Source organism: Belnapia arida, assembly GCF_016773205.1.
GTDB lineage: Bacteria > Pseudomonadota > Alphaproteobacteria > Acetobacterales > Acetobacteraceae > Belnapia > Belnapia arida.
The window spans coordinates 55,589-164,832 of the sequence record NZ_JAETWB010000003.1 but is presented as its reverse complement, the minus strand read 5'-3'; the positions used below and the strand labels follow the sequence as shown (position 1 = coordinate 164,832).

At 70.7% G+C, this 109,244-nt stretch carries 113 protein-coding genes and 2 tRNA genes (2 of these 115 running past the window's edge); 65 read left to right on the top strand and 50 right to left on the bottom strand.

Annotated elements, in window-relative coordinates:
- Positions 1–627, bottom strand: partial view of an ethanolamine ammonia-lyase subunit EutB gene (locus JMJ56_RS10490; RefSeq protein WP_202831575.1) — the 5' end (the start) only. 738 nt of this gene lie to the left of the window's left edge; 627 of the gene's 1,365 nt are visible here — the first part of the coding sequence; it begins with the start codon at positions 625–627; its stop codon lies off the left edge, out of view.
- An 84-nt stretch (positions 628–711) separates the two neighbouring features.
- Here JMJ56_RS10490 and JMJ56_RS10485 point away from each other — a divergent pair, with 84 nt between their 5' ends.
- The 4 genes from JMJ56_RS10485 to JMJ56_RS10470 all read left to right on the top strand — a co-directional run bounded on the left by JMJ56_RS10485 (position 712) and on the right by JMJ56_RS10470 (position 4,238).
- The gene (locus JMJ56_RS10485; RefSeq protein ID WP_202831574.1) at positions 712–1,236 is read left to right on the top strand and encodes a phosphonopyruvate decarboxylase; all 525 of its coding nucleotides are present in this window, start codon (positions 712–714) and stop codon (positions 1,234–1,236) included.
- 5 nt (positions 1,237–1,241) lie between these two features.
- Complete coding sequence (locus tag JMJ56_RS10480; RefSeq protein WP_202831573.1) at positions 1,242–1,844, top strand: thiamine pyrophosphate-dependent enzyme; 603 nt, start codon at positions 1,242–1,244, stop codon at positions 1,842–1,844.
- Positions 1,845–1,913: 69 nt separating this feature from the next.
- Positions 1,914–2,888, top strand: a complete 975-nt coding sequence (locus tag JMJ56_RS10475; RefSeq protein WP_202831572.1) for a hydroxyacid dehydrogenase — start codon at positions 1,914–1,916, stop codon at positions 2,886–2,888.
- A gap of 9 nt (positions 2,889–2,897) precedes the next feature.
- Positions 2,898–4,238, top strand: a complete 1,341-nt coding sequence (locus JMJ56_RS10470) for an MmgE/PrpD family protein (RefSeq protein WP_202831571.1) — start codon at positions 2,898–2,900, stop codon at positions 4,236–4,238.
- Here JMJ56_RS10470 and JMJ56_RS10465 read toward each other — a convergent pair.
- The 4 genes from JMJ56_RS10465 to JMJ56_RS10450 form a co-directional block, all read right to left on the bottom strand.
- A complete protein-coding gene (locus JMJ56_RS10465) occupies positions 4,231–5,511 on the bottom strand; it encodes a TRAP transporter large permease (protein WP_202831570.1) in 1,281 nt (426 codons plus the stop codon). The genes JMJ56_RS10470 and JMJ56_RS10465 overlap by 8 nt on opposite strands.
- Positions 5,512–5,522: 11 nt before the next feature.
- Positions 5,523–6,053 (bottom strand): TRAP transporter small permease, encoded by a 531-nt coding sequence (locus tag JMJ56_RS10460; RefSeq protein WP_202831569.1) that lies wholly within the window; start codon positions 6,051–6,053, stop codon positions 5,523–5,525.
- Positions 6,054–6,057: 4 nt separating this feature from the next.
- A complete protein-coding gene (locus JMJ56_RS10455) occupies positions 6,058–7,044 on the bottom strand; it encodes a TRAP transporter substrate-binding protein (protein WP_202831568.1) in 987 nt (328 codons plus the stop codon).
- 85 nt (positions 7,045–7,129) lie between these two features.
- Positions 7,130–7,825, bottom strand: coding sequence for a GntR family transcriptional regulator (locus JMJ56_RS10450; protein WP_202831567.1), 696 nt, complete (start codon positions 7,823–7,825; stop codon positions 7,130–7,132).
- Between the two features lie 60 nt (positions 7,826–7,885).
- Here JMJ56_RS10450 and araD point away from each other — a divergent pair, with 60 nt between their 5' ends.
- From araD to JMJ56_RS10440, 3 genes are read left to right on the top strand one after another with little or no spacing between them, the layout of a single operon-like run.
- Positions 7,886–9,613, top strand: a complete 1,728-nt coding sequence (araD, locus tag JMJ56_RS10445) for an L-arabinonate dehydratase (protein WP_202831566.1) — start codon at positions 7,886–7,888, stop codon at positions 9,611–9,613.
- Between the two features lie 60 nt (positions 9,614–9,673).
- Positions 9,674–9,802: a hypothetical protein gene (locus JMJ56_RS34825; RefSeq protein ID WP_255359969.1), complete on the top strand. Its 129-nt coding sequence runs from the start codon at positions 9,674–9,676 to the stop codon at positions 9,800–9,802.
- A gap of 48 nt (positions 9,803–9,850) precedes the next feature.
- Positions 9,851–11,206: an amidase gene (locus tag JMJ56_RS10440; protein ID WP_202831565.1), complete on the top strand. Its 1,356-nt coding sequence runs from the start codon at positions 9,851–9,853 to the stop codon at positions 11,204–11,206.
- Here the strand turns inward: JMJ56_RS10440 and JMJ56_RS10435 are convergent.
- Positions 11,187–12,257: an LLM class flavin-dependent oxidoreductase gene (locus JMJ56_RS10435; RefSeq protein WP_202831564.1), complete on the bottom strand. Its 1,071-nt coding sequence runs from the start codon at positions 12,255–12,257 to the stop codon at positions 11,187–11,189. The genes JMJ56_RS10440 and JMJ56_RS10435 overlap by 20 nt on opposite strands.
- Before the next feature lie 92 nt (positions 12,258–12,349).
- On the opposite strand from JMJ56_RS10435, the gene JMJ56_RS10430 reads away from it, so the two are divergent.
- Entirely contained in the window at positions 12,350–13,282 is a 933-nt protein-coding gene (locus tag JMJ56_RS10430) for an AEC family transporter (protein WP_202831563.1), read from the top strand.
- On the opposite strand, the gene JMJ56_RS10425 is transcribed toward JMJ56_RS10430, so the two are convergent.
- The gene (locus JMJ56_RS10425) at positions 13,283–14,311 is read right to left on the bottom strand and encodes an amino acid ABC transporter substrate-binding protein (protein WP_202831562.1); all 1,029 of its coding nucleotides are present in this window, start codon (positions 14,309–14,311) and stop codon (positions 13,283–13,285) included.
- Between the two features lie 71 nt (positions 14,312–14,382).
- Between JMJ56_RS10425 and JMJ56_RS10420 the strand changes: the two genes are divergently transcribed.
- The 3 genes from JMJ56_RS10420 (at position 14,383) to JMJ56_RS10410 (ending at position 16,878) form a co-directional block, all read left to right on the top strand.
- Entirely contained in the window at positions 14,383–14,841 is a 459-nt protein-coding gene (locus tag JMJ56_RS10420; protein ID WP_202831561.1) for a hypothetical protein, read from the top strand.
- A 72-nt stretch (positions 14,842–14,913) separates the two neighbouring features.
- Complete coding sequence (locus JMJ56_RS10415; protein WP_202831560.1) at positions 14,914–16,131, top strand: ABC transporter substrate-binding protein; 1,218 nt, start codon at positions 14,914–14,916, stop codon at positions 16,129–16,131.
- A gap of 6 nt (positions 16,132–16,137) precedes the next feature.
- Positions 16,138–16,878 carry a VOC family protein gene (locus tag JMJ56_RS10410; RefSeq protein WP_202831559.1) on the top strand — a complete coding sequence of 247 codons (741 nt, stop codon included), beginning with the start codon at positions 16,138–16,140 and terminating at the stop codon, positions 16,876–16,878.
- An 8-nt stretch (positions 16,879–16,886) separates the two neighbouring features.
- Here the strand turns inward: JMJ56_RS10410 and pdxY are convergent, their stop codons facing one another.
- Positions 16,887–17,729, bottom strand: a complete 843-nt coding sequence (gene pdxY / locus JMJ56_RS10405) for a pyridoxal kinase PdxY (protein WP_202831558.1) — start codon at positions 17,727–17,729, stop codon at positions 16,887–16,889.
- A gap of 54 nt (positions 17,730–17,783) precedes the next feature.
- Here pdxY and JMJ56_RS10400 point away from each other — a divergent pair, with 54 nt between their 5' ends.
- The 9 genes from JMJ56_RS10400 (at position 17,784) to JMJ56_RS10360 (ending at position 25,382) form a co-directional block, all read left to right on the top strand.
- On the top strand, positions 17,784–19,358 hold the full coding sequence (locus JMJ56_RS10400; protein WP_202831557.1) for an ABC transporter substrate-binding protein: 1,575 nt from the start codon (positions 17,784–17,786) through the stop codon (positions 19,356–19,358).
- A gap of 85 nt (positions 19,359–19,443) precedes the next feature.
- Entirely contained in the window at positions 19,444–20,760 is a 1,317-nt protein-coding gene (locus tag JMJ56_RS10395) for an ABC transporter substrate-binding protein (protein WP_236037635.1), read from the top strand.
- Positions 20,760–21,695, top strand: coding sequence for a branched-chain amino acid ABC transporter permease (locus JMJ56_RS10390; RefSeq protein WP_202831556.1), 936 nt, complete (start codon positions 20,760–20,762; stop codon positions 21,693–21,695). The genes JMJ56_RS10395 and JMJ56_RS10390 overlap by 1 nt, the downstream gene beginning before the upstream one ends.
- Positions 21,692–22,615 carry a branched-chain amino acid ABC transporter permease gene (locus JMJ56_RS10385; protein ID WP_202831555.1) on the top strand — a complete coding sequence of 308 codons (924 nt, stop codon included), beginning with the start codon at positions 21,692–21,694 and terminating at the stop codon, positions 22,613–22,615. Before JMJ56_RS10390 ends, JMJ56_RS10385 begins: the two co-directional genes overlap by 4 nt.
- Positions 22,612–23,367 carry an ABC transporter ATP-binding protein gene (locus JMJ56_RS10380; protein WP_202831554.1) on the top strand — a complete coding sequence of 252 codons (756 nt, stop codon included), beginning with the start codon at positions 22,612–22,614 and terminating at the stop codon, positions 23,365–23,367. The genes JMJ56_RS10385 and JMJ56_RS10380 overlap by 4 nt, the downstream gene beginning before the upstream one ends.
- Positions 23,360–24,016, top strand: a complete 657-nt coding sequence (locus tag JMJ56_RS10375; RefSeq protein WP_202831553.1) for an ABC transporter ATP-binding protein — start codon at positions 23,360–23,362, stop codon at positions 24,014–24,016. The genes JMJ56_RS10380 and JMJ56_RS10375 overlap by 8 nt, the downstream gene beginning before the upstream one ends.
- Before the next feature lie 22 nt (positions 24,017–24,038).
- Positions 24,039–24,386: a hypothetical protein gene (locus JMJ56_RS10370; RefSeq protein ID WP_202831552.1), complete on the top strand. Its 348-nt coding sequence runs from the start codon at positions 24,039–24,041 to the stop codon at positions 24,384–24,386.
- Positions 24,387–24,471: 85 nt separating this feature from the next.
- The gene (gene rpmE, locus JMJ56_RS10365; protein WP_202831800.1) at positions 24,472–24,699 is read left to right on the top strand and encodes a 50S ribosomal protein L31; all 228 of its coding nucleotides are present in this window, start codon (positions 24,472–24,474) and stop codon (positions 24,697–24,699) included.
- Positions 24,700–24,902: 203 nt separating this feature from the next.
- Positions 24,903–25,382: an Hsp20 family protein gene (locus JMJ56_RS10360; protein WP_202831551.1), complete on the top strand. Its 480-nt coding sequence runs from the start codon at positions 24,903–24,905 to the stop codon at positions 25,380–25,382.
- 52 nt (positions 25,383–25,434) lie between these two features.
- Here JMJ56_RS10360 and JMJ56_RS10355 read toward each other — a convergent pair whose 3' ends face one another.
- Positions 25,435–25,629: a DUF1192 family protein gene (locus JMJ56_RS10355; RefSeq protein WP_202831550.1), complete on the bottom strand. Its 195-nt coding sequence runs from the start codon at positions 25,627–25,629 to the stop codon at positions 25,435–25,437.
- Between the two features lie 115 nt (positions 25,630–25,744).
- On the opposite strand from JMJ56_RS10355, the gene JMJ56_RS10350 reads away from it, so the two are divergent.
- A complete protein-coding gene (locus JMJ56_RS10350) occupies positions 25,745–26,317 on the top strand; it encodes a DUF1013 domain-containing protein (RefSeq protein ID WP_202831549.1) in 573 nt (190 codons plus the stop codon).
- Positions 26,318–26,371: 54 nt separating this feature from the next.
- Here JMJ56_RS10350 and JMJ56_RS10345 read toward each other — a convergent pair whose 3' ends face one another.
- Positions 26,372–26,542 (bottom strand): YdcH family protein, encoded by a 171-nt coding sequence (locus JMJ56_RS10345; protein ID WP_082012263.1) that lies wholly within the window; start codon positions 26,540–26,542, stop codon positions 26,372–26,374.
- Positions 26,543–26,689: 147 nt separating this feature from the next.
- On the opposite strand from JMJ56_RS10345, the gene JMJ56_RS10340 reads away from it, so the two are divergent.
- From JMJ56_RS10340 to JMJ56_RS10320, 5 genes are all read left to right on the top strand, one after another.
- A complete protein-coding gene (locus JMJ56_RS10340) occupies positions 26,690–26,890 on the top strand; it encodes a YdcH family protein (protein ID WP_043358557.1) in 201 nt (66 codons plus the stop codon).
- Positions 26,887–27,381 carry a 5-(carboxyamino)imidazole ribonucleotide mutase gene (gene purE, locus JMJ56_RS10335; protein WP_202831548.1) on the top strand — a complete coding sequence of 165 codons (495 nt, stop codon included), beginning with the start codon at positions 26,887–26,889 and terminating at the stop codon, positions 27,379–27,381. Before JMJ56_RS10340 ends, purE begins: the two co-directional genes overlap by 4 nt.
- Positions 27,378–28,493, top strand: coding sequence for a 5-(carboxyamino)imidazole ribonucleotide synthase (locus tag JMJ56_RS10330; protein ID WP_202831547.1), 1,116 nt, complete (start codon positions 27,378–27,380; stop codon positions 28,491–28,493). Before purE ends, JMJ56_RS10330 begins: the two co-directional genes overlap by 4 nt.
- Before the next feature lie 174 nt (positions 28,494–28,667).
- Entirely contained in the window at positions 28,668–29,720 is a 1,053-nt protein-coding gene (locus JMJ56_RS10325; RefSeq protein WP_202831546.1) for an OmpA family protein, read from the top strand.
- Positions 29,721–29,969: 249 nt separating this feature from the next.
- Positions 29,970–31,139, top strand: a complete 1,170-nt coding sequence (locus tag JMJ56_RS10320; protein ID WP_202831545.1) for an OmpA family protein — start codon at positions 29,970–29,972, stop codon at positions 31,137–31,139.
- A gap of 61 nt (positions 31,140–31,200) precedes the next feature.
- On the opposite strand, the gene JMJ56_RS10315 is transcribed toward JMJ56_RS10320, so the two are convergent.
- Together JMJ56_RS10315 and JMJ56_RS10310 are read right to left on the bottom strand one after the other, a co-directional pair.
- Positions 31,201–32,202 (bottom strand): bifunctional GNAT family N-acetyltransferase/(deoxy)nucleoside triphosphate pyrophosphohydrolase, encoded by a 1,002-nt coding sequence (locus JMJ56_RS10315; protein ID WP_202831544.1) that lies wholly within the window; start codon positions 32,200–32,202, stop codon positions 31,201–31,203.
- Positions 32,203–32,269: 67 nt separating this feature from the next.
- Positions 32,270–32,345: transfer RNA gene (locus JMJ56_RS10310), tRNA-Ala, on the bottom strand.
- Positions 32,346–32,489: 144 nt separating this feature from the next.
- Between JMJ56_RS10310 and JMJ56_RS10305 the strand changes: the two genes are divergently transcribed.
- The 7 genes from JMJ56_RS10305 (at position 32,490) to obgE (ending at position 36,682) form a co-directional block, all read left to right on the top strand.
- Positions 32,490–32,801 (top strand): YggT family protein, encoded by a 312-nt coding sequence (locus JMJ56_RS10305; protein WP_043358570.1) that lies wholly within the window; start codon positions 32,490–32,492, stop codon positions 32,799–32,801.
- Positions 32,798–33,106 (top strand): DUF167 domain-containing protein, encoded by a 309-nt coding sequence (locus JMJ56_RS10300; RefSeq protein WP_202831543.1) that lies wholly within the window; start codon positions 32,798–32,800, stop codon positions 33,104–33,106. The genes JMJ56_RS10305 and JMJ56_RS10300 overlap by 4 nt, the downstream gene beginning before the upstream one ends.
- Positions 33,103–33,957: a bifunctional methylenetetrahydrofolate dehydrogenase/methenyltetrahydrofolate cyclohydrolase FolD gene (gene folD, locus JMJ56_RS10295; protein ID WP_202831542.1), complete on the top strand. Its 855-nt coding sequence runs from the start codon at positions 33,103–33,105 to the stop codon at positions 33,955–33,957. The genes JMJ56_RS10300 and folD overlap by 4 nt, the downstream gene beginning before the upstream one ends.
- 5 nt (positions 33,958–33,962) lie before the next feature.
- Positions 33,963–34,820: a DMT family transporter gene (locus JMJ56_RS10290; RefSeq protein WP_202831541.1), complete on the top strand. Its 858-nt coding sequence runs from the start codon at positions 33,963–33,965 to the stop codon at positions 34,818–34,820.
- A gap of 165 nt (positions 34,821–34,985) precedes the next feature.
- Positions 34,986–35,303, top strand: a complete 318-nt coding sequence (gene rplU / locus JMJ56_RS10285; protein WP_202831540.1) for a 50S ribosomal protein L21 — start codon at positions 34,986–34,988, stop codon at positions 35,301–35,303.
- A 19-nt stretch (positions 35,304–35,322) separates the two neighbouring features.
- The gene (rpmA, locus tag JMJ56_RS10280) at positions 35,323–35,592 is read left to right on the top strand and encodes a 50S ribosomal protein L27 (protein WP_043358577.1); all 270 of its coding nucleotides are present in this window, start codon (positions 35,323–35,325) and stop codon (positions 35,590–35,592) included.
- A gap of 73 nt (positions 35,593–35,665) precedes the next feature.
- A complete protein-coding gene (gene obgE / locus JMJ56_RS10275; protein ID WP_202831539.1) occupies positions 35,666–36,682 on the top strand; it encodes a GTPase ObgE in 1,017 nt (338 codons plus the stop codon).
- Here obgE and JMJ56_RS10270 read toward each other — a convergent pair.
- Positions 36,679–37,890 (bottom strand): MFS transporter, encoded by a 1,212-nt coding sequence (locus JMJ56_RS10270; RefSeq protein WP_202831538.1) that lies wholly within the window; start codon positions 37,888–37,890, stop codon positions 36,679–36,681. The genes obgE and JMJ56_RS10270 overlap by 4 nt on opposite strands.
- Before the next feature lie 105 nt (positions 37,891–37,995).
- Here JMJ56_RS10270 and JMJ56_RS10265 point away from each other — a divergent pair, with 105 nt between their 5' ends.
- On the top strand, positions 37,996–38,148 hold the full coding sequence (locus JMJ56_RS10265) for a hypothetical protein (protein WP_202831537.1): 153 nt from the start codon (positions 37,996–37,998) through the stop codon (positions 38,146–38,148).
- On the opposite strand, the gene glpK is transcribed toward JMJ56_RS10265, so the two are convergent.
- The 13 genes from glpK to JMJ56_RS10200 all read right to left on the bottom strand — a co-directional run bounded on the left by glpK (position 38,145) and on the right by JMJ56_RS10200 (position 53,179).
- Complete coding sequence (gene glpK / locus JMJ56_RS10260; RefSeq protein WP_202831536.1) at positions 38,145–39,644, bottom strand: glycerol kinase GlpK; 1,500 nt, start codon at positions 39,642–39,644, stop codon at positions 38,145–38,147. The two genes, JMJ56_RS10265 and glpK, sit on opposite strands and share 4 nt — an antisense overlap.
- 53 nt (positions 39,645–39,697) lie before the next feature.
- A complete protein-coding gene (locus JMJ56_RS10255; protein WP_236037634.1) occupies positions 39,698–41,473 on the bottom strand; it encodes an ABC transporter substrate-binding protein in 1,776 nt (591 codons plus the stop codon).
- A 53-nt stretch (positions 41,474–41,526) separates the two neighbouring features.
- Entirely contained in the window at positions 41,527–41,808 is a 282-nt protein-coding gene (locus JMJ56_RS10250; protein ID WP_202831535.1) for a DUF2160 domain-containing protein, read from the bottom strand.
- 13 nt (positions 41,809–41,821) lie between these two features.
- On the bottom strand, positions 41,822–42,691 hold the full coding sequence (locus tag JMJ56_RS10245; RefSeq protein ID WP_456318784.1) for a carbohydrate ABC transporter permease: 870 nt from the start codon (positions 42,689–42,691) through the stop codon (positions 41,822–41,824).
- Positions 42,688–43,575 (bottom strand): carbohydrate ABC transporter permease, encoded by an 888-nt coding sequence (locus JMJ56_RS10240; RefSeq protein ID WP_202831534.1) that lies wholly within the window; start codon positions 43,573–43,575, stop codon positions 42,688–42,690. Before JMJ56_RS10240 ends, JMJ56_RS10245 begins: the two co-directional genes overlap by 4 nt.
- A gap of 3 nt (positions 43,576–43,578) precedes the next feature.
- Positions 43,579–44,637, bottom strand: coding sequence for an ABC transporter ATP-binding protein (locus JMJ56_RS10235; protein WP_202831533.1), 1,059 nt, complete (start codon positions 44,635–44,637; stop codon positions 43,579–43,581).
- Entirely contained in the window at positions 44,637–45,713 is a 1,077-nt protein-coding gene (locus tag JMJ56_RS10230) for an ABC transporter ATP-binding protein (RefSeq protein ID WP_202831532.1), read from the bottom strand. Before JMJ56_RS10230 ends, JMJ56_RS10235 begins: the two co-directional genes overlap by 1 nt.
- Entirely contained in the window at positions 45,710–47,236 is a 1,527-nt protein-coding gene (gene glpD / locus JMJ56_RS10225) for a glycerol-3-phosphate dehydrogenase (protein ID WP_202831794.1), read from the bottom strand. Before glpD ends, JMJ56_RS10230 begins: the two co-directional genes overlap by 4 nt.
- Before the next feature lie 90 nt (positions 47,237–47,326).
- Positions 47,327–48,121 (bottom strand): DeoR/GlpR family DNA-binding transcription regulator, encoded by a 795-nt coding sequence (locus JMJ56_RS10220; protein WP_202831531.1) that lies wholly within the window; start codon positions 48,119–48,121, stop codon positions 47,327–47,329.
- Between the two features lie 48 nt (positions 48,122–48,169).
- Complete coding sequence (locus JMJ56_RS10215) at positions 48,170–49,399, bottom strand: YeeE/YedE family protein (protein WP_202831530.1); 1,230 nt, start codon at positions 49,397–49,399, stop codon at positions 48,170–48,172.
- An 85-nt stretch (positions 49,400–49,484) separates the two neighbouring features.
- Positions 49,485–51,710 carry a xanthine dehydrogenase family protein molybdopterin-binding subunit gene (locus JMJ56_RS10210; RefSeq protein ID WP_202831529.1) on the bottom strand — a complete coding sequence of 742 codons (2,226 nt, stop codon included), beginning with the start codon at positions 51,708–51,710 and terminating at the stop codon, positions 49,485–49,487.
- A complete protein-coding gene (locus JMJ56_RS10205) occupies positions 51,707–52,693 on the bottom strand; it encodes an FAD binding domain-containing protein (RefSeq protein WP_202831528.1) in 987 nt (328 codons plus the stop codon). The genes JMJ56_RS10210 and JMJ56_RS10205 overlap by 4 nt, the downstream gene beginning before the upstream one ends.
- Before the next feature lie 3 nt (positions 52,694–52,696).
- Positions 52,697–53,179 (bottom strand): (2Fe-2S)-binding protein, encoded by a 483-nt coding sequence (locus JMJ56_RS10200; RefSeq protein ID WP_202831527.1) that lies wholly within the window; start codon positions 53,177–53,179, stop codon positions 52,697–52,699.
- 601 nt (positions 53,180–53,780) lie between these two features.
- Here JMJ56_RS10200 and JMJ56_RS34815 point away from each other — a divergent pair.
- Entirely contained in the window at positions 53,781–54,656 is an 876-nt protein-coding gene (locus JMJ56_RS34815; protein WP_202831526.1) for a family 16 glycosylhydrolase, read from the top strand.
- A gap of 67 nt (positions 54,657–54,723) precedes the next feature.
- Here the strand turns inward: JMJ56_RS34815 and JMJ56_RS10190 are convergent, their stop codons facing one another.
- A complete protein-coding gene (locus JMJ56_RS10190) occupies positions 54,724–55,032 on the bottom strand; it encodes a hypothetical protein (RefSeq protein ID WP_202831525.1) in 309 nt (102 codons plus the stop codon).
- Between the two features lie 122 nt (positions 55,033–55,154).
- A complete protein-coding gene (locus JMJ56_RS10185) occupies positions 55,155–55,442 on the bottom strand; it encodes a cation:dicarboxylate symporter family transporter (RefSeq protein WP_268884994.1) in 288 nt (95 codons plus the stop codon).
- Between the two features lie 14 nt (positions 55,443–55,456).
- Here JMJ56_RS10185 and JMJ56_RS10180 point away from each other — a divergent pair, with 14 nt between their 5' ends.
- The gene (locus JMJ56_RS10180; protein WP_202831523.1) at positions 55,457–55,816 is read left to right on the top strand and encodes a hypothetical protein; all 360 of its coding nucleotides are present in this window, start codon (positions 55,457–55,459) and stop codon (positions 55,814–55,816) included.
- Here JMJ56_RS10180 and JMJ56_RS10175 read toward each other — a convergent pair.
- From JMJ56_RS10175 to JMJ56_RS10165, 3 genes are read right to left on the bottom strand one after another with little or no spacing between them, the layout of a single operon-like run.
- Positions 55,813–56,640: an SDR family NAD(P)-dependent oxidoreductase gene (locus JMJ56_RS10175; RefSeq protein WP_202831522.1), complete on the bottom strand. Its 828-nt coding sequence runs from the start codon at positions 56,638–56,640 to the stop codon at positions 55,813–55,815. The two genes, JMJ56_RS10180 and JMJ56_RS10175, sit on opposite strands and share 4 nt — an antisense overlap.
- Positions 56,641–56,667: 27 nt before the next feature.
- The gene (locus tag JMJ56_RS10170) at positions 56,668–58,161 is read right to left on the bottom strand and encodes an acetyl-CoA acetyltransferase (protein WP_202831521.1); all 1,494 of its coding nucleotides are present in this window, start codon (positions 58,159–58,161) and stop codon (positions 56,668–56,670) included.
- 2 nt (positions 58,162–58,163) lie between these two features.
- Complete coding sequence (locus JMJ56_RS10165; RefSeq protein ID WP_202831520.1) at positions 58,164–60,260, bottom strand: acetate--CoA ligase family protein; 2,097 nt, start codon at positions 60,258–60,260, stop codon at positions 58,164–58,166.
- Positions 60,261–60,412: 152 nt separating this feature from the next.
- Here JMJ56_RS10165 and JMJ56_RS10160 point away from each other — a divergent pair, with 152 nt between their 5' ends.
- Complete coding sequence (locus JMJ56_RS10160; protein ID WP_202831519.1) at positions 60,413–61,477, top strand: ketopantoate reductase family protein; 1,065 nt, start codon at positions 60,413–60,415, stop codon at positions 61,475–61,477.
- 9 nt (positions 61,478–61,486) lie between these two features.
- Here JMJ56_RS10160 and JMJ56_RS10155 read toward each other — a convergent pair whose 3' ends face one another.
- Entirely contained in the window at positions 61,487–61,906 is a 420-nt protein-coding gene (locus JMJ56_RS10155) for a YciI family protein (protein WP_202831518.1), read from the bottom strand.
- A 199-nt stretch (positions 61,907–62,105) separates the two neighbouring features.
- Between JMJ56_RS10155 and JMJ56_RS10150 the strand changes: the two genes are divergently transcribed.
- The 9 genes from JMJ56_RS10150 to JMJ56_RS10110 all read left to right on the top strand — a co-directional run bounded on the left by JMJ56_RS10150 (position 62,106) and on the right by JMJ56_RS10110 (position 68,629).
- The gene (locus JMJ56_RS10150) at positions 62,106–63,050 is read left to right on the top strand and encodes a tripartite tricarboxylate transporter substrate-binding protein (RefSeq protein WP_202831792.1); all 945 of its coding nucleotides are present in this window, start codon (positions 62,106–62,108) and stop codon (positions 63,048–63,050) included.
- Positions 63,051–63,091: 41 nt separating this feature from the next.
- Entirely contained in the window at positions 63,092–63,928 is an 837-nt protein-coding gene (locus tag JMJ56_RS10145) for a HesA/MoeB/ThiF family protein (protein ID WP_202831517.1), read from the top strand.
- Positions 63,929–64,303 (top strand): DsrE family protein, encoded by a 375-nt coding sequence (locus JMJ56_RS10140; RefSeq protein ID WP_202831516.1) that lies wholly within the window; start codon positions 63,929–63,931, stop codon positions 64,301–64,303.
- A gap of 40 nt (positions 64,304–64,343) precedes the next feature.
- Complete coding sequence (locus JMJ56_RS10135; protein ID WP_202831515.1) at positions 64,344–65,276, top strand: SH3 domain-containing protein; 933 nt, start codon at positions 64,344–64,346, stop codon at positions 65,274–65,276.
- 138 nt (positions 65,277–65,414) lie between these two features.
- Entirely contained in the window at positions 65,415–65,705 is a 291-nt protein-coding gene (locus tag JMJ56_RS35260; RefSeq protein WP_202831514.1) for an SH3-like domain-containing protein, read from the top strand.
- Positions 65,702–66,010, top strand: a complete 309-nt coding sequence (locus tag JMJ56_RS35255) for an SH3-like domain-containing protein (RefSeq protein ID WP_202831513.1) — start codon at positions 65,702–65,704, stop codon at positions 66,008–66,010. Before JMJ56_RS35260 ends, JMJ56_RS35255 begins: the two co-directional genes overlap by 4 nt.
- On the top strand, positions 66,007–66,609 hold the full coding sequence (locus JMJ56_RS10120) for a nitrile hydratase subunit alpha (protein WP_202831512.1): 603 nt from the start codon (positions 66,007–66,009) through the stop codon (positions 66,607–66,609). Before JMJ56_RS35255 ends, JMJ56_RS10120 begins: the two co-directional genes overlap by 4 nt.
- Before the next feature lie 39 nt (positions 66,610–66,648).
- A complete protein-coding gene (locus JMJ56_RS10115; protein WP_202831511.1) occupies positions 66,649–67,980 on the top strand; it encodes an MFS transporter in 1,332 nt (443 codons plus the stop codon).
- Positions 67,981–68,059: 79 nt separating this feature from the next.
- Positions 68,060–68,629: a lipid-binding SYLF domain-containing protein gene (locus JMJ56_RS10110; RefSeq protein ID WP_202831510.1), complete on the top strand. Its 570-nt coding sequence runs from the start codon at positions 68,060–68,062 to the stop codon at positions 68,627–68,629.
- 116 nt (positions 68,630–68,745) lie between these two features.
- On the opposite strand, the gene JMJ56_RS10105 is transcribed toward JMJ56_RS10110, so the two are convergent.
- Genes JMJ56_RS10105 through JMJ56_RS10075 form a run of 7 tightly spaced genes read right to left on the bottom strand, consistent with a single transcriptional unit; the run spans position 68,746 to position 75,833 of the window.
- On the bottom strand, positions 68,746–69,951 hold the full coding sequence (locus tag JMJ56_RS10105) for an ABC transporter substrate-binding protein (protein ID WP_236037633.1): 1,206 nt from the start codon (positions 69,949–69,951) through the stop codon (positions 68,746–68,748).
- A 31-nt stretch (positions 69,952–69,982) separates the two neighbouring features.
- A complete protein-coding gene (locus tag JMJ56_RS10100) occupies positions 69,983–71,191 on the bottom strand; it encodes an ABC transporter substrate-binding protein (protein WP_202831508.1) in 1,209 nt (402 codons plus the stop codon).
- A gap of 25 nt (positions 71,192–71,216) precedes the next feature.
- The gene (locus JMJ56_RS10095) at positions 71,217–72,422 is read right to left on the bottom strand and encodes an ABC transporter substrate-binding protein (RefSeq protein WP_202831507.1); all 1,206 of its coding nucleotides are present in this window, start codon (positions 72,420–72,422) and stop codon (positions 71,217–71,219) included.
- 27 nt (positions 72,423–72,449) lie between these two features.
- Positions 72,450–73,475, bottom strand: a complete 1,026-nt coding sequence (locus JMJ56_RS10090) for a branched-chain amino acid ABC transporter permease (protein WP_202831506.1) — start codon at positions 73,473–73,475, stop codon at positions 72,450–72,452.
- A 7-nt stretch (positions 73,476–73,482) separates the two neighbouring features.
- Positions 73,483–74,355: a branched-chain amino acid ABC transporter permease gene (locus tag JMJ56_RS10085; protein WP_202831505.1), complete on the bottom strand. Its 873-nt coding sequence runs from the start codon at positions 74,353–74,355 to the stop codon at positions 73,483–73,485.
- A 4-nt stretch (positions 74,356–74,359) separates the two neighbouring features.
- The gene (locus JMJ56_RS10080) at positions 74,360–75,064 is read right to left on the bottom strand and encodes an ABC transporter ATP-binding protein (RefSeq protein WP_202831504.1); all 705 of its coding nucleotides are present in this window, start codon (positions 75,062–75,064) and stop codon (positions 74,360–74,362) included.
- Entirely contained in the window at positions 75,054–75,833 is a 780-nt protein-coding gene (locus JMJ56_RS10075; protein ID WP_202831503.1) for an ABC transporter ATP-binding protein, read from the bottom strand. The genes JMJ56_RS10080 and JMJ56_RS10075 overlap by 11 nt, the downstream gene beginning before the upstream one ends.
- Positions 75,834–76,077: 244 nt before the next feature.
- Here JMJ56_RS10075 and JMJ56_RS10070 point away from each other — a divergent pair, with 244 nt between their 5' ends.
- Positions 76,078–76,563 (top strand): MOSC domain-containing protein, encoded by a 486-nt coding sequence (locus tag JMJ56_RS10070; protein ID WP_202831502.1) that lies wholly within the window; start codon positions 76,078–76,080, stop codon positions 76,561–76,563.
- Entirely contained in the window at positions 76,560–77,480 is a 921-nt protein-coding gene (locus JMJ56_RS10065; RefSeq protein WP_202831501.1) for a PDR/VanB family oxidoreductase, read from the top strand. Before JMJ56_RS10070 ends, JMJ56_RS10065 begins: the two co-directional genes overlap by 4 nt.
- Positions 77,481–78,024: 544 nt before the next feature.
- Here the strand turns inward: JMJ56_RS10065 and JMJ56_RS10060 are convergent.
- From JMJ56_RS10060 to JMJ56_RS10050, 3 genes are all read right to left on the bottom strand, one after another.
- Positions 78,025–78,747, bottom strand: a complete 723-nt coding sequence (locus tag JMJ56_RS10060) for an SH3 domain-containing protein (RefSeq protein ID WP_202831500.1) — start codon at positions 78,745–78,747, stop codon at positions 78,025–78,027.
- Positions 78,748–78,830: 83 nt separating this feature from the next.
- Positions 78,831–79,391 carry a hypothetical protein gene (locus JMJ56_RS10055; protein ID WP_202831499.1) on the bottom strand — a complete coding sequence of 187 codons (561 nt, stop codon included), beginning with the start codon at positions 79,389–79,391 and terminating at the stop codon, positions 78,831–78,833.
- Positions 79,388–80,623 (bottom strand): CaiB/BaiF CoA transferase family protein, encoded by a 1,236-nt coding sequence (locus JMJ56_RS10050; RefSeq protein WP_202831498.1) that lies wholly within the window; start codon positions 80,621–80,623, stop codon positions 79,388–79,390. The genes JMJ56_RS10055 and JMJ56_RS10050 overlap by 4 nt, the downstream gene beginning before the upstream one ends.
- Positions 80,624–80,781: 158 nt before the next feature.
- On the opposite strand from JMJ56_RS10050, the gene JMJ56_RS10045 reads away from it, so the two are divergent.
- On the top strand, positions 80,782–81,363 hold the full coding sequence (locus tag JMJ56_RS10045) for a GNAT family N-acetyltransferase (RefSeq protein WP_236037632.1): 582 nt from the start codon (positions 80,782–80,784) through the stop codon (positions 81,361–81,363).
- A 6-nt stretch (positions 81,364–81,369) separates the two neighbouring features.
- On the opposite strand, the gene JMJ56_RS10040 is transcribed toward JMJ56_RS10045, so the two are convergent.
- The 7 genes from JMJ56_RS10040 to JMJ56_RS10010 form a co-directional block, all read right to left on the bottom strand.
- A tRNA-Arg gene (locus JMJ56_RS10040) sits at positions 81,370–81,446 on the bottom strand.
- A 69-nt stretch (positions 81,447–81,515) separates the two neighbouring features.
- Complete coding sequence (locus JMJ56_RS10035; protein WP_202831497.1) at positions 81,516–82,724, bottom strand: acyl-CoA dehydrogenase family protein; 1,209 nt, start codon at positions 82,722–82,724, stop codon at positions 81,516–81,518.
- Between the two features lie 82 nt (positions 82,725–82,806).
- Positions 82,807–84,471 carry a nickel ABC transporter ATP-binding protein NikE gene (gene nikE, locus JMJ56_RS35250; protein WP_202831496.1) on the bottom strand — a complete coding sequence of 555 codons (1,665 nt, stop codon included), beginning with the start codon at positions 84,469–84,471 and terminating at the stop codon, positions 82,807–82,809.
- Positions 84,468–85,313, bottom strand: coding sequence for an ABC transporter permease (locus tag JMJ56_RS10025; RefSeq protein WP_202831495.1), 846 nt, complete (start codon positions 85,311–85,313; stop codon positions 84,468–84,470). The genes nikE and JMJ56_RS10025 overlap by 4 nt, the downstream gene beginning before the upstream one ends.
- Entirely contained in the window at positions 85,310–86,332 is a 1,023-nt protein-coding gene (locus JMJ56_RS10020; protein WP_202831494.1) for an ABC transporter permease, read from the bottom strand. The genes JMJ56_RS10025 and JMJ56_RS10020 overlap by 4 nt, the downstream gene beginning before the upstream one ends.
- The gene (locus JMJ56_RS10015; protein WP_236037631.1) at positions 86,332–87,927 is read right to left on the bottom strand and encodes an ABC transporter substrate-binding protein; all 1,596 of its coding nucleotides are present in this window, start codon (positions 87,925–87,927) and stop codon (positions 86,332–86,334) included. The genes JMJ56_RS10020 and JMJ56_RS10015 overlap by 1 nt, the downstream gene beginning before the upstream one ends.
- A 53-nt stretch (positions 87,928–87,980) precedes the next feature.
- Positions 87,981–88,742, bottom strand: coding sequence for an SDR family oxidoreductase (locus JMJ56_RS10010; protein WP_202831492.1), 762 nt, complete (start codon positions 88,740–88,742; stop codon positions 87,981–87,983).
- Positions 88,743–88,836: 94 nt separating this feature from the next.
- On the opposite strand from JMJ56_RS10010, the gene JMJ56_RS10005 reads away from it, so the two are divergent.
- From JMJ56_RS10005 to JMJ56_RS09930, 16 genes are all read left to right on the top strand, one after another.
- Complete coding sequence (locus tag JMJ56_RS10005; protein WP_202831491.1) at positions 88,837–90,831, top strand: hydantoinase/oxoprolinase family protein; 1,995 nt, start codon at positions 88,837–88,839, stop codon at positions 90,829–90,831.
- Positions 90,828–92,411: a hydantoinase B/oxoprolinase family protein gene (locus JMJ56_RS10000; protein WP_202831490.1), complete on the top strand. Its 1,584-nt coding sequence runs from the start codon at positions 90,828–90,830 to the stop codon at positions 92,409–92,411. The genes JMJ56_RS10005 and JMJ56_RS10000 overlap by 4 nt, the downstream gene beginning before the upstream one ends.
- A gap of 24 nt (positions 92,412–92,435) precedes the next feature.
- The gene (locus JMJ56_RS09995) at positions 92,436–93,680 is read left to right on the top strand and encodes an alpha/beta fold hydrolase (protein WP_202831489.1); all 1,245 of its coding nucleotides are present in this window, start codon (positions 92,436–92,438) and stop codon (positions 93,678–93,680) included.
- A gap of 98 nt (positions 93,681–93,778) precedes the next feature.
- Positions 93,779–95,062 (top strand): MFS transporter, encoded by a 1,284-nt coding sequence (locus tag JMJ56_RS09990; RefSeq protein ID WP_202831488.1) that lies wholly within the window; start codon positions 93,779–93,781, stop codon positions 95,060–95,062.
- 177 nt (positions 95,063–95,239) lie between these two features.
- Entirely contained in the window at positions 95,240–96,379 is a 1,140-nt protein-coding gene (locus JMJ56_RS09985) for an inositol-3-phosphate synthase (protein ID WP_202831487.1), read from the top strand.
- Positions 96,376–97,296 carry a hypothetical protein gene (locus JMJ56_RS09980; protein WP_202831486.1) on the top strand — a complete coding sequence of 307 codons (921 nt, stop codon included), beginning with the start codon at positions 96,376–96,378 and terminating at the stop codon, positions 97,294–97,296. The genes JMJ56_RS09985 and JMJ56_RS09980 overlap by 4 nt, the downstream gene beginning before the upstream one ends.
- The gene (locus JMJ56_RS09975) at positions 97,293–98,399 is read left to right on the top strand and encodes a class I SAM-dependent methyltransferase (protein WP_202831485.1); all 1,107 of its coding nucleotides are present in this window, start codon (positions 97,293–97,295) and stop codon (positions 98,397–98,399) included. Before JMJ56_RS09980 ends, JMJ56_RS09975 begins: the two co-directional genes overlap by 4 nt.
- A gap of 2 nt (positions 98,400–98,401) precedes the next feature.
- The gene (locus JMJ56_RS09970) at positions 98,402–99,445 is read left to right on the top strand and encodes a Gfo/Idh/MocA family protein (protein WP_236037654.1); all 1,044 of its coding nucleotides are present in this window, start codon (positions 98,402–98,404) and stop codon (positions 99,443–99,445) included.
- Positions 99,436–100,281 (top strand): MBL fold metallo-hydrolase, encoded by an 846-nt coding sequence (locus tag JMJ56_RS09965; RefSeq protein WP_202831483.1) that lies wholly within the window; start codon positions 99,436–99,438, stop codon positions 100,279–100,281. Before JMJ56_RS09970 ends, JMJ56_RS09965 begins: the two co-directional genes overlap by 10 nt.
- Positions 100,278–101,756 carry a YcaO-like family protein gene (locus tag JMJ56_RS09960; RefSeq protein ID WP_202831482.1) on the top strand — a complete coding sequence of 493 codons (1,479 nt, stop codon included), beginning with the start codon at positions 100,278–100,280 and terminating at the stop codon, positions 101,754–101,756. Before JMJ56_RS09965 ends, JMJ56_RS09960 begins: the two co-directional genes overlap by 4 nt.
- 2 nt (positions 101,757–101,758) lie before the next feature.
- Complete coding sequence (locus tag JMJ56_RS09955) at positions 101,759–102,601, top strand: sugar phosphate isomerase/epimerase family protein (RefSeq protein ID WP_202831481.1); 843 nt, start codon at positions 101,759–101,761, stop codon at positions 102,599–102,601.
- Entirely contained in the window at positions 102,598–103,839 is a 1,242-nt protein-coding gene (locus tag JMJ56_RS09950; protein ID WP_202831480.1) for a glycosyltransferase family 4 protein, read from the top strand. Before JMJ56_RS09955 ends, JMJ56_RS09950 begins: the two co-directional genes overlap by 4 nt.
- Positions 103,839–104,579 (top strand): PIG-L deacetylase family protein, encoded by a 741-nt coding sequence (locus JMJ56_RS09945; protein ID WP_202831479.1) that lies wholly within the window; start codon positions 103,839–103,841, stop codon positions 104,577–104,579. Before JMJ56_RS09950 ends, JMJ56_RS09945 begins: the two co-directional genes overlap by 1 nt.
- Positions 104,576–105,589 (top strand): UDP-glucose 4-epimerase GalE, encoded by a 1,014-nt coding sequence (gene galE / locus JMJ56_RS09940; protein ID WP_202831478.1) that lies wholly within the window; start codon positions 104,576–104,578, stop codon positions 105,587–105,589. Before JMJ56_RS09945 ends, galE begins: the two co-directional genes overlap by 4 nt.
- Entirely contained in the window at positions 105,490–107,250 is a 1,761-nt protein-coding gene (mdoH, locus tag JMJ56_RS09935) for a glucans biosynthesis glucosyltransferase MdoH (RefSeq protein WP_268884992.1), read from the top strand. The genes galE and mdoH overlap by 100 nt, the downstream gene beginning before the upstream one ends.
- Before the next feature lie 21 nt (positions 107,251–107,271).
- The gene (locus JMJ56_RS09930) at positions 107,272–108,537 is read left to right on the top strand and encodes a hypothetical protein (RefSeq protein ID WP_202831476.1); all 1,266 of its coding nucleotides are present in this window, start codon (positions 107,272–107,274) and stop codon (positions 108,535–108,537) included.
- Between the two features lie 99 nt (positions 108,538–108,636).
- Here the strand turns inward: JMJ56_RS09930 and JMJ56_RS09925 are convergent, their stop codons facing one another.
- Positions 108,637–109,244: the 3' portion of a sugar phosphate isomerase/epimerase family protein gene (locus JMJ56_RS09925; protein WP_202831475.1), read on the bottom strand. 199 nt of this gene lie beyond the right edge of the window; only the last 608 of its 807 coding nucleotides appear in the window; its start codon lies off the right edge, out of view; the stop codon is at positions 108,637–108,639.

Here is a 109,244-nt window from a genome sequence, read left to right as displayed (position 1 = left end):
CGCGTCCAGCAGGTCGAGCAGGCGGATCGTGGTCTCGAGATTGTCGGTCGCAGGATTGACGCCGATCACCGCATCGCCGGCACCCAGCAGCAGTCCGTCGAGGATGGCGGCGGCGACGCCACGCGGGTCGTCTACCGGGTCGTTCGGCTGAAGGCGGAGGGAAAGCCGTCCCGGCAGGCCGAGCGTGTTGCGGAAGCGGCTGGTGACGCGGCACCGGGCCGCGACTGCCACCAAGTCCTGCAGCCGCATGATCTTGGAGACGCCGGCCGCCATCTCCGGCGTCAGGCCAGGGCGGAGGGCGGCCAGCGCCGCCGGCTCCGCGGCGAGCAGCCAGTCGCGGAAGCCGCCCACGGTGAGATGCGCGACGGGGGCGAAGGCCGCCGGCTCATGCCGGTCGAGGATCAGCCTCGTGACCTCGTCGGTCTCATAGGGAATCACCGCCTCGTCGAGGAAATGCCGCAGCGGCAGGTCGGCCAGTGCCCGCTGCGCCGCCACCCGCTCCTGCGCCGTCGCCGCCGCCACCCCGGCCAGCACGTCGCCCGAGCGCAGCGGCGTCGCCCGCGCCAGCAGGGTCCGGAGGTCCGGGAAGAGGTAGCGGGTGCCGCCTACGGCATGCGCAAAGCCCATGGCCGGTGTGTAGCAAGCCCCGGGCCGCTCTTGCCAGCGCGGCCGGGCGGCGGGAGGATGCCTCAAGACCTAAGGGGGAGACGCATGCCGGACGCCGCAGAGGACTGGCCCGACGAGATCTATGGCCTGCTGAAGGAGCACGATATCCGCCAGGTGGCGCTGGTGCCCGATGCCGGGCATTCGCGCCTCATCAAGCGCTGCCTCGCCGACAACGACATGCGGGTGGTGACGCTGACCACCGAGGAGGAGGGCATCGGCATGCTCTTCGGTGCCTGGCTCGGCGGCGAGAAGGGCGTGCTGCTGATGCAGAGTTCCGGCGTCGGCAACTGCATCAACATGCTCTCGGTGCCGATCGCCCACCGCACGCCGCTGCCGATGATCGTAACGATGCGGGGCGATTACGGCGAATTCAACCCCTTCCAGGTGCCGATGGGCAATGCCACCCAGCAGGTACTGGAGGCGATGGGCACGCTGGTGAAGCGCGCCGACGCGCCGGAGGATGTGGCGCCGACCGTCAACGCCACGCTGCGGATGGCCTTCAACACCTACCGCCCGACCGCGACCCTGATCGGCCAGCGGGTCATCGGCGCCAAGACCTTCGGGAAGTGACCGCCATGCGCACCGGACCTACGGGCAAGCTCCTCCGCCGCGACGTGGTCGCGGAACTGCTGCGGGACCGCGGCGGGCTGCTGGCGATCGGCGGCCTCGGCGCTCCGGCATGGGACATCACCGCCGCTGGCGACGTGCCGGAGAACCTGCCGCTCTGGGGCGGCATGGGCGCCGCCGCGATGATGGGCCTCGGCCTAGCGCTGGCACAGCCCTCGCGCCCAGTTGCCGTCATCACCGGCGATGGCGAGATGCTGATGGGTATCGGCAGCCTTGCCACCATCGCCGTGCAGCGGCCGCGCAACCTCGCCATCATCGTCCTCGACAACGAGCATTACGGCGAGACGGGCATGCAGGAGACGGCGACGCGCCATGGCGTGGACCTCGCCGCCATGGCGCGCGGCGCCGGCATCGGCGACTGCCGCCTGGTCCGGACCGCCGAGGAGGTGACGTTCCTGCGCGAGGCGATCCATGCCGGCACCGGCCCGATCTTCGCCCAGGTGAAGATCGACGAGGCGCCGGTGCCGCTGGTCCTGCCGCCGCGCGAGGCTTCGATTCTCCAAGCCCGCATGCGCGAGGCCGTGCTCGGCCCCGCCGCCCATCTGCAATGAGCATTTTCAAGTCCGGCGCGAGCGCCGGACGACTCGGAAAATGCGACCCAACATAGCAAGGCCGCCCTGATGCCGCATGTCGTCTGCCTGCGCCCCGTCCATCCTGAGGCCCTCGCCCTGCTCCGCGCCCGGGAGAGCGTGACGGTCGAGGTGCTCGACCCGGTGAACGAGGAAACCATCGCCGCCTCCATCCCGAAGGCGGAGGCGGTGATCGTCCGCGCCACGCCGATCAACCGCGCCTTCCTCGCCCATGCGAAGAACCTCCGCATCGTCGCCCGCCACGGCGTCGGCTACGACGCGGTGGACGTGCCGGCGCTGACCGAGCGCGGCATCCCGCTGACCGTGACGCCCGACGCCAATGCGGTCAGCGTCGCCGAGCATGCGATGATGTTGTTGCTCAACGTTGCGCGGCAGGCGCGCTTCTACGACACGGCGACGCGCGAGCTGCGCTGGAGCAATCCGCCGGTGCCGGCGACCTTCGACCTTGCCGGCCGCACCATCCTGGTGATGGGCTTCGGCCGCATCGGCGGGCGCGTGGCGCGGCTGGCCGCAGCCTTCGGGATGAACGTGCTCGTGCGGGACCCCTTCATCCCGCAGAACACCATCAAGGGCGCCGGCTTCCGCCCGGTGAAGGACCTGGCGGCCGGGCTGGCCGAGGCGGATGTCGTCACCATCCACCTCCCCAGCAACGAGAAGACGCGCGGCACCGTCAACGGCGAGTTCCTCGCCGGCATGAAGCGCGGTGCCGTGCTGGTGAACACCGCCCGCGGCACGCTGGTGGACGAGGCGGCGCTCGCCGGCGCGCTGACCAGCGGGCATCTCTCCGCCGCCGGCCTTGACGTCTTCTGGGAGGAGCCGGCGCAGGCCGACAACCCGCTGCTCAGGCTGCCGAACGTCATCGTCACCCCGCATACCGCTGCGGCGACGGAGCAAAGCCTGCGCCGAATGGCCTTGTCCTGCGCAGAGAGCATCCTGCAGGTCTTCGACGGCAAGCTCGACCCGGACGTGGTCATCAACCAGGAGGTGCTGCGCGGCAACGCGTAGCGGTAGGGCATGGAGAATCCGCTGCTGGTCCTTGCCGATCACGCCGTGTCCTGGCGTGACCGGCCGCTAGCGCCCGAGGTCGCGCACCATGCGCGGCGGGCGCTGATCGACTGGTTCGCGGCCCTCCTGCCCGGCTGCTCCCGCCCGCCCGCCACGCTGCTCGCCGCGGCGCTGGCAGCGGAGCGCGGCCCCGGCCGCTCCATCTGCTATGTCGACGGCAAGCCAGGGCCGCTGCGCCACGCCGCGCTGCTGAACGCGACGGCGAGCCACACGGTCGAGTTCGACGACATCTTTCGCGATGCCGGCTATCACCCTGCCTGCCCAACCATCCCCCCTGCCCTTGCCGCCATCCAGCAGCAGGGCGGCGGGATGGAGACGCTGCTGCGCGCCGTCGCCGCCGGATACGAGGTCTCCTGCCGCATCGGCATGGCGGTACAGCCGAGCCACTACAGGAACTGGCACACGACCGGCACCGTCGGCACCTTCGGCGCCGCGGCGGCAACCGCGCTGGTGCTCGGCTGCGACGCCCGGCAGATGGCCCATGCCATCGCCACGGCGGCCACCTTCGCCGGCGGGCTGCAACAAGCCTTCCTCTCCGACGGCATGTCGAAGCCGCTGCATCCCGGCCATGCTGCCGAGGCCGGGGCGCTGGCCGCCATCGGCGCCGCGGCGGGCGTGACCGGCGCGCTCGACGTGCTGCACGGGCCGAAGGGCTTCGCGGCGGCGACCAGCGAGGATACCGGCAAGTGGGAGGCGGCCTTCACCGATCTCGGCCGACGCATCTGCATCACCGAGATGACCTTCAAGAACCATGGCTGCTGTGGCCATATTTTTGCGAGTCTGGATGCGGTCGATGACCTGAGACGGGAGCATGGCTTCGGTCCCGATGACGTCGCCGCCATCCATGTCGGCGGCTATGGGCCGACCAAGACCGTCTGCGACCGGCCCGAGGCACGGACCGAGCAGGAATGCCGTTTCTCCACCCAGTACTGCATGGGCGCGCTGCTCGTGCTCGGCGGCGTCCGCCTTGCCGCCTTCGCGCCCGAGAACCTGGCGAACCCGGCCATCCGCGCCATCATGCCGCGGGTGACGGTGGAGCTGGACCCCGAACTGGCCGATGCTTATCCCTCGCGGCGCGCCGCGAGGGTACGGCTGACCCTGCGCGACGGGCGGGTGCTGGACCGCTTCCAGCCGACCCGGAAGGGCGACCCGGACGCCCCGCTCTCGGATGCCGATCTCTCGGCGAAATTCGAGGAGCTGGTGGCCCCCGTCCTCGGCGCCGGCCCGGCCTCCGCCCTGCTGGAGACGCTGTGGCACGGCGATGCCGTGCCCGGCGCGCTGCCTATCTGAACAGCGCCGGCAGCCAGAGGCTCAGCGCCGGCACATAGGTCACCAGCAGCAGCACCACGACCATCGCCGCATAGAAGGGGGCGGAGGTCCTCGTCGCATCCCACATCGAAACATTGCCGACCGCGCAGGCGACGAAGAGCACCGGTCCGACCGGCGGGGTGATGGTGCCGATGCCGAGATTGACGATCAGCACGATGCCGAACTGCACCGGATCCATGCCGATCGCCTTCACCACCGGCAGGAAGATCGGCGTACCGATCATGATGAGCGGCGCCATGTCCATGAAGGTGCCGAGCAGCAGCAGCACGATGTTGATGATGAGCAGCGTCATCAGCGGGTCGTCGGTGATGTCCTTCATCAGCGCCACCGTCTGCGCCGGCACCTGCAGCAGTGCCATCAGCCAGCCGAAGGCGGAGGCCGTGCCGATGATGAGCATCACCATGCCCGTCGTCCGCACCGCCCCGCCGACCGCATGGACGAAGCCCTGCCAGCTCAGGCTGCGATAGACCAGCAGCACCACCAGCAGCGCATAGATCACCGCCACGCAGGCGCTCTCGGTCGCGGTGAAGACGCCGCTGCGTACGCCGGCGAAGATGATCACGATGAGCATCAGCCCGGGGATGGCGTTGAAGACCAGCCGCGCCAGGATCGCCCAGCCCGGGAAAATCTCCCGCGGATAGCCGCGCTTTACCGCCACCAGCCAGGCAACGACCATCAGCGAGGCCATCATCACGATGCCGGGGACGATGCCGGCGGTGAAGAGGTCCGCCACGCTGATCGCCCCACCGGCCGCGATGACGTAGAGGATCATGTTGTGGCTGGGCGGAATCAGCAGGTCGATCAGCGCGGCATTCGCCGTGATGTTGACGGCGTAATCAGGCGCATAGCCGCGCGCCTTCATCTGCGGGATCATCACGCCGCCAACCGCGCTGGCATCCGCCACGGCCGAGCCGGAGACGCCGCCGAACAGCGTCGCCGCGACAATGTTCACCTGCCCGAGCCCACCGCGCAGATGCCCGACCATGGCGGCAGCCAGCGCCACCAGCCGGTCGGCGATCTGGCCCCGCATCATCAGGTCGCCGGCGAAGATGAAGAAGGGGATCGCCAGCATGGAGAAGACGTTCATGCCCGAGGAGAGCTGCTGGAACACCACGATCGGCGGCAGTTCCATGTAAAGCACGGTGGCGAAGGCCGCGGCGCCGAGGCAGAAGGCAACCGGTACGCCGATCAGCAGCAGCAGCGTGAAGCTGCCGAGCAGCAGGGTGAGTTCCACGGCGGTTGCCTTCAGCTATCGGTCAGGATGGTATCGGCCGGCAGGCCGACCGGCGCCCGGCCCGTTGCCAGCCGCGCCACCAGCCGCTCCAACCCGAACAGCGCCATCAGCGCGCCGCCGAGGGTGATCGGCAGGTATTCCACCGTACCCGGCAGGCCGAGCGTCGGCAGCGTCGCATTCCAGACGGTGAGCGCGAGATCGCTGCCGTACCAAGCCATGGCGGCGCCGAAGACGGTGATGGTCAGGTCCGAGACGATGTGGAAGGCCAGCGCGAGGCCCGGCGGCAGCGTGTCGCGCAGCGTCTCGAAGCCCATGTGGAAGCCCTCGCGCACGCCCGCCGCGGCGGCGCCGAGGATGACCCAGCCCATCAGCAGCAGCGCTGAGGCCTCCGCCCAGGCCGGCGTGTCATTCAGCACGAAGCGGCCGAAGACACCCCAGGCGACGACCGCGGTCATCGCCACCATGGCGATGCCGGCGATGAGGATCGCAGCCTGCGCCACGACCGCCAGCACCGAGGAAAGGCCTTGATGCAGTGCCTGCATGCGCTCAGGCCGAGCGGATTCGGTCGACGAGTGCCTTCAGCTTGGCGTCGCGCACGAACTGGTCGTAGACAGGCTGCACCAGCTTGGCAAAGGCCGGCTTGTCGGCCTGCACGACCTGCGCGCCGCCGGCCTCGACCTGCTTCCGCGCGTCCTCCTCCATCTTCACCCAGAGCGCGCGCATATGCGGCACGCTCTCCTTCGCTGCCTGACGCATGATCTCCTGGTCAGGCTTCGGAAGCCGGTCGAAGCTACGCTTGCTCATCGCCACGATCTCGGGCGTCAGGCTGTGCTCGGTCAGCGCATAGTGCTTCGCCACCTCGAAGTGGCGAGCGGTGAGGAAGGAGGGGAAGTTGTTCTCGGCGCCGTCGACGACGCCGGTCTGCAGCGCCGAGTAGACCTCGCCATAGGGCAGCGGCGTCGCATTGGCGCCGAAGGCCCGCATCATCGCCACCCACATGTCCGATTGCTGGACGCGGATCTTGAGGCCCTTCATCTCCTCCGGCGTCCGGGCCGGCCGGCCGCGGGTGTAGAAGCTGCGCGCGCCGGCATCGTAATAGGCCAGGGTGACAAGGCCATGCGGCAAGGTCGCCTTGCCGATATCCTCACCGATCGGCCCATCCATTACCTGCTGCATGTGGGCGGTGTCGCGGAACAGGAAAGGCAGGCCGGCGACCAGCGTCTCCGGCACCAGGTTGTTCAACGGCGCGGTGTTGACGCGAGTGATGTCGATGACGCCGAAGCGCGTCTGCTCCAGCGTGTCCTTCTCGTCGCCGAGCTGGCGGGAATGGAACATCTGGATCCGGATGCGCCCGCCGGTCCGCTCCTCGAGCAGCTTGCCCATGTATTTCACGCCCTCGATGGTCGGATAGCCATCGGGGTGTACGTCGGCAGCCCGGAGTGTGACGCCCTGGGCGCTGGCCCGTCCGCGGATCCAGGGGGCGGCGAGGACGGCGCCGAGCATCAGGCGGCGGCGGATGGTGACGCTCTCCATCGGATCATTCCTCCCTCAGGGCGATCTCCGCCGCCCGATCAACTGCAATAGCAGATAGCAGCTTGCGCCACGCCCGCTCAGGAAGTCAACGGCCCTGGCGCGGGGCGGCAAGGACGCCGTTGGTCGTGAGGGAGCGGAGGACATGATGCCGCATCCGTGCCTCGGCCAGTGCCGGGTCCCGCGTCTTGAGCGCGGCAAGGATCGAGGCGTGCTCGCGCAGCGCCTTCGGCATGTCCTTCGGCGTGCTGCCGAGCGCGCGCAGCCGGCCGAGATCGTCATAGGCCCGGAGCGCCTCAAGCGACTTCACCAGGAAGAGGTTGCCCGTCGCACCCTGGAGGATGGCATGGAAGCGCTCGTTCAGCTCGGCCAGCGCCTCGGCGTCGGCCGCAGCCGTCGCGCCGCGCATGCTGCGCACGATCGCAGCGAGTTCCGCAAGGTCCTCGCCCGACATGCGCTCGGCGGCCAGCGCGGCGGCCACGCCTTCCAGTGCGGCGCGGATCCGGCCGAGCTCGGCCAGGCGCTCCGGCCCGATCTCCGCCACCACCGTGCCGCGACGCGGCAGGGTGACGACCATGCCGTCATGCTCCAACCGCCGGAGCGCCTCCCGCACCGGCTGGGCGGAGATGCCGAGGGCCTGCGCCATGCTGCGCTCGGAGATGCGGCTGCCCGGCCGCAGCGTGCCCTGGACGATGCCGTCGCGCAGGCGCCGATAGGCCCGCTCCCCGAGCGAGAGCGTCTCCTCCTCGGCAAGCGGCTCGACCGGGATTGTGCCAGCGGACATGGACAACTGCTATAGCAGCTGGCAGTTTGGCCCGGAAGTCATTGCCGTTGAGGAAATGCCATGCCCCGCAAGAGGCCCGAGGAGTTGCGCAGCCACCGCTGGTTCGGGGTGGACGACCTCCGCGCCTTCGGCCACCGCTCCCGCCTGTTGCAGACCGGCCTTGCCGAGGCGGATTTCCGTGGCAAGCCGGTGATCGGCATCATCAACACCTGGTCCGACCTCAGCGTCTGCCACGCCCATTTCCGGACACGCGCGGAGGAGGTGAAGCGCGGCGTCTGGCAGGCAGGCGGCTTCCCGGTCGAGCTGCCGGCGCATCCGGTGACGGAGCAGTACCAGAAGCCGAGCAGCATGCTCTACCGCAACTTCCTGGCGATGGAGACGGAGGAGCTGGCACGCAGCCACCCCTGCGACGGGCTCGTGCTGATGGGTGGCTGCGACAAAACGCCGCCCGCCCTGGTCATGGGCGCGCTCTCGGCCAACCTGCCCTGCGTCTTCGTCCCCGCCGGGCCGATGCTCTCGGGCAATTGGCACGGCAAGAAGCTCGGCAGCGGCAGCGACGTGTGGAAGTACAATGCCGAGCTCCGCGCCGGGAACATCACCCAGGCGCAGTGGAAGGACATGGAGAGCGGCATCGCCCGCAGCTTCGGCACCTGCATGACGGCGGGCACCGCGGCGACGATGATGCTGGCGGTGGAGGCGATGGGCCTTGCCCTGCCCGGCGCCTCCTCCATCCCCGCGGCCGATGCGGCCCATCCCCGCATGGCGACGGCCGCCGGGCGCCGCATCGTCGAGATGGTCTGGGAGGATGCGACGCCGGCGAGCTTCCTCACCCAGGCCAGCATCGACAATGCGGTGACGGCGACAATGGGATTCGGCGGCTCGACCAACGCCATCCCGCATCTCATTGCCATGGCGCGGCGTGGCGGCTTTCAGCTCGACCTGGACCGGTTCGATGCCATCAGCCGGCGCACGCCGCTCATCGCCAACCTGCGCCCAAACGGCGACACCTGGCTTATGGAGGACTTCTACTACGCCGGCGGCGCGCGCGCCTTCCTCGCGCGCCTCGCCCCCTGGCTCGACCTCTCCGCCCGCACCGTCACCGGCGCGACGCTCGGCGAGAACCTCGAAGGCGCCGAGTGCTTCAACGAGGACATCATCCGCCCGCTCGACCGGCCGCTCCAGGCTGAGGGGGGCGTCGCCATCCTGCGAGGCTCGCTCGCCCCGCGCGGCGCCGTCATCAAGACCAGCGCGGCCGACCCGCTCCTGCTGAGCCATACGGGCCCGGCCGTGGTCTTCGAGGACTACAACGACATGAACGCCCGGCTCGATGACCCGGCGCTTGAGGTCACGCCCGACAGCGTGCTGGTGCTGCGCCAGGCTGGCCCCCAGGGCGGGCCCGGCATGCCGGAATGGGGCATGATGCCCATCCCGAAGAAGCTGCTCCAACAGGGGGTGCGGGACATGGTGCGGCTCTCCGACGCCCGGATGTCCGGCACCAGCTACGGCACCTGCATCCTGCATGTCGCTCCGGAGTCCCATATCGGCGGCCCGCTCGCCCTGGTCCGCACCGGCGACCTGATCCGGCTCGACGTGCCGAACCGCGGCCTCGACCTGCTGGTGGAGCCGGCGGAGCTGGAGCGGCGCCGCGCCGCCTGGACCCCACCGCCCCGCCGCTACACCCGCGGCTGGACCTCGCTCTACCTCGACCATGTCGGCCAGGCAGATGAGGGCTGCGATTTCGACTTCCTGGAACACGGAGCACCGACGCCGGAGCCGGAAATTCACTGAACCGTGTATCGATGTCTTAACGAGTGGTCGGTAGGTTACGGCGATCGAGAGGCAATACGCGTGACCGAAGATCAAACCGAGAACGACGGAGAATTTCACCTGCTGGAGGGCTGGATGCTCGGCGTTCTGCTCTTCCCGCTGGCGATGGAAGAGATCGAGCGGGTGCCGGCCGCCAACGACACGGAATAGCCGCCGGGCGGGCTTGCCGCGGCCGGAGATCCTGGCCAGCATCCGCCCATGCAGCACATCGCCGATGCCGCGGCCGCCCTGGCCAGCGGCCGCATCTCCGCCGAAGCCCTGGTCGATGCCACGCTTCAGCGCATCGCCGACCCGGCGGGCGAAGGCCGCCGCACCTTCACCGCCGTCCATGCCGAAGCCGCCCGCGCCGAAGCCCGTGCCCTAGACGCGCTTCGCCATGCCGGCCGCGCGCCAAGCCCCTGGGCCGGCATCCCCATCACGGTCAAGGACCTGTTCGACGAGCGCGGCCACCCGACGCCGGCGGGCTCCGTGGTGCTCAAGGATGCCCCCGCCGCGGCGCGGGACGCGCCAACGGTCGCCCGCCTGCGGCGGATGGGCTTCGTCGTCATCGGCCGCACCAACATGGTGGAGTTCGCCTTCTCCGGCCTCGGGGTGAATCCGCATCACGGCACGCCGCTCTCGCCCTGGGACCGGGCGACGGGACGGTTGCCAGGGGGCTCCTCCTCCGGGGTCGCGGTAGCGGCGGCTGATCATATGGGCTTCGGCGGGCTGGGAACGGATACCGGCGGCTCCTGCCGCGTCCCGGCCGCGCTTTGCGGCGTGGTCGGCTACAAGCCGACGGCGCGGCGGGTGCCCAACACCGGCGTGCTGCCCCTCGCCCCCTCGCTCGACTCGGTCGGGCCGCTGGCCCGGAGCGTCGCCTGCTGCCACCTGCTCGATGCCGTCATCAGCGGCGAGGAGACCCCGCCACCGCTGAAGGCGCGGCCGCTCGCCGGGCTTCGCCTGGGCCTTCCGCGGCGGACCTTCCTGACCGACGACATGGACACCACGGTCAGCAACGCCTTCCAGCGCGCCCTTTCCCGCCTCTCCGCCGCCGGCGCGCGGATCGAGCTCTTCGACATCCCGGAACTCGCCGAGTTGCCGGCGGTGAATGCGACGGGCGGCTTCGCCGCGAGCGAGGCCTGGGCTTGGCACCGGGCCCTCATCGCCGAGAAGGCCAGCCAGTACGATCCGCGCATCCTCGCCCGCATCCGCCGCGGCGAGCGGATGGGTGCGGCCGACTATATCGACCTGGTCGCCGCCCGCGCCCGGCTCTGCGAGGCCGTCGCCCACCGCAGCCAGGAGTTCGACGCAATGGTGACGCCGACCTGCCCCATCATTCCCCCGGCGCTGGCCGAGGTGGAGCCGGAGGCGGAGTACAACCGCATCAACCTGCTGCTGCTGCGGAACACAGCGGTCGGCAATTTCCTCGACCGGTGCAGCATCAGCCTGCCCATCCACCGGCCCGGCGAGGCGCCGGTCGGGCTGATGCTGACCGGCGAGACCATGGCGGATACGGCGCTCTTCCGCACCGCCGCGGCCGTGGAGGCCGCCCTTACCGAAACGCCCGCATGATCCGCGCCCAGTCCTCGATCGCCGCCTCCTGCCCGGGGACGATCTGGACGGTGAACTCGGTATAGCCGGCATCGCGGAGGTCGCCGACGCGGCGCCGCAGTTCCGCCTCGGTCGCGGTGAAGCTGCTGGTGCGGATCATCTCCGCGGTGACGAAGGGCCGCTCCTCGGGCTTCACGAACATCAGGTGGCCGCGATGGTTGTGCAGCCAGGGGGCATCCTTCGGCTCGAAGGTCCGGGCCAGCGCCACGTACCCTTCGACCGCCGCCCGGCAGCTCTCCGGTACCGGGGTGATGTTGGGCAGGCCGGAGAGCACCTCATCCGCCGCCCGGTGCAGCAGCACGGCGGCGCGCGGCCCGGCCTGGGCCACGGCACGGTCGCTGTCCGCCGGCTCGCCCTCCTCCAGCACGCAGCCAAGAACGAAGGCCGTCGCCTGTAGATCGCCCGCCGCTTGGCCAGCCGCCGCCCAGGATTGCTGCATCTCGCCCAGCATGGCGACGGCGGCCGGGACATCGGAGAAGAAATTGATCCACCCCGCCCCGAGCCGCGCCGTCAGCGCTCGGGCCCGCGGCCCGGCGGCGGCCAAATGCAGCCGCATGGGCGTGCGCGTGTCGATCAGGCCCAGACCGGGGTTCAGCAGCCGGATCTTCCGGCGTTGCCCCTCGATCTCGGTCTCCACCGTTTCCTCGGCGAGGAGGGCGAGCATCACCCGCACATACTCCTCGAAATCCTTCAGCCTCATGGCGCCGAGCCCCATGGCCCGCCGCCCCGTGAAGCCGGTGCCCAGCCCCATGTCGACCCGCCCCGGCGCCAGCTTGTTCAGCGAGGCGAAGGCATTGGCCGTGACCGCCGCGATCCGGTTGGAGGGGATCAGCACCCCGGTGCCGAGCCGGATGCGGCTGGTCTTCACCGCCGCCGCGCCCATGGCGACGAAGCAGTCCGCGCTCAGCATCTGGGTGTCGTAGAACCAGGCGGAGCGGAAGCCGAGTTCCTCCGCACGCTGCGCCAGCTGCCAGCTCTCGGCGTCCGTCGCCATGGCGATGCCGAATTCCATGGGCCTGCTTCCTCCACTGTTTCCGCCAGGGAAGCGCGGCCGGGCAGGCGCGGCAAGCTTCCCTGCCGCGCCGCTGCCGTTATGGTGGGGGCGTGATCTCCTTCCTCGCCCTCTGCCTGCCCATCTTCGCCGTCATCGGCGTCGGATGGGCCGCAGCGTGGCGCGGCGCGATCACCCCCGCCATGGTCGATGCCGTCGGCAGCTTCTCCTTCCTTTTCGCCCTGCCGGCGCTGCTGCTGCGGCTGATGGCGTCCCAGCCGCTCGGCCGCAGCTTCGACCCCGGCTTCTTCCTCGGCTATCTCGGCGCCTGCCTCGCCGTCTTCGCGCTGGTGATGGCGGCGGCCCTGCCCTTCCGCCGACGCGCCCCGGCGGCGGCGATCGGGGCTGCGGCGGCCATGGGCAATGTCGGCTATCTCGGCCCGCCCCTGCTGCTGCCGCTGCTCGGCGAGCGCGGGGCCGGGCCCATCGCCATGTCGATCATGTCCGAGGTGGCGGTGGTGCTGGCGCTCGGCTCGGTGCTGATGGCGCCGGGATCCGGGCTCCGCACCATGGGGCGGGTCGGCCGCATTCTCATCCGCAACCCGGTCCTGCTGTCGATCGGCGGCGGGGCGCTGCTCGGCGCGGCGGCGATTCCGCTGCCGGGGCCGGTCGAGCGCTTCCTCGGCTTCCTCGGCGGCGCGGCGGGGCCGACGGCGCTCTTCGCCCTCGGCGGCACCCTCGCCCGCCTTCGCATCGACCGGCGGCTGCTGGCCGTGGCGAGCGGGGCGGTCGCGGCGAAGCTGCTGCTCTATCCGTTGGTGGTCTGGCTGGTGCTTGGGCAGGCGCTCGGCCTTGCCCCGGTCTGGGTTCAGTCCGGCGTGCTGCTGGCGGCGATGCCGACCGCGACCAATGCCTTCGTCCTCGCCCAGCGCAATCAGGCGGCGACCGACGAGGTCTCCGCCGTGGTGCTGTTCTCGACGCTGATCGCCACCTTCGCCTTCCCGGTGACGGCCTGGCTGGTGGCGCCGCCGGTGGCGCTGCCCTGATTACCGGATGGGCGGTGCGTACATCAGCCCGCCCCGCGTCCACAGGTCGTTCAGCCCGCGCCGCAGCCCGACCGTGGTGGCCATGCCGAGGTTGCGCTCGAAGATCTCGCCGTAATTGCCCGCCGCCTTGATCGCCCAATAGGCCCAGCGCCGGTCGAGCCCCATCAACGGCCCATGGTCGCCGACGAGGCCGAGCAGCCGCCGCACCTCGGGATTCTGGCTGGTGAGGAAGCTGTCGACATTCGCCTGGGTGATGCCAAGCTCCTCGGCCGTCAGCAAGGCGAAGAAGCTCCAGCGGACGATGTCGAACCACTGGTCGTCGCCGTGGCGCACCACCGGCGAATGCGGTTCCTTGCTGATGATCTCGGGGAGGATCACATGCTCCTCCGGATGCGGGAAGGAGGCGCGGAGGCCGGCGAGCTGGCTCGCATCCGTGCTGTAGGCGTCGCAGCGCCCTGCCAGGTAGCTGCGCCGCGCCTCGTCATTCTGCTCGAAGACCACGGGGCGGTAGTCGATCTTGTTCGTGCGCGCCCAATCGGTCAGGTTCAGCTCGTTGGTGCTGCCGGCGACGACGCAGATCGAGGCGCCGACCAGCTCCAGCGCGGATTTGAGGCCGAGCGAGGTCCGCAGCAGGAAGCCCTGCCCGTCATAGAAGCTGACCCCGGTGAAGTTCAGCCCGTTCGCCGTGTCGCGCGACTGGGTCCAGGTGACGGTGCGGATCAGCACGTCGATCTGCCCGGATTGCAGCGCCGGCAGCCGCGCCGTGGTGGTCAGCGGCACCCAGCGGATCTTCGCCGCATCGCCGAGCACGGCGCCGGCCAGCGCCCGGCAGAGATCGTTGTCGAGGCCCCGGTACTCGCCGCGGCTGTCGGGCAGGGAGAAGCCGGCCGCACCCGTCGATGTGCCGCAGACCAGCAGGTCCCGCTGCCGCACCGCGGCCAGGGTCGGCCCGGCGCTCTGCGGCTGGGCTTCGGCGGCGAGCGGGGCAAGGCCGGCCGCGAGCGCCACGGCAAGCAGGAAGGCTTTCATCCATCATCTCCCGGTGATGTCGGGCATGATGGGCAACCCTTCGCGCCAAGGCTAGGCTCGGCCTGCAGACCATGAAGCGACGCCACCTCCTCTTCGCCGCCGCCCTGCCCTTCCAGGTGACGGAGGGCGAGCATCTCCGCCTCACCGGCCGCGTCCTTGGCTGGACCATCCTGCGCGACCGTGCGCCCAGCCGCGAGGCACCGGAGACGGGGATGGTGCTGATCCGCGTCCAACGCCCGGTGCCGCCGGCGAGCCGCCCGGGCCATCTGGCGGCGATGCTCCGCGCCTTCCGCCCCTTCCACTTCGCCGGCTTTCCGGCGGAGGAGAGTGTCGAACTCGCCAACCTCCCCGGCACCGCCATCGAGACCCGGGCCATGGGCATCGGCAGCCGGCAGGCGCTGACGGTCCGCGCCGTCTGCCTCTACGGGCGGGAGCGGAGCTACCTGCTGATCGCCTCGGCGCCCGAGGCGGACTGGGCCGTGCTCCGCCCGGATGTGCTGCGGGTGATGGAAGGCTTCCGCCCCCGCTGAGCGGCGCAGCCCATTGCGCCTTCGGGCCGAAGGCGCAAGGTTGTCGGCGAGGGATGGGAGGAAGACACGACAATGCTCAACACCCGGCGGGACATCCTGGCGGCCTGCGGCGCGCTGGCCGGGGCCGGCGCGGCCCGTGCCCAATCCACCCCGGCGCTGCGCCTCGGCATCCTCGGCGACCTGTCCGGCCCCTATCGTGACCTCTCCGGCCTCGGCACCATGGCCTGCGTGCGGCAGGCGATCGAGGATGCCGGCCTGCCGCTCCAGGTCGAGGTCGTCCATGCCGACCACCAGCACAAGCCGGATGTCGGCGCCGCCATCGCCCGGCAGTGGTACGACCGCGACGGGGTGGATGCGATCCTCGAGGTGAACAACTCCGCCATCGCCCTCGCCGTCGCCGACCTGGCGCGGGAGAAGGACAAGGTCTTCCTCGCCACCGGCCCGGCCACCGCCGATCTGCACGGCCCGCGCTGCAGCCCGAACCATGTGCATTGGACCTACGACACCTGGATGCTGGCGCATGGCGCCGGCACCGCGGCCGTCAGGGCGGGCGGCGACAGCTGGTTCTTCCTCACCGCCGACTATGCCTTCGGCCATGCTCTGCAACGCGATACGGCGCGCGCGGTGGAATCGGCCGGCGGCAAGGTGCTCGGCCAGTCGCGCTACCCCTTCCCGCAGACCACCGACTATTCCTCCTTCCTGCTGCAGGCCCAGGCCTCGCGCGCCAAGGTGCTTGGCCTCGCGAATGCCGGGACGGACACCGTCAACTGCGTGAAGCAGGCGCACGAGTTCGGCCTGACGCGGCGGATGAAGCTGGTCGGCCTGCTCTGCCTGCTCGGCGATGTCCGGGCGATGGGGGCCGAGGCGGCGCAGGGCCTGATGCTGACCGAGCCCTTCTACTGGGACCTCAACGACCGCACCCGCGCCTTCACGCGGCGGGCGCTGCCGAGGATGCCGCCCAACATCTACCCGAGCACCAACCATGCCGGCGCCTATTCGGCCGTGACCCACTACCTGAAGGCCGCCGCCGCCATGGGCCCGGCCGGGGCCAAGGCCTCCGGCCGCGCCACCATCGCGCGGATGAAGGCGCTGCCGACCGATGACGACTGCTTCGGTCCCGGCCGGGTGCGCGAGGACGGCCGCAAGATCCACCCCGTCTATCTCTTCGAAGTCAAGCCGCCCGCCGAGGTGCGGCGCGAGTGGGACCTCTACCGCCTCGCCGGCACCATCGAGGCCGAGGAGGCGATGCGGCCGCTCGCCGAGGGCGGCTGCCCGCTGGTCCGGGGCTGAGGTCGGATGGCACCGGGAGCCGCCGGCCCCATCCTCGGCCTCGACCACGTCATCCTCGCCGTACCGCGGCTCGATGCGGTCATTGCGGCCTATGAGCTGCTGTTCGAGCGCGCGCCTGCCGCGAGGAGCGAATCCCGGGCGCGCTTCGCCCTCGCCAATGTCGGCCTCGTCCTGGCCGAAGGCGAGGCGCCGACGGGCCTCGCCTTCGCCGTGACGGAGGCGGAGAGCGCGCTCCGCCTCCTGGAACGCCGTGGCCTGCCGGGCAGCCCGGCACAACCCTGGCAGGAGGCGCAGGCCTGGCCGCTGGACCCGGCCGCCGCCCGCGGTCTCCACTTCAGGCTGACCGCGGCAGGGCCGGTCGGGGACGCAGCCTCCGCCATCCGGCTCGACCATGCCGTCGTCCGCAGCACCGACCCGGAGCGGACGCTTGCCCTGCTGGGCGGCAGGCTGGGGCTGGAACTGCGGCTTGACCGCAGCAACCCGGATTGGGGCACGCGGCTGCTCTTCTTCCGCTGCGGCGATCTGGTGATCGAGGTGTCGCATGAGCTGAAGGGCGGGATCGGCGACGGCCCCGACAGCCTCTGGGGCCTCACCTGGCGCGTGCCCGATGTCGCCGCCAGCCATGCGCGGCTCGGGGCGGCGGGCCTGCCCGTCTCGCCGCTGCGGACGGGGCGGAAGCCGGGGACGCGCCTCTTCACCCTGCGTGGCGATGCGGCCGGGCTGCCGACTGCCTTCATCGGCGCCTGACCGGCGGGCTACACGCCCTCCGGCTCGAACCAGCGGGACGGGCGGACGAATTCCTCCTGCGCCGTGACGGTCAGCAACTCGCGCGAGCCGGCCTCCATCGTCCGCCGCAGCAGGCCATGGATGGAGGAGGCGGCCGCCGCCATCGCCCCCGCCGCCTCGCCGCGCAGCCGGTGGAAGAGGAACAGCGCCGCGATCGCATCCCCCGCGCCGTTGAAGGACTGCTCGAGCCGCGGCGTCCGCAGCCGCCAGAAGCGCCCGCCCTCGCCGACCAGCAGATCGACGCAATCCGCCGGCGTCTCCTCGGTGCGAAGGCTCGTCACCATCACGCAGCGCGGCCCACGCGCCTGCAAGGCGACGATGGCCGCCTTGGCCGCCGCCAGCGTGCCGACCGTGCCGCCAGTGAGCCATTCCAGCTCGAACTGGTTGGGCGTGGCGAGATCGGCGAGCGGCAGCGCATGGTCGCGCAGCAGCTCGGCGATGCCGGGCCGGACATAGACGCGGCCATCGTCGCCGATCACCGGGTCGCAGCAGTAGAGCGCGGCGGGGTTGGCGGATTTTACCCGGGCGACGGCATCGAGCACCGCCTCGCCCGTCTCCGCATCGCCGATATAGCCGGAGAGCACAGCATCGCAGGCCGGCAGCACGCCGCGCTCCTCGATGCCCTGCACGCAGTCGCGGATCAGGCTTGCCGGGAAGACCGTGCCGCGGAAGGCGCCATGCCCCGGATGATTGGAGAACTGCACGGTGTTGACCGCCCAGACCTCGGCCCCGAGCCGCTGCAGGGGAAAGGCCGCGCTGGCGTTGCCGACATGGCCATAGGCCACCCAGGACTGGATCGAGAGGATGTTCACGCCGGCAAGGCTAGGGCATCCTGGCCGCAACGAAAACCTGGGAGGAGACGGCCGATGCGCCACATCATCGCCTTGCTGGCGGCGGCCCTGCTGCTGCCGGCGCTGGAGGCCGCCGCGCAGGGACGGGGCGACCCAAACGCGCTGCGCGTCAAGCTGTTCGGCGACCTGCGCTCCATCGACCCCTTCATCAGCCCCGAATACATGGCGCGCAACCATGGCTACATGGTCTACGACACGCTCTTCGCCCTCGATTCCAAGCTGCGGCCGCAGCCGCAGATGGTGGCGCTCTGGACCACCTCCGCCGACGGGCTGAGCTGGGACTTCACCTTGCGCGAGCGGCTGCGCTTCCATGACGGCGCGCCGGTCACCGCCGAGGACGTGGTCGCCAGCCTGCGCCGCTGGGCGGTGCGCGACGGGCTCGGCCAGCAGCTCATGGGCTTGGCGACGGCGATCGAGCCGACCGCGCCGGATGCCTTTCGCATCACGCTGAAATCGCCCTTCGGCCTGATGCTGGAGGCGCTTGCCAAGCCTTCCGGCCAGCCTGCCTTCATCATGCCGGCGCGGGTCGCCGCCACGCCCGCCGCGACGCCGATCACCGACCCGACCGGCTCCGGCCCCTTCACTCTCAGGCGCGAGGACTGGCGCGCCGGCGACCGCGTCACTTATCGCCGCAACCCCGGCTACGTGCCGCGCGCCGAGCCGCCGGACGGGCTGGCCGGCGGCAAGCGGGCCGGCGTGGAGCGCGTGGAGTGGGTCTACCTGCCGGATGCGCAGACGGCGCTCAATGCGCTCGTCTCCGGCGAGATCGACATCTTCGAGGAACTGCCGCCCGACCTCTTCCCCGTCGTGCGGCGCAACCGCAGCCTGCGGCTTGGGCCGCAGGACACTGTCGGCGTGCAGCCGATCTTCCGCATGAACCAGGCCGTGCCGCCCTTCGACAACCCGCGCCTGCGGCAGGCCATGCTGCATCTGGTCGACCCGGCCAAGGTGCTGCCGGCCTATCTGGGCGACCCGTCGCTCTGGCGCGACTGCCGCTCCTTCTATGTCTGCGGCAGCCCCTACCACACCGAGGCGGGCTGGGTGACGCCCGACCTCGCCGAGGCGCGGCGGCTCGTCGCCGCCAGCGGCTATGACGGCACGCCGGTGGTGGTGCTCGACGCGCAGGACAGCACCATCAGCCACACCCTCGCCCTCGTCTCGGCCGACCTGCTGAAGCAAGCGGGCCTCACCGTCGACGTGCAGGCGATGGACTGGGCGACGCTGGTGCAGCGGCGCCTGTCGCGCAATCCCGGGCCGCAGGGCTGGAACCTCTTCGTCTCGGCGCCCTCCGGCCTCGATGCGATGAACCCGGCCGGGCACAATGCCATGCGCTCCGCCTGCGAGCGTACGGATCTGCCCGGCTGGCCCTGCGACGCGCAGATGGAGCGGCTGCGCGATGCCTTCCTTGCCGCGCCGGATGCCGATTCGCGCCGGGCCGCGGCGGCCGCCTACCATGCGGGCGCGTTGGAGAGTGTACCCTATGTGCCGCTCGGGCAGTTCAGCCTGGTGCGGGGTTATTCGGCGCGCCTCGCCGGCATCCTCGACGCGCCGGTGCCGGTCTACTGGAACATTTCGAAGGCCAATGAGTGAGGAGGGCCCTTCCCTCCTTCCGCATCGCCCGGCAGGATGCGCGGAAGCCCGGGCAAGGCGGGCGCCCCAGGGAGGACCAGTTGCCATGACCGAAGCCGTCACCCGTCGCGCCGCCATGCTCGGCGCCGGTGCCACCGCCGGAAGCCTGCTCTTCGCCGGCAGCGGCGCGAAGGCGCAGGGCAAGCCGAGCGAGCTGCGGGTCGGCATCACCACCTTCCTCTCCGGCTCGGCCAGCGTCTTCGGCGTACCGGCGAAGCAGGCGGCGGAGCTGCTCTTCGAGGAGGTGAACAAGGCGGGCGGCATCGGCGGCGTGCCGCTGCGGCCGATCTTCGTCGACGAGGCGCCGGGCACCGACCATCTCGTCGGCGAGTTCCGTCGCCTCGTGCAGAACGAGGGCGTGCAGCTCATCTTCGCCTCCATCTCCTCCGGCTCCTGCCTCGCCTGCACGCCGCTCTCGGACGAGATGAAGAAGACGACGGTCCTCTGGGATTGCGGCACGCAGCGCATCTTCGAAGAGGGTCAGCACCCCTATGCCTTCCGCACCCAGGGCTACGGCACGCCGGAGGTGCTGGCGCCGCTGCTCTATTTGCTGAAGCACAAGCCGGACTTCCGGACGCTTGCCGTCATCAACCAGGACTACGCCTGGGGCCGCGACAGCTGGGAGCTGTGGAAGTCGGCGATGGACGTCCTCAAGCCCGGCGTCCGCGTGGTGGCGGAGATGTTCCCCCGCTTCGGCGCCACCGACTACAGCACGGAGGTGACGCGGCTGCTGGCGGCGCGGCCGGACGTGATCCTCTCCACCAGCTGGGGCGGCGACCTCGTCACCCTGCTCCGGCAATCCGCCGAGCGGCGGCTCTTCGACCGCTCGACCTTCGTCCTGCCGGTCTGCGAGCCCTCGCTTCCGATCCTCGGCCGCACCATGGCGGCCGGGCACATCATCGGCACCCGCGGCGACCACTGGAACAACCACCCCTCGCCGAAGGACCCGGCGCGGCTGAAGCGCTTCGTCGATGCCTATCGGGCGAAGTACAACGAATACCCGATCTATCCCTGCCACCACATGGCGCAGGCCATCTCGGCGACGCAGGCGGCCTATGCCAAGGCCATCGCGGCCAAGGGCGGCGGCTGGCCGAATGATGCCGAGCTGGCAGCCGCCTTCCGCGGCCTTACCTTTGACACCCCCACCTCCAGCATCACCCTCCGCGAGGACGGCCAGGGGCTTGAGGACCAGATCGTCGGGATCAGCAGCTTCAACACGCAGTACCCCTTCGCCGTGCCGAAGGACATGATCCTCTTCCCCGCCGCCATGGTCTCGACCCCGGTCGGGCGGAAGAGCGTCGACTGGCTGAAATCGCTGACGCCCGACTTCCTCAGCCAGATCCCGGCGCCGATCGCCGGCTGATGGGAACCTGGTTCGCCGAGAACAGCCTGCTCCTCGGCCTCGCGCTGCTGGATGGCCTTGCCAATGCGGCGCTGGTTTTCATGGTGGCGGTTGGGCTGAATCTCGTCTTCGGCGTGCTGCGCATCGTCAACGTGGCGCATGGCAGCCTCTTCGCCATCGGCGCCTATACGGCGGCGTCCATCGGCCTCTTCTTCGCCGCGCGCGGCCTGCCACCCTGGATGGGCTATGTCGCGCTGGTGCTGGCGGCCGTCGCCATCGGCGCCGTGCTCGGCCCGCTGATCGAGCGGCTGCTGCTGCGCCGCATCTATGGCCATGAGGACGTGCTGCAGCTCCTCGTCACCTTCGCCCTCTTCATGATCCTCGAGGATGTGCAGAAGCTGGTCTGGGGCGTGCAGCCGGTCTCGCAGGATGCGCCGCTGAGGTTCCTCGGCACGGTCGACATCCCCTTCGGCGAGGATGTCATCCCCTTCACTGCCTACCAGCTCTTCGTCCTGCCCGGCATCGCGCTGGTGACGCTGCTCGGCCTTGCCTGGTTCCTGCGGCGCACGCTGACCGGCCGCGTCATCGTCGCCGTGACGACCGACAAGGAGGCGGCGACGGCCATGGGGATCGACGCCGCGCGGATCACCCTGCTGACCTTCAGCTTCGGCGCCGGGCTCGCGGCGCTCGGCGGGGCGCTCGCCTCGCCGACCCTGGCGCTGGTGCCCGGCATCGGGGCGCAGACCATCGTGCTCTCCTTCGCCGTGGTGGCGACGGCGGGGCTCGGCCAGATCGAGGGCGCCGCGCTGACCGCGCTGCTGATCGGCCTTGGTCGCAGTATCGCCGTCTATTTCGCCCCGGAATTCGAGGTGGTGGTGCCCTATCTCATCATGGTGGCGGTGCTGCTGGTCCGGCCGCAGGGGCTGTTCGGCGTGATCGAGACCCGGCGGGTATGAAGCGCGAGAGCCTGCTCGCCGCGCTCGGCGCCCTCGCCCTCGTCGTTTGCGCCTGGGCGGTGCCCTGGCTGAAATTCGTCCTGACCATCGCGCTGGCCAAGGGCATTGCCGTGCTCGGCATCCTGCTCCTGCTGCGGGCCGGGCAGGTGAGCTTCGGCCATTCGATGTTCCTCGCACTCGGCGCCTATACCATGGCCTTCCTCGCGCCCATGGAGGACGAGGTCCTGCTGCTGCTGCCCGCCGCGGCACTCATCGCTGCAGGCTTCGGCCTCGTCATCGGCCTCTTCCTGGTGCGGTACCGCGACATCTTCTTCGGCATGCTGAACCTGGCCTTCGCCATGGTGCTCTATTCGCTGCTGGAGAAGCTCTACGCCATCACCAAGGGCACCGACGGCATCCGCGTCGCCGCCCTCAGCTTCGCCGGTACCGAGCCGGAGCGCGGCACGCAGGAGTGGATCGTCTTCGGCATCGCGCTCGGGCTTGCCATCCTCTTCGGCTTGCTGGTCCGCTTCTATCTCGCCTCGCCTATGGGCCGGGCGCTGGCGGGCATCAAGACGCGGGAGACGCGGCTGGAATTCATGGGCGTGCCGGCCCGCCGCGTGCTGCTCTTCGCCTATGTGCTCTCGGCGCTGATGGGCGGCGTCGGCGGCGCCCTCGTCGCCATGACGACGCGGCACGTCACGCCGCAGATCGCCTATTGGACGGCCTCCGGCGAGTTGGTCTTCATCGCCATCCTCGGCGGGGCGGGCAGCGCGCTGGGGCCCTTCCTAGGCGCCACGGCCTTCGAACTGGTGCGGGTCTATGCCGCGGCCGCCGTCGCCGATGCCTGGCAGATGATCCTCGGCGGAGTGCTGCTGGTGGTAATCCTCTTTGCCCCGGGTGGCGTCTGGGGCCTGCTCTCGCGGCGGTGGCGGGCATGAGCCAGGTGCTGCTCTCTGCAAAGGGCCTCCGCCTCGCCTTCGGCGGCGTCAAGGCGGCGGACGGCATCGACCTCGATGTCCGGCATGGCGAGTTCCTCGCCATCATCGGGCCGAACGGGGCGGGCAAGACCACCTTCATCAACATGACGACGGGCTATCTCCGCCCCCAGGCCGGGCGGATCGAATTCGACGGCAAGCCCATCCTCGGCCTGTCGCCGCGCGCCATCGTCCGGCGCGGCATCGGCCGCAGCTTCCAGCTGCCGCAGCTCTTCTCCGAGCATACGGTGCTGGAGAATGCGGCGCTGGCCATCGCCGCCCGGCGGGGGATCTGGTCCCCCTTTACGCCCTTGCTCCGCCCGCGCTGGCGTGACGAGGCCATGGACCTGCTGGACCGCTTCGGCCTCCGGGCCGTCGCCGAATCCCGGGCCGATGCGCTGAACGAGGGCGCCCGCAAGCTGGCCGACATCGCCATGGCCGTGGCGCTCGAGCCAAGCCTGCTGCTGATGGACGAGCCGACCAGCGGCGTGGCCGCGGCCGAGAAGATGGTGATCGTCGAGACGTTGGTGCGGGTCCTGCGCAGCACCGGCGTCACGGCCGTCTTCGTCGAGCACGATATGGATGTGGTCGCCCGCTTCGCCGACCGCGTCGCGGTCTGGAGCCAAGGCCGCATCGCCGCCCTCGGCCCGCCCGGCGAGGTGCTGGCGGACCCCAAGGTGCGGCGCGAGGTGATCGGGATCGCGGCCAATGCTTGAGCTTTCGGGCGTTTCCGCCGACATCGCCGGCATCCCCGTCCTCCGCGGCGTCTCGCTCGCGGTGCCGCCCGGTGGCCGAGTGGCGCTCATCGGCCGCAACGGCGCCGGCAAGACGACGACGCTTCGCACGCTGATGGGCCTGGTGCCCGCCCGCGACGGCCGCATCATCATCGACGGGCAGGAGGCGACGGCGGTGCCCGCCCATCACCGCGCCCGGCTCGGCATCGGCTATGCCCCGGAGGAGCGGCGGCTCTTCGGCAGCTTCTCGGTGCAGGAGAACATGCTGCTGCCGGCCCAGGTCCTCCGCCTGCCCACAGCCGAGGTGGCGCGGCGGCTGGAGGCGGTTTTCACCCTGCTGCCGGAGCTGCGCGACCTCGCGCCGCGCCGCGCCGCGGGGCTCTCGGGCGGACAGGGGAAGATGGTGGCGCTCGGCCGGGCGCTGATGATCGGCACCAGGGCGGTGCTGTTGGACGAGCCCTTCCAGGGCCTCGCGCCGGCCCTTGCCCTTCGCTACGCCGAGGCCTTGGCCCGGCTCCGCCAGGCGCTGCCCGACGTCGCCATCCTCATCACAGAGAGCAACCCGGAACTGCTGCGCCCCCTCGTCCAGGCTACCTACGTGATCGAGCGCGGGGAAATGGCGCCCGGATGAGGCGCACGCCACAGGCCCCGCCATGGTCCTGAAGCACGCAGCTATGGCGCTGCTGCTGGCCGGCCTGGCGGGATGCGCCAGCCGGTCCGCTACCCCCTTGCCCAATCCCCAGATTCTGGCCGCCCACGAGTGGGAGCACGGTCCGCCCTGGGGGCCGGAGGAACTGCCCTGGGTTCCGCCCCTCGAAACCTATGCCAGCTACGATCCCTATCCCTGGTCCTGGACCGGGCCCGCAATTGGCATCCGCCGCGGCTTTTGGTGGGGCGGCCACCGCGGCCATTACCGCGGCGGGCTGATCGGCCGGGGTGGCTTCCACCGAGGTTTCCACGGCGGTGGCCATTTCGGCAGAGGCCGGCACGGGCGGCGGTGAGGTTGCGCCGCGCGGCGGCATCCCCTATACGCGCCGCTTCCCGCGGCCGGTCGGTATCGGCTGCGCCTTATCCCGCGAGCGCGCCATGAAGTCCGACATCCATCCCGACTACCACGATATCACCATCGTCATGACTGACGGGACCACCTACACGACCCGGTCCTGCTACGGGAAGGAAGGTGACACCATCCGCCTCGACATCGATCCGAAGTCGCATCCGGCCTGGACCGGCGTGCAGCGCGTGATGGACACCGGCGGCCAGGTGGCGAAGTTCAACAAGAAGTTCGCCGGCATCGGCGCCCGCAAGAAGTAAGCCCCGGCTCCATCGCCTGCGCTTTTTCGGAACGCCGCCCCTCTTGAACGGGGGGCGGCGTTTGCTAATTCTAGCCCTGTCAGAAGCGCCCGAACGGGGCTTTTGGCGCGGTTCACTGCCATACACGGCGCCCGTATGGGGCCGATGAAGGCAGGAGTCGCCGGCATAATCAGGACCTTGCTTCCATCAAGGAGGTTCCGCGTATGAATACTCTCGATTTCGCCCCTCTGCTCCGCACTGCCATCGGCTTCGACCGGCTGGCCCGCACGCTTGAGACCGCGCGTGCCTCGCAGGACCCGCAGGGTTACCCCCCGTACAACATCGAGAAGGTCGGTGAGGACAGCTATGTCCTGACCATGGCCGTGGCCGGCTTCGGCCCGGACGACCTCGAGATCGTGGCGCGGGACAATGTGCTGACCGTCGCCGGCCGTGCGCCGCAGACGGAGGAAGGCCGCAGCTACCTGCATCGCGGCATCGCCGGCCGTGCCTTCGAGCGCCGCTTCGCGCTGGCCGACCACATCGTGGTCGATGGCGCTAACCTTGAGCATGGCCTGCTCCAGCTCGCGCTGAAGCGCGTGGTGCCCGAGGCGCTGAAGCCCCGCCGCATCCCGGTGCAGCCTGGCCGTCCGGTGATCGCCAATGAAGGCAGCCAGGATCAGGCGCCGCAGGCCCAGGCTGCCTGAGCGGGACAGATGGTCCTTGACCGGCCGGCGGGGGCAACCCCGCCGGCTTTTTCTATGTCCCGGGTTTCTTGAAGAAGGCATCCGCTGCGCTGCGATGTGCCTGCCGCGCCGCGATGGCGGCCTCCGCCCGGGCGACCTCGGCCCGCAGGTCTGCAATATAGCGTTGCAACTCCACCACATCCCATCGGTCCAGGACCGCCGGTGTGAGCCGGCTGGCTGCCGGGCGCGGGATTTCCTCCTCGATCATGTGGCACCTCGTGTGACGCGCGGGCTTTGACCCCGCCCAATGCCGCCTCTATATGCCACGCCAAGCCGCAGTGAAGGGCCCCGCCCCGCCGGCACTGCTCTGATAGGTTCGCTCAATGACCCAGCCGCTGATGCCGAAGGCCACCGCCGTGTGGCTGATCGACAAGACCTCCCTGACCTTCGAACAGGTCGCCGATTTTGTGGGCATGCATCCGCTGGAAGTCCAGGCGATCGCCGATGGCGAGGTGGCCCAGGGCATCATCGGCTACGACCCGGTGCTGAACGGCCAGCTCACCCGCGAGGAGATCGCCCGCTGCGAGGCCAATCCCGCGCTCCGGCTGCAGATCCAGTCGTCCAGCCTCCCGGCGCCGAAGGCCCGCGGCAAGGGTGCCCGCTACACGCCCGTCTCAAAGCGCAATGACCGGCCGGACGGCATCGCTTGGCTGATCCGCCACTATCCCCAGCTTTCGGATACCGCTGTCGGCAAGCTGCTCGGCACCACCAAGGACACCATCGCCAAGGTGCGCGACCGAACGCATTGGAACAGCGCCAACATCAAGGCGCGGGATCCTGTGATCCTCGGCCTTTGCACCCAGTCTGACCTGAATGCCGCGCTGATCGCCGCTGGCGAGCGTCCGGGCGCCGTGCCGCCCCCGCTGCCGGACACCGCCGAGGATTCGGCGGCCTGAGAAGGCGGTGCGGCCGGCGAACTCCGGCCGCACCGCCCGCCGTGCTCCTGAGCCTCAGCTGGCCCGGCGCAGCTTCTCGATCTCTTCCTTCAGCCGCAGCTTCTCCCGCTTCAGCCGCGCCAGCTCCAGCTCATCCGGTCGGGGGCGCGCGTCCTGCGCGCCGATCGCCCGCTCGAGGATGGCATGCTTGTCTTCAAGGGACCGGAGCCGTGGCGAAGTCATCATGCGGACATCTCCTTTTCCGTCCTGGGGTGCGCCGAGGCGATCCAACGGCCTATCGCCCGCTGTTGCGCCCGCGCCGGAGCATGGTAATGGCCTCCGCGCCCGGATTGCATCCTTTCCTTCACCGTCCAGCCACGAGCCTGAACGCCGATGCTCGATGACCGAGACAGCCTGTTGCGACGCCTGCACGAGATGCGGAGCGAACATCGCGACCTCGACACGGTCATTGCCCGGCTGTCGGACAGCCTGACGGACCAGCTCCAGGTCCAGCGCCTCAAGAAGCGCAAGCTGAAGCTGAAGGACGAGATCGCCTGGCTGGAAAGCCGGCTTCTGCCCGATATCAGCGCATGAGCCCGGCCTCCGTGAGCCCCCTGGTCGGCGTCATCATGGGCAGCCGCTCCGACTGGGAGACGATGCGCCATGCCGCGGAGGTGCTGGAGAAGCTCCGCATCCCGCACGAGACCCGCGTGGTCTCCGCCCACCGCACCCCGGAGCGGCTGCATGCCTATGCCGCCGAGGCACGCGGCCGCGGCCTCAAGGTCATCATCGCCGGGGCCGGCGGCGCGGCGCACCTGCCGGGCATGGCGGCGGCGATGACGCCGCTGCCGGTGCTTGGCGTGCCGGTCGAGAGCCATGCGTTGAAGGGCATGGATAGCCTTCTCTCCATCGTCCAGATGCCGGGTGGCATCCCTGTGGGCACGCTCGCCATCGGCAAGGCCGGCGCCATCAATGCCGGGCTGATGGCCGCCGCCATCCTTGCCCTTTCTGACCCTGACCTCGCCACCCGGCTCGATGCTTGGCGCGCGGCACAGACTGAGGGCGTGCCGGAGGAGCCAGCATGACCGCGCCGCTGCCCCCCGGCAGCACCATCGGCATCCTCGGCGGCGGGCAGCTCGGGCGGATGTCGGCCCTGACGGCGGCGCGGCTCGGCTACCGCTGCCATGTCTATGCGCCGGAGGCAGAAAGCCCCGGCATGCAGGTGGCCGCTGCCGCCACTGTCGCCCCTTATGAGGACGAAGCCGCCCTGGCCCGGTTTGCTGCGGCCGTCGACGTCGTCACCTTCGAGTTCGAGAATGTCCCGGCCGGAACGCTGGCCGCTCTTGCCCCCCTCGCCCCCTGCCGGCCCGGCGTCGAGGTACTGCGAATCTGCCAGGACCGCCTGGCGGAGAAGGCCTTCCTCGAGCGCGCCGGCGTCCCCGTCGCCCCCTGGCGTGCGGTGGAGGATGAGGCGGGACTCGCCACGGCCCTTCAGGAGATCGGCCTGCCCGCCGTGCTGAAGACCACGCGACTCGGCTATGACGGCCGTGGCCAGGCGGTGATCCGCAACCCGGACGAGGCCGCGGCTGCCTTCGCCCGCCTCGCACCGAAGCCGCTGATCCTCGAAGCCTTCGTTCCCTTCGTCGCCGAGGTCTCCGCCATTGCCGCCCGCGGCGAGGACGGTGCCTCTGCCGTCTACGATGCGGTGGAGAATCGCCACTGCGATCACATCCTCGACCTCAGCTTCGCTCCGGCGCGGCTGCCGGTGGCGGACGCCGCGTGCGGCCATGCGCTGCGAGTCGCCGAGACGCTGGGCTTGGTCGGTGTGCTGGCGCTGGAGCTGTTCGTCCTGCCGGATGGCCGCCTGCTGGGCAACGAGATCGCCCCGCGGCCTCATAATTCGGGCCATTGGACGATGGACGGCTGCGCTGCCAGCCAGTTCGAGCAGCATGTCCGCGCCGTCGCCGGCCTTCCGCTGGCTGCGGCCACGCGTCATCACGACGTTGTCATGAAGAACCTTGTCGGGCCTGACGGCCTGGCCCGGTGGCCAGGCCTGCTGCGTAAGCGGGACGTAGTGCCGCACTGGTATGGCAAGGCCGAAGCCCGTCCGGGCCGGAAATTGGGCCATGCCAACAAGTTGCTGGCCCTTGGCACCCTTTCCACCCTCGATGACGGCGCTGCCCTGCTGGGGCTGTGATGTATTTGCCATTACCCACTGTGGCGTCCTTGCCACATCGATGCGGAAATGGTCGGGCCCCCGATGCAGGTTCACGCTCGCGGTGTTAGGTTCCCTGAACGCAGCGCTGTCGCCGTCTCAAATCCACGGTAGGCGTCGCGACACAGGCGTTTCGTGAACCGAGGAGAGATTTCGATGACCCTCAGGAAGGCCCTTCTGGCCGCGACGGTGCTGGCGCTGCCGGTCGCCGCGCAGGCGCAGCCGGTCTCCGGCCTCTACATCGGGGCCGGCGGCGGTTTGAACATCCACCAGGATTCGAACAACAACGGCGTCAAGACGAAGTTCGACGACATCGGTGCCGTCGGCCTCGCCTCCATCGGCTGGGGCTTCGGCAACGGCCTTCGCGCCGAGATCGAGGGCAGCTACCGCACCAACGACATCCGCAGCATCACCAGCAACGGTGGCGCCGTCCGTGGCAACAGCGGCTACCTCCGCAACTACGCTGCGATGGCGAATGTCCTGTACGACTTCAACCTCGGCCTGCCGGTCATTCCGTATCTCGGCGTCGGCGTCGGCTACGGCTGGGTGGATGTCGACAAGGCGAACATTGAAGGCCCGGGCGGCAGCCGCTACCGGATCGAGGACACCGACGGCCGCCTTGCCTACCAGGGCATCGCCGGCGCCGCCTTCGCCCTGCCGGTTCCGGGCCTCGCCCTGACCGCCGAGTACCGCTTCTACGGTACGCTCGAGCCGAAGCTGAACGTCGACCGCACCAGCGTCGTGGGCGCCCCGGGCGGCACCTACAAGCCGACCAACTACAACCACAGCGCGCTGATCGGCATTCGCTACGCCTTCAACACGCCGGTTGCCCCGCCGCCGGTCGTGGCCGCCCCGCCGGTTGCCCCGGCGCCGACCGTGGCCCGCACCTACTTGGTCTTCTTCGACTGGGATCGCGCGGACCTGACCGACCGCGCTCGGCAGATCATCTCCGAGGCTGCCGGCGCCGCCCGCAGCGTGCAGTCCACCCGCATCGAAGTGGCCGGCCATGCCGACCGTTCGGGCACCCCGCAGTACAACCAGCGCCTGTCGCAGCGCCGCGCCGATGCGGTCGCCGCCGAGCTGGTTCGCCAGGGCGTGAGCCGCAACGACATCATGGTCACTGCCTTCGGCGAGAGCCGTCCGCTGGTCCCGACTGCGGACGGCGTGCGCGAGCCGCAGAACCGCCGTGTCGAGATCGTGCTGCGCTAAGCAGCACCTTCTTCTCACGGAGATTGGAAGGGGCGCCCTCGGGCGCCCCTTTTTTCGTTCCGGGAAACTGCATCCTACTGGCTGTTTCGCCGTGTAACCCAACTGTGGCCTGAATGCCACAAGCCTGTCGGTCGCGTTTTCGACAGTGAACTAGACCTCAAATTTTTTCTTCAAACGTGGGAACGCACCCCACGCCGAACCGGATGGCCGGTGCCCGGCGGGTTGTGTCTCTTGCTTGGAGCAATACGGATGAGTCTGAAACGGGCACTGCTGGCCACCGCCCTGGTCTCGGCCCCCCTGCTGGCGTCGATTGGCACGGCCAGCGCCCAGCCGGTGACCGGCCTCTATATCGGCGCCGGTGCCGGTGCGAACTGGATCAACAACCCCTCAAAGTTCGACCTGAGCGGCGATACCCTCCCCGGCAACTTCGGCCTGGCGCCGAACACCACCATCAACAATGCTGGCAAGGCCAACTTCAACGTCGGCTGGACCGGCGTGGTGAGCCTTGGCTGGGGCTTCGGCAATGGTGTCCGGGCTGAAATCGAGGGCAACTACCGCAACAACGAAGTCGACAGCATCCGTGGCTTCGGCCTGGCGCCGGTATCCCGCGTCGGTGGCTTCCAGACTACCTATGGCGTGATGGCGAACGTCTTCTATGACTTCGACCTCGCCAATTTCGGCCTGGGCCAGAGCATCGTGCAGCCCTATATCGGTATCGGCGCCGGTTATGCCTGGACCGACTGGAAGAACATCCGTGGCGTGGGCACGGGCAACCGGGTCATCAGCGCCGATGGCGACGACGGCCAGTTCGCCTTCCAGGGCATCGTCGGTGCAGCCGTGCCGCTCACCTGGGTCGGCGTCACCGGCCTGTCGCTGACCGCCGAGTACCGCTTCTTCGGCACGCTGCAGCCCGAGCTGGCGACCACTGTCAGCACCGCCACCGGCGCCCGCTTGCAGTCCGGCAAGATCGAGGCCGACAACTACAACCACTCGGTCATGCTCGGCCTGCGCTACGCGCTATTCCAGCCGCCGCCGGCCCCGCCGCCGGTCGTCGCCGCCCCGCCGCAGGCCGCCCAGGCCCCGGCTCCGGCGCGGACCTATCTGGTGTTCTTCGACTGGGATCGGGCGGACCTCACCACCCGCGCCCGCGAGATCATCAGCGAGGCGGCGCAGAACTCCCGCCGCGTGCAGGCGACGCGCATCGAGGTGGCCGGCCATGCCGACCGCTCCGGCACGCCGCAGTACAACCAGCGCCTGTCGCAGCGCCGCGCCGATGCGGTCGCCGCCGAGCTGGTGGCGCAGGGCGTCAGCCGCAACGACATCAGCGTGACGGCCTTCGGTGAGAGCCGCCCGCTGGTCCCGACCGCGGATGGCGTGCGCGAGCCGCAGAACCGCCGTGTCGAGATCGTGCTGCGCTAAGCAGCGGCGATCAGCGTCGAGATGGGAAGGGGCGCCTTCGGGCGCCCCTTTTCGTTGGCGGCTACAGGAAGTCCTGCAGCATCGCCACCAGCGGCTTGTCCGCCGGCGGCATGGCATAACCACCCATCTGCCGCGGCTTCACCCAGGCCAGTGCCTGCCCCTCCACCGGCCGCACCATCCCGCCCCATTTGCGGCAGAGATAGAGTGGCATCATCAGGTGGAAGGCATCGTAGCCGTGCGAGGCGAAGGTGAAGGGCGCTAGGCAGCTCTCACTGACATCGATGTCGAGCTCTTCCTTCAATTCGCGGATCAGCGCCGCCTCGGGGCTCTCGCCCGGCTTCACCTTGCCGCCCGGGAATTCCCAGAGGCCGGCGAGCGGCTTCCCCTCCGGCCGCCGCGCCAGCAGCACCCGCCCGTCCGGATCGACCAGGGCGACGGCGGCGACCAGCAGGACCGGCTTCTCCGTCCGCAACGGTGCCTCGGTGGCGGCCAGGGCCAGCAGCGCCTCGCGCTCCGCCCGGAAGAGCAGCACCGGCATCGGCCCGCCGCGGGAGAGGAAGGTCTGCATCGCCTCCCCCGCCGGCCGCAACCCGACCCGCTGCAGGACGGCGGCAGAGCGCACATTGTCCTTCAGCGCGCTGGCGCGAATCGCAGCGATACCCTGCGTCTCCAGCGCCCAGCGGCAGAGCGCCACGGCGGCCTCCGTCGCCACGCCGTGGCCCCAGAACTTCCGCCCGACCCAGTATCCGAGCTCCGCCCCCTTTCGGTCGGTATCGAGGGTCAGCGCCACGCAGCCGACCAGCCGCTCGACCTGGCCCTCCGGCCCCCCCTCCTCGCCGGTGATCGCCAAGTGCCAAGCCTCGCCGGCGGCGATCTGGGCCCAGGTGGAGCGGATCCACTCTTCGGCCCGGGCCAGCTCATAGGGGTAGCGCACGCGGGCGAGGTTCTTTGCCACCTCCCAGTCGTTGACCAGGCGATGCAGCGCCGTCGCATCCTCGAGGCGGAGCGGGCGCAGGACCAGACGCTCCGTGCGGAGCGGCGGGAAATCGGGCGACGATGTCACGATGGCAGCAGACCCCGGTGGCGGTTGCGGCGAAAGGCTTCGGCCAGGGGCGCCACGAAAGGGCGGGTGGTGGAGCTGAGCGGGATCGAACCGCTGACCTCGTCATTGCGAACGACGCGCTCTCCCAACTGAGCTACAGCCCCGTACCAACCCGCGGGCTTGGGGTCCCGCAGGGCGCGCTAGATGCCCTTGCACGGCCTCCGAGTCAAGCCCGCTTGTCCCATGCTGTGCCCATCATTAGGTTGCGGCCGCGTTCCACGGCTCCGGCCCAAACCAAGGTCATCGGCATGTTCCTGGATGTGGTGTTCTACCTGGCCGGCGCGGTGCTGGACTTGCTGTGGTGGGCGGTGATGCTCGCCGTTGTGGTGCAGCTGCTGGTCAATTTCGGCGTGCTCGATACACGCAACCGCATCGTCTGGATGATCGCCGATTTCCTCTACAGGGTGACGGAGCCGCTCTTCGGCCGCGTCCGCAGGGTGCTGCCGAATTTCGGCTCCATCGATCTCTCGCCGCTGGTGGTGCTGCTGCTGATCACCGCCTGCCAGATGCTGCTGGGTGCCATCCGCCGCTCGCTCTTCCTGAACGGGATGTATTTTTGACCGATGACTGGTGGCGGCCGTGCCCTGAGGGCGTCACCCTTCGCGTGAAGGTGCAGCCCCGCGCGCGCCGGCCTGGCATCGGCGGGCTGGCGCCTGGGGTGGACGGGCCGCGGCTCCGCCTCGCCGTCACCGAGGCAGCGGAGGATGGGCGGGCCAACCGCGCGGTCTGCGCCGCCCTCGCCGCGGCGCTCGGCCTGCCCGCCTCGGCGGTCAGCATCCTCCAGGGTTTGGCCGCGCGGGAGAAGCTGGTGCAGATCGCGGGCAATGCCGATGCGCTGGCCGCAAGGGTGAGGGGTTGGGCATGACGGCACGGATCATCGACGGCAAGGCCGTGGCGGAGCGCCTGCGTGCCGGCCTCGCCGAGCGCATTGCCACCTTGCCCTTCCGCCCGGGGCTGCGCGTCGTCCGCATCGGCGAGGACCCGGCGAGCGGCGTCTATGTCCGCAACAAGGACCGTGCTGCGCTCGCCGCCGGCTTCGACAGCGCCACCATCCACCTGCCCGCCGAGACGTGCGAATCCAGCCTGCTTGCCCTCATCGCCCGGCTGAACGCCGACCCGGCGGTGGACGGCATCCTCGTCCAGCTCCCGCTGCCGCCGCAGATCAGGGCCGATGCGGTCATCGCCGCGGTCGACCCGGCGAAGGATGTGGACGGCTTCCATCCGGTGAATGCCGGGCGGCTGGCCAGCCGCCAGCCCGGCCTCGTGCCCTGCACGCCGAAGGGAGTGATGCACCTGCTGCGCGAGGCCGGCACGCCCCTGCCTGGCGCCCGCGCCGTCGTGCTCGGCCGCAGCCAGATCGTCGGCCGGCCGATGCTGCAATTGCTGCTCGCCGCCGACTGCACCGTCACCGTCGTCCACTCCCGCACCCGCGACCTTCCGGGCGAATGCCGGCGGGCGGAGATCCTGGTCGCCGCCGTCGGCCAGGCAGAGCTGGTGCGCGGCGACTGGGTGGCGGAGGGCGCCACCGTCATCGATGTCGGCATCAATCGCGGCGGCGATGGCAAGCTGGTCGGCGATGTCGCCTTTGCCGAGGCGCTGTCGCGGGCCGCGGCCATCACCCCAGTGCCGGGCGGCGTCGGGCCGATGACCATCGCCTGCCTGCTCGAGAACACGCTGGAGGCGGCGCTCGCCCGGCGGAGCCTGCCGGCGGAGTAGCGGCCTTGGCGGGTTTCGGGCTCGGTCTGCTCTTCGTCCTGATCTGGGCCTCCGCCTTCACCGCCATCAAGGGGCTGGTGCCGGAATGGCCGCCGCTCTGGGCGCTGGCGATCCGCTTCTGCCTGGTGGCGCTGCTGCTCGGCGGGGTGCTCGCCTGGCGCGGGCTGCGCTGGCCGGGACGGCGGGACGGGGCGCGGCTCGGGGCGATGGGGCTTTTTGGCTCGGCCGGCTACCTGGCGGGGGCTTGGCTAGCCGCGCTGACCCTCCCTTCCGGCCTGGTCGCCCTGCTATCCTCCACCGCGCCGCTCTTCGTGGCGCTCGGCGAGGCGATCTTCCTCGGCCGCCGCGTGCCGGCACTGGCCTGGGCCGGGCTCGCCCTCGGCTGGCTCGGCGTCGCAGTGCTCGGCGCGGGGCGTGGCGCGGCGGGATTCGAGCTGCATGGAGTGCTGCTGGCGCTCGGCGGGGCGCTTTCCCAGGCGGCGGGCATCCTCATCTTCGCCCCGGCACGCGGGCGGGTCGACGCATGGACCGCCAATGCCGTCCAGGCAGCGGTGGCGGCGCTGGCGCTGATCCTCCTCGCCAGCCTGGTCGAAACCCGCCTGCCCGGGACGCCGAGCCCGGTCGCCATCTTCTCCCTTGCCTATGGGGTGCTGGTGGTCGGCATCGGCGGCTATGCGCTCTACTTCACCATGCTGAAGCGCCTGCCGCCGGCGACGGCGGCCGCCTTGCAGCTGCTCGCCCCGCCGGTGGCCGCCCTGCTCGGCTGGGCCCTGCTCGGCGAGGTGCTGGGCTGGACGGATGTGGCGGGCGGCCTCGTGACGCTCGCCGGCCTTGCCCTGCTGTTCCGGGCCCGCGCCAGTTGAGCCTGCGTGGTTGACCGTCCGGGGAGTCCCGTCTATATGCCTCGCCTCCCGGCGGCGCCCTGGCTCCGCCGGCGGCCTCTTTTGGCCGATCCCATAACCGAACCCTTGCCCGGGGCAGCGCCGACCCCGGCCTATGATCCTGGCGCGACCAGTTGAGGCCGCACGATGACCTTCGCAGTGATCCGCACCGGCGGAAAGCAGTACCGGGTGACGCCGAACGCGGTGCTCACCGTCGAGAAGCTCGAAGCCGAGCCCGGCGCCACCATCACCTTTCATGATGTGCTGGCCATCGGCGGCGAGGCCGGCCTGACCCTCGGTGCACCCACCGTCCCCGGCGCCAGCGTCACCGCGACCGTCGAGAAGCACGCGCGCGGCGAGAAGGTGATCATCCTGAAGAAGCGCCGCCGGCAGAACAGCCGCCGCAAGCGGGGCCATCGCCAGGACCTCACGGTCCTCCGCATCGCCGACATCGCCGCGGCCTGAACGAGAAGGAGAATTCTCCATGGCACATAAGAAGGCAGGCGGCTCCTCCCGCAACGGGCGCGACAGCGCCGGCAAGCGCCTCGGCGTGAAGCTGTTCGGTGGGCAGGTCGTCCGCGCCGGCAACATCATCGTCACCCAGCGCGGCACGAAGATGCTGGCCGGCCGCAATGTCGGCGTGGGCCGCACCCATTCGCTGCATGCGATGGTCGACGGCACCGTAAAGTTCGAGCGCAAGGCCGAGGGCCGCGTGCATGTTTCCGTGCTGCCGGTCGCCCAGGCCGCTGAGTAAGTCTCACCCGTTGCGGTGACGCGAAGGGGGCCGCAAGGCCCCCTTTTTTATTCCTAAGGGTCCAAGCCCCACCATGAAATTCCTCGATGAAGCCAAGGTCTGGGTGAAGGCCGGCGATGGCGGCGACGGCGTCATCGCCTTCCGCCGCGAGAAATACATCGAATTCGGCGGCCCCGACGGCGGCAATGGCGGCCGCGGCGGCAATGTGGTGGTGGAGGCCGTCGATGGCCTCAATACGCTGATCGACTACCGCTACGCCCAGCACTTCAAGGCCCGCAAGGGCGGCAACGGCGCCGGGCAGGACCGCACCGGCGCCGGCAGCGAGGATGTCGTCCTCAAGGTGCCGATCGGCACGCAGATCTTCGCCGAGGACAAGGAGACGCTGCTCGCCGATCTCGACGCGCCCGGTGCCCGGGTAGTGATCGCCCAGGGCGGCGATGGCGGCCATGGCAATGCCCACTACAAGACCAGCACCAACCGCGCCCCGCGCCGCGCCGACAAGGGCTGGCCGGGCGAGGAGAAATGGCTCTGGCTCCGCCTCAAGCTGATCGCCGATGCCGGGCTGGTCGGCCTGCCGAATGCCGGAAAATCGACCTTCCTGGCCGCCGTCAGCGCCGCCAAGCCAAAGATTGCCGACTATCCCTTCACCACGCTCCACCCGCAGCTCGGCGTTGTCCGGCTCAACGCCTCGGAGGAATTCGTCCTCGCCGACATCCCCGGTCTGATCGAGGGCGCGCATGAGGGCGCCGGGCTTGGCGACCGCTTCCTCGGTCATATCGAGCGCTGCGCCGTGCTGCTGCACCTGATTGACGGCAGCCAGCCGGACCCGGCCGGCGCCTGGCGCACTGTGCGGGAGGAGCTGGAGGGCTATGGCAACGGCCTCGCCGAAAAGCCAGAGCTGGTGGCTCTCAACAAGCTGGATGCGATGACGCCCCAGGCCCGCACCAGCCGGCTGAAGGCGCTGGAGCGTGCCGTCGGCCGGCCGGTGCTGCTGCTTTCCGGCGCAACGCAGGAAGGCGTGCCGGAGGCGCTGCGGGCGCTCGCCAATGTCATCGCGGAGAAGCGGGCGGCGGATAAGGCGAAGGCCTAACGCCGCCCCATCACCGCCAGCAGCCCGCCGAATACCCCGATCCCCGCCGCCAGCGGCCCGAAGCCGGCGAAGCCGTGCTGGGCGATCATCCAGCTCCCGAGCGCCGCCGCGCCCAGCCATCCGACGCTCGCCGAGGTGACGTTCAGCCCGAGGACCGTGCCCCGCACATCCTCCGGCACTTCGGCCAGCGCCGCCATCAGGCTCGGCCGGGCAATGGCATTGACAAAGACATAAGCGAAGCCGAGGGCGACCGATCCCTCCAGCCCCGGCAGCCAGCCGAACAGCGCGACCGCCAGCACCGCCGAGCCGAACATCGCCCCGGCGAAGGTCAGCCGCCGGTTGCCGAGCCGGTCCGCCAGCTGCCCGCCCAGCACCGTGCCGAGGATGCTGCCCAGCGCGAAGACCGCCAGCGGCACCACCACGCCAGCCAGCGACAGTCCATAGGAGGATTGCAGGAAGGTAGCGAAATAGACGGCAATGAGCCCGTAGCAGATCCGCTCCGCCACCCCCATCGTCAGCAGCCGCAGCACCGGCCCGGTGAGCGCCCTGCCCCGCACCACCCCCGCCTTGCGCAGGCCCGACCCGCCTGAGGCCGGCCGCAGTGTCGTCACCCAAAGCGCGAGGCCCGCCAGCAGCGCCACCCCCGCCACCACCTGGTTCACGCCTCGCCAACCGAGCGAGGCGCCGATCCAGGCCGCCATCGGCACCCCGACCAGCAGGGTCAGCGACTGCCCCGCCATCACCCAGCCCAGCGCCCGCCCGCGCTGCCGGTCCACCACCCGCGCCGAGGCCTCGGCCATCAGCACCCCGGTGAAGGCGCCCGCGCAGGCGCCCGCCAGCGCGCCCCAGATCGCAACCCAAAGGAAGCTGCCCGCCCCCGCGACGCCCAGCAGGCACAGCGCCAGCGCCACCGGCCCGCCGATCAGGAAGGGCCGCCGCCCCCAGCGATCCGATCCCGCCCCCGCCAGCACCGAGGCGATGCCCCAGGCAATCGAGGTGACAGCCATGAGGTTGCCGACCAGAGGCAGGCTCGTCGCCAGGTCGCGCGACATCTCGAGCAGGAAGGGCGCCCGCGTCGTGCCACTGGAGGAGGCGGCGAACATGCCGAAACAGGCCGCGGCGAGCAGCGCCCAGGGCATGGGAGGCTCCGCGGGCGGCAGGCTCCCGGCCGTATCGCCGGGCGGCAGGGGCCAGCGATGACGGGCCATGATGTTTCCTCGAAGGCTTATGGATTACGGACAAGCCTAGGCGCGCCGCCTGGAAGGGTCCAGCCGCAGGGGCTAGGCTGACGCCTCCCCGTCCGGACCCCCGCCTTGCCGAACCGCCCACGCCCCGACCTGATCGGCCTGATCGCCCTCGGAGTCATCGTCGCCGTGATGGTCGGCGGGTACTTCCTCTTCCCTGCCCTTCAGGCGGCGATGGGCTACCAAGACTGCATCGCCTCCGGCCGCATCACCGGCTGCTAGGTGGCGCCTTCCGATAGCGTCCGCTGCACCGCCCGCCGCCAGCCGCGATAGGCCGCCTCCCGCTCGGCCTCGGCCATGGCCGGGCTGAACCGCCGGTCGAGCTGCCAGCGCGCCGCGAACTCCGCCGGCTCCGGGCAAAGCTCCGCCTGCAGGCCGGCGAGGTAGGCGGCCCCCAGCGCCGTCGTCTCGCGGATGATCGGCCGATCCACCGGCGCGCCCAGCACATCGGCCAGGAACTGCATCGTCCAGTCAGAGGCGACCATGCCGCCATCGACGCGCAGCACCGCCCTCGCCCCGGCTCCCATATCGGCCTGCATTGCCTCCACCAAGTCGCGCGTCTGGTAGCCGACGCTCTCCAGCGCGGCACGGGCGAAATCCGCCCGGCCCGAGGCGCGGGTCAGCCCATGAATGGTGCCGCGCGCCTCCGCATCCCAATGCGGCACGCCGAGGCCGACGAAGGCCGGCACCAAGTAGAGCCGCCCCGCCGGGTCCGACTGCGCCGCCAGCGCGCCGCTCTCCGCCGCATCCTTGATGATGCCGAGCCCGTCGCGCAGCCATTGCACCGCCGCCCCGGCCACGAAGATCGCCCCTTCCAGCGCATAGGTCCGCTGGCCGCGCAGTTGATAGGCGATGGTCGTCAGCAGCCGATGGCTGGAAGCGACCGGCGCCTCACCCGTATTCAACAGGGCGAAGCAGCCCGTGCCATAGGTCGACTTCACCATCCCCGGCTCGAAGCAGGCCTGCCCCACTGTCGCCGCCTGCTGGTCCCCGGCGATGCCGAGCACGGGGATCGCGGCACCGAGCAGCGTCGTCGCCCCGAACTCCGCGGCGCAGTCGCGCACCTCCGGCAGCATCCCCATCGGCACGCGGAACAGGTCGCACATCGCCGCATCCCAGGCGCCGGCGCGGATGTCGAAGAGCATGGTGCGTGCCGCATTGGTGGCATCCGTCGCATGCACCCGCCCCTCGGTCAGCCGCCAAAGCAGGAAGGCATCGACCGTGCCGAAGGCCAGCTCGCCCCGCTCCGCCACGGCCCGCGCGCCGGGCACGGCATCGAGCATCCAGGCGATCTTGGTCGCGGAGAAATAGGGGTCGATCAGCAGCCCCGTCGTCGCCGCGACGGCCGCCGCATGCCCCGCCTCGCGCAGCGCCGCGCAGGTGGCGGCCGTCCGGCGGTCCTGCCAGACGATAGCGCGGTGGATCGGCCGGCCGGTGCACCGGTCCCAGACCAGCGTCGTCTCCCGCTGGTTGGCGATACCGATGCCGGCGATCTGCGCGGGCGTGAGCCCCGCCTTGCCGATCGCCTCCCGCATCACCGCGAGCGAGGTTTCCCAGAGATCCTCCGCCTCATGCTCCACCCAGCCGGAATGCGGGTAATACTGCGCGAATTCCTGCTGCGCCGAGGCAACGGGCGCAAGGTCGGGCGTGCGGAAGACGATCGCGCGGGTGGAGGTGGTGCCCTGGTCGAGGGCGAGGATATGGCCTTCGGCGGGCATCGGCGAAACCTCCGCTGCATGGTTGGCGGGGGCCGAAGCCCCCGCCCTTGGGATCAGCCGCGGCGCGGCGGGTTGGCCGGCCAGCTTTGGATGAGCTTGTCGTAGTCAACCGTCTCGCCCTGCGGCTTCTCGTTGGCGAGCCGCCGCTGCGGGGCGACGTTGCCGTCCTTTTCCGCCCGCTCGTACCACTGCTCGGCCGTGGTGCGCGGGTTGAGCCGCGGGCCACACTCGCCCTGGACATTGGCGCGCTGCAGCCGCTCCAGCACGCTGTCCTGGGCCGCCGCCAGCGAGTCCATCGCCGCCTGCGGCGTCTTCGCGCCGGAGGAGGCGTCGCCGATGTTCTGCCACCAGAGCTGCGCCAAGCGCGGATAGTCTGGGATGTTCACCCCCGTCGGCGTCCACTGCACCCGGGCCGGCGAGCGGTAGAACTCGATCAGCCCGCCGAGCTGCTTGGCACGGTCGGTGAAGGACTGGTGCCAGATGTCGCTCTCGCGGATGAAGGTGAGGCCGACATGGCTCTTCTTCAGGCTGGTCGACTTCGAGACGCAGAACTGCGCGTAGAGCCAGGCCGCGCGGCGGCGATCGACTGGGGTGGACTTCAGCAGCGTCCAGGACCCGGCATCCTGGTAGCCGAGCTTCATCCCCTCCTTCCAGTAGGCTCCCTTCGGCGAGGGCGCCATGCGCCAGCGCGGCGTGCCGTCCGGGTTCATCACCGCGAGGCCCGGCTTCACCATGTCGGCGGTGAAGGCGGTGTACCAGAACATCTGCTGCGCGATGTTGCCCTGCGCCGGCACCGGGCCGCTCTCGGAGAAGGTCATGCCGGCCGCCTCGGGCGGGGCATACTTCTTCAGCCACTCCACATACTTGGTGATGGAGTAGACCGCCGCCGGCCCGTTGGTGTCGCCGCCGCGCTCGATGGAGGAGCCGGTCGGGCGGCAGCCCTCCATGCGGATGCCCCACTCGTCGACCGGCTTGCCGTTCGGGATGCCGCGGTCGCCATTGCCCGCCATGGAGAGCCAGGCATCGGTGAAGCGCCAGCCGAGCGAGGGGTCCTTCTTGCCGTAGTCCATGTGGCCATAGACCTTGACCCCATCGATCTCCTTCACCGTGTTGGTGAAGAACTCGGCGATGTCCTCATAGGCGGACCAGTTCACCGGCACGCCGAGGTCGTAGCCGAACTGCCGCCTGAAGGCCTCCTTAATGGCCGGCCGGTTGAACCAGTCGTAGCGGAACCAGTAGACATTGGCGAATTGCTGGTCGGGCAGCTGGTAGAGCTTGCCGTCCGGCCCGGTGCCGAAGCTGCGGCCGATGAAATCCCCGAGGTCGAGGGTCGGCAGGGTCTGATCCTTGCCCTCGCCCGCCATCCAGTCGGTCAGCGGTACCGCCTGCTGGTAGCGGAAATGCGTGCCGATCAGGTCGCTGTCGTTGACCCAGGCGTCATAGACATTGCGGCCGGATTGCATCTGCGTCTGCAGCTTCTCGACCACGTCGCCTTCCTGCAGCAGGTCGTGCCTCAGGCGGATGCCGGTGATCTCGGAGAAGGCGCGCGCCAGCGTGCGGGCTTCGTACTCATGGGTGGTGATGGTCTCGGAGACGACGTTGATCTCCTGGCCACGGAAGGGCTGCGCAGCGCGGGCGAACCACTCCATCTCCTGCATCTGTTGCTCTTGCGAGAGCGTCGAGGGCTGGAACTCCTCGGCGACCCAGCGCCGTGCGGCATCGACGCCCTGCGCGACGGAATGGCTCGGCCGGAGCAGCACCGGCGCGGCGAGCACCGCGGCGCTGCCGAGCAGCCACGTCCGGCGGCCCATCGGTGTCATGGCATTCATCTGTTTTCCTCCCTTTGGTCGTTGCGCGGCCGGCCGTGACCCGCCGCCTTCGGTCAGGCCCAGCGAAACAGGATCGCTCCATAGATAAGGGAGACGATGCTCGCCCCCCAGAGCGGCGCATCACCGGCCAGGGCCAGCCAGCCGAGATGGATGAAGGCGGCGCCGAGCAGCGTCAGGAACAGCCGGTCGCCGCGCGTCGTCGGCAATCCCAGCATGCCGATGCGGTCCCGCTCCGGCCGCAGCGCGGCAAGCGTCGTCATCGCCGCCAGCACGCAGAACAGCAACGCGAAGAACAGCGCCGTCTGCCAGGTCCAGGCCATCCAGCCGAGGGTCATCACAGCCGCCTTCCTATACGCGCCCTAGGGCGAAGCCGCGCGCGATGTGGTTGCGGACGAACCAGATGACGATGGCGCCGGGGATGATGGTCAGCACGCCGGCCGCCGAGAGCAGCCCCCAATCCATCCCCGCCGCCGAGACGGTGCGGGTCATCGTCGCGACGATCGGCTTGGCGTTGACCGTCGTCAGGGTGCGGGCCAGCAGCAGCTCCACCCAGGAGAACATGAAGCAGAAGAAGGCCGCGACACCGACGCCGCCCGCGACGAGCGGCAGGAAGTGGCGGATGAAGAAGGCCGGGAAGGACCAGCCGTCGATCGCCGCCGTCTCGTCGATCTCGCGCGGCACGCCGGACATGAAGCCCTCGAGGATCCAGACCGCGAGCGGGATGTTGAACAGGCAATGGGCGAGGGCCACCGCCCAGGGCGTGTCGAACAGCCCGACCGCGCTGTAGAGCTGGAAGAAGGGCAGCGCGAAGACCGCCGGCGGCGCCATCCGGTTCGACAGCAGCCAGAAGAACAGGTGCTTGTCGCCGAGGAAGCGGTAGCGGCTGAAGGCATAGGCCGCCGGCAGCGCCACGGCGAGCGAGATCAGCGTGTTCAGCGCCACATAGGTCAGGCTGTTGATGTAGCCGCTGTACCAGGAGGCATCGGTGAAGATGCGCCGGTAATGCTCCAGCGTCGGGTTCTGCGGCCAGAGCGTCATCCCGGAGTTGATCTCGAGATTGGTCTTCAGGCTCATGTTGACGAGCCAGTAGATCGGCACGAGCAGGAACAGGATGTAGAGCACCAGCACGACCCGCGGCACCGCGGCGCGCAGCGCGCCGCTCTCGGCCGGGGCGCGCGTCGCGGCGAGGGAGGCCGGGGCCAGGGCCGCGCCGCTCACTGCACTGCCTCGCTCTGGCTGCGGGTCGTGGTGGCGAAGAACACCCAGCACACCGTCAGCACGATCAGGTTGTAGACGATCGACATCGCCGCCGCCTTGCCGAGGTCGAACTGCCCGAGCGCGATCTTCACCAGGTCGATCGAGAGGAAGGTCGTGGCATTGCCCGGCCCGCCGCCGGTGACGACGAAAGGCTCGGTATAGATCATGAAGCTGTCCATGAAGCGCAGCAGGACGGCGATGGTCAGCACCCGCTGCATCTTCGGCAGCTGGATGGCGCGGAACACTGCCCAGCTGCTCGCCCCATCCACCTTCGCCGCCTGGTAATAGGCATCGGGGATCGCCCTGAGCCCCGCATAGCAAAGCAGCACGACCAGCGAGGTCCAGTGCCACACATCCATGGCGACCACCGTCACCCAGGCCGCCAGCGGCGTCTGCGCATAATTGTACTCGATGCCGAGCCCGTTCACCGCCGCGCCGAGCAGGCCGATGTCGCGCCGCGCGAAGACCTGCCAGATGGTGCCGACCACGTTCCAGGGAATCAGCAGCGGCAGCGCCAGCAGCACCAGCGAGGCGGCGACGCCCCAGCCACGGCGCGGCAGGGTGAGCGCCACGCCGATGCCGAGCGGCACCTCGATGGCCAGGCAGATCGCGCTGAACAGCAGCGTCCGCCACAGCGCGTCGAAGAACCGCCCACCGAGATCGGTCGAGGGGTCCAGCAGCTCCTTGAACCAGCCGGTGCCGTTCCAGAAGAACTCGTTGTTCCCGAAGCTGTCCTGCACCGAGTAGTTCACCACCGTCATCACCGGGATGAGGGCGGAGAAGGCGACCAACGCCACCACCGGCAGCACCAGGAACCAGGCGCGGTTGTCGAGCGGCTTGGCCATCGCTCAGCCCTCCCCTTCGGCCAGGCGGCCATCGGCATAGACATGCAGGCGGCGCGGATCGAGGGCGAGGCGCGGCTCCGCCGGCACCGCCATCCCCTCCGGCAGGGTGGCCGCGAAGGGCACCCCGTCCAGCTCCACCCGGGCAATGCGCCGCCGCCCGAGATCCTCGACGCGCCGCACCGTCACCGGCAGCCCGTCCCGCGCGATGGCGGCGAATTCCGGCCTGATGCCGAGTTCCACCTTGCCCGCCAACGCCCCATAGCCACGCGGCAACCCGACGCGGTGCCCACCCGCGAGGGTGGCGGTATCGCCCTCCACCGCGCAGGGCAGGAAATTCATCCCCGGCGAGCCGATGAAGTGGCCTACGAAGGTATGCGCCGGCCGGTCGAACAGCGCCTCCGGCGTGCCGACCTGTACCACCTCACCCTCGCTCATCACCACGACCCGGTCGGCGAAGGTCAGCGCCTCGGTCTGGTCATGGGTGACGTAGATCATCGTCACCGGCACCTGGCGATGCAGCTCCTTCAGCCGCGAGCGCAGCTCCCACTTCAGGTGCGGGTCGATGACCGTCAGCGGCTCGTCGAACAGGATGGCGGCGACGTCGTCGCGGACGAGGCCCCGCCCGAGCGAGATCTTCTGCTTGTCGTCGGCACCGAGGTTGCGCGCCCGCCGGTCGAGCATCCCGCTCAGCCCGAGCAGCCCCGCCACATGCTCGACCCGCGCCCGCGCCGCCGCCGCCGGCACGCCACGGTTGCGCAGCGGGAAGGCCAGATTCTCCCGCATCGTCATCGTGTCGTAGACAACAGGGAATTGGAACACCTGCGCCACGTTGCGTCGCTCGGTCGAGAGCCCCGTCACGTCCTGCCCGTCGAACAGCACCCGCCCCTCGCGCGGCCGCAGCAGGCCGGAGACGATGTTGAGCAGCGTCGTCTTGCCGCAGCCGGACGGCCCGAGCAGCGCATAGGCGCCGGCATCCTCCCAGACCATGTCCATCGGCTTCAGCGCATAGGCGCTGCTGCCGGGATAGCCATGCGCCAGGCGCTCGAAGGCGATGCGGGCCATCAGGCGGCCTCCGCCAGCGCCGCGACCGCGGCGAGCTTCCCGTCCGCGCCGAAGACCAGGCAGCGCTGCGGGTCGAGCCAGAGCGTCACCTCCTGCCCCGGCTCCGGCCGCTGCACGCCGGGCGTGAGCACCACCCAGTCCATGCCGTCGAAGCTGCAGTGCACATAGGTCTCGGAGCCCGTCACTTCGGCGACGCGCACCACCGCCGGCAGGTCGACCGCGCCCGGCAACGGCTCCAGCGAGACCTGATGCGCGCGGATGCCGATGGTGCAGGCCCCATCGGCGACGCCCGCCGGCGCCGGCATCACCGCGCCCGTGGCGAGCACCAGCCGCCCGCCCTCGGCCCGCGCCGGCGCCTCGTTCAGCGGCGGATCGGAGAAGACCCGCGCCGTGGCGAGATCGCCCGGGCGCCGGAACACCTCACCCGCCCGCCCGAACTGCGTAACCCGCCCTTCCGAGAGCGTAGCGACGAACCCACCCAGCAGCAGCGCCTCCGCAGGCTCCGTCGTTGCGTAGACGAAGACCGAGCCGCTCTCGGCGAAAAGCTTCGGCAGCTCCTCCCGCAATTCCTCGCGCAGCTTGTAGTCGAGGTTGGCCAGTGGCTCGTCCATCAGCACCAGCGCCGCCCGCTTGACGAGCGCCCGCGCGATCGCCGTCCGCTGCTGCTGTCCGCCGGAGAGTTCCATTGGCCGCCGCGCCAGATAGGGCTCCAGCCTCAGCACCCGCGCCGCCTCGCGCACCCGCTGCTCGATCTCCGCCCGCTTCAGCCCCGCCACGCGCAACGGCGAGGCGATGTTCTCGAAGACCGAGAGCGTCGGGTAGTTGATGAACTGCTGGTAAACCATGGCGACGCTCCGCCTGCGCACCGGCTGGCCCGTCACCTCGCGTCCCTCGGCGAAGAGCCGTCCCTCGCTCGGACGGTCGAGCCCCGCCAGCAGCCGCAGCAGCGTCGTCTTGCCCGCGCCGGTCGGGCCGAGCAGCACATTCGGCAGCCCCGGACGCAGCTCCAGCGTCACCGGGTGCAGCACAGCCTCGCCGCCGGAGGAGAGCGCCAGCCCGTCCGCCCGCACCGTCATTCCGCCGCCCTCCCGGCCACAGCGCGCGCCGCGTCCATGTACTCCGCCAGCGCCGCCTGCCCCGCCTGGTCGACCCTCAGCCCCAGCTTGGTCCGCCGCCACAGCACATCGGCCGGTGCGCGGGCCCATTCCTCGCGCATCTGCCAATCCACCTCGCGGGCCGTCAGCCCCGCGCCGAAATGCCGGCCGAGATCCTCCATGCTGCGCGCGTCGCCCAACATCCGCATGGCCCGCGTGCCATAGTGCCGGATGAGCCGCCGTGCCAGCTTGGCCTTGAGGAAGGGGTAGTCCCGCAGCAGCGCCTCGACGAGCGCCGGCGCCCCGTCCCAGGGGAAGTCGCCTCCCGGCAGCGAGGCAGCATCCGTCCAGCCCGGCTTCATCCCAGGGAAATGCGGCGCCAATTTCGCCATCGCCGCCTCGGCCAGCCGCCGGAAGGTGGTGATCTTGCCGCCGAAGACGCTGAGCAGCGGTGCCCCGCCCTCCGCCTCGTCGATCTTGAGGACGTAGTCGCGCGTCGCCTCCTGCGCCCGGCTGGCGCCGTCGTCATAAAGTGGCCGCACGCCGGAATAGCTCCAGACCACATCGGCAGGCGTGACAGGCTGGCGGAAATACTCGCTCACCGCGCGGCAGAGATAGGAGGTCTCGGCCTCCGAGATCTTCGCCGTCGCCGGATCGCCCTCGAACTCCTCATCGGTCGTGCCGATGAGCATGAAGTCTTCCTCATAGGGGATCGAGAAGCAGATTCGGCCATCCGGATTCTGGAAGATATAGCAACGGTCGTGGTCATAGAGCCGCCGGGTAACGATATGGCTGCCCTTCACCATCCTGACCCGCGCCGGCGTATTCACGCCCGCAACGCCGCCCAGCACCGAGCCCACCCAAGGCCCTGCCGCATTCACCAGCGCCCGCGCCCGCACGTCCTGCACCGCGCCACTGTCCTCGTCGCGCAACGTGGCGTGCCACAGCCCGCCCTCGCGCCGGGCCGAGACGACGCGCGTCCGCGTCAGCACCGTCGCACCCCGGTCCGCCGCATCCCGCGCATTCAGCACGACGAGCCGCGCATCCTCGACCCAGCAGTCGGAATACTCGAAACCTCGCGTCAGCTGCGGCTTCAGCGGCGCGCCTACCGGGTCCCGCCGCAGGTCGATGCTCCGCGTCGGCGGCAGGATGCGCCGCCCACCCAGATGGTCGTAGAGGAAGAGCCCGAGCCGCAGGATCGGCCAGGGCCGCTGCCCCACATTGTGCGGCAGCACGAAGCGCAGCGGCCAGACGATGTGCGGCGCCGCTCGCAGCAGCACCTCGCGCTCGATCAGCGCCTCCCGCACCAGGCGGAATTCCCGGTATTCCAGGTAGCGCAGCCCGCCATGGATCAGCTTGGTGGAGGAGGAGGAAGTCGCGCCTGCCAGGTCGCCCTTTTCTGCGAGGATCACGGAAAGGCCCCGCCCCACCGCGTCGCGGGCGATACCGCAGCCATTCACGCCCCCGCCGATGACGAGGAGATCCTGAACCTGGCTGTTGCCCATTGCTGTCACGCAACCTTCCCTGACCCTTGAAGCGATGCTTCCCCAGCCAAACCGAAAGCGCAAGCGAAAATTCCGCGCCCTAACCGCGCCTCACCGGGTTTCGCTTTCCGCCAGCTCCACGCGCGTCCCCGCCTCCTGGCAGGCTTCGGCAAAGCGCGGCGGCGGCGCCCGGTCCATCACCACGGTGTGCAGCTGCCGCACATGGCCGATGCGGATCGGCGCCGAACGCTCGAACTTCCCCGCATCCGCCACCAGGATCGGCTGCCGCGCATTGCCGAGGATGGCGCGCGACACCCGCACCTCCCGATAATCGTAATCCAGCAGGCTGCCATCCTCATCGAGGGCGGAAGCGCCGATCACGGCGAAATCCAGCTTGAACTCGGAGACGAGGTCGACCGTCGCCTCCCCCGCGATGCCGCCATCGCTACGCCGCACCGGCCCGCCAGCGACCACCACCTCCACCCCCGGGCTGGGCAGCAGGATGGAGACGACATGGATGTTGTTGGTGACAACGAGCAGATCGCGATGCCGCGTCAGCGCCCGCGCCACCTCCTCCGTCGTCGTGCCGATGTTGATGAAGAGCGAGGAGCCATCCGGGATCAGCGCCGCGCAGCGCGCCGCGATCCGCCGCTTCCCCTCATGCGCCAGCGCCCGTCGTGCCTCGTAGGAGGCATTGGCCACGCCCGAGGCCAGCATCGCCCCGCCATGCTGCCGCGCCAGCAGCCCGAGGTCGCGCAGCAGGTTGAGGTCCTTGCGGATGGTCTGCGGGCTGACGGCGAAACGCGCCGCCAGCTCCTCCACCCCGACGCGCCCCGCCCCGCGGGCCAGGCTGAGGATTGCCTGCTGCCGATCCGAAAGCTCCGCGAGCGGTAAGGTCGTCGTCACTCTTCGAGGATGCGCCGACCGCGCGCAAAACGAAAGCTGCGAGTTAAATCAGCACCCGGTCTGCCGCGGCAGCCGCTCCACCTCCAGCCCGAAGAGCGGCCGGATCCCCGTCCCCAGCCAGTTGCCGAAGAAGGCCGCCACCATCCAGACCCAACCATGCAGGCTGCCCGAGGCGATCCCGGAGAAATAGGCGCCGATATTGCAGCCATAGGCCAGCCGCGCCCCATAACCCAACATCACCCCGCCCACGACGGCGGCCAGCGCCGAGCGCCAAGGCACCCGCCAGCCCGGGGAGAACCGCCCCGCCAGCGCCGAGGCCAGCAGCGCGCCGAGGATGATGCCGAAATCCATCACCGAGGTGACATCGGTGAGCACGTTCCCCTCCAGCGCCGCCCGCGGCCCGGGCGCCTGCCAATAGGGCCAGCTCCCCGGATCGAACCCGATCAGCGCCGCCGCCTTCGACCCCCAGAGGGCGAAGGCCGAGGTGATGCCCCAGGGCCGCCCCGACAGCGCCAGCGTGACAAAATTCAGCACCGCCAGCGCCACCGCCCCGGCGACCAACGGCCAGGGACCGCGCAGCAGTCGGGCGAGGCCCTGCCGCGGCGCATCCGGCGGCGTCACCAGCCGCCCATGCCGCCGCCGCTCCAGCACCACCGTCAGCCAGGCGATGCCGGCGAAGACGGTGAGGTTGGCAATGAGCGCCGGCACCACCCCCCAGGACTGCACCAGCGAGACCGGCTCCAGATGCGGCAGCGCCGACCACCAATGCAGATGTGCTGCCCCCAGCGCCGAGCCGGCGATGAAGGCGGCGAGCGTCAGCAGCATCCGTACCGAGCCGCCACCCACAGTATAGAGGGTACCCGAGGCGCAACCCCCGCCCATCTGCATGCCGATGCCGAAGAGGAAGGCGCCGAAGATCACCGAGACGCCGACCGGCGAGACCAGCCCCCGCACCGGCTCGCCGAACAGCGTCCCCGCCGCCAGCACCGGAAAGAACAGCAGCACCGCGATGGCCAGCATCACCATCTGCGCCCGCAGCCCCGCCCCGCGCCGGTCGGCGATGAACACCCGCCAAGCTGAAGTGAAGCCGAAGGCCGCGTGATAGAGCACCAGCCCCAGCGCCGCACCGAGCAGGAACAGCTCTGCCTGCCGCGGACTGATCGCTTGGGCAATGATGCCGCCGCCGAGCAGCAACAGCGCCCCGGCGGTCAGCGCCGCCGGGACATTGATGGCGACCTGCCGTAACCCCACTGGCGCGGCCAAACCCGTCGCGGACATACCAACTCCAATCCTGTCGAAACCGTCACGCAGCAAATAGGGCGTGCAGCGCGCTCGGCCCCATGCCGGCCGCGCATGGCTCCTCCTACCCCAGCAGCCGCTCCGGCGTGATCGGCAACTCGCGGATCCGCCGCCCCGTCGCGTGCCAGACCGCGTTGGCGATCGCCGGAGCCACACCGCAGATCGCCACCTCAGCCAGCCCCTTCACCCCGAGCGGGTTGAAGTTGCGGTCGTCATTGGGGACGAAGATCGCCTCCAGCTCTGCCACATCGGCATTCACCGGCACCAGGTACTCGGCGAGGTTGGCATTCATCACCTTGCCGAAGCGGGCATCCCATTCCGCCCGCTCCTCCAGCGCCATGCCGAGCCCGCCGACCATGCCGCCAATGCACTGGCTGCGCGCCGTCTTCGGGTTGATGACCCGGCCCACGTCATAGGCGCCGACCATGCGCGGCACCCGCACCGTGCCGAGCGCCTCATCCACCCGCACCTCGACGAAGATCGCGCCGAAGGCCGCGGAGGAGTACTTCTTTGTCTCCTCCCCCGGCTGCGCGCTGCCCTCGGCCTCGACCCAGCCGAGGTTATGCTGCCGCAACAGCTCCGCATAGGGCACCACCGGCCCGCTGCCGTCGGCCCGGCCGAGCCCGCCATCGCGCGCCACCACCGCATTCTCCGCCAGCCCGGCGAAGGGCCCCTGCTGCGCCGCCTGCGCCAGCCCGGCCAGCTTCGTCTGCACCGCCTGGCAGGCCGCGACGACCGCGTTGCCGAGGCTTGCCATGGTGATGGAGCCGCCATGCACCGGCGCATAGGGCAGGTTGGTATCGCCCAGCTCGAAGCGTACATGATCGACCGGCAGGCCGAGCGTCTCCGCCGCCACCTGCGTCATCGAGGTATAGGTGCCCGGCCCCATGTCGGAGGAGGCACTGCGCACCACGGCCATCCCGTTCCCCGTCAACGCAACGGAGGCCGAGCCACCGCTGCGGTCGGAATGATAGATCGCCGTCGCCATGCCATAGCCGATGAGCGTGCCGCCCTCGCGCATCGAGCGCGGCTCGGGCTTGCGCCGCGCCCAGCCGAAGCGCTCCGCCGCCGTCTCGTAGCAGGCCCGCAGCTCCTTGCTCGACCAGGGCAGCCCCTTCTGCTGATCCTGCTCCGCATAGTTGCGCAGCCGCAGCTCCAGCGGGTCCATCCCCAGGTCCACCGCCAGTTCGTCCATTGCCATCTCGAGGCCGAGCACACCCGTCACCACGCCTGGCGCCCGCATCGGGCAGGGCGAGTTGGTGTCCATCTCCACCAGCCGGTAGCGCGCCCGGAGGTTGTCGCACTGGTACAGGTGGCTGGTCGGCGAGAGCGCCGTCTCGGCATATTCCTCATAACGCCCGACCTGCTGGACGACGTCATGCTCGAGCGCGACAAGCCTGCCATCCTTGTCGGCGCCGAGCCGCAGATGCTGCTCCGAATGCGGCCGGAAGCCGACCGCCATGTAGAGCTGCCGCCGCGTCAGCTCCAGCCGTACCGGCCGCCCGACCCGCTTCGCCGCCATCACCGCCAGCGTCACATGCGGCCAGGTCCTGAGCGCCGAGCCGAAGGCGCCGCCGACGAAGGGGGAGACGACACGGATGCGCTCCTCCTCCATGCCGAAGACATGCGCGATCTCCTTGCGGTCATTGTCCACCCATTGCGTCTTGTCGTAGAGAGTGAGGCTCTCCCCCTCCCAATGCGCGATGGTCACATGCGGCTCGATCGCATTGTGATGCTCCCGCGGATGCACGTAGCGAGCCTCGACGCGCACCGGCGCCTCCGCCATCGCGCCCTCGACATCGCCGCGCCCAAGCTCCGGCACCCGCCCGGCCTTTGCATTGCCCTCGCCCGGCGGCCGCCCCTGCTTGGCGTCGAAGATCGTCACTGCCGGGCTGCGCGCATACTCCACCCGTACCAGCTCCGCCGCATGCACCGCCTGCTCCAGCGTCTCGGCGACGACGACCGCTACCGGCTCGCCGTTGAACCGCACCTGGTCATCCTGCAGCACATGCAGCTGCTCGCCGGACTGCGCATCCACCTGCGGCCGTTGGGCGATCTGCTTGTAGGGCAGCCGCGGCGCATCCTCATGCGTCATGACGGCGAGCACGCCCGGCGCCGCCTCCGCCGCCGCACGGTCGATGCTGCGCACATGGCCACGCGGGATGGTGGCCAGCACCATCGCTGCATAGGCGAGGTCGGGCAGGCTGAATTCCGCCGCATAGGTCGCGTGGCCGGTGACCTTGGCCGGGCCATCCACCCGGCTGACCGGCTGGCCGATGATCGCGTTCATGCCAGGCCCCCAAGCTCGAGGATCGCGCGTTCGACGGTGTGTTGCAGCAGCGGCGCCTTGTAGGCATTGCCCGGTCGCGTCACCGCTCCCTCCGAGGCCCAGACCGCCGCCAGCCGCACCCGGTCCCGGTCGAGGCGGTGGCCCAGCAACTCCTGCTCCACCCGCATCAGCCGCCAGGGCTTGGTAGCGACGCCGCCCGCCGCGACGCGCAGCTCGGCTACGCGCCCCTCCTCGTCCAGCCGCAGCGCCACGGCCGCCGAGCAGAGCGCCCAGGCGAAGCTCGCCCTGTCCCGCGCCTTCACATAATGCGAGCGCCAGCGCGTCGCATGCGCCGGGATGCGGATGGCGAGGATGATGTCACCGGGCTGCATCACCGTCTCGATCTCCGGCGTGTCGCCCGGCAGGCGATGGAACCCCTCCACCGGCACCCAGCGCTCCGCCCCCCCGGCGCCTTGGATCAGCACCTCCGCATCGAGAGCGACCAGCGCCACGGGGAGGTCGGAAGGCTGTACCGCGATGCAATGCTCGCTGCCGCCGAGGATGGCATTGTGCCGGTTCTCCCCCTCCAGCGCCGAGCAGCCGCTGCCCGGCTGGCGCTTGTTGCAAGGCGTCGAGACGTCGCGGAAATAGAGGCAGCGGGTCCGTTGCAGCAGGTTGCCGCCGAGGGTCGCCATGTGCCGCACCATGGGCGAAGCCGAGGCCGCCAACGCCTCCGCCGCCACGGCACAGCGCTCGCGCAGCAGCGGATCGTCTGCAGCCTTCTGCAGCCTGGTCAGCGCGCCGAGGCGGAGCGCACCGTCCTGCTCTTCAGTAATCCCGGCGAGGCCGAGCCCGTTGAGGTCGGCCAACTCCTGCGGCTGCACCAAATTCTCCTGCAGGAGTTGGAGCATGTCCGTCCCGCCGGCGATGAACTGCGCCCCGGCAAGCGCCCGGGCGGCAGCGCCGGCGGCATCGGCGACGGGGGCATAGGTGAAGGGGTGCATGGCTCAGCCCTCCCGAGAGGCGGCGTCGCGCACGGCGGCGACGATGTTGGTATAGGCGCCGCAGCGGCAGAGATTGCCGCTCATCTGCTCACGGATCTCGTCGTCGGAGCCTGCACGCCCTTCGCGGATCGCCCCAACCGCCGACATGATCTGCCCCGGCGTGCAGTAGCCGCACTGGAAGGCATCATGCTCGACGAAGGCCGCCTGCACCGGATGCAGGTCATCGCCCTGCGCCAGCCCCTCGATCGTCGTCACCTGTCGGCCCTCCGCCATCACCGCCAGCATCAGGCAGGAGACGACGCGCCTGCCATCGAGCAGCACGGTGCAGGCGCCGCACTGGCCAAGAGCGCAGCCTTTCTTCGTGCCGGTGAGGTGCAACCGGTCGCGCAGTGCATCGAGCAGCGTAGTGCGCGCATCCACCGCCACGCGGTGCTCGGTGCCGTTCACATGGAGGGTCAGGCTGAAATTCTGCGACGGTTCCGGCATTGGGGTGCCCCTCGGCGGGCCCTGGAGACAGGGCCTGTTGAATGCCCGGACAACGCCAAAATGCGCAACTGCGTTCGTTTCTTTGGCCGCCGCGCCGCAAAGGATCACGCCATGTTACGCTGGGTGACGTTCCGCATCAGCACTTAAAACGAAAAACAACACTTGAACGTATACAATTACTTGCGTACCCAGGCCGCGCTCACGCGGTACTGACAAGCGTGTGCGCCTTTGGCTGCAACCACAGGGGAACAGTTTCTTGGTTGACTGCGCGTCTCACGCCAGCGGGGCAGGGGTTCGGAAGCATCGCCTTGCGCGATGCACCGGCATCCACTTCCCGCACCACGGCAATATTGGCCGTCGGGGCATGAGCGCGGCCTGATGTTGGATTGTATCTTAATCGACCACATTCGTTCGGAATTCGGCTCTTTTCCGTGCCGGGTTTCGGGTGAAGGCCGGGGCAACAAGCCCGGCCGTTGACACGGGTGCCGTGAGGCATCCGGGGGCTGCTGCAGCCCAGACGCCGTACTGACCCTGTGCCGCGCATCCTGCGCTGCAAGGTGCGTCGTGCGGCATCGGCAATGGATATTGGGGACCTCTCTCAATGGCTAACAACCCGCTCAGCGTGAGCTTTGACAACGGTTTCGGCTCACTCGGCAACGCCTGGAACGTGCCGGCCCCGCGCAACGGAGAAGTGACACTTTCCGGCTCCTCGGGCCTGATGCAATGGGCAAGCGGCAAGGCCGCGGGCCACGGTTACGGGACCTATACGGTCACCGCCAAGATCGAAGGGCACGAGCCCGGCCCGGCCATCCTGCTGTGGCCCGGCAATGACCAGTGGCCCGGCCAGGAAATCGACCTCGTCGAGAATGCGCACGACCACTCCGGCCGCCAGTACGGCACCGTCCACTGGAATGACAACGGCAAGGACGCCTTCAAGACCGAGATGTTCGAGGGCGTGAAGGGCGGCGTTTTCCACGACTACCAGCTGATCTGGGAACCGGGGAAGATGACCTTCAAGGTCGACGGCAAGGATATGGGCAGCATCACCTCCCACATCCCGAAGGACTTCGACCATGGCGGGATGAACAACACGATCGGCGTCCTGAACAACAACCCGGACACCTCGATCACCGTCTCGCACATCGACTTCAAGCCGCTCGGCAGCAGCGCCCCGGCGCCGGCCCCCGCGCCTGCCCCGACACCGGAGGCCGCCCCTGCGCCGGCCCCGAGCACTGGCAGCGGCGGCAGCAGCAACGGTGGCGGCACCTCTTCCGGCGGTGCCGTGGACTGGAACACCATCGCGGCGCAGGTCCTGGCGAATTTCAACGCCACCGGTAAGTGGGAGATGCCCTCCGGCGACGCCTCGCACAGCCCGGCCCCTGCCCCGGCCCCGTCGCACGATCAGCCGGTCGACTGGCACGCGCTGGCCGCCCAGGCGACGGCGAACTTCGAAGCCACGGGCCACTGGTTCATTTGAGGAACCCGATCGGGGCAGCGCCAGGCGGCGCCGCCCCGATGCCGGCACCCCTGGGTGCCCGGCCTTTTCAGGGCAGCCTTTGAGACCAGGTGACGGGCGGAAGCGGCATCGCTTCCGCCCGATTTACGTTCAGGCCGCTGCGGCTCAGGCACGAGGTCGCCCCTCCGTCTCCCCCGCCACGGGCTCCCCGCCCTGCTGGCAGCAGCATCGTCGCCTGCGGCCCGGCCGAGAGATCGGTGTTGCGGACCTGGGCGACGACGAAGGTCGCAAAGATGCAGCGCATCGTCGGGCCGTCGGGGCTGAAGCAACAGCCTCTCGGCAGCACGAAGCTGACGTGCTGCCGGCTGACCGGGACGCTGATGAGCTGCTCCAGCATCTCCGCATGGGCCAACTGGCTGCTTGCCATGCTGAAAGCGAGAAGCAAGGTTCCCGCGCCAGGCTGCTCGGCTCGGAGACGTGCCGGCCGAACAAGACGAAGCCGGCCGCCGTCAGCGCACACTACGGGATGCGAAGGCCCCGCGCCGTGATGATCGCCGCCATGGAGGCGAAGACGGCAAGCGGTGCGAAGCTCATGCTGCAGCCGGCGACCTTCGGGATCACCTGTGACAACTCCTTGGTCCAGGCGACCGCCGTCCCGGCCCGCTCGCCAAGTGCCGCGCAGGCCACGCCACAGAAGAGCGAGAGGACGGCGATCTGCAGGATCTCATCCTGCGCCATCGCTTCGAAAACCGAACGCGGCACCGGATGGGCCACGGCATCCTCGAGCGAGAGCGAGGAGGCTGCCAGGCCCGGGGGCGCCGATGAAACAGGTCATGGTCTTCGCCTCGATCCGCCCGACCGCCTTCGGTGTTGCCCGATGCGCGACGCTGACGACGCACGTCGAGACGCCCTGCGGCGCGATGATCGTCTTGATCGGCCGCCGCAAGACATCGGTCACGAGGGGGATGTCGCCGGAGATCGACTTGCCGTCCCGGGGCCGGAATTCTCGGCATAAGTCCCGCGCCGATGCCGAGAATTATGGCGATGGGGATCCGGGTCGTCAGGCGGGAGGTTCGCATCCGCCGCGGGTCCTGCCCGTGGTTGGCGCTTCCTCCGCGATGCCCCAGGCCGAAAGGGGTTGCAGCCCGGCCATGGCTGCAACCCCGCGTGTGATTCGCTAGGGGCGTCCGCCCGTCACCTCCAGGATCTGCCCGCTGATGTAATCCGATTCGGGGATGCAGAGCAGGTAGACCGAGCCTGCCGCCTCCTCCGGCCGGCCGCCGCGGCCGAGCGGGATCATCGTCTCGGCATTCTTCAGCACCTCCGGCCGAACGCCGACCGCGATCTCCCGCCCCGCGATGTCGATGGTCGCCCCGCCATGCGCCGGCGCCTCGGTCAGCCGCGTCATGATGAGGCCGAAGGCGACGGCGTTGACGTTCACCTTGTACCGCCCCCACTCCTTCGCCATCGCCTTGGTCAGCCCCATGATGCCGGCCTTGGCGGTGGAGTAGTTCGCCTGCCCCGCATTGCCGTAGACGCCGGAGGTGGAGCTGACGTTGACCACCTTGCGGAACACCTCCCGCCCCTCGGAGGCCTCCTGCCGCGCCGCCTCGCGGATGAAGCGGGAGGCGGCGCGCATGATGCGGAAGGGTGCCGTCAGATGGACGTTGAGGATCGCCATCCACTGCTCGTCCGACATCTTCTGGATGACGTTGTCCCAGGTGTAGCCGGCATTGTTGACGATGATGTCGAGCCCGCCGAAGCCGTCGATCCCCGCCTGCACGAAGCGCTCGGCGAAGCCGTCCTTCGTCACGTCGCCGTTGCAGGCGATGGCCGTGCCGCCGGCCGCCTCGATCTCGGCGACGGTCTCGCCGCCCGGCCCGTCGTCCAGGTCGTTGACGACGACGCGGGCGCCCTCGCCGGCGAGCTTCAGCGCGATCTGCCGGCCTATCCCACGGCCGGACCCGGTGACGAGCGCGACCTTCCCCTCAAGCTTCCTCGACATGCTGTCTCCTCCTGTCTGGGTTCGAATTCAGGCGAGCCGCCATTCCGTCACGCCGTCCGCCGCCAGCACCGCACGGCCCGGCGTGCCGACCGGCGTCCGCTCCCGCCGCAGCAGCAGGGCGATGGCGGCCCCGTCGCCGGCCGGCACCCGCGCCAGCCCGCGCCTGCCATCCTCCAGCCTGAGGATGACGACGCCCTGCTCCGGCGCGCCCTCGCGGTCATGCAGCACGGTGAAGGTCTCGATGCGCGCCGCGCCTTCCGCCGCCTCGGCGAATTCCGGCACCGGTCCCCGCCGTCCATCGGCCTCCGCCTGCACGCTGTAGTCCTCGTCCAGCCCGCCTGGCGCCGGTCGGCGCGACAGCACCACCGCATGGTGCTTGGTGACGAATTCCCCCTGCCCGTAGAGCAGCGCCGGCTGGCCGCCCGATATGCGCAGGGCCCGCAGCATCGCCGCCGCGGCATGCGTCATGTAGTTGTTGAGCGGGGCCCCGAAGAAGGTGAGCCCACCCGTCGTCGTCGGCACCGCGCCCGGCGGCAGGCCGAGCCGGCGCGCCGCCATCTTCGGCACGCAGGGGAAGCAGGAGTAGAGCTCGCAGATGCCGAAGCCCTCGCCCGCGATGCGCGCGCAGGCATCGAGCACGGCATTCTGCGCATGCGCCTCGTGATAGTGGTCGCGGTTCAGGTAGTCGCGTGGCTCCACCGCCGCCGCCCCGCCCTGGAGGAAGGCCATCCGCTCCGCCGGCACGCCGGCCGCCCGGGCGTGCGCCAGGCTGGTCAGCAGCAGCGCCGCCCCCTGGTTCACCATCGGGTTGGCGACCTGGAGCTTGGTATAGGGATAGGCGATCGGCCGGTTCGCCGGGCTTGCCGTGCCGATCTCGGCGGCATCGTACTCCCGCTTCAGCCAGGCCGCCGGGTTGCGCGCCGCGACGCCGGAGAAGGCCGACCACAACGCCGCCGATTCCGCCTGCCCCTCGGCCGGGCTCTGGCCGAGATGCGCCTCCACCGCATTCTCGTAGAAGGGATAGACCGTGACGGGGTCGGCCACGCCGAGCCGCACCGCCAAAGGGTGCAGGAAGTCCCGCCCCCGCGTCCGCCGCCAATTGGGGTCCGGCTCGGTCCAGGGCAGTTCCACCCCAGCCTTCCGCGCCTGCGCCACCGCATGCGTCGCCTCGCCGCCGACCACGGCCGAGACCTCGCTCTCGCCGCGCGCGATGCGCAGCGCCGCCTCGTGCAGGAAGCGCACCGGGCTTTCGCCGCCCACCGGCCCGTAGACCATCCGCCGCGGCGCCCCGCCGAGCCGCGCCGCCAGCGCCGCCGGCAGGTCGCCATAGGGCCAGGAGACGCTGTTGACGATGTCGAGGCTGTCGAGCGCGGCGAGCAGGCCGGGCGCACCGGCATCCTCGGCCGCACGCCGCAGCGCCTCCGCCATCAGTGCCGCCGGCTCCAGCGCTAGGCGCGGCTCGGCGGGGCGGTCCACCACTTCCCCGGCACCGATCAGGACAGGGATGCGCGTCTCGTCCATGCTCATGCCTCCCACACCGCCAGCGCATCCAGCGCCTCGGCACCATCCGGCCCCGCGAGCAGCGGGTTCACCTCCAGCGCCGCCAGCTCCGGGCCGAGGGCCAGGGCCGCATCGCCGATCCGGGCGATGGCCTCCGCCGCCGCCCGCCGGTCCACCCCCGGGCTGCCGCGATAGCCCTCCAGCAGCCGCGCCCCGCGCAGCTCGGCGAACATCTCCAGCACCTCCTCCGGCGTCACCGGCAGCAGCCGCAGGCTGGTGTCGCGCAGCAACTCCACCCAGACGCCGCCGAGCCCGACCGCGATGGCCGGCCCCCAGAGCGGATCGCGCAGAACGCCGACGAAGAGCTCCACCCCGCCCCGCCGCATCGGCGCCACGGCAACGCCCTCGATCCGCGCCTCCGGCCGCGCCGCCCGCGCGTTGGCGAGGATGCGGCTCGCCGCCTCCGCCACCGCCGCATCCCCCTCGAGGCCGAGCGCCACCCCGCCGACATCGCTCTTGTGCGCGATGTCCGGCGAGGCGATCTTGAGCACCACCGGCCCGCCCAGGGCCCGCGCCGCTTCGGCTGCTGCCGCCGCATCGCCGGCCAAGCGCTGCGGTACCACCCGTACCCCGCGCCCTGCCAGCCAGGCGAGCGTCGCCTGCTCGCCCTCCGGCCGTGCCGCTGCCACCACATCCGGCATCGCCGCCTCGCGCAGCCCCCGTTCCTGCCGCGCCGCCCAGTCGAAGGCCCGGCCAATGGCCGCCAGCCCCTCCGGCACGCCGCTGCCGAGATAGGTGATGCCCGTCTCAGCCAGCAGCGCCCGCCCCGCCTCCGTTACCGGCCGCGGCAGCACGCTCAGCATCACCGCCGGCAGGCCGGCGGCGCGGAAGCCGGCGCCGATCGCACGGATGATGCTGCCGCGATAGCTCGCCACCTCCTCCGCCGTGTCCGGCAGGTCCATGAAGCAGGCGAGCAGGCCGAGCGAGGGGTCGCGCCCGAGCGGCGCCAGGCTACGCTCGAACAGCGCCGGGTCGAGCATCGCCCCACCGGTCACGTCGAGCGGGTTGTTCGGCGTGCCGAAGGCCGGCAGCACCGCCCGCAGCGCCGCCACCGTCTCCGCCGCCAGGGCGGGCACGGCGACCCCCGCCTCCTCCGCCCGGTCGGCAGCCATCTCGCATACCCCGCCCGAGATGGAGACCAGTCCCACCCCGCGCCTGCGGACCGGTCCTCGCTGCGCCATCAGCCCGGCAGTGAAGACCAGCGCCTCGATCGAGGGCACGCGGATCATGCCGAGCTGCCGGCAGGCCGCCTCGAAGACCCGGTCGTCGCCCACCAGCGACCCGGTATGCGCCGCCGCCGCCCGCGCCGCGGTCTCGCTGGCGCCGATCTTGATGGCAACGATCGGCTTGCCCGCCGCCAGCGCCCGCCGCGCCGCCGCGGCCAGCGTCCCGGCCTCATGCACCGTTTCGAGGAAAAGGCCGATCACCCGCGTCGCCGGGTCATCCACCAGGAAATCCACCACCCGGGCGACATTCACATCCGCCTCGTTCCCGGTGGAGATCTGGTAGCTCAGCCCCATCCCCTGCCGGTGCGCGAAGGCGGCGATGAAGCCCGCCGTCGCCCCGCTCTGCGAGACCACGCCGATGCTGCCGCCCCGCAGCACCGGCAGCGGCGGCTGCGTCGTCCAGATTGGTACCTGATCGGCATAGTTGATGAAGCCGAGGCAATTGGGCCCTAGCAGCGTCACCCCCTGCGCCCGCGCCTCGGCCAGAAGCGCTGCCTGCCGCGCCGCGCCCTCGGCCCCCACCTCGGCGAAGCCCGAAGTCAGCATCACCGCGTTGCGGATGCCGGCGGCGCGCAGGTCGGCGAAGGCGTCCGGGATGGCGGCTTCCGGCACCATCACCAGCGCCGCGTCCACCGGCTCGCCAATCGCCGCGCAACTCGTTGCGGCCGTCAGGCCATGCACGGTGCCGCCCTTGCGGTTCACCACATGGATGCGACCGGTGAAGCCGAGACGGGCGAAATTGGCATGTGCCGCGCTGGACCAGATGGAGCGGTCGGTCGCGCCCACCAGCGCCACGGACCGCGCACGGAACAACCCTTCCAGCGATGCCGCCATGCGCGTCCCCACCCCTCGCATCTTGCCGAACAGGGAAGCGCGCCTGCGCCGCTTTGTCCAACCCCCGGCTTCATGCCCGCCCCCCGGCATACCCCCCTTGGACTGGAACGCGCCCTGGCCTCATACTTCCCCGAACAGCGAGGAAACGCATCATGGGCAACCGCATCGCCATCATCGGCGCCGGCGCGGTCGGCGGCTACGCCGGCGCGCATATGGCCCAGGCCGGCGAGGACGTGACCTTTGTCGACATGTGGCCGGAGAATGTCGAGACGATGCGGAGCCGCGGCCTGCGCATCTCCCATCTGAAGGACGTGCCGGAATTCACCGTCCCCGTCCGCGCCATCCACCTGACCGAATTGCAGCACGTCTCGAAGGAGCGCCCCTTCGACATCGCCTTCATCTGCGTGAAGTCCTACGACACCGCCTGGGCTACGCTGATGGTGCGGCAGTACCTCGCCCCCAACGGCTTCTGCGTCTCGCTGCAGAACTGCATGAACGAGGAGACCATCGCCGGCATCGTCGGCTGGGGCCGCACGCTGGGTGCCATCGCCAGCTCGATCACCGTCGATCTCTGCGAGCCCGGCCATGTCCGCCGCGCCGCCGGCAAGTCGGGCGCCTCGCACACCGTCTTCCGCGTCGGCGAGGTCCATGGCCGCATCACCGGCCGCGCGCGCGAGATCGGCCGCCTCACCGCCCTCTCCGACAGCACCCAGGTCACGAGCAACCTCTGGGGCGAGCGCTGGTCGAAGCTCGTCACCAATGCGATGGCGAACGGCCTCTCCGCCTGCACCGGCCTCGTCTCCCGCGACATCCTGCTGGACGACACGCTCCGGCAATTCACCGCCCGCCTCGGCTCCGAGGCGATCCGCACCGGCCAGGCGCTCGGCTACAACCTGGAGGAAGTCCATCATCTCGACCCGGAGCTGATCGCCCGGGCGGGAGAGGGCGACCCGGAGGCCCGTCGCGCCTATGACGAGCACCGCATCGCCGAGGCCACCAAGCCCGGCGGCGGGGCGCACCGCCCCTCGATGGGCCAGGACATGGTGAAGGGCCGCCGCACCGAGATCGAATTCCTCAACGGCTTCATCGTCGACCGCGCGCAGGAGATCGGCCTTGCCACCCCGGCCAACGCCGCCCTGACCGACATCGTCAAGCGCGTGGAGCGCGGCGAGCTGCAACCCGACCCAGCACATATCACCGGCCTGCGCCTGAACTAGGGCCCGTCCTCAACCTCCCTTCTGGCCGGCGCGCAGCCGTTCCTCCTGCGCGGCCAGCTCCGGCGGCACGTCGCCGAAATCCGCCATTTCGTAGAGGGGGCGGATTTCGATCTCGCTCGGCCCTGGCATCGGGTTCGGGCAGCGCTTCGCCCATTCCACCGCCTCGTCCATGTCCTTCACCTGCCAGAGCCAGAAGCCGGCGACCAGTTCGCGGGTCGCGGCGAAAGGTCCGTCGATTACGCTGCGCCCTGCCCCATCGAAGGCCACCCGCTTGCCCTGCGCGGAAGGCTTCAGCCCTTCCCCCGCGAGCAGCAGGCCGGCCTTGGCCAGCTCCTCGTTGAACCGTCCCATCGCCATCATCAGCTCGGTCGAGGGCATGAGCCCGGCCTCGCTGTCCTCCGTCGCCTTCACCAGCACCATCACGCGCATGCTGCCTCTCCTCCCCGGCGGCTCCGTCAGGCCTGCGACGGACAGCATTTTACCGGAGCGACAGCATGGCAAAGACTTTTTGCCGAACCATCCTGGTCTCTATAGCCTGCCCGGCGGGCGGCGCCGCGATGCCAGCCCCCATCGACAAGAATGATCCGGGCGCGCTGGCCGCACCCGGCGGGAGGCTTCCTTGCGCATCATGCTCCTCGCCCTGCTGCTGACGGCCGGCATTACCCAGGCGCAGCCCTTCCCCAGCCGCCCAATCACCCTGGTCGCCGCCGGTGCAGCGGGCGGCCCGACGGACACCATTACCCGCATCCTCGCCGACGCTCTGGGCCGCGCCCTGCCGCAGCCCGTGGTGGTCGAGTCGATCGGCGGCTCGCTGGTCGGCCCGCAGCGCGCCGCCCAGGCGCGGCCGGACGGCTATACGCTGCTGGTCAACAACATCGGCTTCGCCGCCAGCGCCACGCTCTACCGCAAGCTGCCCTACGACGTGCTGGAGAGCTTCGCCCCGCTTGGCCTCGTCTCCGACGCGGCGATGACCTTCGTCGCCCGCCCCGGCTTCCCCGCCGCCGACCTCGGCGGCTACATCGCCGCGCTGCGCGAGGGCGGGGACCGGCTGAACCTCGCCAGTGCCGGCCTCGGCTCCGCCTCGCATCTCTGCGGCGTGCTCCTGCAGCAGGCGGCCGGGGCCAAGGCGACGACGGTCGTCTTCCGCGGCACCGGCCCGGCCATCGCCGAGCTGATGGCCGGCCGGCTCGACCTGCTGTGCGATCAGGCGACCAACACGGTGCCCTACATCAGGGACAACCGGGTCACCGCCTATGCCGTCACCAGCACCGCCCGCCTCGCCGAGCTGCCGCAGGTGCCGACCACGGCCGAGGCAGGTTCCCCTGCCCTCGTCATGACCACCTGGCATGCGATGTACGCCCCGGCCGGCACGCCGGAGGAGGTGCAGGCCACCCTCTCAGCCGCCCTGCGCGCGGCAATGAAGGACGAGGCCCTCCGCCGCCGCTTCTCGGAACTGGCCACCGAGCCGGCGACGGAGGAGCGCGCCAGCATCGCCTTCCACCGCCGCTTCCTGGCCGAGGAGGTGGCCCGCTGGCGGCCGATCATCCAGGCCGCCGGGGCCTTCGCCGACTGACCTCCTCCGCGGCCTTGCTCCTCGCCGGGTGCCGCGCCCATATGCCGGGGATGGATCTCGACTTCACCGATGCCGAGCTGCATCGCTACTCCCGCCATATCCTGCTTCAGGATGTCGGCGCCATCGGCCAGGCGAAGCTGCGCGCGGCGCGGGTGCTGGTGGTCGGCGCCGGCGGGCTCGGCGCGCCGCTCGCCCTCTACCTGGCGGCGGCGGGCATCGGCACCATCGGCATCGTCGACCATGACGCACTCGAGCTTTCCAACCTCCAGCGCCAGGTGATCCACAGCACCGCCCGCCTGGGCCGCAACAAGGCGGAGAGCGCCGCCGAGACCCTGGCGGGCCTCAATCCCGAGGTCCGGGTCGAGACCCACCCGATCCGCCTCGATGCCGAGAGTGCCATGGCGCTGATCCCGCGCTACGACCTCGTTTGCGACGGCACCGACAATTTCGCCACCCGCTTCCTGCTCGGCGATGCCTGCCACCTGCTCGGCCGCCCGTTGGTCTCCGCCGCGGTGCTGCGCTTCGAGGGCCAGCTCTCCACCTTCAGGTCGTATCTCGGCGCCCCACATCCCTGCCACCGCTGCCTCCATCCGGAGCCGCCGCCGGAGGGCCTGGTACCCTCCTGCTCCGAGGCCGGCGTGCTCGGCGCCGTCACCGGCGTCATGGGCACCTTGCAGGCGACGGAGGTGCTGAAGGAGATCCTCGGCATCGGCGAGGGGATGTCCGGCCGCCTCCTGCTCTGGGATGCGCTGGAGACGCGCTTCCGCACCATCCGCCTCCGCCGCGACCCCGGCTGCGCCCTCTGCGGCGAGGCCGCGACCATCCGCGACCTCTCGGCCCATGCGGCGCCCGCGCCGCTTGCCTGCACCGCCGCCTGAATGCCGAAGCCCCTCGGCATCCTGCTGATCTCCGGCGGGCATGAGCGCGCCCACTACGCCCTGGTACTGGCCACCGGCGCCGCGGCACTGGGGCGCGAGGTGACGCTCTTCGCCACCAATGCCGGCTGCCGCCTCCTGCTGGCCGAATCCCCCCTGCTTGCCGACCCGCGCGAGGCGGCGGTCACCGCCCGCGGCGTCGCCGGCATCGCGCCGCTGCTGGAAGCGGCCGAGGAGCTCGGCCTCCGCTTCCTCGCCTGCGAGGCCGGGCTTCGCACCGAGGGGCTGGACGCCGTCCCTCTCCGCCCTTCCGTCACGGTGGCGGGCATCGCCAGCTTCCTCGCCGCCATCGGCGAGGGGCAGATGGCTACGCTGTAGCTTGACCTCGGGGGGGGCGACTTGGCATCCCCTTCTTGTGATGCACCCCCGCCCCATCCTCCTGCTTTGCCTGGCCCTCGCTGCGCCAGCCGCCCATGCGCAGAGCAGCCTCGGCCAGCAGGGCAACCTGCCGCCGCCCCGCGCCGCTGCGCCCGCCCCAGCCCCGGCTCCCGCCCAGGCCCCAACCGCCCAGGTGCCGCAGCCGCCGGCCCCAGCCCGGCCTGCCCCGGCAAAGCCGCCGCAGGCCCCGCCCGCGCCCCGCGGCACGGCCCCCGCACGCCCGGCCCCGGCTGCGCCTGGCCAGGTGGCCCCCAGCCAGGCAGCACCGGCCCGCCCGCCTGCCGCCCAGGCCACGCCCACCGTCCAGCCCCGCCCCGGCACCACTGCTACCCGCCCGGGGACGCCACCCGGCCAGGCCCAGCAGCAACAGCGCCGCCGCAACGCCCCGGCCGCGGCCGCCGGCGCCGCGGCCGGCGCCGCAGCGGTCGCGGTCGCGCCCCCCGCCCCGGCAGCACCCCCGCCGCCGCCGGTCCCGACCGTCGGCTCCGACACCGGCCGCCCGCTGCCCCGCTTCGCCGCGCTCGGCTCCAACCAGGTCAATCTCCGTATCGGCCCGGATCTGCGCTTCCGCATCGACTGGACCTATCAGCGGAAGGACCTGCCCGTGCAGATCATCGAGGAGCATCAGGTCTGGCGCCGCATCCGCGACCCGGAGGGCACCGAAGGCTGGGTCCAGCGCCCGCTGCTCACCTCCCGCCGCACCTTCATCGTCCAGGGCGAAGAGCGGACGCTGCGCCGCCGCCCCGACGAGCAGGCCGAGGCCGTCGCCCATCTCCGCCCCGGCGTCATCGGCAGCCTCCGCCGCTGCGAGGCCGGCAACGCCTGGTGCGAGGCCCGCATCGGCGACCACAGCGGGTGGATCAGGCGCCGCGACATCTGGGGCGTGATGCCGGACGAGGTCATCGGCGATTGAGAAAAGCCGGGCGCCTGTCCCAGGGCCGTATCCGCTTCGGCTGCGCCCGCTGAAACGGCCCCGGCCCGTTGTTCGAACGGGCGGATTAACCCCTGTAGGGTGTTTCCACCCGCCCGAGGTTTGCTCTAGCCTCACCGCATGAGCGACGTCCCTGCACCTGCCATCCACGACCTTGGCGGCGCCAGCCGCTACCGCTGTTCCCCGGTCGAGCGTGACGAGGCCCCGCCCGACGATTTCGGCAAGCGGGTGGACGCCATCCGCCAGATCCTCGCCCAGAAGGGCTTCATGACCGTCGACGAGCTGCGGCGCGGCATCGAGAGCATCCCAGAGGCCGAGTATTTCACCCTGACCTATTACGAGCGCTGGCTGACCTCGATCAGCAACCTCATGGTCGAGAAGGGCGTCATCCCGGCGGAGGAGCTGCGGTGACCGCCGCCTTCGCCCCCGGCGCCCGCATCCGTATCAGGGATGACTGGCCGGAGCGCCGCGGTCCCTGCCATATCCGCACGCCGCACTACCTCCGCGGCCGAGAGGGTGTGGTCCAGGCCGTGCTCGGCGAATTCCCCAATCCCGAGGACCTCGCCTTCGCCCGCCCTGCCCCGCGCCGGCCGCTCTACCATGTCCTCTTCGAGCAGCCGCCGATCTGGGCCGAGGGCGAGGCCGGCGATAGCCTCCTCGTCGAGATCTTCGAGCACTGGCTCGAGCCCGCAACTCCAGCGCAGGAGGCCGCATGAGCGCCCCCGCCCGCCCCGAATCCGTCGCCCTTCTGGAGAAATTCGTCGCCGCCCTCGCCGCGCGCGGCCTCGTCACCGAGCAGGAGATCGCCGATCGCCAGGCCAGCACCGACCGCGCCAGCCCGGAGATCGGCGCGCGCATGGTGGCCCGCGCCTGGCTCGATGAGGGCTACCGCCGCCTCCTGCTCGCCAACGGCGCCGCCGCCGCGGAGCAGATGGGCGTCTCCATGGCCGGCGCCCCGCCCCTCGGCGTGCTCGAGGACCGCCCCGGCCTGCACCACCTCGTCGTCTGCACCCTGTGCAGCTGCTACCCCCGCGCCGTGCTCGGCTACCCGCCGCATTGGTACAAATCGTTCGAGTACCGCGCCCGCGCCGTCCGCGAGCCGCGCGCGGTACTGGCCGAATGGGGCACCGTGCTGCCGCCGGCCACGCAGATCCGCGTCGTCGACAGCACGGCCGACTACCGCTGGATGGTGCTGCCGATGCGCCCCGCCGGCACCGAGGGCTGGAGCGAGGACCAGCTCACCGCCATCGTCACGCGCGATGCATTGGTCGGCGTCGCGCTGCCACGGCTTCCGGTCGCCGCCGCCGCCGAGTAGCCTGTTCCCCGAGGAACGGCCGGGGGACCAGGAAACGGGATGACGCCGCAGGACGGACTGCCGCAGCCGCGGCGCAGCCTGGCGGCAATCGCCATCCTTCTCTCCATCCTGGTCACCGTCCTCGACACCTCGATGATCAACGTGGCGCTGCCGGCGATCGCCCGCGATCTCGGCGTCGCCCCGGCCAGCGTCATCTGGCTCAGCAACGGCTACCAGCTCGTCGTCGTAGCGACGCTGATCTCCTTTGCCTCGCTCGCCGAGATCATCGGCTTCCGCCGCGTCTACCTCGCCGGCTTCGTGGTCTATGTCTGCGCCTCGCTCGCCTGCGCCCTCGCGCCTTCCTTCCCGGCGCTGGTGGCGGCGCGGGTGATGCAAGGCATCGGCGCCTCGGCGGTGATGGCGCTGACTGCCGGCCTCATCCGCTACACCTACCCGGGAAGCCATCTCGGCCGCGCCATCGGCTATAACACGCTGACCGTCGCGCTGGCCGGCGCGATCGGCCCGACCCTCGGCTCCGTCATCCTCGCCTTCGGCCCCTGGCCCTGGCTCTTCGCCGTGGGCGTGCCACTCGGACTCGCCGCCATCGTCCTCGGCGGCCTTACCCTGCCGGAGACGCCGCGCGCCCATCGCCGCTTCGATGCCGTGGCGGCCGCCCTCGCGGCGCTGGCCTTCGGCATGCTCTTCCTCGGCATCGACCTCGCCTTCGCCCTGCCCTGGGCCGGCGCGGTCCTGATGGCGGGCGGCATCGCCGCGGGCATTACCCTCATCCGCCGCGACCTGACGCGCCCGGCGCCGCTGCTGCCGCTCGACCTGCTGCGCCTGCCGCCGGTCGCCATCTCCGCACTCGCCTCGGTCTGCGCATTCGCGGCCTGGTCGCTGGGCTTCGTCTCGCTGCCCTTCCACTTCATCGCCAACGGGCACGACCAGGCGGCGACCGGCTTCATGATGACGCCCTGGCCCGTCGCCCTGGCCGTCGCCGCCCCGCTCGCCGGCCGCCTCTCCGACCGCCTGCCAACCGCCCTCCTCTGCATGCTGGGCGGCGGCACCCTCGCCATCGCGCTCGGCCTGGTGATCGCCCTCCCCGGCGCCGCGCCGGTGGTGCTGCTCGGCCTTGCGGTCGGGCTCGGGGGCTTCGGCTTCGGCTTCTTCCAGACGCCGAACAACCGCACCATGCTCTCCGCCGCCCCCAAGGCCCGCAGCGGCGGGGCGGGCGGGATGCAGGCGACGGCGCGGCTGCTCGGCCAGACCATAGGCACCACCCTCACCGCGCTGATCTTCCAGGCGGGCGGCGGGCCGAAGCTGGCGATGGCGGCCGGCGCAGCCTTCGCCCTCGCCGCCGCCGGCATCAGCATGCTGCGGCGGAAAATCTAAAATTGGTTCATTCCGTTTCGAAACCCGCCCTCGGGCTCCTGCGTTGCGCCGCAACAGAACCACGGAGGTTGAGCTCGCCATGACCGGTTTCACCCGGCGTTCCCTCTCGGCCTTGCTGCTGGCCGGCGCCTCGGCCGGCGCCGTCGCCGCCTCACGCCCGGCCGCGGCAGAGACCCAGCGCGAGATCGACGCCGATGTCGCCGCCGCCCTGGTCCGCCTGCGCGCCCTGCCGCAGAGCCAGGATCTGCTGCGGAAGGCCCATGCCACGCTGGTCTTCCCGCGCATCATCAGCGGCGGCTTCATCGTCGGCGGCCAATATGGCCAGGGTGCGTTGGTGCGCGGCGAGAGGACGGAGGGCTACTACTCCATCGCCGGCCTCTCGCTCGGCTTCCTCGCCGGCGCGCAATCCGCCGGCCTCGCCATGTTCTTCATGACGGAGCAGGCCGCTGCCACGCTGCGCCGCCGCGACGGCTGGGAGATCGGCACCGGCCCGACCGTGGTCGCGCTCGACCGCGGCCTCCAGGCCAATGCCTCCTCCACCACGCTGACCGAACCGGTCTACGCCATCACCTTCAACCAGGAAGGGCTGATGGCCGCGCTGGCGCTGAACGGCACCAAGATCACCCGCATCACGCCCCAGGCGAGCTGACCACCTCTTGTCTGGTGTCCTTCCGCGGCTTTGCCGCGGAAGGCTAGGCGAGGCCTCGGACGCCAAGCGAAATCCGGGGCCCCCGCGAAGACGCGAAGCGGCTTTGTGGGGTATTCCTAGACCTTCGCCCCCTCGATGAGGCTGCCGAACCGCTCCCAGGTGCTCCCGGTCCATTTCTGCAGCTGCATCTGTCGGATCGGATGGAAATTGTCCGGCGCCGTGTTCACGAGAATCCCGGGGATCAGCGTCGGAATCTCCAGTGCCCTCAGGCTCGCCGCCTGGCGCATGATGCTCTCGCGGGAGAAGTTCCCCTCGCACTGCTTCAGCACCTGCATCAGCGTCGTGGCAATGCCGAAGGCGAAGGGAAAGCTGCCGTCCTTCATGTCCCCATCGGGGATGTATTTCTGCATGAAGGCCCGCCACTGGTTCATCCCCGCATCGTTGGCCCAGCCCGGATCGGTCGGATCCTTCAGATAGGCCGAGGTGATGATGCCGACGCCGCGCTCCGGCCCCGCCGGCTCCATCACCGTGCCGACCGAGATGGAGACATTGGTGAGGTAATGCAGCGGCTTCCAGCCGAGATCGGCCACGCGGCGGATGGTCTGCGCGGCGAATTTCGGCGTCGCCGCCGTCAGCAGCACATCCGCCCCGCTCGCCTGAAGCGAGACCACCTGGCTGTCGATCGTCGGGTCCGTCGCCTCGTAGGAGACCGGCTTGACGATGCTGTCGTAGCGCGCGCCCAGGACGTCCTTGACGCCAGTGACGTAGTCCTTGCCGAAATCGTCGTTCTGGTAGAGCAGCGCGAGCTTGGCGTTCGGCTTCTGCTCCAGCATGTACTTCATGTAGATCTGCGCCTCGGTCCGGTAGCTGGGCTGCCAGCCCATGGTCCAGGGCGTGTCCTGGTAGTTCCCCCACTTGTCCGCACCGGTGGAGAGGAAGAGATGCGGGACCTTGCGCTGATTGACGTAGCGCAGGATGGCGCTGTTGCTGGCCGTGCCGAGCGTGTTGAACAGGAAGGCCACTTTGTCCTGCTCGACCAGACGCCGCACCTGCTCCACCGTCTTCGGCGGGCTGTAGCCGTCGTCATAGGTGATGAAATTGATCTTCCGTCCGGCGATGCCGCCCTGTTCGTTGACCATCCTGAAGAAATGCTGATGCGAGCGGCCGATGCTGCCATAGGCGCTCGCCGGCCCGCTGTAGGGCATGGTGTTGCCGATGCGGATCTCGCTGGCGGTCACGCCGGGCGTTTCCTGCGCGCGGGCGATGGCGGGGGCGGCAAGCGCTGCGGCACCCGCCGCAAGCAGATGGCGTCGCGTCGGCATCATGGCGTCCTGTTCTCCCTGTTTCTTTCTTCTATACGCTCGCACCCTCGATCAGGCCGCCGAAGCGGACCCAGGATGCGCCGTCCCAGCGCTGCAACTGCATCTTCTGGATCGGCCGGTAATCCTGCGGCCCGGTCTGCAGGGTGATGCCCGGCAGCAGCACCGGCAGCGCCACCTCCCGCAACCCCGCTGCCTGACGCAGGATGTTCTCGCGCGAGAAGTTGCCCTCGCATTGGGTCAGCACCTGCCGCAGCGTGCAGCCGAGCCCGTAGCCATAGACCACGTTGGAGTCGTTGAGGTCCGCCTCCGGCATCCATTGCCGGACGAAGGTGCGGACCTCGTTCATCCCCGCATCGTCGCGCCAGGCCGCATCCCCCTGCTCCTTCAGATAGCCCGAGGTGATGATGCCGACGCCCTTCTCCGCCCCCGCCGGCTGCATGACGGCGCCGACCGAGAGCGAGACATTGGTGAGGTAGCGCAGCGGCTGCCAGCCGATGTCGTGCACCTTGCGGATCGCCTGCGCCGCCGCCTTGGGCCCGAGCGCGATCATCAACACATCCGCCCCACTGCTCTGGAGCGAGAGGATCTGGCTGTCCGGCGTCGGGTCGGTGATCTCAAAGGACGCCGTCTTCGTCACCTTGTCGAAGCGCTCCGCGCCGATCACGTCGCGCAAGCCGGCGATGTAGTCCTTCCCGAAATCGTCGTTCTGGTAGACGATCGCCAGCTTGAATTCGCGGCGCTCCGCCAGCAGGTGCTTGGCATAGATTTGCGCCTCGGTCCGGTAGCTCGGCTGCCAGCCCATGGTCCAGGGGAAGTCCTGCCAGTTCCCCCATTTGTCGGCGCCGGTCGCAACGAAAAGCTGCGGCACCTTCCGCTGGTTGCAGTAGCGCTGAATGGCGTTGTTGGTGGGCGTGCCGAGCGGGTTGAACAGGAAGGCGACCTTGTCCTGGTCGATCAGCCGCCGCGCCTGCTCCACCGTCTTCGGCGGACTGAAACCGTCATCGTAGCTGAGGAAATTGATCTTGCGGCCGGCGAAGCTGGTGGTCTCGTTCAGCATCCGGACGAAGGCCTGCTCCGTCCTGCCGATCACCCCATAGGCACTGTTCGGCCCGCTATACGGCATGATGTTGCCGATGCGGATCTCACTGGCGGTGACGCCGACCGTCTCTTCCGCGCGGGTAAGGGAGGGAGTTGCGAGCACCCCCGCTGCCGCCGCCAGGACCTGCCTTCTGCCGAGCATCCCGCCTCCCTTCCCGTGCTGGTCGCTACACGTTGGCGCCCTCGATCACGCCGCCGAACCGCACCCAGGACTTGCCGTCCCACTTCTGCAGCTGCATGTGCCGGATCGGATGGTAGTTGGTCGGGCTGGTGGACACCTTCACGCCCGGCAGCAGCGTCCCGATCTCGAGCGGCGCGATGCTCGTCGCCTGCTTCATGACGTTCTCACGGCTGAAGTTGTTGCCGCACTGCTTCAGCACCTGAATCATCGTACTTCCGGCACCGTAGCCATAGGTGTAGTTGTTGTCGCCCAGCTCCCCGTCCGGGATGTAGCGCCGCATGAAGTCGCGCCACTCGTTCATGCCCGGATCTTCCGCCCAGGCCGGGTCCGACTGGTCCTTCCGATAGTCGGAGGTGATGAGGCCGATGCCCTTCTCCGCGCCCGCCGGCTGCATGACGATGGACCCCGAGACCGAGACATTGGTCATGAACATCATCGGCTTCCAGCCGATGTCGTAGACCTTACGGATCGCCTGCGCCGCGAAGCGCGGGATGATGCCGCAGACCAGCGCATCGACGCCCGAGCCCTGCAGGGTGACGATCTGGCTGTCGATCGTCGCATCTGTCGCCTCGTGCGAGACGAGCTTCACGGCATCGAAGCGCGCGCCCAGAACATCCTTGACGCCGTTGACGTAGTCCTTGCCGAAATCGTCGTTCTGGTAGATCACTCCGATCTTCGCCTGCGGCCGCTGCTCCATGATGTACTTGGTATAGATCTGCGCCTCAGTCCGGTAGCTGGGCTGCCAGCCGATCGTCCAGGGATACTCCTGCGGCTGCGCCCACTTGTCGGCGCCGGTGGCGAGGAAGAGATGCGGCACCTTCCGCTGGTTGACGTAGCGGTGAATGGCGCTGTTGGTGGGCGTGCCGAGCTGGTTGAACAGGAACGCCACCTTGTCCTGCTCCACCAGCCGCCTGGTCTGCTCCAGCGTCCGCGGCGGCGCGTAATTGTCGTCATAGACGATGAAATTGATCTGCTTCCCCGCGATGCCGCCCTGGTCGTTCACCCGCTTGAACATCGCCGAAAGGCAGCGCGAGATGACGGAGTAGGAGGAGGCCGGCCCCGACAGTGCATTGGTGCTGCCGATGCGGATCTCGTTCGCCGTCACCCCAGGCGCTTCCTGCGCGGGTGCGAGATTGGGCAGCGCAAGCGCCGCAACGCTTCCGCTCAACAAGGCACGGCGATGAAGGGTCATGCGAGGCGGTCTCCGGTCATTGCGCCGTCAGCCCCGCCCGCGCAGCCGCCCGGCGATGCGCCGCAGCAGCCCGGCGAAACCGTCCGGCAGGATGAAGAGGAAGGCGATGAGCAGGATGCCGTAGATCACCCCAGGCGCGGCCTTGGAGATCGCCTCGGCGATGTTCGGCACGAAGAGCACGAAGAGCCCGCCGAAGAGGGACCCCAGGATGGAGGCGACGCCGCCTACCACCATGCCCACGAAGAGCGTGATGGACACCATGAGGCTGAAGCTGTCCGGCGCCACGAACTCCACCGCGACGGCCGAGAGCGACCCCGCTATCCCCGTCACCATGGCGCTGACGGCGAAGGCCCGCGTCTTCAGCGTCGCAGTGTCCATTCCCATCGCCTCGGCCGCCGTCTGATGGTCGCGCGTCGCCATCAGCGCCCGGCCGATGCGGCCGCGGATCAGGTTCCAGCAGAGCAGGAAACAGACGCCCGCAACGCCCACCGCGACGAAATACATCCACTGGTCCGGCGTCAGCGCCCCCGGCATCCAAGCCGGCGCATCCGGCTTGACGAGGAAGAGCCCCTGCACGCCCCCGGTCCAGTCCTCGATCGATTTGTGCTTGAGGATCTGCGGCACCGCGACGGCGAGCGAGAAGGTCGTCAGCGCCAGGTAGAGTCCGCCGAGCCTGAGCGCCGGAAAGCCGATCCCGTACCCCACCACCCCGCAGACCGCGGCCGAGAAAGGCAGTGTCGCCCAGAAGGACCAGTCGAGATGCGACATCAGGATCGCCGTCGCATAGGCGCCGAGCGCGAAGAAGGCGCCATGCCCGAGCGAGATCTGCCCGTTGAAGCCGGTCACCATGTTCAGCCCGAGCACCGCGAGCCCCATGATCACCGCCATGGTGAGCTGGAAGAGCGGAAAGCTCTCCAGCACGAAGGCCGGCGCGATGGCGACCACCAGCCCGCCCAGCACCACCAGCGCCACTTGCCATGCTGGCATGCCTCGCCGTGCCGGCACCGCTTGCGGGATGGTCGCGGGGATCGCTACGTTCTCGCTCGCGCTCATCGGCTTCTCACACCCTGCTCGTGACGACGCGGCCGAGCAGGCCGGAGGGCCTGATGACCAGCACGCCAATGATGATCGCCAAGGCGACGGTCAGCTTCAGCTCGGTGCCCACCACATAGGCCCCGGCCAGGTTCTCCAGCACGCCGACCGCGAAGCCGCCGATGACCGCACCCAGCGGGTTGTCGATGCCCCCGATCAGCGCGCCGGCGAAGGCATAGAGCAGGATGCCCGTCATCATGCTCGGATCGAGGAAGACGACCGGCGCCACCATCATGCCCGCGACGGCGCCGATCGCCGCCGCCAGCCCCCAGCCCAGCGCCAGCATCCAGCCGACGCGGATGCCGACCAGCCGCGCCGAGCGCGGATTGTAGGCCGCCGCCCGCATCGCCAGCCCGAGCGAGGTGTAGCGGAAGAAGAGAAAGACGAGGGTCAGCACCACCAGCGTCACCGCCGTGCTGCCCAGTTCATGCGCCGAGATCAGCCCGCCCATCAGCGGCCCGCTGCTGGTGAAGGGGCTCGGATAGACCTTGGTGGTATAGCCGAAGATCCACCCCGTCATGTTGCCGACGATCAGCAGTAGCCCGATGAAGACGCCGACATGCGTCAGCACCGCCGCATTCTGCACCGGGCGCATCAGCAGCCGCTCCACCAGCACGCCGATGAGGAAGGAGAGCATCACCGTCGCCGCGAAGGCGACCCAGTAGGGAAAGCCCGCTTCCACCATCGACCAGGCGATGAAGGTCGAGAGCGTCGCCATCTCTCCCTGCGCGAAATTCACGTGATGCGTGGCCTGGTAGATCATCACCAGCGCCAGCGCGACCGAGGCGTAGATGCCCCCCGTGGCGATGCCGGCGATGATCTGGTGCGCGAAGCCGTCCATGCTCTCAATACCCCAGATAGGACCGGCGGACGGCCTCGTCCTCGCGGATCTCGGCGGCGGGGCCGGAGACGACGATACGCCCCGTCTCCAGCAGGTAGGCCCGATCGGCGAGTTCCAGCGCGAGATTGGCATTCTGCTCGACCAGCAGGATGCCGACGCCGCTCTCCTCGCGGATGCGCCGCATGATGCCGAAGATCTCCTGCACGATCAGCGGCGCCAGCCCGAAGCTCGGCTCGTCCAGCAGCAGCAGCCGCGGCCGCAGCAGCAGCGCGCGGGCGATCGCCAGCATCTGCTGCTCACCGCCCGAGAGCGTCCCCGCCTGCTGCCGCCAGCGCTGCTTCAGGCGCGGGAACCACTCGAACATCCGCTCGAAGTCCGCCCGCACGTCCGGGTCGCGCCGCACATAGGCGCCGAGCCGGAAGTTCTCCTCGACCGAAAGCTCCATGAAGGTGCCGCGCCCATCCGGCACATGGGCGAGGCCGCGCCGCGCGATGTCCTCCGTCGCCCGCCCGGTGATCCGCTCGCCGAGGAAGGTGACGTCGCCTTCGGTCTTCACCATCCCGCAGATGGCCCGCAGCGTCGTCGTCTTCCCTGCGCCATTGGCGCCGAGCAGAGCGGTGACGCCGCCCTCCTCCACGACGAAGTCCAGCCCGTGCAGCACATGCGTCTGCCCGTAGCCCGCCTGCATGCCTTTTACGTCAAGCAGCATGGGCCGCAGCCTCCGCCCCAAGATAGGCGCGGATCACTTCCGGGTCGGAGCGCACCTCGGCCGGCGACCCATCCGCGATCTTTTTGCCGAAATCGAGCGCCACAACTTTGTCGGAGACGCGCATGACAAGATTCATGTGATGCTCGACGAGCAGGATGCTGAGCTCGAAATTCCGCTTGATGTCGCGCAGCAGCTGCGCCAGCCCATCCACCTCGCCATGGTTCAGCCCGCCCGCCGGCTCGTCGAGCAGCAGCAGCCGTGGCTTGCCAATCAGGGCGCGGGCCATCTCCACGCGCTTCTGCGTGCCGAAGGGCAGCGCCGCCACCGGCACATCGGCCACGGTCTCGAGGTCGAGCAGCGCGAGCAGCGATCGCGCATGCTCGGCGGCCGCCGCTTCCTCGCGCCGCGCCGAGGGCAGCCTGAGCGCATTGGCGAGGAAGCCCGCATGCCCCTCGGCATGCGCACCCGCCAGCACGTTCTCCCGCACCGTCATGCTGCGGAACAGCGCTAGGTTCTGGAAGGTCCGCCCCAGCCCGAGAGGCGCCATGCGATGCCGCGGCAGCCCCGTCGCCGCCTGCCCGGCGAAGCGCACCTGCCCTTCGGTCGGCTTGTAGATGCCGCTGATGACGTTGAAGAGCGTGGTCTTGCCCGCCCCGTTCGGGCCGATCAACCCGCAGATCTGGCGCTCCTCCACGTCGAAGGAGACACCGGCCACCGCGGTGACGCCGCCGAAGCGCACCACCACGTCCCGCACCTCGAGCAGGGACATCCCGTCAGCCACCCGAATCCGGGCCGGACTGCACAAGGCACCGTGACGGACCGTGGCGGTCGGTCATGCAAAGCCTCCCCCTTGTGGCGCCATGCCCGATTCCGGGTCCGCGCCTTCGTTCTCCTGGACAACGGCATTTGAGCGGCCATTGCCGCCATCGCGCAAGCCACAAAAGGTAGCGGCCCCTGCCGCTTGAAGCATCGCCCGCGCCATGGGCACCATGCCGCATCACGCGGAGCACGCCATGTCCGTTACGCCCAGCTGGATCGGCCTCGTCGCCCACCTCCACATCACCGCCCGGGCGTTCCTGCCCATGCGCGCCATGGAGGCGATCGAGCTCGTCGCCGGCGAGGGCATCCTCGGCGACCGCTACCGCATCGGCACGGAGGAGGGCTTCTACTCCCCGAAGCCCGAACCCGGCCGCCAGGTCACCCTCTTCGAGGAAGAGGCCCTGGAAGCCATCCGCCGCGACCACGGCATCGAGCTGCGGCCTGAGGAGCACCGCCGCAACGTCACCACGCGGGGCGTGCCGCTGACGCACCTCGTCGGCCGCCGCTTCCGCCTCGGCGACTGCCTGCTGGAGGCGACGCGCCTCTCCATTCCCTGCCGCCATATCGAGGAGATCCTGGAGAAGCCGGTCTTCGACCCGATGATTAACCGCTCCGGCCTCAACTGCCGCATCCTGGAAGGCGGCACCGTCCGCCTCGGCGACCCCATCCGCCCCGTATGAGACATATCCGCCTGGCCCTCCGCGCCGCCGAGCCGGCAGGCCCGGGCATCCGCCTGCTCACGCTGATGGACCCGGATGGCTGGCCGCTGCCCCGCTGGCGCCCCGGTGCGCATATCGACCTGCATCTGCCGGGCGGCCTGACCCGCGCCTATTCCCTCTGCGGCGATCCGGCCGAGGCCGAGTGCTGGCGCATCGCCGTGAAGCGCGAGCCCGCCGGCCGCGGCGGCTCCGCCTGGCTGCATGATGCGCTGGCGGTGGGGGAGGAACTGCCCGCCTCCCTTCCCCGCTGCACCTTTCCGCTCGCCGAAGGTGCCAGCCGCCACATCTTCCTCGCCGGCGGCATCGGCGTGACGCCTTTCCTGGCGATGGCGGCTGCCCTCGCCCGCAGCGGCGCGGAGCATCACCTCCACCTGCTCCATCGCGGCCCGCCGCCGCTGCCGACGCAACTCGCCGCCCTCCAGGGCCGCGTTACCCTGCACGACACGCTGACCGGCCGCCCTGGCCTCGCGGCACTGCTCGGCCCGCCCACCCCCGGCACGGAGGCCTATTGCTGCGGCCCGCCTGGCCTGATCGAAGCCTTCCTCGCCGCCTGGCCTGCCGACCAGGCACGCGTCGAGCATTTCACTCCGCCCCCGCTGGCGCCGCTGCCGGGGGCCCGTCCCTTCACCCTCGTCCTGGCGAAGTCGGGCCGCAGCCTCGACCTCCCCGCAGGCGCCCCCTTGCTGCCCGCGCTCCACAGCCTCGGCGCCGAGGTCGAATCGAGCTGCGAGGGCGGCATCTGCGGCGCCTGCCGCGTCCGCTGGCTAGAAGGCCCGCCACTGCACCGCGACCGCATTCTCCGCCCGGAGGAGCGCGAGACCCATTTGATGGCCTGCGTCGCCGGCTGCGCCGGGTCCCGCCTGGTGCTCGACCTGTAGCCGGCGCTGCGCCCGGCAGGCGCCGCAGGCGGCTGGGCCATGAAGTTGCCCCACCGGCGTCACGCCGTGCCCGTGTTCCCGATGTTGGCTCGAGGATAAAGCAGTCGAGGCTGACATGGTGAACCCTGCCAGATTATGCGCAGCCATCCTGGCCCTGACCCTCGCCTTCCCCAGCCTCGGTTTCGCCGACCCATGGCAGGACGAGAGCGGCCAAGGCCGACGCCCTCACCGCGCCGAGCGCTTGGATGAAGGTTGGGAAAGGAGCGGCTGGGACCGGCGCCAATGGGACCGGCACGATCGCCGGTACGAGGGCGGGCGGCGCGGCGGCTATCAGCGTTACGCCCAGCCCCGTATCCCGTCGGGACACCTGCCGCCGGGCGAGTACCGCGCCTGGCACCCGGACCGTCCTGCCGGTCACCAGGCACCACCGCTGAGGTGGTGAGCCGGCCGGCATAATCCGCTGGAATTACCTAATCAGAGTGATTTGCTCGTCCAAACACCAGGCCAGAGCGGGATCCGTGAGCCAATGCGAACGGAAACCGTTCTAGTTGGCCCCCGACAACAGGCTGGAATGCACCCAGCCCTGTGGCGATGCATCCCCCACCTGCACCCAGCCGCCCGGCGCCCGAGCAAAGGCCCGCAGCGCCGATCCCTGCGGCAGCACCCCCAGCACCTCGGAGCCCCCGACCGGTGCCGCGCGTAGATTGGCATTGCTCCGCACCTGCACTGCGCCAGCCGCCTCGCTCACCATCGGGCTTCCTGGCCCGCTGCCCTGAACCGCGGCCACCGGCTGCGCCGACAGGGGTGCTGCCGGTGCCGCATCGGGCGAGGGTGCCGGCCCGATGGCTCGCGCCACCAGCGCCCCGCCCTCGCGGCAGAAGCGCTCCACCGCCCCGCCCATCAGCGGCAGGCCCGGCCCCTGCTCCAGCACCGTCGTATAGGCGAAGCCCCGCCCGTCACGCTCCTGCGGCACGGAGCCGTCGCGCGGCAGCAGCACGCGAAGGATGAAACCCACCCCGCCTGCCTTGCCGCAGACCGCCCGCTCATCCTCTGGGCCGAAGCGCACCACGCGGAGATCGGAGAAGGCGAGGTTCGGCGGGTTGCGCAGCCGTCGGCGAAGCGAGTCCTCCGCCGCCCGGGCCAGCACCTGCTCCGGCGAGGCGGCGGCCACCTCCGGCGCCCGCGCCGCCGGCCCTATGGCCAGCGCCGCGAAGCCGATGCCCGCCGCCACGACCACGGCCGTCCCCACGCCCAATGCCCGCCACATACCCTGCCTCATCCACGAACCGGCGGCGCCATGCCGCCTCTGGATAAGCGCGCAACCCGGGCATGGTTGCAGAGGCGGAAGCCTTACCAGAGCTCCTCACGCGCCAGTGCGGCGACGCGGTGGAAGCCGGACAGCGCCTCGAAGCACCCCTGCCCCACCGCCGCCGGGTCGCTCAGCCGCGCCAGCACCAGGTAGAGCCGCCCCCGCCCCGCATTACCCTGCGAGGCCGGGTAGCTCAGCTCCGCGCTCTGCGGCGCGCCGTACTGCGCGAGAGCCTCCTCCTTCAGCGGCTTGCTGCCGATGCGCTTCGAATCGTACCACTGCCGCAGCGCATAGACCGCCCCATCCGCCAGGTCCCGCCCGAAGGCGCCCGATGCCCCGCGGTCGAGCGGCGTGTAGGAGGCCGAGACGTCGTTCAGCCGGATGACGATGTCGAGCCCGGCCGGCACCCCGGCAGGGCGAAGGTTGGCCCGCCACTCGAAGGCGCCCTTCACCGGCTCCCCGGCTTCCTTGAAGCTGTTCCGTGCGCCCTTGAAGCGCTCGTCCGTGGCCAGCGCCTTGCGCCAGGTGTCGAACAGCGCCTGCACCTCGGCCCGGCTCTCGATCGCTTGCAGCCGCAGCAGCGGCGGGGTCGTGTCACTCATTTGCGCCGCGCATCCACCAAAACGCCGGAGGCGCGCAGCGCCGCCAGCTCGGCTTCGGAATAACCATGGGCCGAAAGCACGCCGTCGGTATGCTCCGCATAGCGCGGCGGCTCCGCCCGCGTGCCTCCCGGCGTGCGTGACAGCTTGATCGGCGTCCCCACCCCCCGGTAGCCGCCAAGCTCCGTCACCATCTCGCGGTGCGCCGTATGCGCCGCCGCCATCGCCTCGTCGACATGCAGCACCGGCCCGGCCGGCAGCCCGGCGGCCAGCATCCGCCGGGTCAGCTCATGCCCATCCTCATCGGCGAAGCGCCGCTCCAGCACATCGGTCAGCGCCTCCCGGTTGACGACGCGGGCGCCGTTGGTGGCGAAGCGCTCGTCCTTCGCCAAATCCGGCAGGCCGAGGAAGTCGCAGAACTTCCGGAAGGCCGGGTCGTTGCCGGCGGCGATGAAGATCTCGCAGGTCCGCGTGCGGAACTTCGAATAGGGCACGAGGTTCGGGTGCGGATTGCCGGTCGCCCGCGGCCGCTTGCCATTGAGGAAGTAGTTGGCCGCATGCGGATGCAACAGCGCCATGCCGCAGTCATGCAGCGTCATGTCGACATACTGCCCGAGCCCGCTCCGCGCCCGCTCCTGCAGCGCCATCAGGATGCCGATGGTGCTGAACAGGCCGGTGGCGATATCGACGATCGGCGTCCCGAGCCGCGTCGGCCCGCTATCCTCGGTGCCGTTGATCGACATCAGCCCCGTCATCGCCTGCAGCACCGCGTCATAGCCGGGGAAGCCACCCAACGGCCCCTCGCCGCCGAAACCGGACACCCGGCAATGTACCAGCGCGGGGAAGCGCTGCTTCAGCACCGCCTCGTAGCCGAGGCCCCATTTCTCCATGCTGCCCGGCTTGAAATTCTCCACCAGCACATCGGCGCCCTCCAGCAGGCGCAGCAGCACCTCGCGCCCCTCCGGCTTGGAAAGATCGAGCCCCACCGAGCGCTTGTTGCGATTCACGCCGACGAAATAGCTGGCATCCCCTGCCTCGTTGAAGGGCGGCCCCCAGTCGCGCACCTCGTCGCCCTGCGGCGGCTCCAGCTTGATCACCTCGGCGCCATGGTCGGACAACACCATGGTGCAGTAGGGCCCGCCGAGCACCCGCGTCAGGTCGATCACCCTGAGCCCGGCCAGGGCCCCTTCGGATCGGGCGAGGCCCAGCCCCGCGGGTGGTGCGGCTTCCGTCATCCCAGCATCATCCTTGCATCTCGCTCCCGGAAGCGTCTCCCCCGGCGGCGGCCCGGCGTCAACGCCTGCCCACCCGCCTCTGTAGACCGAAGCAGCCCGGGGCGCGAATTCGCCCGCAGCAGGGGCTTGCCGAACCGGCCGCACCGGGCGATGCCGGCATGATGCCCGCGCCCCTGACTCTCGAAGGTCCGCGCCTCCGCCTCCGCCCCTGGCGAGCCGAGGACCGCGCGCCACTCGCCGCCATCAACGCCGACCCGGCGGTGATGCGCCACTTCCCTGCCGCGATGAGCCGGGCCGAGAGCGATTCCTGGCTCGACCGCATCGAGGCGCATTTCGCCGAGCACGGCTGGGGCTTCTGGGCAGTAGAGCGCAAATCAGCCCCGGGTCTGATTGGGGCCGTCGGCCTGCTGAGCATCCCCTGGCAGGCCGATTTCACACCCGCCGTCGAGATCGGCTGGCGCATCGCCATCGCCCACCAGCGCCAGGGCTACGCCGAGGAGGCCGCGCGCCTCTCGCTTGCCGCCGGCTTTGGCCGCATCGGCCTCGGCGAAATCGTTGCCTTCACCGTGCCGGGTAATGCGCCGTCCTGGCTGCTGATGGCGAAGCTCGGCATGCGCCCGGCCGGCACCTTCGACCATCCCCGGCTGCCCGAGGACCACCCCCTGCGCCTGCATCTGCTGTACAGGATGAGCCGTCAAACCTGGATGAGCTCGGCACGGCCGGAGCGGGCGACGGCATAAGGAAAGTGGCGGACCCGATACGATTCGAACGTACGACCTTTGCCTTCGGAGGGCAACGCTCTATCCAGCTGAGCTACGGGTCCAGCGCGCCCTTCCCTTAGCCCAGCCCGCCGCCGGAAGGAAGCCCCTTCCTCCGCGACTGTGCCAGGGCATCACAGGAAGGCAATCGGCTGCTCCACCCCCAGCAGATGCCGGCCCACCATCTCCAGATGCCAGGGATTGGCCTGCAGATGCTGTGAGACGCACATCGCATCGCGGAACCGCCGCTCGAAAGGCTCCGACTCCAGGATCGCTGTCGTCCCCCCCGCCCGGTAGCAGGCGACGGAAACCTCCGTCGCGTCCCCCATCACCGTCGTCGTGGCGAGCCGCATCGCCATCCGGGTGTCGAGGCTGACCGCCCTTGTCCCCTCCGCCTCCGCCCAGGCCTCCCGCACCGTGCCGAGCAGGTACATCCGGCAGGCGCGCAGCCGCGCCTCCAGCCGGGCGATCTCCGACTGGACGCAATGGTTGTCCTTCATCGCCTGCGCCGCCGCCCGCGCCGCCTTGCCGCGGGCAAGCGCGACATAGCGGTCGAGCAGCCCGCGCGCCGTCCCCAGCGCCACGGCGGCGAAGCCCGTCGCGTAGCAGAGGTGAGAAGAGAGCAGCGAGACCGGCCCATGCTGCCGCCGCCCCTCCGGCTTGTCGCGAAAGCAGGCATGGCTCCCGGGGATGAAGAGGTCGCGCACCTCATAGGTGTCGCTCCCCGTCCCGCGCAGGCCGAGCGCCGCCCAGTCCTCGGTGATGCTCGCCTGCTCGCGCGGGAAGAGCACGGTGACGAATTCCAGCCGGCCCGCCCGCGCCGAGCCATCGGCCTCCGCCACCGGCACATGGGCGCCGAGCAGCCGCGCATGGCGGTTGCCGCTGGCGAAGTCCCAGCGCCCCGTCACCCGCCACCCGTCTGCCACCGGCACCGCCGCCGCGCGGGTATGCTGTGCCCCCCAGGCCAGCCCGCTGTCCCGGTCGCCGAAGAGGCGCCGCGCCACCTCGGGCGAAAGATAGGTCGCCGAGCTGAGCGCCGAGACGTTCCCCTGGTTCACGCACCAGGCGGTGCTCGCATCGCCGATCGCCAGCGCCTCGATGATCTCGGCATAGATCGGCAGCGGCAGCGCCTGCCCGCCCAACTCCGCCGGGGTCAGCAGGCGGAAGAAGTCATTGGCCCGCAAGGCCTCCAGCACCGAAGGCGGCAGCTCCCGCGCCCGCTCCATCTCCGGCGCCACCGCCTCCAGCAAGGGGATCAGCGCCCGCGCCCGCTCCACCGGCCCGGCGGCCGATAGCGTCTCCGGAGCCTCGGGCGCCAGCACGCCGAGTTCGGCAGCAGCCATGATCCGTCTCCTCCCAGATGGGCGAAGGCTAATCACGCCCCCTCCCCCCGGCAAGCGACACGGACGGTCGATCGACCAAATTTCACCCCGGCATCGGCTGCGTCCGCTGTATCAGCACCGGCTCCGCCTCGGGCTCTCCCCGGGGCTCGAAATGCGGGATCGCCGCCAGCAACTCCCGCGTATAGCCGGCCTTCGGCGCGGCGAAGAGCGCCTCGCTTCGCCCCTCCTCCACCACCCGCCCGGCCTGCAGCACGATGGTTCGCTCGCACATCATCCGCACCACGTTGAGATCATGGCTGACGAAGAGATAGGCCAGCCCCTCCTCCCGCCGCAGCCGGTCGAGCAGGTGCAGCACCACCGCCTGCACCGAGACATCGAGCGCCGCCGTCGGCTCGTCGAGCACCAGCAGCCGCGGCTCCGGCGCGATCGCCCGCGCGATCCCGACCCTTGCCTTTTGCCCGCCCGAGAGCTGATGCGGGAACCGCCCCAGCAACTCTCCCGGCAGCCCGACCCGCTTGGCGCACTCCTCCACCCGCGCGCGCAGCTGCGCCCCCTCCCTCATCCCCAACAGCCGCCGCAGCGGATCGGCGATGCAGTCGAAGGCGGAGAAGCGCGGATTGAGGCTCTCCCCATGATCCTGGAAGACCAGCTGAATCTCCCGCCGCCACCGGCTCTTGTGGAACCGCCCCGCCGGAATGGCCCCGATCTCCTCCCCCTCGAAGCGGATGCTCCCCGCCGTCGGGTCGAGCAGCCGGCAGACCAGGCGCGAGATCGTGCTCTTCCCCGACCCGCTTTCCCCGACAAGCCCCAGGCTTTCCCCCGCATCGAGATGGAAGGAGACGCCTTCCACCGCCGCCGCCCCGCCGAACTCCTTGCGCAGCCCCGCGACCTCCAGCAGCCGCCGCCCGCTCGATGTCACCGGCTCCGGTTCGCGCTCCCCCACCAGCCCGGCGACGGACGAGTCCCGCCGTGGCGAGGCCGCCACCAGCCGTTGCGTATAGGCGTGTCTCGGCGCGCCGAAGAGCCTATCCGGCGCCGCCTCCTCCACCACCTGCCCCTGCTCCATCACCGCGATCCGCCCGCAATACTGCGCGGCGAGGCCGAGGTCATGGGTGATGAGCAGCATCGCCATCCCCCGCCGCGCCGTGGTCTCGGCCAGCAGCTCCATCACCGCCCGCTGCGTAGTGACGTCGAGCCCGGTGGTCGGCTCATCGGCGATCAGCAGGCTCGGCTCGCAGGCGATCGCCATGGCGATCATCACGCGCTGGCACATGCCTCCCGAAAGCTCGTGTGGATAGGCCTCCAGCCGCCGCGCCGGCTCGCGGATGCGCACCGCCTCCAGCAGCGCCAGCGCCCGGTCCCTGGCCTCTCGCGCCGAAACCGCCTCATGCGCCCGGATCACGTCGGCGATCTGCGCCCCCACCGGCCGGATCGGATTGAGCGCCGCCCGCGGATTCTGGAAGATCATCGACATCGCCGCCCCGCGCAGCGGCGCCAGCACCCGCCGCCCCGCCCGGGTGATGTCCTCGCCCCGGAAGCGGATGCGTCCCCCGCTGATCCGCCCCGCCCGGTCGAGCAGCCGCATCACGCAGAACGCTGTCACCGACTTCCCCGACCCGCTTTCGCCCACGATGCCGAGCGTCTCCGACGGCCCGACCGAGAGCGAGACGCCCTTCAGCGCCTCCACCACCCCATGCCGCGTACCGAACTCGACCCGCAGCCCCTCGACCTCAAGCAGCGCGCTCATGTCCGCATCCGCGGATCGAGGATATCCCGCAGTCCGTCGCCGAGCAGGTTGAAGCACAGCACCGCGAACATCAGCGCCGCCCCCGGGCAGGCCACCAGCCACCACTTGCCCGTCGTGATGAACCTCGCCCCCTCCGCCACCATGATCCCCCATTCCGGCGTCGGCGGTCGGACCCCGAGGCCGAGGAAGGACAGCCCCGCCGCATTCAGGATCGCCCAGCCCAGGTTGAGTGAGATCTGCACCGCCATCGCCGGCAGCACGTTCGGCAGCAGGAAACGCATCACCACCCGTGCATGGCTGTTCCCCGAAGCCCGCGCCGCCTCCACCCAGCCGAGCCCTCGCCGCACATTCACCTCCGCCCGGCTGAAGCGGATGTAGAAGGGCAGGTTGATGATCGCCGTCGCATAGATGATGTTCTCGACCCGGTTGCCGAGCGCCGCCACCATCGCCATGGCAAGCACGAAGAGCGGGAAGGCCATCAGCACATCGACCAGCCGTCCGACCCAGGCATCCAGCCTGCCGCCTGCATAGCCACAGAAACTCCCTACCGTCGCCCCGACGACGAAGGACAGGCTGACCGCGGACGCCGCAATCGCCAGGTCGAGCCGCGCCGCCACCAGCACCCGGCTGAACACATCCCGCCCAAGTTGGTCCGTCCCGAACCAATGCGCCGCACTCGGCGCCTGCAGCGCATTCGGCACATCGGACGCGACCGGGTCATAAGGCACGATCCAGGGCCCGAGCAACGCCGCCAGCACCAGCAGCCCGCAGCCGCACCCCGCGAGCAGGGTGACCGGGTTGCCCCGCAGCACCCAGCCCGCATGCCGCAAGGTCGCGCTCATCCGATCGACACCCGTGGATCGGCAATGCCGTAGAGCAGATCGACCACCAGGTTTACCAGCACGAAGATGGAGGCCATCAACAGCACGAAGCCCTGCACCGGCGCATAGTCGGAGGAGAGCAGCGCATCCAGCGCATAGGAAGCGACGCCCGGCCAGGAAAACACCTTCTCCACCAGCACGTTCGCGCCCAGCATGGTCGAGAAGACGATCCCCATGATGGTGATCACCGGCAGCAGCGCATTGCGCAGCGCATAGACGAGGATCACCCGCCGCCGCGACAGCCCCAGCGCCTCCCCCGTGCGGATGAAGTCGCTCGTCAGCACCGCAAGCATGGAGGCCCGCGTCATCCGCGCCAGGGGCGCCAGCACGAAGAGCGCCATGGTGCAGGCCGGCAGCACGAGCTGGCTCGCCGCCGCCCACCACGCCTCCCACTCCCCGGCGAGCGCCGCATCCACCAGCAGGAACCCCGTCACCTCCGGTGGTTGCGCGGCGAAGATGTCGATCCGCCCCGTCGGGTCCGGCGCGATGCCGAGCAGGTAGTAGAGCACATAGATCAGCAGCAGCCCCGAGACGAAGGTCGGCACACAGACCCCGAGCGTGCAGATCAGCCGTACCCCATGGTCCACCGCCGACCCCGGCCTGAGCGCGGCCAGGATGCCAAGCGGCACCGCCAGCACCAGCGCGATCAGCAAGGCGCAGAAGGTCAGCTCCAGCGAGGCCGGCAGCCGGTTGCGCAGGTCGTTGAGCACCGGCTGCCCCGTCGTCATCGACCGCCCGAGATTCCCCGTCGCCACATCGCGCAGATAGAGCAGAAGCTGCTCCGGCACCGGCTTGTCGAGCCCCATCCGCCGCCGGATGTCCTCGATCTCCGCCTGCCCCGCATTCGGCCCCGAGGCAAAGAATATCGCCGGATCGCCCGGCAGCACCCGCATCAGCAGGAAGGTGAAGACCAGCACGCCGAACAACGCCGGCAGCGAGGAGACGAACCGCCGCCCCGCCCGCCCCGCGACGCCGCGCATCAAACCCGCCGCAGGTCGCGGTAATCCACCTGCCGGTGGTATTGATAGGTGTAGCCATCGATCGCCTGGGTCATCACCGCATCCTGGTTCGGCTGCCAGAGCAGGATCAGCGGAACCTCCTCGGCCAGCACCGCAATCATCCGCTTGCAGAGCTTCTCGTACTCCGCCGGGTCACGCTCGAACCGTGCCTTGGCGGTGAGATCGGCGATCTCCGCATTGTTCCAGCTGCTGTAGTTCCAGCGCTGCTCGCCGGTGAAGAAGTTGCGGAAGAAGTAGTCGGTCGAGGGCAGCCAGGCGATCGAGGTCTCGGTGAGGAAGGGCAGCTTCTTCTCCGTCACCAGCGTCGAGATCTGCGCATCCGGCAGCTTCTGGATCTCGACGCGGATGCCGATGCGCGCCAGCGCCTCCTTCACCAGCGCCGCCATCGGCTCACTCGTCGCCGCCGAGCCGACATTGAAGGAAAAGGTGGTATCCAACCCGTTCGGATACCCCGCCTCCGCCATCAACGCCTTCGCGCGCTCGAGATTCGTCTTCATCGGCATCGGCTGGGGGAAGCGCGCCGTTGGCGGCGTCTCGCTCCAGTCGCCGCCGAACAGCGCCGCCCCACGCTCGAACAGCGCCGCCTTGAAGATGTCCTGGTAGGGCAGCGCCGCCGCCACCGCCTGCCGCAGCTTGACGTTGTCGAAGGGGGCCATCCGCGTGTTGAAGGCGACCATGGTGAAGGCATTGAATTGCGGCGTGGACACCACCTTCACCCGTGGCCGCTGCGCCAGGCTCGGCACGTCGCTCGCCTGCAGGTCGATGGAGAGGTCCGCATCCCCCCGCTCGATCAGGTTGGCCCTGGTCGCCGCCTCCGGGATCGTCTGGTTGATGATCCGCCGGAAGAAGGGCAACGGCCCGCCCTTCCAGTCGTCGTTGCGCCGCAGGATCACCTGCTCGCCTGGCTTGAAGCTCTCGATGCGATAGGCGCCCGACCCCGCCGCATTGTCCTTCAGCCACGCCTGCGCCCAGGGATCATCCGAGGTCGCGTGGGATTTTGCGACCTTGCTGTTGATAATCATGCAGTAGAGCGTGCAGAGATTGGGCAGCGCCAGCCGGTCCGGCCGCTCCACCTTCGCCTCGAAGGTATGCGCATCGACGACGCGGAACTGCTCGGCCTTGGTCCAGGACCCGGTCTGGATCTGCACCGCTGCCAGCGAGCGCGCTGTCACATGCCGGTCGAAGGACCACTTCACGTCCTCCGCAGTCACCGGCGTCCCATCGTGGAATTTGGCGTCGCGCTTCAGGTGGAAGGTGAAGGTCGTCCCATCCGCGCTGGTCTCGACCCGCTCGGCCAGCTCGCCGCGGATGACATCCGGATCGAAGACCCAACCCGCCCCCATCTGCTTCCGCCCGAACCCCACCAGCCGGTCATAGACATTGACGCTGATGCCGAAGGCCTCGCGGGTCGAGCCCGGCATGGTCGGGTCGAGCGTGTTGACGGTGTTGCCCGTCACCTGCCTGAGCGTCTCCGCCCGGCTCTGCGCCAGCGCCGGGCCGCCCGGCACCGCCATCGCCGCCGCGCCTGCCAGTATTTCCCGACGCCCGATCCTCATGCCAACCCTCCTGCAATCCTGCATGCCCCAGCAATCCGCGTACCAGCCACCCCTCAGGCGGCCAGCCACCCGCCATCGACGGCCAGGGATGTTCCGGTGGTGAAAGCCGCGGCATCGCTGGCCAGGAACAAGGCAGCCTCCGCCACCTCCTCCGCCCGGCCGAACCGCCCCATCGCATGCCGCGCGCGCGAGGCCGCCATCACCGGCTCCGGCTCTTGGTGGCGGGCGAAGCTCCGCCGCAGCAGCGGCGTGTCGATCGCCCCCGGCACCAGCGCATTCACCCGAATGCCGTCGCCGACAAAGTCGAGCGCCATGGTGCGCGTCAGCGAGAGGATTGCCCCCTTCGCCGCGATATAGGCCGTGTTCCCCCGCCCGCCGGCCAAGGCGAGCTGTGACGCCGTGGTGACGATCGCACCCCCGCCCTGCCGCTGCATCGCCGGGATCACCGCCCGCGCCCAGAGCCAGGTCCCGCCGACATTGGCGCGGAACACCGCATCCCAATCCGCCGGGTCGGTGGTCAGCACCGTCCCGCCGCAGGAGTAGCCGGCGAAGCAGCACAGCACGTCAATCCGCCCGAAGCGACCGAGCACCGCCGCCGCATCACGGTCCGCGCTGCCCGGCTCGCCGACATCGGAGGCGAGCGCCATCGCCTCGCCCCCCGCTGCCTCCACCAGCCGCACGCTCTCCGCCGCACCCTCGGCATCGCGGTCGATGACGGCGATCCGCGCCCCCTCGCGCGCGAAGAGCACGGCAGTCGCCCGCCCGAGGCCGGAGCCGCCGCCCGTGATGACCGCAACCTTGTCCCTGAGCCGCATCGCCTGCCTCCGCCGTCGCGGGAGCTTCGCCCAGGGCTAGCCATCCCGCAACGCCGCCGTCAGGATGCACCGCACAACGAGGCAAGGGCGACGCATGACGGGCTGGCAGGTCGGCATCGATATCGGCGGCACCTTCACCGACATCGTCGCGGCGCAGGGCGCGGAGTTCCGCACCGCCAAGGTCCCCTCCCGCCCCGCCGACCCGGTCGGCAGCATCTTCGCCGCGCTTGAGGCCATCGGCGTCGCCCCCGGCGAGATCGCCGACCTGGTCCACGGCACCACCCGCGTCACCAACGCCATCGTCGAGAACAAGCTGGAGCCCGTCACCCTGCTGGCGACCGCAGGCTTCGAGGACATCATCGAGATCGGCCGCCAGAGCCGCCGCGACCTCTACCGCCTCGACGTCCCGCCGAAGCCCGCCCCGCTCATCCCCGCCACCCGCCGCATCCCCGTCACCGAGCGCATGGCGCATGACGGCACCACCCTCCGCCCGCTCGCCGACCTCGACGCCACCATCGACGCCGCACTCGCCACCGGCGCCCGCTCCATCGCGGTGATGCTGCTGCACAGCTACGCCAACCCCGAGCATGAGCTGGCCCTCGCCGAGCGCCTCCGCGGCCACGTCCCCTATCTCTCCCTCTCCCATCAGGTGAACCCGGAGGCGCGCGAATACGAACGCTGCGTGGCGACGGTGCTGAACGCCGCCGTCATGCCGCTGGCCGCCGAATACCTTGCCCGCCTCCGCGCCGAACTCCCCGCCGAGGCCCGCCTTCACGTCATGCACTCCGCCGGCGGCATGGCCTCGCCCGAGGCGGCGGCCGAGCGCCCGCTGCTGATGGCCCTCTCCGGTCCCGCCGCCGGCGTCGCCGCCGCCGCCGCCGCGGCGCGCGAGACCGGCGAGCCCGCCTTGCTCTCCTTCGACATGGGCGGCACCACCACCGACGTCGCGCTGATCCTCGACGGCCGCGCCGAGATCACCGTCGATGCCCGCCTCGCCGACCAGCCGCTGCGCCAGCCCATGGTCGCCATCGAGTCGATCGGCGCCGGCGGCGGCTCCATCGTCCGCCACGGCCCCGGCGGCCTCTCGGTCGGCCCGCACAGCGCCGGCGCCGAACCTGGCCCCGCCTGCTACGGCCGCGGCGGCACCGCCCCCACCGTCTGCGACGCCAACGCCATCCTCGGCTATCTGAATCCCCGCCGCCGCCTCGGCGGCACCATCACCCTCGATGTCGGGCGCGCCACCGCCGCCTTCGCCCCGCTCGCGGAGCAGCTCGGCCTCCCCGTCGTGGAACTCGCCCTCGGCGTCCTCCGCGTCGCCGACGCCACCATGGCCCGCGCGCTGAACAAGATCACCGTCGAGCGCGGCGTCGACGGCCGCGGCGCCACGCTGCTCGCCTTCGGCGGCATGGGCCCGATGCATGCAGCCGGCCTCGCCGCCACCTACGGCGTCACCCGCGTGCTGGTGCCGCACGCCTCCTCCGCCTTCTCCGCCCTCGGCTGCGTCGCCGCCGAGATGAGCTACACCCGCCAGCGCACCCTCCGCCTCCCCGGCGAGGCGTTCGACGTCCCCCGCCTCGCCGCCGCCCGCGCCGCGCTGATGGAGGAGCTTGCCGCCCCCCTCCTCGCCCAGGGCGTCGCCCGCGATTCCATCGCCGCCGAGGAGACCGGCCTCATCCGCTACCGCGGCCAGTCCTACGCGGTCGATGTCCCCCTTTCGGGCCCCGCCGACGGCCCCGCGCTCGGCGCTGCCTTCGAGGCCCGCCACCGCGCGCTCTTCGGCTTCGCCTCCGGCGAGGCCTGGGAGATGCTCGGCCTCCGCCTCCGCCTCTCGGCCCCCCGCGCCCTCGACCTCGCCCCGCCCGCCCCGGCCGGCGCCGCGCCTGCGCCCTTCGCCACCGACCCCTGCTGGTTCACTCCGGAGGCGCCGCTCCCCACCCCCCGCTACGAGCGCAGCGGCCTCGCCCCGCCCCACCGCCTCACGGGCCCCGCCATCATCGAGGACGACTGGTCCACCATCCTCGTCCCGCCTGGCTGGTCCGCCGCCGCCCAACCCGGCGGCCACATCCTGCTGACCCGGGAGGACGCATGAGCACGCCCGACCCCTTCCGCCTGGAAGTCCTCCGACACGCCCTCACCGGCATCGCCGAGGAGATGTCCTTCGTCGTCATGCGCTCGGCCCGCTCGCCGCTGCTGCGCGAGGCCGGCGACCTCTCCTCCGCCCTGACCGACGCCACCGGCCAGCTCGTGGCGCAAGGCCGCGACATCCCCGTCCATCTCGGGGTGATGAGCTTCACCGTCGGCGCCTTCCTCCGGCGCGTCCCCGCCGAGCGCCTCCGCCCCGGCGATGTCTGGTTCACCAACCTGCCCGAGCTCGGCGGCAACCACCTGCCGGACGTGAAGGCTATCCGCCCCATCTTCGCCGAGGGCCGCCTGCTCGGCTTCGCCGTCAGCCTCGCCCATTGGGCCGATATCGGCGGCGCCTGGCCCGGCTCCTACGTCGCCTCGGCGACCGAGGCGGTGCAGGAAGGGCTGCGCCTCCCACCCCTCCGCCTCTTCACCGCCGACGGCCCCGACGAGGAGAAGATCGCCGTCATCCTCAACAATGTCCGCGGCCCGGCCGAGCGCGAGGGCGACATGCTCGCCCAGCTCGCCGCGACCGCGACGGCCGAGCGCCGCCTGCTCGACCTCTGCGCCACCCATGGCGCGACGGTGGTAGAGCAGGCCATGGCCGCGCTGCACGACCGCTCCGAGGCCGCCATGCGCGCCGCCATCGCCTCCCTCCCCCAGGGCGTCTTCGAGGGCGAAGACTTCCTCGACGACGACGGACCCGGCGGCGCCCCCGCCGCCCTCCGCGTCCGGATCGCCATCAGCGGCGAGACGGCCGAGTTCGACTTCTCGGCGACCGACGACGCCCTCGCCGGCCCTCTCAACACCACCCCCTACGTCACCGCGGCCGCCGTCTACTACGCGATGAAAGCCATTGCCGGGCCCGAGATTCAGCCCAACGGCGGCTGCTACCGCCCGCTGACCGTCATCACCCGCCCCGGCTCCCTGCTCGACCCACCCAAGGAGAAACCGCTGGTCGGCGGCAACCACGAGACCTCGCAGCGCCTGGTCGACGCCATCTTCCGCGCCTTCGCCGACGTCATCCCCGAGCGCCTCTCCGCCGGCGGTTCCACCACCGCCGGCCTGCTGATTTTCGGCGGCGCCGGCCGCGACGGCGCCTGGAAGACGCTCTACGAGCCCCATGGCGGCGGCGAGGGCGCCCGCCACGACCGCCCCGGCTCCGCCGCCACGCGCGTCCACCTCACCAACACCAACAACACCCCGGCCGAGATCATCGAGGCGGAATTCCCAATCCGCATCGAGCGCCACGCGCTCCTGCCCGGCTCCGGCGGCACCGGCCGTCACGCCGGCGGCGCCGGGACCGAGCGCGAGTACCACGTCCTCGCCCCCGAGATGTCGCTGACGACGATGTTCGAGCGCCGCGTCATCCCGCCCTGGGGCCTCGCCGGCGGCACTCCCGGCGCCCCCTTCCGCTGCCTCCTCCGCCGTCCCGGCGGCAAGGAGACGGAGGAGCTGCGCGGCAAGGCCAACCTCTTGGTGCGCGAGGGCGACCGCGTCATCCTCCAGACCAGCGGCGGCGGCGGCTACGGGCCGCTGGACTGACCGATCCAAGGGAGGACGCCAAGAATGCCAAAGATCCCCGACGACCTCGCATCCCGCTTGGCTGAACCCGCCATCGCCCGCCACGGCCGCCACCTCACCGCCGACCTGCTGCTCGCCATCGGCGAGGCGAACTGGCTGCTCTCCCTCCATGACGGCCGCCTCGCCGCCCTCCGCCCCGGCCCCTTCCTGATGCCCCGCTCGACGCTGGCGCTTCGCATCACCGAGGAAGGCTTCGCCCGCTTCGCCGCACCCGAGCCGCAGCCCGGCTGGCACGACCTGCTGGCGCTCCGCCGCCAGGGCGCGCTCATGGTCGAGGGCGACACCGATCTCTTCTTCGCCCATCTGCTGTGGTTCAAGGGCCTGCTCCCCCTGCTGGCCGGCCACCCCGCTCCCGCCGCCGCCGAGGCCCCCACCTTCGGCGACGTCACCGTCGAGCCCATCACCGGCCGCTACCTGCGCCTCGACATCGCCGGCCGCCCGCACCGCCTCTATGTCGAGGAGGCCGGCTCCGGCCTGCCCCTGTTGCTGTTGCACACCGCCGGCAGCGACGGCCGCCAGTGGCGCGACCTGCTCAACGACCCAGACGTCACCAGCCGCTTCCGCTGCACCGCCTTCGACATGCCCCGCCACGGCAAGTCGAGCCCGCCCCCCGGCTGGGAGCGCGAGGACTACCGCCTGACCACCGCCGCCTATACCGGCCTGGTGATGACGGTCGCCGCCGCCCTCGGCCTGGAGCGGCCGGTCGTCATGGGCTGCTCCATCGGTGGCCGCATCGTGCTCGACCTAGCGGCCGAGCACCCGGATGCCCTTGGCGGCGTCATCGGCCTGCAGGGCAGTGCCTTCACCGGCCGTTATTACGAGCTGGACGCGCTGCACCATCCGCATATCCATGGCGGCGAGGCCTGCGCCGCCATGGTCTCCGGCCTAGTAGGCCCTGCCTCGCCCGAGGCCGAGAAATGGGAGACGCTCTGGCACTATGCCCAGGGCGGCCCCGGCATCTTCCGCGGCGACCTGCATTTCTACGCCGAGGAAGGCGACCTCCGCCCGAAGCTCGCCCGCATCGACACCGGCCGCTGCCCCGTCGCCCTGCTGACCGGCGAATACGACTATTCCTGCCGCCCGGAGGACAGCCGCGCCACCGCCGCTGCCATCCCCGGCGCGACGCTCACGATCATGCCCGGCCTCGGCCATTTCCCGATGAGCGAGAACTGGCCCGCGCTGAAGCCCCATCTCCTGCCTGTGCTGGAGCGCATGCGCCAGGGCCGGTAGCCCGCCCTTCCCCTTGAGGCCACCCGGCCCCACGCCATCTGCCCCGATAGGATGACAGGGCGGCGAGGTGGTCCGGGGATGCGATCAGGACCACGCGCATGACGGGCCCGCCCCTGTTCACCCATCCCGGCTGGCGACGGCTGACCATCCTCGCCCTCTACGGCTACCAGGGGCTGGCTGCCGGCTTCGCAGTGACGGCGCTGCCGAACCACTTGGCAGGCCTCGGCGCGGCGCCCGAGGCCATCGGGGCGATGCTGGCGCTCATCGGCCTGCCCTGGGTCCTGCAACCTCTCTGGGGCCCGCTCATCGACCGCTTCGGCGATGCGCGCATGGGCCGCCGCCGGGCCTGGATCGTGCTCGGCCTCGTGGGCGCCCTCACCTGCCTCGCCGCCCTGCCCCTCGCCGGTGACGGCGCAGGCGCGCTGGGCCGCATCGGCCTCCTGCTGCTGCTGCACAATGCCTGCGCGTCGCTGCTCGACACCGCGGCCGATGCCATGATCATCGACCGCGTCCCGGCCGACCGCCTGGGCGAGACGACGGCGCTGACGCGGGCCGGCTTCGTCGGCGGTACGGCGCTCGGCGCCGCCGCCTTCTCGGCGCTCGCCGCGGCCCATGGCCTGCCGCTCGCGGAGCACCTGCTCCTGCTGCTCGGTGCGCTTGCCGCCGCGATCCCCCTCCTGGTCCGCGAGGACCGGGGCGATGCCCTGCTCTCCCTGGGGCGGCACGGGCAGGAGGGGCGCGGCACCGCCTCCTACCTCGCCGTGCTGAAGGAGCTCGCAGAGTTCGGCCGCAGGCGGGACATCCTCGCCCTCCTGGCGGTCTGCGTCGTCGAGGAATTCGCCACCTCCGCCTTCGGCGTGCATTTCGGCCTCGACCTCGTGGCGACGGGCCGCTGGGATGCCGCCTCGCTCTCGCAACTCCAGGGCGGGCTGACCCTGGTCAGCGGCACGGTCGGCGCGCTGTCGATCGGCCTCTGGCTGGACCGGGTGGGGCCACGGCACGCGCTCAGCCTGCTGCTCGGCAGCTGCGTCGTGGCCTATGTCGCAACCGCGCTGCTGCTGCTCGGGCCGCGTGGCTACGCCCTCGAGGCCTGCGCCATGGCGCTCTCCAGTGTCGTGCCGGCGCTCGTCTTCGTCTCGCTCGCGCCCACCGTGATGCAGATCATCCGCGGCAGCGGCGCCGCGACCCAATTCGCTCTCGTAATGGCAGCGCTGAACGGCGGCGGCGTGCTGGGCTCGGCGGTCTCCGGCCATCTCGGTGCCCTCTTCCCATCCTGGCTGCTGGCGTTGGGCGGCGCGGGCCTTTTCGCGCTCTGCACTCTGGCGGCGGCGAAGCCGGAGCGACTGTTCGGCACCACGCAGCCAGGCCCGGCCGGTGACTAACCGGCACGGTTCGTAGCAGCGCCGTCATCTCGCCTCCGGTATACGTGATCGCACCATCGCCTAGAACATCTTCGCCCCGGCCCGATCTTCGTCCGCGACAGACAAGGGCGGAGCGGAATGGTGAATGCGTCGAGGCGCCGTCGCGTCGGAGTGGCGGTCGTGGGTTTGGGTGGCGCCGTGGCGACCACTGCCGTGGCCGGGGTTGAGCTGATGCGCCGCGGCGCCAACAGCATGAGCGGGCTGCCGCTCGCCGATGTCGCGGTGCCTGGCCTCGCCGGCTACGAGGACCTCGTCTTCGGCGGCTGGGACGTGAACGGGCAGAGCCTCGCCGCAGCCGCCGCCGAGCACCACGTCCTCAACGACAACCAGCTCGCCGAGACCGAGGGCGCGCTCGCCCTCGTCACGCCCTGGAAGGCCGTGGCGAGCAGCGCCTTCTGCCGCCGGATCGGCGGCGGCAACATGCGCGAGATGCGTGGCCACCGCGCCGCGATCGACGCCATCATCAGCGACATCCAGCAGTTCAAGGTGGCGAACGACCTCGACGACGTCGTCATGATCAACCTTGCCTCCACCGAGCGCACGCCGGCCGAAGGCGAGGCGCTGCGCACGGCGGACGGCTTCCAGCGTGCCCTCGACCAGGACGACCCGGATATCGGCCCGGCCATGCTCTATGCCGCCGCGGCGATCGAGGCCGGCGTCGCCTATGGCAACTTCACCCCCTCCGTCGCGGCCGACATTCCCGGTCTCACCGAGCTTGCCGAGCGGCGTGGCGTGCCCGTTGCCGGCAAGGACGGCAAGACCGGCCAGACCCTCCTGAAGACCGTGCTGGCACCGGCATTCCGCGCCCGCGCGTTGCATGTCGATGGCTGGTTTTCCACCAACATCCTCGGCAACCGAGACGGCCAGGCTCTCGAAGACCCGGACAGCCTCAAGTCGAAGCTCGGCACCAAGGGCAACGTGCTCGACAGCATCCTCGGCTACAAGGTCGAGGACCACCTCGTCGACATCCGCTACTACCGCCCGCGCGGCGACGACAAGGAAGCCTGGGACAATATCGACGTCAGCGGCTTCCTCGGCCACAAGATGCAGATCAAGGTAAACTTCCTCTGCAAGGACAGCGTCCTCGCCGCGCCGCTGGTGCTGGAGATCGCGCGCGTGCTCGACCTCGCGCGCCAGCGCGGCGAGCGCGGCCCGCAGGAGCAGCTCTCGCTCTTTTTCAAGGCGCCGATGACGGCGGGTAAGCGCGCCCCGGAACACGCCTTCCACCGGCAGGAGCGCATGCTTGCCGACTGGCTCGGGGACAAAGCCGGCCGATGAGTCCGGCGACGCCGGAGCAGGAGGGCGGGCAGGCCCCGCCCGCCCTGATGCCTCTGCTGCGCGGCCTTGAGGACTTGAAGCGGATCCGCTCGGCGCAGTTGCCCGGCTCCATCGCAGAACGCCTTTTCGCCCAAGCCTGGTCGGCACTCGCCGCCGGCGCGCATCCGGCGGATGCCGCACGCCACATGGTTCGCCAGGCGTTAGCGGCGACGGTCCTGGGCGATCTCGACGCCGACCTGCTGGGCCTGGCGGGCGTGCCGGAGGAGCCGGCACACGGCATCGTGCAGGCGACGGTCGAGGCGGCGTCGGCGCCGCTCGCGCCCGCGCTGCGTGCATGGCTGCTCGACGCGCCTGCCCCGGTGCAGCGCGGCAATCCACCCCCCTTCGTCGCCCGCCTGGCAGCCCAGCCCCGCGCCGGCGCCACCGCCCCGGGACGTGGCCGGCTGATCCTCGACCCGCCGGAAAGCCATGCCGAGCATTGCGCGCTGGTCGCCGTTTTCGGGGTCCTTCTCGCCCCGACCTGGGGTGCGCGGCCGGAAACCGTCTTCCTCGCCGGCCTCGCGCATCACTTCCACAACGCGCTGCTGCCGGATTCCGGCTTTGCCGGAGAGATGGCGCTCGGCGAATGGCTGACACCGGTCATGGCACGGGCGACCGCGCTAGCGCTCGACGAACTGGCGCCCGACCTACGTGCAGCGACCGAGGCCGCGTGCCGCATCCTGCCCGATGCCACGACGCCCGAGGGCCGCACCTTCCACGCCGCCGACACGCTCGACCGCGTGCTGCAGGTGGAAGCGCAGCTGCGCGCCGCCGGCACCAGCATGGCCTTCGTGCTGCGCGAGATGGAGCTGGTGCATGCCGGCCCGGTGAAGCCTTTCCAGGATGCGGTGCTCGCCCGGATGGGCCTGGCCGCGTGATCGCCGACACGGCCCATTCGGTACGGGATGCGGCGGGGCTTCGCTGGCCCGCGCCGGACGGCATCCCCTTCCTTCGCGCCGGGCGGCGTCCGCTGGCCGAGGCGGCCCTGGCGCAACTCGATGCCGGCGACACCGAGGCCGCGCTCGTGCTGCTTCTCGCCGACCAGGATGATTGGTGGCGCGGCCCGGTGGCAGAGCCTCCGGCGCTGCGCCGATTGGTGCGCGAGCGCGGGTCGCTCACCTTGCGCGAGGCGATGCGCCTGCTCGCCTGGGGGCCCGTCGCCGACTACTTCGCGCATCGCTGGTCGGACCCGACTTTCCTGGCCGGGCTGGCGCTGACCGAGGCGCACTGGAACGCCCCGGAGCGCGCCTTCGAACTGGCCTGCGGGATCGGCCACCACCTGCGCGAGCTGGCGCGGCGCAGCATCGCGGTGACCGGGGCCGACGTGGTTTTCGCCAAGCTTTGGGTCGCCCGGCACTGGGTGGTGCCGGAGGCGCAGCTGCTTTGCCTCGATGCCGCGCAGCCCTGGCCGCTGGAGGGGCCCTTCGACCTCGTCGCCTGCCATGACGCCTTCTACTTCCTGGAGCCGAAGCGGCCGATTCTGGACGCGCTGCGCGGGCTGCTCGACCCGGCGCGGGGCATGCTGCTTATCGGCCATGTCCACAACCGCGACTGGCCCAACCTCTCGGCCGGCGCCGCCGTCTCCGCCGCGGAGATGGCCGACCTCCTGCCGGATGCCCGCCTCTATGAGGACGCCGAGCTGACCCGCGCCCTCGCAGCCGGCCGCGCGCCGCAGTCCGCCCCTGCCGAGGTCCTGCGCGGCGCCGAGGCCTTCGCCGCCGCCGTAGGGCCGGGCCTGCAGGCGCCACGGCCGGTGACCGGGCTGGTTGCCCTGCCGCCGCCCGGCGCGTTGCTGCGCCGCAACCCGCTCTATGACGAGGCGGGACGGATCGCCTGGCCTTCCGAGCGCTATGGCCGCGAATATGGCGCGCTGGCCACCTACCCGCCCTCCACCACCCAGCCTCTCTCTGCCTCCTTCACGCCCGCCACGGCCGAAGCCGCCCGGCGGCGCGAGCTGGTAGACCTGCCGGAGGGCTGGTGACCATGCTCGACGCCGCGCTGCACGCTGCCAGCGACGCGGCCGCGGGCCTGGGCTGGGGCGTGATCGGCTTCGGATGGGTGGCGCGCGATTATGCCGTGCCGGGCCTCCTGGGTGCCGGCGGCCGGCTCGTCGCGGTGGCCGACCCGGATGCCGGCGCGCGACGCCAGGCCCGGGCGCTCGGTGCGGAAGCCCATGCCGATGCCGATCGCCTGCTGGCCGACCCCGCCGTGCAGGCCGTCTATGTCGCCACGCCCAACCACCTGCACCGCGCCGCCGTCGAACGGGCCGCGGCCGCCGGCAAGCCGGTGCTCTGCGAGAAGCCGATGGCCGCCAGCCTCGCCGAGGCCGAGGCCATGGCCGCCACCATCCGCGCCGCCGGCATCCGCTACGGCACCGCCTTCGACCAGCGCCACCACCCCGCCCATGCTGCCATCCGCGCCGCCATTGCCACGGGCGCGATCGGCCGGGTCACCGCTATCCGCATCGCCTATGCCTGCTGGGTCGATGTCGGCTGGGCCTCGGACAACTGGCGCGCCGATGCCTCCCGCGCCGGCGGCGGCGCCCTGATCGACCTCGCCCCCCATGGGCTCGACCTGGTGGACTACCTGCTGGGCGAGCCGGTCGAGGACATCGCGGCTCTGACCCAGCAGCGCGTGCAGCGCTACGCGGTCGATGACGGCGCCATGCTGGTCGGCCGCACCGCCTCCGGGGTGCTGGTGCAGCTCCACGTCGCCTACAACTGCCCCGAAGGACTGCCGCGGCGGCAGCTCGAGGTGCTCGGCACCACCGGGCAGCTCCTCGCCGAGCGCACCATGGGCCAGGCCCCCGGCGGCAAGGTATGGCGCATCGACGGCCGGCTCGGCCTGCGCGCTCCGCTGCCGGTGCCGGAGGCCGAGGCCTCACCCTTTCTGCGGCAGATGGCCGCCTTCGCGCGTTGGCTGCAGGGCGAGGCCGAGCCGGAAGCCTTCTCGCTCGCGCGGGACCTCCACACCATGCGCCTCGTCGAGCGCGCCTATGCCGCCGCCGGAGAGCGCCGATGCCGCTGAAACCCTATGCCTGCGCCAATTGCGGTCACTGGCAGCGCTACTTCGCCCCGCCGCCGGACTGCCCCGTCTGCACCGACACGCGCAACGACCTGCCCGAGGACGGCTGGCGCTTCCTCACGGTGGAGGAAGTGCGGCCGATGCTGCGCGGCCACTGGCGCCGGCTGGAGCGCGACCTCGTCGCCTTCTCCGTCTCGCCGCCGCTCGGGCTGAACGGCACCGGATGGCTGCTGCTGCATCCGGAGGGCAACATCGCCTTCGAGGCGGCGCCCTTCTACACCGACGAGATGCTGGCCGAGATCGAGCGGCTGGGCGGCATCCGCATCCTCGCCGCCTCGCATGTGCATGGCTACGGCGCGCTCTGGCAGCTGCAGGACGTGTTCAAGCCGGAGGTCATGGCGATCCAGAAGGAGGATCTCCGCCTCACCAAGGCCTTCCGCGTCACCTGGCCCTATGACGAGGCGCTGGAGATCGCGCCCGGCCTCGTGCTGCACCATGTCGGCGGTCACTACGAGGGCCAGGCCGTGCTGCACGATGCCGGGCGGCGCATCCTCTTCTGCGGCGACGCCTTCAAGGTGGACCAGGACGAGGCGGGCAACAGCACCGCCGTCTCGACGCACAAGGCCTTCCACAAGTCGATCCCGCTGACGCCGGGCGAGATCCGCCGCTACCGCGAGGTGATCGCGGGCCTCGACTTCGACACGGTCTGCACGCCCTTCGAGCACGCGCCCGGCATCGGCCGCGGGATCGCCCTCGCCGTGCTGGACGACCAGCTCCGCGGCCCGCCGGGCGTGCGGCACCTGCCCCTGGACGAACTGCGCAGGAGCGCGACCCGATGAGCCAGACCACCGACCTGCACGAAGTCGCCCGCGCCTTCCGCGCCTCCATGCCGGAGGAAGGGCACGTCACCGTCTTCCGCATCGACATGCTGGACCGCATCGGCATCCCCGTTGTGCAGGCCAACCTGATCGTGGCGAAGGAGCCGGCCACCACCGGTTACGGCTATGGCTTCGAGCCGATCGAGGCGGAGGTCGGCGCGCTCGGCGAACTCTGCGAGGAGGTGCATATCGGCGCCTGGCTGAAGCGGGCGTCGCAGTTCCAGGGTTCCTACGACGACATGGTGCGGCAGCGCGGCGCGGCCGGCGTCGCCGATCCGCTGACGCTCTGCCTGCCGGCGGGCAGCCCCTACACGCCGGAGATGCCGCTGTCCTGGGTCGAGGCGCGGCGCTGGTCCAGCGGCGAGCCGGTGCTGGTGCCCCGCGACTGGGTGGCCGCCTATCCCTACCAGCTCGGCGAGCCGCCGCGCCTGATCACGCCGATCACCAACGGCCTCGGCGCCGGCTTCGACCTGCCGCATGCGGTGGCGCACGGGCTGATGGAGCTGCTCCAGCGCGACGGAAACGCCGTCACCTACCGCGCGCTCGACCAGGGCGTGGTGGTGGACATCGACACCGAGGAGGAGCCGGAGGTCGCCAGGCTGCTGGAGCATCTCCGCTCGCTCGGCATCGACGTCACCGTCAAGCTCGCCTGCACCGATTTCGGCATCCCCAACCTCTATGTCGTCGGCAACGACCGTGGCGCGCCGACGGTGCCGGTGCAGGTCACCTCCTGCGGCGAGGCCTCCCACCCGGACCGGTCGCGCACGCTGCGCAAGGCGCTGCTGGAGTTCTGCGGCTCCCGCTCCCGCAAGGCGGCGACGCACGGGCCGATCGAACTCGTCCAGGCCGCGCTGCCGCGCGACTATGTCGACCGCCAGATCGGCGTCGCCATGCTGGAGGAGGAGGAGGGCCGCGCCCTGCACGCCATGGCCGAGTGGGTCGGCCAGGCGGCGGGCGAGCTGCGCAACCGCCTCGCCGGCAGTGTCTTCTCGGAGCGCCGCCGCGTGCGGCTGTCCGACCTGCCGACCGTGCCGGCGGCAGCGGTTGCGGACCCGGACGCCCGGCTGCGCCTGCTGCTCGAACGCCTGGCCGGCGAGGGGCTGGAGCCACTGGTGATCGACTGCTCGCCATCCGGCAGCCCGGTGAAGGCGGTGAAGACCATCGTCCCCGGCCTCGAGAGCGAGACGATGAGCTACCACCGCATCGGCTGGCGCGGCGTCCGCCGCCTGCGCGAGCGGGCCGACCCATTGCTGCTCGACGCACCCCGCACGGGCGCGGCGCGCATCCTGCTGCGGCCCGAGGACGAGGCGCGCGCCGGCGGCCCCGCCTGGTTCGATGCGCAGCGGGCGGACGAGACGGTCGGCCGGCTCTACCCGCTCTACCGCGAATGCGGCACCTTCTCCGCCCAGCTCTACCGCCGGCGGCAGGCGGCCTGACCATGGCGCTGCGCTTCGCCTACAACACCAACGGCGCCGCCAACCACCGCCTTGCGGATGCCATCGCGCTGATCGCCGAGGCCGGCTACGACGGCATAGCCCTTACCCTCGACTTCCAGCACCTCGATCCGCTGGAGGAGGGCTGGGTGGCCCGTACGGAGGCGCTTGCACGCGAGTTGCGCACCCGGCGCCTCGGTTGCGTCATCGAGACCGGGGCGCGCTTCCTGCTCGACCCGCGCCACAAGCACGAGCCGACCCTGCTGACGCCGGAGCCCGCCGGCCGCGCCCGCCGCATCGCCTTCCTCCAGCGCGCCATCGACATCGGCAACATTCTCCAGGCCGAGGCAGTGTCCTTCTGGGCCGGCGTGCCCCGACCGGGCGTCGATCGCGGCGAGGCCGGCGAATGGCTGCTGGAGGGCCTGGCCCAGGTGACGGACTACGCCACCCGCCGCGGCGTGACCCCGGCGCTGGAGCCGGAGCCGGGGATGCTGGTCGAGACGCTGGACGACTGGGCCAGGCTGCAGCCGCACCTGCCGGGCCTCACCCTCGCCCTCGACCTCGGCCATTGCCTGGTGACGCAGGAGCGCGAGCCACCAGCAGCCGTGCGCGAATTCGCCGCGCAGATCGGCACCGTGGCGATCGAGGACATGCGCCGCGGCGACCATACCCACCTGCCCTTCGGCGAGGGCGACATGGACATCCCCGCCTGCCTCGACGCGCTGGAGGAAGTCGGCTTCGCCCGCCTCGTCTGCGTCGAGCTGTCGCGCGAGAGCCACCGCGCCGACCGGATGATCCCGCAATCCCTCGACTGGCTGCGCCACTGCCGGGAAGGAGACACGCGATGAGGATCCTGTTCTGCAGCCGCCGCTTCTTCCCGGCCATCAGCGGCATGAGCGTCTATGCGGTCAACCTGCTGCGCCAGCTTGTCGCCGCCGGGCATGACGTGACCATGGTCAGCCAGTACCGCGGCGATGCCGCCGGCACGCGCGTCTATGGCGGCGGCCCGCCACCCGCGGTCCCCGGCGTCACGGTGATCGGCCGCCAGTCCCTCGGCGAGGAAGCCTTTGCCGGGCCGGGCGGCGCCGATTTCGAGCGCGACGTGGACGACATGGTCTCCGTCATCCTCGCCGAGCACCGCAAGAAGCCCTTCGACATCCTGCACGCGCAATACGGCTACCCGAATGGCTGGGCCGTGCTGTTGGCGGCGCGTGAGCTCGGCATCCCGACCGTCGTCTCCATCCAGGGCGGCGACGGCCACTGGGTCGGCTCCTGCTGCGAGACGCACCGGCTCGGCATGCTGAACGTGCTGAACCACGCCAACGCGCTGCTGATCGGCTGCGAGAGCTTCGCGCAGGAGGTGGTCGAGCGCCTCGGCGTGGCGCGGGAGCGGTTCACCATCGTCCCCGGAGCCGTCGACACGGAGCGCTTCCACCCGGCCGCGGGCTTCGTCCCCGGCGAGGCGGCGGACCCGGTGCGCCTGCTCTATCACGGCCGTGTCGACCGGCGGAAAGGCGCCCTCGACATGATCGAGGCGCTGGCCCTGCTTCAGGCCGAGGGTGTGCGCTTCGCCGCCACCATCTCCGGCATCGGCCCGGACTACGACAGCTCGCGGGAACTGGCCGCCGAGCGGGGCGTGCCCATCCGCTTCACCGGCTATGCCGATTACGACGCCGCCCCCGCCCTCTACCGCGAGGCCGATGTCTTCGTCAGCCCGACCTATGCCGAAGGCTTCAGCAACACCATCCTCGAGGCGATGGCGAACGGGCTGCCGAGCGTCTCCTGCTACGCGGTCGGCGTCGTCGACTGCCTGCGCGACGGCGAGAACGGCCTGCTGGTGCAGCCGGGCGACATCCCCGCGCTGGCCGCTGCGCTGCGCCGGATCATCGAAGATGCTCCGCTCCGCCGCCGCCTCGCCGCGACCGCGCTGGAGGAATGCCGGCGCACCTATTCCTGGGAGGCGGTAGGCCGCCAGATCATGGAAGTCTACGCCGCCGTACAGGGCCGGAAACCGGATAACGGCTTCGATCCCGTCCTGCCGCACGATCCCGGATGCCGGTTCCGCGCCGCGCCGCATCTCCTCTGATGCCGCGCGCGCTCGCCCTTTCGCCGCATCTCGACGATGCGGCCTTCTCCTGCGGCGGCACGCTGGCGAACCTTGCCCAGGCCGGTTGGAGCGTCACCGTCGCCACTGCCTTCACCCGCTCGGTGCCGGAGCCCGGGGGCTTCGCACTGGCCTGCCAGCTCGACAAGGGGCTGCCGCCGGAGGCCGATTACATGGCCATCCGCCGCGCCGAGGATGCCGAAGCCTGCGCCCGGCTCGGCGCAAGGCCGCTCTGGCTCGACTTCCCGGAAGCGCCGCATCGCGGCTATGCGGATGCCGCCGCCCTGTTCGGTTCGCCGCACGAGGGGGATGCCATCCTCGCCCCGCTCTCCCATGCGCTGGCGGCTCTGCTGGCGGAGCCGCCAGACCTGCTGCTGGCGCCCCAGGCGGTGGGCGGGCATGTCGATCACGTCCGGCTCGTGGCGGCGATCCGGGCGGTGCTGCCCGCCGGGCTGCCGGTGCTCTGGTGGACCGACTTCCCCTATGCGGCACGCCCTCGGCACGGAGCGGCACGTCCCTTCGCCGCGGTGATGGACGCCTGGCCGGAGCGCGCCCTGCATGGCGACGCGGGATCCCGCCTCGCCGCCTGCGCCGCCTATACGACGCAGCTCGGCTTCCAGTTCGGCGGGCCGGCTGGGCTTCGCCAGGCGCTCGACGCCGCCGGGCCGGTCGAGCGCTTCCGCGAGGCAGGCCAGGTGCCAATCAGGATGCGCGCGGCATGACGGAAGGACACGCCATCCTTGTCACCGGTGGTGCCGGATACATCGGCAGCCATGTTGTCCTCGCCCTGCTCGATGCGGGCCTGCGCGTCGTCGTGTTCGACGATCTCTCGACCGGCCGCCCCGAGGCGGTGCCGGCCGGGGTGCCGCTGGTGCGCGCCAGCACCGGCGATGCCACGGCGCTGCGTGCGGCGCTGCGCGACCATGGCATCGGCGCCGTCATCCACATGGCTGGCTCGCTGATCGTGCCGGAGAGCGTCACCGATCCCGCCCGCTACTGGCGCAACAACCTCGCCAATACACTGGTCCTGGCCGAGGCCTGCCTTGCCGAGGGCGTCACGCGGCTGGTCTTCTCGTCGACCGCGGCAGTCTACGGCATCCCCGACCGCCTGCCGGTCGACGAGGATGCACCCTGCCGCCCGATCAACCCCTATGGCGCCTCCAAGCATGCCGCAGAGCAGCTGCTGCTGGCCGTCTCGGCGGCGCATCGCCTCGACATCGTCGCGCTGCGCTACTTCAATGTCGCAGGCGCCGACCCGGCCGGCCGCGCCGGGCAGCGCGCGCCGGGCGCCACGCACCTCATCAAGGTGGCCTGCGAGGCGGCGCTCGGCCAGCGGGCGGAGGTCGCCATCTATGGCGAGGATTACGACACGCCGGACGGCACCGGCATCCGCGACTACATCCACGTCACCGACCTCGCGCGTGCCCATGTCGAGGCGCTGCGCCACCTCGCCATGGGCGGCGGCAGCGTGGTGCTGAACTGCGGCTACGGCCGCGGCCACTCCGTGCGCGCCGTCCTCCGGGCGGTCGAGCACGCGACGGGGGCGAGGATCAGGGTCCGCATCGCGCCGCGCCGCCCCGGCGACCCGCCCGCCGTCGTCGCGGCGGCGCAGCGCATCCAAGGCCTGCTGGCCTGGCGCCCCGCCTTCAACGACCTCGATGCCATCATCGCCGACGCCGTCCGCTGGGAGCGGCACATGGCAAACCAGGATCGGCGGCACCTCTGGAGCTGAGCGCCGCCACCCTGGCAGGGGAGCGGCATGCGCTGCGCCCGCGCCGCCGCTTGATGGCGGCGCTGGTGGCCGGCCTTGCCGCGGGCCTCGTCGGCCTGGGCTGGCACGTGCTCTCCGCCGCCGGCTGGACGGTGTGGGAGGCGCTGATCCTCGCCTGCCTCGCCGTCAACGCGCCCTGGCTCGGCCTTGCCGCGGCGACGGGGCTGGTCGGCATCGCTATCCGCCTGCGCGCCCGCGACCCGCTTGCAGCCGTGCTGCCCGCCTTGCGCCAGCCCGGCTGGCAGGACGCGGCGATCACCGCCCGCACCGTCATCGCCGTCTGCGTCCGGCTGGAGGACATGGCGGCCGTCCTGCCGCCGCTCGGCGCCCTGCTGGCGGAGCTGCGCCGCCTGCCCGCCGAGTCCGGCCGCTTCCGCCTCGCCATCCTGTCCGACACGCCGGACGGCGCTGCGGCGCTCAAGGAGGCGGAGGCGGTCGCCCGCCTCGCCGCCCGCTTCCCGCCGGGCGCGGTCCACTACCGGCGCCGGGCCTGCAACACCGGCTACAAGGCCGGCAACCTGATGGACTTCCTCGACCACGGTGCGGCGGAAGAGTTCCTGCTGCTGCTCGACGCGGATTCCGCCATGTCCGCCGCGGCGGTCAGGCGCCTCGTGCGGCTGATGCAGGCGGACCGCCGCCTCGCCATCCTCCAGCCCACCATCCGCGGCCATGGCGACGCCACCCGCTTCGCCCGCGCCTTCGGCCTTGGCCAGCGCCATGGCATGCGCATCTGGGCGACGGGCCAAGCCTGGTGGCAGGGGCCGGAGGGTGCCTTCTGGGGCCATAACGCGCTGATCCGAATCGCCCCCTTTCGCGCCAATGCCCGCCTTCCCACGCTGCCGGGCGGCGAGGCGATCCTCAGCCATGACCTTGTGGAAGCCGCACTGCTGCACGCCGCCGGCTGGTCGGTGCGGGTCCTGCCCGACGATGTCGGCAGCTTCGAGCGGCACCCGCCCGACCTGCTCGCCTGCCTCGACCGCGACATCCGCTGGGCGCGCGGCAACCTGCAGTACCGCCACCTGCTGCAGCGCCCCGACCTCGGCCGGCTGGGCCGGCTGCAGATGCTGCAGGCCATCCTGCACTATGCGCTGACGCCCTTCTGGTTCGCCCTGCTGCCGCTCGCCGCGATCAACGCCGCGACCGGCGGCGGCGAGGGCACGCCACGCGCCGCCCTGCTCCTCCTGCTCGCCTCCGGCTTCCTGATGCTCAACCTGCCGAAGCTCGCCGGCCATGCCGAGGCCCTGCTGCGTCCCGGTCCGCGCCTCCGCCGCCTCGGCCCCATCCTCCACGAGGTCGCCGCCGCGCTTGCCGCCGATGCGATCATGGCCGCGGAGCGTACGGCGCTCATCCTGACCAGCGCGATGCGGCCATCCGCCGGATGGGCCTCGCAGCAGCGCGACGGCCGTCGCCTGCCCCTCGCCAGGACGGCATGGCGGCTGCGCGTAAGCATGGGGGCCGGCCTCGCCAGCCTCGCCCTGCTCGCCGCCGGCGGACCCTTCCCGGTTATCGTCGCATTGCCCATCTGGCTGCCCCTGCTCCTCGCCGTGCCGATCGTAATGCGGATGGCCGAAGCCCCATCGCCAGCCGAACCGTCACCCCTCGGGGGCGTTCCGGGCCCGTAGCCATCCGGGGAGCAGAGGCCGATGCGGATCCTGGCGATCGGGCCACGCGTGTATCTCGGCGACATCTACCTCGCCCTCATGCGCGAGGGCCACGAGGTGTGCGTGCATGCCGAGGACCGCCCCGAGGAGCGCGCCTTCGACGGCCTGATCGAAACCGTGCCCGACTGGCGGCAGGAACTCCCCTGGGTCGGCCGCGACGGCATCATCCTGTTCGAGCGGGCCGATCGCGGCGAGGTCGCCGATGCGCTCCGCCGCGACGGCTACCGGGTCATCGGCGGCAGCGCCTTCGGCGACCGGCTGGAGAACGACCGCGCCTTCGGCCAGGCGGTGCTGCGCGAGCACGGCCTGCCGATGGCCGGCAGCCAGGCCTTCGACGGTCCTGCTGAGGCCCTGGCCTGGCTCGCCAGGGCCTCAGGCCGCCACGTGCTGAAATTCGACGACAGCCGCCTGCCGACCTTCGTCGGCGAGCACCCGGACGGGCTCGACCTCGCCTACATGCTGCGCCGTGCCGGCCCCGGCCGGGTGCTGCTGCAGGAGCGGCTGGAGGGCGTCGAGGTCGGCGTCGGCGCCTATTTCGACGGCCGGCGCTTCCTCCGCCCCGCCTGCATCGACTTCGAGCACAAGCGCTTCTTCCCCGGCGAGATGGGCGAGATGACGGGCGAGATGGGCACGCTCGCCAGCTATGAGGGCGGCGAGCGGCTGTTCGAGGCGACGCTCGGCCGCATCGCTCCACGCCTCGCCGAGGCCGGCCATGTCGGCTACGTCAACCTCAACCTGATGGTGGACGAGCGCGGGCCGCTGCCGCTGGAATTCACCTGCCGCTTCGGCAATCCCGGCTTCGCCGTGCTGGCCGCGATGCAGCGCGAGGGCTGGGGCGACTTGTTCCGCCGCATGGCCGAGGGCGGCACCGAGGGCTTCGCCACGACGCCCGGCTGGTCGGTCGCCCTGGTGCTGACCGTGCCGCCCTTCCCAGCCGTGGACCATGCGGCGACGCCGGCCGACGACGTGCCGCTCTTCTACCGCGAGCCGCCCGCCGCCAATGAACTGGGCCACTACCATCCGGTCGATCTCCGCCGCGACGCGGAGGGCCAGTTCCTCATCCGCCGGCGGTCGGGCCACGCCATGATCGTCACCGGCACCGGCGCCACGGTGGGGGAGGCGCAGGGGGCCGCCCGCACCCGCGCCCGCAATGTCATTGCTCCCGAGATGCGCTGGCGGAGCGATATCGGCGAACGCTTCCTGCAGGGCGAGGGCGACCGCCTGCGCGCCCTGGGCTGGATCGACTAGAGCAAACTCCGATCAGGTGGATTCACATGATCGGAGTAACTTGCTCGTGCCAACAACAGGCTAGAGTGGGATCCGTGAGCCGATAAGAATGGAACCGCTCTAGGCGCCACGGCCCCAGTCGACGATCCTCTCCAGCACCCGGTCCGGCTCCTCCGCCCACCAGCGCCGTGACAGGATCTCGACCTCGGACGGGCCGTCATAGCCCGCCGCCTCCGCCATCGCCCGGATGCGGGGGATGTCGATGACGCCTTCCCCCATCATCCCCCGATCGAAGACGAGGTCGCTGGTCGGTACCAGCCAGTCGCAGACATGGAAGGCGGCGATCCGCCCCCGCGCCCGCCGCACCTGCCGCTCCAGTTCCGGGTCCCACCAGACATGGTAGACATCGAGCGCGATCCCGACCCCCTCGCCGAATTCCTCCGCGAGGTCGAGCGCTTGCCCCAGTGTGCTCAGCACGCTCCGATCCGCGCAGGTCATCGGATGCAGCGGCTCCAGCGCGATGGTCACGCCCGCCGCCCGTGCCGCCGGCAGCACCTCGGCGAGCCCATCCCTGAACATCGCCCGCGCCCCCGGCAGGTCCTTCGACCCCGCCGGCAACCCGCCTCCCAGCACGACCAGGCACCGCGCCCCGATGGCCGCCGCCTCCTCGATGGCCCGCAGGTTGTCCTCGATGGCAGCCCTGCGCCCCGCCGCATCCGCCGCCGGGA

Excerpts from the sequence above, each read along its gene's own strand:
- JMJ56_RS09990 (WP_202831488.1), top strand. The coding sequence starts at position 93,779 with ATGACGGGCCCGCCCCTGTTCACCCATCCCGGCTGGCGACGGCTGACC.
- JMJ56_RS10340 (WP_043358557.1), top strand. The coding sequence starts at position 26,690 with ATGCTCGATGACCGAGACAGCCTGTTGCGACGCCTGCACGAGATGCGG.
- JMJ56_RS10395 (WP_236037635.1), top strand. The coding sequence starts at position 19,444 with ATGACCGAAGCCGTCACCCGTCGCGCCGCCATGCTCGGCGCCGGTGCC.
- JMJ56_RS10475 (WP_202831572.1), top strand. The coding sequence starts at position 1,914 with ATGCCGCATGTCGTCTGCCTGCGCCCCGTCCATCCTGAGGCCCTCGCC.
- JMJ56_RS10150 (WP_202831792.1), top strand. The coding sequence starts at position 62,106 with ATGCTCCTCGCCCTGCTGCTGACGGCCGGCATTACCCAGGCGCAGCCC.
- JMJ56_RS10140 (WP_202831516.1), top strand. The coding sequence starts at position 63,929 with ATGCCGAAGCCCCTCGGCATCCTGCTGATCTCCGGCGGGCATGAGCGC.
- JMJ56_RS10355 (WP_202831550.1), bottom strand. The coding sequence starts at position 25,629 with ATGATCGAGGAGGAAATCCCGCGCCCGGCAGCCAGCCGGCTCACACCG.
- JMJ56_RS10320 (WP_202831545.1), top strand. The coding sequence starts at position 29,970 with ATGAGTCTGAAACGGGCACTGCTGGCCACCGCCCTGGTCTCGGCCCCC.
- JMJ56_RS10205 (WP_202831528.1), bottom strand. The coding sequence starts at position 52,693 with ATGCACCCCTTCACCTATGCCCCCGTCGCCGATGCCGCCGGCGCTGCC.
- JMJ56_RS10180 (WP_202831523.1), top strand. The coding sequence starts at position 55,457 with ATGAAACAGGTCATGGTCTTCGCCTCGATCCGCCCGACCGCCTTCGGT.
- JMJ56_RS09950 (WP_202831480.1), top strand. The coding sequence starts at position 102,598 with ATGAGGATCCTGTTCTGCAGCCGCCGCTTCTTCCCGGCCATCAGCGGC.
- JMJ56_RS10095 (WP_202831507.1), bottom strand. The coding sequence starts at position 72,422 with ATGACCCTTCATCGCCGTGCCTTGTTGAGCGGAAGCGTTGCGGCGCTT.
- JMJ56_RS10135 (WP_202831515.1), top strand. The coding sequence starts at position 64,344 with ATGCACCCCCGCCCCATCCTCCTGCTTTGCCTGGCCCTCGCTGCGCCA.
- JMJ56_RS10010 (WP_202831492.1), bottom strand. The coding sequence starts at position 88,742 with ATGCGGCTCAGGGACAAGGTTGCGGTCATCACGGGCGGCGGCTCCGGC.
- JMJ56_RS10435 (WP_202831564.1), bottom strand. The coding sequence starts at position 12,257 with ATGGAATTCGGCATCGCCATGGCGACGGACGCCGAGAGCTGGCAGCTG.
- JMJ56_RS10200 (WP_202831527.1), bottom strand. The coding sequence starts at position 53,179 with ATGCCGGAACCGTCGCAGAATTTCAGCCTGACCCTCCATGTGAACGGC.
- JMJ56_RS10110 (WP_202831510.1), top strand. The coding sequence starts at position 68,060 with ATGACCGGTTTCACCCGGCGTTCCCTCTCGGCCTTGCTGCTGGCCGGC.
- nikE (WP_202831496.1), bottom strand. The coding sequence starts at position 84,471 with ATGAGCGCGCTGCTTGAGGTCGAGGGGCTGCGGGTCGAGTTCGGTACG.
- JMJ56_RS10425 (WP_202831562.1), bottom strand. The coding sequence starts at position 14,311 with ATGAAAGCCTTCCTGCTTGCCGTGGCGCTCGCGGCCGGCCTTGCCCCG.
- JMJ56_RS10460 (WP_202831569.1), bottom strand. The coding sequence starts at position 6,053 with ATGCAGGCACTGCATCAAGGCCTTTCCTCGGTGCTGGCGGTCGTGGCG.
- JMJ56_RS09965 (WP_202831483.1), top strand. The coding sequence starts at position 99,436 with ATGCCGCTGAAACCCTATGCCTGCGCCAATTGCGGTCACTGGCAGCGC.
- glpD (WP_202831794.1), bottom strand. The coding sequence starts at position 47,236 with ATGGGCAACAGCCAGGTTCAGGATCTCCTCGTCATCGGCGGGGGCGTG.
- JMJ56_RS10330 (WP_202831547.1), top strand. The coding sequence starts at position 27,378 with ATGACCGCGCCGCTGCCCCCCGGCAGCACCATCGGCATCCTCGGCGGC.
- JMJ56_RS09945 (WP_202831479.1), top strand. The coding sequence starts at position 103,839 with ATGCCGCGCGCGCTCGCCCTTTCGCCGCATCTCGACGATGCGGCCTTC.
- JMJ56_RS10385 (WP_202831555.1), top strand. The coding sequence starts at position 21,692 with ATGAAGCGCGAGAGCCTGCTCGCCGCGCTCGGCGCCCTCGCCCTCGTC.
- rpmA (WP_043358577.1), top strand. The coding sequence starts at position 35,323 with ATGGCACATAAGAAGGCAGGCGGCTCCTCCCGCAACGGGCGCGACAGC.
- JMJ56_RS09980 (WP_202831486.1), top strand. The coding sequence starts at position 96,376 with ATGAGTCCGGCGACGCCGGAGCAGGAGGGCGGGCAGGCCCCGCCCGCC.
- JMJ56_RS10450 (WP_202831567.1), bottom strand. The coding sequence starts at position 7,825 with ATGTCCGCTGGCACAATCCCGGTCGAGCCGCTTGCCGAGGAGGAGACG.
- JMJ56_RS10160 (WP_202831519.1), top strand. The coding sequence starts at position 60,413 with ATGGGCAACCGCATCGCCATCATCGGCGCCGGCGCGGTCGGCGGCTAC.
- JMJ56_RS10015 (WP_236037631.1), bottom strand. The coding sequence starts at position 87,927 with ATGAGGATCGGGCGTCGGGAAATACTGGCAGGCGCGGCGGCGATGGCG.
- JMJ56_RS10020 (WP_202831494.1), bottom strand. The coding sequence starts at position 86,332 with ATGCGCGGCGTCGCGGGGCGGGCGGGGCGGCGGTTCGTCTCCTCGCTG.
- JMJ56_RS10480 (WP_202831573.1), top strand. The coding sequence starts at position 1,242 with ATGCGCACCGGACCTACGGGCAAGCTCCTCCGCCGCGACGTGGTCGCG.
- JMJ56_RS10270 (WP_202831538.1), bottom strand. The coding sequence starts at position 37,890 with ATGGCCCGTCATCGCTGGCCCCTGCCGCCCGGCGATACGGCCGGGAGC.
- JMJ56_RS10035 (WP_202831497.1), bottom strand. The coding sequence starts at position 82,724 with ATGGCTGCTGCCGAACTCGGCGTGCTGGCGCCCGAGGCTCCGGAGACG.
- JMJ56_RS10415 (WP_202831560.1), top strand. The coding sequence starts at position 14,914 with ATGCTCAACACCCGGCGGGACATCCTGGCGGCCTGCGGCGCGCTGGCC.
- JMJ56_RS10065 (WP_202831501.1), top strand. The coding sequence starts at position 76,560 with ATGAGACATATCCGCCTGGCCCTCCGCGCCGCCGAGCCGGCAGGCCCG.
- JMJ56_RS10410 (WP_202831559.1), top strand. The coding sequence starts at position 16,138 with ATGGCACCGGGAGCCGCCGGCCCCATCCTCGGCCTCGACCACGTCATC.
- JMJ56_RS10045 (WP_236037632.1), top strand. The coding sequence starts at position 80,782 with ATGATGCCCGCGCCCCTGACTCTCGAAGGTCCGCGCCTCCGCCTCCGC.
- glpK (WP_202831536.1), bottom strand. The coding sequence starts at position 39,644 with ATGCCCGCCGAAGGCCATATCCTCGCCCTCGACCAGGGCACCACCTCC.
- JMJ56_RS10005 (WP_202831491.1), top strand. The coding sequence starts at position 88,837 with ATGACGGGCTGGCAGGTCGGCATCGATATCGGCGGCACCTTCACCGAC.
- JMJ56_RS09955 (WP_202831481.1), top strand. The coding sequence starts at position 101,759 with ATGGCGCTGCGCTTCGCCTACAACACCAACGGCGCCGCCAACCACCGC.
- JMJ56_RS09930 (WP_202831476.1), top strand. The coding sequence starts at position 107,272 with ATGCGGATCCTGGCGATCGGGCCACGCGTGTATCTCGGCGACATCTAC.
- JMJ56_RS10240 (WP_202831534.1), bottom strand. The coding sequence starts at position 43,575 with ATGGCCAAGCCGCTCGACAACCGCGCCTGGTTCCTGGTGCTGCCGGTG.
- JMJ56_RS10305 (WP_043358570.1), top strand. The coding sequence starts at position 32,490 with ATGTTCCTGGATGTGGTGTTCTACCTGGCCGGCGCGGTGCTGGACTTG.
- JMJ56_RS10170 (WP_202831521.1), bottom strand. The coding sequence starts at position 58,161 with ATGGACGAGACGCGCATCCCTGTCCTGATCGGTGCCGGGGAAGTGGTG.
- JMJ56_RS10390 (WP_202831556.1), top strand. The coding sequence starts at position 20,760 with ATGGGAACCTGGTTCGCCGAGAACAGCCTGCTCCTCGGCCTCGCGCTG.
- JMJ56_RS10115 (WP_202831511.1), top strand. The coding sequence starts at position 66,649 with ATGACGCCGCAGGACGGACTGCCGCAGCCGCGGCGCAGCCTGGCGGCA.
- JMJ56_RS10190 (WP_202831525.1), bottom strand. The coding sequence starts at position 55,032 with ATGCTGGAGCAGCTCATCAGCGTCCCGGTCAGCCGGCAGCACGTCAGC.
- JMJ56_RS10210 (WP_202831529.1), bottom strand. The coding sequence starts at position 51,710 with ATGAACGCGATCATCGGCCAGCCGGTCAGCCGGGTGGATGGCCCGGCC.
- JMJ56_RS10250 (WP_202831535.1), bottom strand. The coding sequence starts at position 41,808 with ATGACCCTCGGCTGGATGGCCTGGACCTGGCAGACGGCGCTGTTCTTC.
- JMJ56_RS10325 (WP_202831546.1), top strand. The coding sequence starts at position 28,668 with ATGACCCTCAGGAAGGCCCTTCTGGCCGCGACGGTGCTGGCGCTGCCG.
- JMJ56_RS10375 (WP_202831553.1), top strand. The coding sequence starts at position 23,360 with ATGCTTGAGCTTTCGGGCGTTTCCGCCGACATCGCCGGCATCCCCGTC.
- JMJ56_RS10165 (WP_202831520.1), bottom strand. The coding sequence starts at position 60,260 with ATGGCGGCATCGCTGGAAGGGTTGTTCCGTGCGCGGTCCGTGGCGCTG.
- JMJ56_RS10485 (WP_202831574.1), top strand. The coding sequence starts at position 712 with ATGCCGGACGCCGCAGAGGACTGGCCCGACGAGATCTATGGCCTGCTG.
- obgE (WP_202831539.1), top strand. The coding sequence starts at position 35,666 with ATGAAATTCCTCGATGAAGCCAAGGTCTGGGTGAAGGCCGGCGATGGC.
- araD (WP_202831566.1), top strand. The coding sequence starts at position 7,886 with ATGCCCCGCAAGAGGCCCGAGGAGTTGCGCAGCCACCGCTGGTTCGGG.
- JMJ56_RS10100 (WP_202831508.1), bottom strand. The coding sequence starts at position 71,191 with ATGCTCGGCAGAAGGCAGGTCCTGGCGGCGGCAGCGGGGGTGCTCGCA.
- JMJ56_RS10050 (WP_202831498.1), bottom strand. The coding sequence starts at position 80,623 with ATGACGGAAGCCGCACCACCCGCGGGGCTGGGCCTCGCCCGATCCGAA.
- JMJ56_RS10080 (WP_202831504.1), bottom strand. The coding sequence starts at position 75,064 with ATGCTGCTTGACGTAAAAGGCATGCAGGCGGGCTACGGGCAGACGCAT.
- JMJ56_RS10070 (WP_202831502.1), top strand. The coding sequence starts at position 76,078 with ATGTCCGTTACGCCCAGCTGGATCGGCCTCGTCGCCCACCTCCACATC.
- JMJ56_RS10215 (WP_202831530.1), bottom strand. The coding sequence starts at position 49,399 with ATGTCCGCGACGGGTTTGGCCGCGCCAGTGGGGTTACGGCAGGTCGCC.
- galE (WP_202831478.1), top strand. The coding sequence starts at position 104,576 with ATGACGGAAGGACACGCCATCCTTGTCACCGGTGGTGCCGGATACATC.
- JMJ56_RS10075 (WP_202831503.1), bottom strand. The coding sequence starts at position 75,833 with ATGTCCCTGCTCGAGGTGCGGGACGTGGTGGTGCGCTTCGGCGGCGTC.
- JMJ56_RS10235 (WP_202831533.1), bottom strand. The coding sequence starts at position 44,637 with ATGGCCCGCATCGCCTTCGAGCGCCTGGCGCATGGCTATCCCGGCAGC.
- JMJ56_RS09960 (WP_202831482.1), top strand. The coding sequence starts at position 100,278 with ATGAGCCAGACCACCGACCTGCACGAAGTCGCCCGCGCCTTCCGCGCC.
- JMJ56_RS35260 (WP_202831514.1), top strand. The coding sequence starts at position 65,415 with ATGAGCGACGTCCCTGCACCTGCCATCCACGACCTTGGCGGCGCCAGC.
- JMJ56_RS10155 (WP_202831518.1), bottom strand. The coding sequence starts at position 61,906 with ATGCGCGTGATGGTGCTGGTGAAGGCGACGGAGGACAGCGAGGCCGGG.
- rplU (WP_202831540.1), top strand. The coding sequence starts at position 34,986 with ATGACCTTCGCAGTGATCCGCACCGGCGGAAAGCAGTACCGGGTGACG.
- JMJ56_RS10175 (WP_202831522.1), bottom strand. The coding sequence starts at position 56,640 with ATGTCGAGGAAGCTTGAGGGGAAGGTCGCGCTCGTCACCGGGTCCGGC.
- JMJ56_RS10025 (WP_202831495.1), bottom strand. The coding sequence starts at position 85,313 with ATGAGCGCGACCTTGCGGCATGCGGGCTGGGTGCTGCGGGGCAACCCG.
- JMJ56_RS10440 (WP_202831565.1), top strand. The coding sequence starts at position 9,851 with ATGCAGCACATCGCCGATGCCGCGGCCGCCCTGGCCAGCGGCCGCATC.
- JMJ56_RS10000 (WP_202831490.1), top strand. The coding sequence starts at position 90,828 with ATGAGCACGCCCGACCCCTTCCGCCTGGAAGTCCTCCGACACGCCCTC.
- folD (WP_202831542.1), top strand. The coding sequence starts at position 33,103 with ATGACGGCACGGATCATCGACGGCAAGGCCGTGGCGGAGCGCCTGCGT.
- JMJ56_RS10420 (WP_202831561.1), top strand. The coding sequence starts at position 14,383 with ATGAAGCGACGCCACCTCCTCTTCGCCGCCGCCCTGCCCTTCCAGGTG.
- JMJ56_RS10360 (WP_202831551.1), top strand. The coding sequence starts at position 24,903 with ATGAATACTCTCGATTTCGCCCCTCTGCTCCGCACTGCCATCGGCTTC.
- JMJ56_RS10145 (WP_202831517.1), top strand. The coding sequence starts at position 63,092 with ATGCCGGGGATGGATCTCGACTTCACCGATGCCGAGCTGCATCGCTAC.
- JMJ56_RS10455 (WP_202831568.1), bottom strand. The coding sequence starts at position 7,044 with ATGGAGAGCGTCACCATCCGCCGCCGCCTGATGCTCGGCGCCGTCCTC.
- JMJ56_RS10060 (WP_202831500.1), bottom strand. The coding sequence starts at position 78,747 with ATGTGGCGGGCATTGGGCGTGGGGACGGCCGTGGTCGTGGCGGCGGGC.
- JMJ56_RS34815 (WP_202831526.1), top strand. The coding sequence starts at position 53,781 with ATGGCTAACAACCCGCTCAGCGTGAGCTTTGACAACGGTTTCGGCTCA.
- JMJ56_RS10350 (WP_202831549.1), top strand. The coding sequence starts at position 25,745 with ATGACCCAGCCGCTGATGCCGAAGGCCACCGCCGTGTGGCTGATCGAC.
- JMJ56_RS10230 (WP_202831532.1), bottom strand. The coding sequence starts at position 45,713 with ATGACGGTGCGGGCGGACGGGCTGGCGCTCTCCTCCGGCGGCGAGGCT.
- JMJ56_RS10120 (WP_202831512.1), top strand. The coding sequence starts at position 66,007 with ATGAGCGCCCCCGCCCGCCCCGAATCCGTCGCCCTTCTGGAGAAATTC.
- JMJ56_RS10370 (WP_202831552.1), top strand. The coding sequence starts at position 24,039 with ATGGTCCTGAAGCACGCAGCTATGGCGCTGCTGCTGGCCGGCCTGGCG.
- JMJ56_RS10345 (WP_082012263.1), bottom strand. The coding sequence starts at position 26,542 with ATGATGACTTCGCCACGGCTCCGGTCCCTTGAAGACAAGCATGCCATC.
- purE (WP_202831548.1), top strand. The coding sequence starts at position 26,887 with ATGAGCCCGGCCTCCGTGAGCCCCCTGGTCGGCGTCATCATGGGCAGC.
- JMJ56_RS10400 (WP_202831557.1), top strand. The coding sequence starts at position 17,784 with ATGCGCCACATCATCGCCTTGCTGGCGGCGGCCCTGCTGCTGCCGGCG.
- JMJ56_RS10470 (WP_202831571.1), top strand. The coding sequence starts at position 2,898 with ATGGAGAATCCGCTGCTGGTCCTTGCCGATCACGCCGTGTCCTGGCGT.
- JMJ56_RS10105 (WP_236037633.1), bottom strand. The coding sequence starts at position 69,951 with ATGCCGACGCGACGCCATCTGCTTGCGGCGGGTGCCGCAGCGCTTGCC.
- rpmE (WP_202831800.1), top strand. The coding sequence starts at position 24,472 with ATGAAGTCCGACATCCATCCCGACTACCACGATATCACCATCGTCATG.
- JMJ56_RS09995 (WP_202831489.1), top strand. The coding sequence starts at position 92,436 with ATGCCAAAGATCCCCGACGACCTCGCATCCCGCTTGGCTGAACCCGCC.
- JMJ56_RS09970 (WP_236037654.1), top strand. The coding sequence starts at position 98,402 with ATGCTCGACGCCGCGCTGCACGCTGCCAGCGACGCGGCCGCGGGCCTG.
- JMJ56_RS10380 (WP_202831554.1), top strand. The coding sequence starts at position 22,612 with ATGAGCCAGGTGCTGCTCTCTGCAAAGGGCCTCCGCCTCGCCTTCGGC.
- JMJ56_RS10255 (WP_236037634.1), bottom strand. The coding sequence starts at position 41,473 with ATGAATGCCATGACACCGATGGGCCGCCGGACGTGGCTGCTCGGCAGC.
- JMJ56_RS10090 (WP_202831506.1), bottom strand. The coding sequence starts at position 73,475 with ATGAGCGCGAGCGAGAACGTAGCGATCCCCGCGACCATCCCGCAAGCG.
- JMJ56_RS10085 (WP_202831505.1), bottom strand. The coding sequence starts at position 74,355 with ATGGACGGCTTCGCGCACCAGATCATCGCCGGCATCGCCACGGGGGGC.
- JMJ56_RS10055 (WP_202831499.1), bottom strand. The coding sequence starts at position 79,391 with ATGAGTGACACGACCCCGCCGCTGCTGCGGCTGCAAGCGATCGAGAGC.